This window comes from Labilibaculum sp. K2S (assembly GCF_030372765.1).
In the GTDB taxonomy this organism is placed as follows: Bacteria; Bacteroidota; Bacteroidia; order Bacteroidales; family Marinifilaceae; genus Labilibaculum.
In genome coordinates, this window is sequence record NZ_JAUCMW010000017.1 from 1 (window position 1) to 111,100 (window position 111,100).

Here is a 111,100-nt window from a genome sequence, read left to right on the forward strand (position 1 = left end):
TTTGACTTCTCCCTACGCAGGAAAAACCTTGTTTTCCGATCCCGATTTCAGGGGGGCAACATGATCCGGAATATCCACCTTGGGCTCTAGAGATTGAAGATCCCATAATGAACCATCTGGAGATACAGGATTAGCTGGCACATCCCAACCACTTCTATGATTTTTGTGACCAATATTATTCTTTTTTAACCACTTCGCCATACCTCTTCTGGCATCAGGTACAGTCACCCAAGCAAAACCGCACCCCCCAGCATGAATTGGCGCAATATCAACGAGTGTCATAGGCGTAGGAATAGAATTGTTCGCGGCAGTTATACCAGCTAAATTTGCTCGTTTGTATACATCTTTCCATTTTTCATCATCTATCAAATTTAGCGGAGATATGTTTTCTAATGGTTGTCGGAAATTTTCGCAAATAACATCTGAATGGGGATATGCTGTAACTAAATAAGCGCTTTCATTGTTTTTTATCATCCATCCTGTTTCAATAATGGCAGTTCGTCCATTACGACCAATTATCTCCATTATTGCACCATGATTTATACCATATTTGCTGTTTTTAATTCTATAAAGTAAAGCAGTTTTCATACCTCCTTCAATTTGATCGGAAAGGTATTTCCAATCATTTCTTTCAATACCCAAATTCTCAATAAAGAATTTGGCTTTTGATTTTCCATCAGGGTGTCCTATGTTAAGAAGGTAATTCCTCACTTTATTTTCCTCACATACAAATTCTTCTTGCTCATTTATTATTTCTGTAGAAAAATGAAGCTCTTCGATTTCTGGATGTTTGTGCAAATGCTCAAGTAAAGCATAGGCCACTTTCTCCCGATGTGATAACACTGATTTATTCTTAATTCTTAAGGCTGATTGATGACCACGAGCACTTAGGGTTGTCATTGTTAATGAGGGAGGAACGCGTAAAACATAATCATTTCCGTCTAGTGGTACTGGATCCTTGATAGAGCCATATGACTGAGCATTAAAAAAATCCTCCTCGGGTTCATCGAACATATTTTGGCTAAAGAATAAAGTTCCATTTTCAAAAAACACACTATCAATTAAAGAAAATTGATTTATATGAATAGGATTTCCAGAATCAATATGTAACGCACCCAAGTAAGGGACAAATGATTTTAATTGGTTATCAATTTGCTCTGCTAGCTCTTGAGAAATAGTAGGCAATACTATAGTCCATATATTTTTACTTGCTAAATAAAAAGGAAATTTAATAGTATTAATAGTACTCCATTTTTCAGTCAAGGAGTCAGCAAAGTCACATATTATCATCTTATACAAATTCATGTCAGGTGATTTGCTGCAGGATATTGTCCTTCCCTTAATTAAACCATTATTATTGACAGAGACAGAGGTCGTTTTATTGCAAAAAAGGTGAGGCAAAAGATCACCACGTAAAATTTGTGAGCAACAATTTATATTGCTATTCTCCAAAGCTCGTAAAACCCTAGTTGTGCATGGCTGACCATAGAAATTACCTAAGCTTTCGTGGTCAGCATTAAATAAGAACGCAAATGGTTTCATGTTTAATTTATCAAGCTTGTTCATGACCTCTATTTTATTGTTATTTATCTTTTAATATTTATAAACGTGTTGTTTCGTATGAATCGCAATTTTGCTTATTCTCTGTAGAATGAAAAAATCTTACCGAATTTTATTAAGTATTGTTTTGAAATTAGTATAAATCTGATTTTCAATCATGTTCTCTGAAAGCTTATAATGATTGGATAAATAGCTTATTACCAATTTTACATCGATTGGTTTTGTCTTTCTGCCATTATGTGACGTAAATGGAGAATCTGTTTCTGTTAAAATTCGGTCTAAGGGGATATCAGAAATGATTTTTTCACCAGATTTACTTTTAATCATAGATGGATTTACTGAAAAATAAAAGCCATTCTTTAATATACGTTGTAATACATCAAGATTGCCAGAATACCAATGGAAAATTGCATTTTTCACTTTATGCGCGACTAATAAATCAAGCACCTCTTTTTCTGCATTTCTAGAATGAATACTCAAAATTTTCTTTTGATCTTTAATTGTATTTAATACATATTCAAAACTCTTCAATTGTATTTGCTTCGTAGCAATTCCCTCTTTTGAAAAATCAAGACCGACTTCCCCAATGTATGAGGTTTTATCTACGTTATTTTTAAAATTAATTAATTCAGAAGCATGGCTTTTTGCCATTAATGGATGCAAACCTAGAGCCAATCGTATATATTTAAATTTTCTTACATGACGGAACCCCATTTCAAAATGACTTGGGAGATTAGTCATACCAATTGTTATAATTTTTTGTTTCTCACATTCCTGAACAATTTGTAGTGGAATATCAAACATATCAAAATGACAATGAGTGTCTATAATCATAAACCAATTTTGTTTTTAATTTTCTGATTACCTTTTTGTGATATCCAGTTTTTTATTTCAGTGCGGGTTCTTTCAATAACTAGAGCATAATCTCTAACTTTTTTTAGTGGAAATGCTCCATTTACCAATATGTTTTTTTCAATATCTTCTATGCTAATATCTTTGTTTAAATAATCAAAGAAAGCAAGAAGGTCTTGCTGTTCTAATTTTTCGTCGCTAGTATTAAAAATATCAATCCCATATAATTCATTATCTGAATTCGTCTTATTTAAAGCTACACGACGATATAAGCAAGGCATACAGCGACCACAATGTTCTGTTCCTGTTCTATTATCCCAATGATAATTATGTCCTCTTTTTGCGCATGAACAAGTTAGTTTCATTGAATTAACTAAAATATTTTGATTTATGCACTCTTCGACCATTTCCCCTTTGGTTTTTAGTTCGTATGGATTCTTAATTTTATTTGATATTCCAACGTGATTAAGTACGTTCTGCAATGATGTTAAAAAATGAGGATGAGCAGTCCTAGTACTACAACTACTTCGACGAGAAGCAGTGAGCGGATGATTTATTGCAATTGTACCATTTTCAGGAATCAACACATCAATGTCATTTGATATTGAATTTGCATATAGAATTCCTATACTTAAAAATAAAAGAGAGCGACTTCTTGTTGTGATTTCATTTTTATAATTATCACCATTCGTAATATTGCTTAATGAGACTTTTATCCTCGACCACGACAACTTTTCGTCATACATTTGTTTCAGAGATTTGTAGCTATCATCTTGATCTTGCATGACTCCTTTAAAATTTCCATCAGAATGAGATGCAAGTAATATTTTACTATTTCTCATATCTTCGGATTGATCTATTATGCCAATAAATGAGTCAAGCCCACCTGAGAATAAACTCACTACTGAATACTCTTTTAGATTAGTCCTATTATCATGGTAAATTTTTAAATCTTTTTTGGTCGGAAAATAATATGATTTTATTTTGTGACCTTCAAAAGAGATATTCCACAGATCACCAGTCAAAAAGTTAAGAGCATTTTCTAAATTTTCTTTTTCTAAATTCCATTTTAGAGGGTCTGATACTGGAAATGAAACTTCAAATTCCCTCGACCAACCATTTATAGAGTATTTATCTCTACTTATTGCATTATCTATACCATAAGTAATGATTCCCATTAATAATAAATCAAAAGCATAATTATTTGGCAATCCAACTCTTTGGTAAACTTCAGAGTAACTAACCTTTAAGTTACATTCTTGTTTGTTTTCGTTTTCGGGTTCAAAACTTAGTTTCATACTAGAAAACTTACCTTTTGTAGGTTCTTGGTAATCAAAATTAATTTTCATAACCTTCAAATGCTTTTAATGTATCTTCAAAAATATTTTTAACCATTCTATCACCTTCTTCGCCATTCCATTGGATTTTACTCAAATCGCTATTTCTTGAAATATTTTTAACTTTTTCAAAAAGGAAGTCTTTTAATTGTCGATAAAGATTGCCACACTTAGACTTTCCTTTATCCTTTATAAGTTTTTCATAAAAATCGATTGAAAGATGTTCGTATATATATAAAGCATAGTATTTAACCATCAATTCTTCAATACCGTACTCCTCAATTTTTTCTTGGAAATTCCTTTCTAGTTCTTGAAAATCTTTTGCTTCAGCTAAGATTTCACATAATAACTGTCTTTCTGCTTCCTTAGCGGCAGTGTCATCTATTGTTGCAGCAACACCAGCGCAATACTCAAGTAGATGATTTATTAAATCATTGGGAGATTGAGATCCGTCATAATCAAAGCCTGAATTAACCAACGCCTGAGAAAAGCCAACGGTACTTATATCTCCAAAAAATCCACCTATTTTTTGTGCGGTTCGAATACCTGATTTACCTCCAATTTTTGAACCGCCTCTCCCTGCAATATTGGAACCACCTAATAAATTAACAAAACGACTAGTAATTTTAGCTAATTTTTCAGTTGAAATTTTACCATCATCACATGCTCTTGTTATACTATCACTTAGTGGCCCCCAATTGGGGTTTTTAGAAAATCCAGAATATGCTTGAGAAGTTCCCATATTATTTCTTTTTTGAGGGGTTAAACTTGGTTAATATTTTATTTATTGCAGGAATATTATCAAATCTTTTTAGTGATTCTACAATCGAAGGAGGAACAAGTCTTCCTATTTTTGAAATTGTATTAATATATATATCGATGCATTCATTAATGTTTTCATCCATTGAATAGTTGAAAATATCATACAATCGCTTTTTTTCAGGTTCTGAAATAATTTGTTGACTTAATAACGTAAAAAACAACTCCTTTTCAGTACTACTCAATGGAATAAGCTCTTCAGTAATTATATTTTTTGTTAGTTTTCCAGGCAATTCTTCTTCAAGTTTCAATAATAATGATTTAATGAAAGGAGGAACCAGTGTATTGCTTTGTATTGCGGAAAGTTTATCCCTTGACAGCCAAAAATAATCGCGTAAATCAAAATCAGATAATTTGGGGGCTACTTTTACCCAATTAATGACTTTATAATTATTCCATAATTTATAATTCTCATTCAACGCTGAAGTTGCTTTAGCTTTATCTTCGCAAATATTCTCAATCTCAATTAATTCTTTCGGTTTGCCTTTTTGGGATATTTGCCATTTATAAAGTTGTTCAAACAGTTTTAATTCAGCATATTCTAGAACCATTAATTTTGCAAGAATATCATCTTTGAAGTCATCAATATTTGCAACTTTTGCAAGTTTCTTTCGAAGCATAAAAGTGTTTAGAAATCTCTTTATTTGCCTAGGATTACCATATAAGCTCTCTGTTATTATTGGGGATAACTTTGATATTAATGATACGCTCTTACTTAATTGTTGAAGTTCTGATTCATCAAGAACTATCTGGATATTAGAGTAATCAAATACACTATATCTATCTTTAATCTTAAAAAGTTTAAAAGCGTTAATTACTTTTTGAAAGGCATTTGAATCCAAATCTCGTTCACAGAAAAGAAGCGTAATATATGTTTCAACTTCAGAATCTGATAACTTTGGTAAGTTATATGGTATCTGAATTAACTTTTCGAGATAATCATTTACGATACGGTCATTTTTGTTTTCGTCAGGAGAATTAAAAGATTGATTATTATAACGATATTCTATGGCATGTCTAACTATTCTGGGGTCTGCTCCAATTACAAATGCAGTGTTTTTAACATTTAAAAATAATTTTATTGCCTCTAGATTATCGACGATTCTATCGGGCGTGCATCTGTCTAAATCATCAACTAATATGACCAGCTTGTTTATTTTTGAATTCTCTACTAGTTCCTCAAAATCATTTCTAAATTCCCTTATTGATGAGATTTCTTTCTCTTTCTCAGGTGTTTTAATAAATTGTTTGATAAAGGATTCTGCCTCACCATTTTTTATTTTGCCAAGCAGTTCTTCTGGTTTTTCTGCGGCACTTGTCAAGCCTTGTGCTAATTGAGGAATAAGACTTGCTCCCCCTGTTAAATATGCAGAAACAACAGGGACTGCAATATTCTTAAAGCCATAACCAACGGCTCTCATCCAATCAACAGAATTAATAAGCTTACCAATATTTTCTTTGAGACCTTCTCCAAATTTCTTAGAATCTTCAAATTCTTTAATAATCGATTCTAATAATGCCGCTTTTGCATCATCGTAGCCCTCAAATATCCACCCATTAAAATACAAGCAAACAGTTCCATTGTCAGGGTCATCTATTTTATTTTTTAGTGTTTCTAATATACTAGATTTTCCACTTCCCCAATCACCAAATAAACCAATAGTTATTGGTAATAAGGATTCATCGCATAATAACTCTTTTATAAGGTCTGCATGAACATCAAATCCTAGAAAATCTTTATCGGTTACATTATCAGCCCACATATTTAGTTCTTTTTAAATTAACGTAATTTCTAATTAAGTTATCTCTGTTTAATCTGGTCTTTTAATATTGTATACACAATAGTTTACAACATTCAGAATATTTCTGAAAAGTGAATGTATAAGTCAAAACTAGATGCATATATTTACTTTGAAATCTTTAGATATATGAAAATTAAATAAAGCTATCAATTTTTATTTAAGATTCGTACTGTCAAGTCTGCCAAGTTGTAAATGTTAATAGATTTCATTTTGAAAATCATAGCTTCCTGATAACTAGACAAGCTATCGAAACACACCTAAAAAGAAAATTAAACTTCAATATTGAGATGATATTTATACTGCTAATTAGTCGTCTAATAGGATGAATAAGACAGTTATTTAAAAAATTGGGAAATCCCTCCGTTGAAGAGTTACATTTTGCCTGATAAAACAAAACTTACAGATGGTAATACTCTGCTGTGAGCTACTTATTAAACGTTTAGATGGATAAATAGGTAATTTCTATTGACAAAAAGGCTTGCGTGTCCTTAAAACAGGGATTTTCCGGATAATTATACTTGACCTTAAGCTACTTATTAAAACGGGTAATAGACGGCTAGACGAGTAAATAGGTAGTTTCCATTGATAAAAAAGCTTGTATGCCCTTAAAACAGGGGTTTCGCCGATAATAACACGCGACTTTAAGCTACTTACAAGACGGTTAATAAACGGCTATACGGATAAAGAAGTAGTATCTATTAGCAAAAAGGCTCTTATGCCCTTACAATAGGGGCTTTTTAGATAATATTACCCGATAGTAGACTCCTTCTAAGACGGCTAATAAACGTTTAAACGAATAAATTAGTAGTCTCTGTTAGTGAAGGCTCGTTCCGGCTTAAACCGGTTTCCTGTATTCTAAGTCAGAAATAAGCTTAGATATCTGGAAAACAACTTCGCTTTTGCCCTATAAATAGGGACGTTCAGTGAATAAGTGCATAACAGAAAGCCATTTTAAACGGGTTTAAACGGGTTTAAACGGGTTTCTGGTATTCTAAGTCAGAAATAAACTTAGATATCTGGAAAAGAACTTCGCTTTTGCCTTATAAATAGGGATGTTCAGCGATTAAGTGCATACTACAGAAAACCGGTTTAAGACGGGTCTAAACGGGTTTGAGGTATTCTAAAGTAAAAAATCAGCTTTTTCTCTTAAATGCTTAAATATTAATATGATATATTAAATATATTTATTAAATTGGAATGCATAATACATTATTATTTTAATTAAATCAAATAAAATGAAAAAATTATTAGGATTAGTATTTGTTTTTTTTATTAGTATTTCGGCTTTCTCACAGCAGACTGGGAAATATGTTCCAGGAGACCAAGGCGGAGGCAGCACAGGATCAGGAAATTTTACCTCAATTGATAAGGCTGGTGATTGTACGTCTGGGTATTTAAGATTTACTTACCAAGGATATTTAACTATTGCGTTGGATTACAGTAACAATACTGTTTCAAATTTTACTGTCACAGCTTCTGGTTCTGGCTCAATTATGACCAATACTATTACATCAAAAAATGCAACAGTTTCTAATGGTAAAATATCAATTATTGTTTCTGTTTTAAATAAGACAACTGACGGATCCCAAGAAAATCCTTATTTTACTCACATAACAGAGTCTTTCATTTTTAACATATGTACTCAAGAATTGAATTAAGAATCTTGATTCTTCTTAAAGACCTATAAATTGAATATTTATAGGTCCTTATCTTGCGCTATTTGTAAGTTCTCTAATCCTATTGCATTTTGAAGAGATGTTTAAACCTGTAACTGATTAATGTTATTCTCAAAACCAGAAGTCCTCTTATTAAAACCAATATTTTAAATTGGTATTAGTTATTTTTGTTAAACCAACATTCATGGAATATTTTTGCTAAAGTCAAATTGATTGAGTAGTGGCAGATTGCATGGCAATTTCCTATCAACCAATGATGAAGTTTTAGCGAGAAACAAACCTCAATATGTGCCATTCTGCCATTAATTGCACAAAATGTTGTGCCGTCGTATTTAATTTTATACATCAACACTCCACCAAAACCCTTTATTATCTGTATCTACAAAAGATGTGATTTTACCATCTTTGTGCTTTACCTTTTGGAGTTTCTTTAATTTTTCGATTAATTCTTTAGAAGACCACTGCTTTATCTCCTGAATATTTTTATTGCTTTTTTTAGATTCTTCAGAAATTTTCTTATTTATATTTTCGAGTATTTTCTCGTCAGATACTTTTTTAAGTTTTTGATTCTTTTCTAATAATCTTAGTATTAATAATGTTAAGAATTCATCATCTCCTAATATTGCTCCCTTTTTCTTCGCATTTAAAAAGAAATTTATCAGTAATATTGAGACACCTATGATTTGTGTAGGGATTGCCCATTGCTGAATAAAAATCATAGAGACAAATGGTAGAAGAGAAAGACTTTTATCTATAAACTTTAAGTCATCATCATGTATAACCCAGTTGTATTTTCTTACCAATCGATTTGCAACTCTTTTTACATGAATTTTCCCATTTTCGTCTTTTGTTATATTTGTAGAACATTTATTTTTTGCATTCTCAAAATAAATGTCAAAGCTGTCTTCCTTGAATAGACTCATCGCTTCATCTTTATTCTGCAATTCTATATTATTATCTTTTATAATTTTTATGAATTGTTCCTCTAATAATTCATTTGCTTCATCAAGTCTATAAGTTTTATTATCCATAGTGTTAATTTTTATAGGTTCTTCTTATATGTGGCATAACATGTTATAATGTATATTATACTATGAAAGTTACATAAGCTAATTAATGAATCATAAAATAATTATTACTCTGGCGCAATATAGAATACATCTAGATAGTGCTATTGGGAGGAGAAACAACCGTCAATTTTCAACATACTCTTTTCTGATTCTCTTTACTGTTATCAATTGCGCCTACTTTTTTTACAACCTTTGAAATGGTATGTCGGGAACAGCCAAGCATATTCTGAATATAATTGTAGCTTTTGCCATCAATGAGCATACTCTCAATTATTGCATGGTACATTTTATGTAGTTCTTTAATTGTGTTGCATTAAACATTGATTTTTGTCCTTAATGCATCATTTCATAAATGAACTTTTGGGAGTATGTGCTAATTGCCATTATATCGATAACTGGAACATAAATCTTATTTTTAACAAACTTTAAGTCTCTGCCCGATCATATTTTTATTTTAAAATGATTGATAGCGGCTTATTTTTTTATATTTGTTATACCTAATGTTGATAATATCTGAATTGATATTTCATCGACACGATAAATATTTAATTTAAAATTTAAGCATATGTTCTTTTTTAAAAATAACGATAACGGCCCTAAAACAAGTTACACCGCTCTTGAGTTGATGAACGAGATGGAGAAGCGAAATGATATTTTGCTGATTGATGTTCGCGAGCCTCATGAATTGGCGAAAGAGGGTATCAAAAATGCCATGCATATTCCTGTAAATCAGATACCGGATAAGCTTCCTCTTTTACCAAAGGACAAAGACATGGTGATTTTCTGTCATGTAGGATTTAGAAGCAAGCAAGTAAGAAACTACCTGCATAAATTGGGTTATCACAGAGCCGCGCATCTAAAAGGCGGACTGAACAGTTGGAATAAGGAGTTGAAACAGAAAGCCAGTCAACTTAGTGAGGTTGAATAACTTGCAGATATAAAAGAAAAAAGGCTCAATAATTTAGATTATTGAGCTTTTTTTCTTTGTGTTCATAGTGGATTGGTATCCTATACAAATCGTTCCCGCTTTTGCATGTTGATTAAACTCCATAAAATTGATATGACTGAACCCACAACCAGCATCATTCGGTTTTGAGAAAGCACGTTTTGCCAAATACTGTAACTCATATCACCCGGAACATTGAAGGGGTTTAGGAATATGTTCCATTTACTGGATTGAAGCGGTTCTGCAAGGATTAAAAATGCCAGACCAATAATTACCATAACTACCGCGGCTCCACTCGCATTCTTGATTAGAGTGGCCAAAAGGAATGCAAGACTGGCTAAAAACAGCAGACAATACATCAGTTGGTAAACCATATGAAAAACGGATATGCGGATAATTGTAAACACTGTTATCCACGACATCAGGCACATGGTTAATAGCAAAAGTAATACGCTTAGAGCAAAGCGCACCAAATACACTTTATATCTGTAATTGGGGATTCCAAACAGAATTTCGAGCATTCGGGTATCTTTATCGCTTTGTATGTTGTAGATAACAGGGTAGAATAAAATCAGAACCCCCGGAAATATTAAGCTTTTATAAATATCTGCTTCATCGGGACTCGAATCCGAGAACAACATGATACCGGTTACCATCAGGAAAAAGGCGAAAGCTGCAATCAGAAAATAGATGAATTTATTCGCAAATATAATCTTGATGTTGTAGCGTATAAAATCGGTTGTGAGTATCAGTTTTTCTTTCATGTGTCTAAATTTGTTTTTTATTGCTACATGGAACTTACCATGCTGGAATAATCATCCCCTTGTGTGTCAAAATTGCTTTGGCATGGATGTTTCATATGATTATTGTTTTTTACCGTAAAGTGCACCTTCCATTTTCCTTAGTGATTTTCGTGAATAACTTCCTTTACCTTCGTGGTTAAATTATTTTTTTGTTTTCGTGGTTAACCCTTTTCTTCCTCATTCAGCAAACACAAATAAGCATCTTCTAAATTTGCTTTTGTATTTACAGCTCCGTAACCCGGATTTTCATCTGCCAAACAGCGAATCCGAATCTGATCTTTGTCGCGCATATGATGAATAATAACATGTTTGGTTTTTAAATCTTCAAACTCTTCGGTTGATACCGTCAGCATCCACACTTTTTTGTCGGCTATGCCTGCCATGTGAATCGGTTCGCCTAGGTATTTTAGTTCTCCTTTTTTCATCACTGCAACCCGGTTACACGAACTGGCAACATCTTCAATAATGTGGGTGGAGAAAATCACAATTCTGTCCTGACTTAGTTCTACCAATAAGTTTCTGAATCGAATTCGCTCGCGCGGATCAAGGCCGGCGGTTGGCTCATCAACCACCAAAATTCTTGGTAAGTGAAGAAGAATCTGTGCAATCCCGATTCTTTGTTTCATTCCTCCGGAAAAGGAACCGATCTTATTGTCTTTTTGATCGAGCATGTGAACGGCTTTAAGTACATATTCCACACGTTTCATTCGTTCGGTATTGTTACTCAATTTTTTCAGAATTCCCATGTAGTTTAGGAAATCCCATGCGCTCATGTTTTCGTACATGCCGAATTCCTGTGGCAGGTAACCAATTAAACCTTGCAGCTCTTCACGTTTTTCGCGTACATCAATTCCGTTAATGGTGATTTGCCCGTAACTCTGTTCCAGAATACCACAAATAATTCTCATCAGGGTTGATTTACCGGCACCATTGGGTCCCAGTAATCCGAACATTCCGTTTTTAATATCAAAGGAAACGCCTTTAACGGCTTTAAACGGAACTTTCTTTTTCCCGATTACAGGGATGATTAAAACAAATCGGTAGAAGAATTTGCGGATGCCGCTAAATCGGCCTTTCACTCGGTTGATGTTTATTTTTTCATGATAAATTTTATCAGAAGATACTTTGATCAGTAAAGCCAGATACCAGAAAAAGGCCAAGGGAGCAATGAGTCCGATTAGTTCGTATTGCTGATAAAAATAAACGAACACAGGTACCGGGAATAACCAGTACATGATTTTATGCAGTGCGTAAATAAATCGGGGCATCCATTTCTTACTGCTTTCTTTTTTTAGATGATTATGGTATTCCATAACGGGAGCCATAAAATTCAAAATCAGAATTTGGAATAGTATGGACAAGCCAAGCAACCAGTATTTGTTTTCGAGATGGTAGTAAATAAAAAAGAACAGGAAAGCAAGCAAAGGCAATTGCCAGATTAAGGTCACAAAATCTCGGATAGATGAATAGGATTCCTTTAAACCCAATCGCTCTCTTATTTTAAGTCCTGATTTCCATTCCCTGATAAACCGACCATCCCATTCGTATATTTTTACCAAATTTCTAATTTCGATGTGCAAAGCATCATCAGGAGCTATTAACGTTTCGTTGGCTTTTCTTAAACTGGCCTGAATAAAATAGATGCATGCGGGTACCGATAACAGCAAAATCAGGAATGTGATGATCTGCCAAATTTTGCTGTCTACTTCCACGTAAATGAAGTAGGTTCCTATCATCCAAATGGTAATTTGAAGAGCTTTTACCCACACGGGCTGGCTTTGTATCCAGTTTAAACTGGTTCGCAATCCTGCATATAGTGTTGGAATAAAAACCAAGGTGAGAATTGTACTTAGGCTTAGCCCGCCAATTACGGTTATGGCAAAGGGAACTCCTATTGTTGTTACATATTCGGCACGGCCAAGTGCAAGTGGCATTAGAGCAATAATGGTGGTGATGGCGGTAATCAGGATAGGGCGTATACGTGCCAGTCCGGCCATAATAAGAGCTCTGGATTCCCGGTAGCCACGTTTCTGCAGGACGTTTGAATAATCAATCATGATAATTCCGTTGTTCACAACAATCCCCAGCAGAATAATTAGTCCGGTAAATACATTGGCGTTCATCAGAGAGGTTCCGGTAAGGATTAAGGCAATTAGTGATCCGATTGCAGCCATAGGAATGGAAAACATCATTACAATAGGCATGGTGAACGATTCAAAGACCGAAGCCAGAATCATAAATATCAAAATAATGGCCATCAGAAACAGAAAGCCAAATTCAGCCAGATTGTCTTCCTCATGAATAATTTCCAGCGCAATACCCGATGGAATATTCATTCGTTCAACCAGTTCATCAACTTCTACTCTCGATGCAGTTAAGAGGTCTTTCTCATCGTTCACTTCATCGATAAACTGATATTCAACTTCGAGTTGTTTTTCCTGATTTGTCCTCTTAATTGTCGACAATCCGTCGGTGAAATTCAGATTACTGATGTTCTGTAATTCGAATTCAGCGCCTTGAGTACCTCTTACGGTAAGCTTACGCAGATCTTTTGCATCTCTTGTTTCCTGCTCGGTATTGTCGCCAAGTGTTTTAATAATTATATCGTACTCTTCGGTGCCTTGTTTGAACTTTACACCACTCGAAAATTCTTTTTGAAATGAATTTAATTCCGATAATACCGATGTAACAGGAATATCGTATATCGCCATGATTTGTTTGTCTAATTCCATGACCATTTCGGGGCGTTTGGCAGGAATTCGAACCGATACATTTTTAATGGAAGTCAATTGATTTAAATAGTATTCCAAATCTTCGGATACGTCGAGCATCTTATTAAAATCCTGACCTTTAATAATCAGTTTTTCTTTTTGACTGCCCATTCCCAACATTTCCATAAATGGATTGTCGCCGCCAAAACCTCCGCCACCGCCAAATCGACGACCTGTAGCCGGAGGATCCCAGCTGAAGGATGCCCGGGGCAAATCATCCAAACGTTCCAGAATGTTTTTCTTAATTCCAGGAATGGAAAGGTTTTGCTTCTCGCGATAATCATCAAGTAGTGTGATTGTTAAAACAGCTTCTTCTTCATAAACCTGACTGGTGATGTCTTTTTTCTCCTGAACAGAATCAAGTTTTTGCTCTACTTCCCGAATGAATAAATCGGTGTTTTCGAGAGTGGTTCCGCCGGGAAGTGTCACATAAAGATTCAAATCTTTCGTTTCGGTTTCTTCTGTCGAAATCATGCTCAGACCCAAACTAATCAGTAAGGTGACGAAAAACAGTCCCAAGGCGCCAAGAATAGTTCTTCCCGGATACCGCATACACGATTTCAGTGTTACCAGATAAATTTGTACCAATCGGTTATGGAGGGAAATATTCTGGAAATTAACGGCACGCGCAGCGTTTTTTCGTTTCAGAAAAGTGTGGGTAATCATGGGAATTAAAAGCAGTGCAACAACCAGCGATACCAGCAAAGTGGAGATGATGGAAACACCGATGTGTTTACCCAATAATCCGATGAAAAAATTGGATGTAAACAGAAAAGGCAGGAAGACAGTGATTGTAGTTAGTGTGGCGGCAAAAATGGACCGCCATACTTCTTTGGTTCCCTGAATTACTGCTGTGTCCGGATCTTTCTTTTGGGCTGCCAGACGGTAAATGTTCTCGAGAACCACAATGCTGTTGTCGAGCAGCATACCAATGGCCAGCGCCATTCCCAAAAGGGTGAGTGTGTTGATGCTAATATCGTAAGCATAGAAAAAATTGAATGCTGTGTAAACCGAAATGGGGATTGCCAGCGCAATTGCGATTACCAAGCGAAGATTTTTAAGGAATATCCAGAGAACGAAAATTGCCAGCAGTCCTCCAATTAATGCCAGTTCAATAATTAAATCGATATTGGTTTTCATGGTTTCGGCAGTGTTGGTTTGCACCACCACAGTAATATCTTTGATTGCCAGTTCCTGATTGATTTCTTCAATTTTCGCAATTACATTGTCGGCCAATTCGATGATGTTGGATTGAGAATCGCGGGTTAGCTGAAGGGTTACTGCTTCTTTTCCGTTTACTCGGCTATATGAGGTTTCTTCCTTTACTCCAAAACGAATGCCTGCGATATCTTTCAGTTTTATATTGCCTGCTTCTTTAACAACAAGCTCGTTTAATTCTGAGATATCAGTAAATTCTGAGATGACATTCACAAAGTGCATTTTGTCATTTTCAATCACTTTCCCGGCAAAACTTCGCATGTTGCTGTTCTTGCTTAGAACGGAACGAACATCCGACGGACTTATGCCATAACTTTTGCAAACATCATCGCTAAGCAGAATATCAATGGATTTTTCGCGCCCGCCAAAAAGAGCCACATTGGCAATGCCATCGATATTTTTAATTTTATCGACTATTTCATTCTCCGTAATTTGCCGAACCCGGTCAACACCTCCACTTCCACGAACCTGAATATTCATGAACATGTTGTTGAGTTGTTCCATATCGAATTTAAACACCTGAACTCTGAATTCCTGAGGAAGATCTTTTTTCTTTTCCTCTACCTTTTCAGCCAGTTTTAAATAAGCATATTTAAGATTGGTTCCCTGTTCGAAAGATATTTCGATGCTTCCTCTTTGCTGTCCGGCTGTAGAGACTATTTTTTCAACGCCTTCCATTCCTCCTGCAATTCCTTCCAGAGGAATGATCGCTTCACTTTCCATATAGCGGGGATCTACTTCCATAGTAGTTCCTACCTCTACAAACAACATAGGAAGCTGTGCATTTGGAATCAGTTCAACCGGCAATTGCTTGTAGGAGAAAAACCCCAACAGGCTAAGCCCGGTGAAGAGCATTGCTATTAAAACCTTTCTTTTTATAATGAAGTTCATATAATCTAAGCTTAATTAGCTGTTAGCTTGTTCCTGTTTATTGATGTTTTGTCAGATTATTATTTAAATCTGTTTATTCCATTGTGTTGTTCGATGTTTTATTTTCCGATTTCGAAAAATAGCTTTGCATGCTATCGAAAATATAATACACACAAGGAATAACTACCAGTGTTAGCAGGGTTGAGGTGATTAAACCTGCAATTACCGCTATTGCCATTGGAGCCCGTAATGCTGCACTTTCACCAAACCCAATGGTTAGGGGAAGTAAGGCTAAAATGGTTGTGATACTGGTCATTACAATTGGTCGGATTCTGTTTTCTCCAGCCATAATTATCGAATCGCGCACGGAATTCCCTTGCTCCTTAAATTGGTTAATGGCATCGACCAGAATAATGGAATCGTTCACCGCGATTCCTCCCAGCATAATAATACCGATGTAGGCCATGATGTTCATAGGCATACCCAAAAGGAAAAATGCCCAAATGGCACCAACTCCAGCCAATGGAATTGTGAGTAGAATGGTGAAAGGATGAATGAGTGATTCAAATTGAGAAGCCAAAACCATATATACCAATATGATCGAAAGGATCAAAGCAAAGCTTAAATTGGAGAGTGCTTCCTGGCGTTTCTGTTCTTCGCCAATCAGATTTACCTGATAGCCTTGTGGTAATTCAATATTTGCGAGTTTGGTGTTTATTTTATCGACAACCTGATCGAAAGCAACTTCTCCACGAATATCGGCACTGATCTTTCCAATTCTGGTCTGATTTCGTCTTAGCATTTGTTTCGGAGAAGAGGATTTTTCGATGTGCGCTACTTCGTAGAGTGGAATTTTCTGATCTCCGCTTTTTAGCAGAAGCGTATTTAATTCAGACAGACTTGTTTCGGGCATCTGAATGGTAATGTCATTCATTTCTCCACCTTGTTCGAATTTGCCGGCATCTTTTCCCATCAAAATGTCTTTTAGCTGACTGGCAATTCCTTCTGTACTTAGATTAAACAGGCCGGCTTTGTAGCGATCAATTACCACATTAACTTCCGGGGCTCCTTCTTCAATATTGGTTTTTATATTTGTCAAATCGGGAACTTGAGTCAGGAGTTCTTTAATTTCTTTGGAAAGCTGTTCCAGAACTTTCATTTCTTTTCCTTTCACCTCAACTTCAATGGGAGCACTTTCTGTTCCAATGGTCGATTGCAAAGCCGTTTCATCGTGGATAATGGATATCTCCGCATCGGGAATATCACCAACCAATTGACTTACGTTTTCGAGTATTGCTTCCGATTGAGCAGTGTATTCGCTTTTTAAACGAATTTTTATGCTGGCGGTATTTTCATTTTGAAATACGGCTTTGTCGGTAGCAGAACTGCTTCCCGGACCGATTTGAGTGTATACAGTTTCGAAATAATTTCCCATGGATTGTTTCAGCATGGATTCAATGGCTTCAACAGTTTTAGATGTTCTTTCCAGTTGAGTTCCTTCTTTCAATTGAATATCAAGACTGAATTCGCCGACTCCGCTTTTGGGTAAATATTCATTTCCAACATAGGGCAAAATAAGTCCTGTTAGTACAATTAATAAACTTGCGGCTCCAATTACCAGGCTTCGTTTGTTTAGTAAATTGGACAGTAAAGTTCCGTACCAACCGATTTTAACCGATTTAAATTTTGTGTTTTTGCCTTTTCCCTTGTAGGCGTAATGAAACAACATGGGAATCATTAAAATAGCTACAAAAAGAGAGGCTATCAGCGAAAAAGCAACCGTCCAGGCCTGATCTTTAAATAGAGCACCGGATGCTCCGTGCATATACACAATAGGAAGAAACACAACGATTGTGGTAAGAGTGGAAGCTACAATGGCACCTCCTACTTCCGAAGTTCCTTCTATGGCGGCATCTTTTACCGAGAGCCCGAGCTCCATTTTCCGAAAGATATTCTCGATTACAACAATGGCGTTGTCGACCAACATTCCGGCTCCTAAAGCCAAACCGCCCAATGTCATAACGTTCAAACTTAATCCGGTAAAATACATTAGGTTAAAGGTGGCGATGATGGAGACAGGAATTGCAAAACTGACAATTGCGGTCACTTTTATTCTTCGCAAAAAGACAAAAAGGACCAGAATGGCAATGAGAACACCAATTAAAGCGGTTTCTTCTACTTCATCAATGGCTTTTTGAATGAACTGACCTTGGTTTTGAACCACGATAAATTGATATCCCGGCAAGGCTTTTTTTATGGAACCCATTGTTTTTTCAAAATCTTCAACTGCCTGAACAGTATTCGATCCCGTTTCTTTGTAAATGGATAAACCGATGCATCTTTGGCCATTGATACGGACAATATTTTGTGCTTTTTTTGCCACAAAACTTACCTTGGCAACATCTTTTAAAAGAATTGGAACTTTGTCTTTTACCAGAACCTGGTTTCCTGCATTTATGGGATCAGACGATGAGGCTGAGGATTGTGTGGTTCCGACAATTATATTTTCGATTTCCTGAACATTTCGGATTAAACCAGCACCTTTAATAATGTACTTGGTTCCCATTTCCACAATGCTTCCACCTGAAACATTTTGGTTCAGACTTTTAATTTTCTGTACAATTTGATCGATGGTTATTTTGTGGGCATCCAAAAGATATTGGCTGGTTTCGATGCGTACTTCTTTCTCTTGTGTACCGGTCAATTCTACTTCAGCAATTCCTTCCAAACGAATCAACTCGTTACGAATATAATTTTCACCTACTTTTCGCAATTCATCCATGTCTTTAATTTCCGGATGAAGCATTCCGATAATTAGAATGGGAGATGCATTGGGATCGTGTTGTGTAATGGTGAATTCATCAATATCGGCATTCTGACTGTAGGCGGTTAGTGCTTTTTGCAAATTCAGAAAAGCTTCATCCATATCACTTCCCCAGGAATACTCAACAGTTACTCTTGCCGAGCCAACCATACAAATGGATGAAACCTGACTCACCCCTTTTTGTCGAATGGATTGTGCTTCTATGTTTTCAATAAATTGCTTTTCGATCTCTTCAGGAGGACGTTCGCCGGCTTTAATTTCCACAAATATGCGGGGTGCATTCATTTCCGGGAACAGGTCAACATTTAATTTGCCGAGTGACACGTACCCCAGAAGTAATATTGCCATTACAATCATGGAAACAGTTACCGGATAATTGACCGAAAATTGAGTTATTTTCTTCATTTTGAAAGCAATTTATTATTGAATGACATAGACTGCCATGTTATATTGGATATGATTTGAAACAGATCTGTAAATTCAATAGTTTGTTTAGGTATTGTAAGTGACTGATTTTTGGAATGATTTACTTTAAGGATATCTCAATTTGAAAATAAACGTTCTGTAAATCAATCTAATATCTATCGATCTCTTGAGATTATTTTACCACCTTTATTTTTGATCGGTTCCGAAGAGTTTCAAAGCCTTTTACAACCAACCGATCTTTTTTCTCCAATCCGGAAATTACCTGAACTTCATTAGGATTTTCCAATCCAAATTCAATAACGCGCTCTTCTGCCAAGCCTTTGTTTACAACAAAAACAGTGTTTCCTTTTTGCTTGTTCAGAATCACATCTTTCGGAATTACAATGGTCGAATCGGCTTTTGCAACTACAATTTCAGCTTTCGCAAACATACCAGGGCGCAGCAATAGTTTAGAGTTGTCGATATTAATAACAGCTTTAAAAGATCTGGTTTCAGAATTGATAGCAGGCGATAATTGAGCCAGAACGCCGTTTAATGTATCACCAGGAATGGTATAATTAATAATATTTACCTGTTGTCCTTTTTTGATCGAAGTCATATTTTTTTCAGCCAAATTAATCTCCATATGAAGTTTGCTGTAATCCATGATGTTAAGCATGTCCGACGAGGCTTCAACCCGTGTATTATCGGTATAGTAGTTTAGATTGGTAATGATTCCGGAAAATGGAGCCTTCACGTTTAATTTCGCCAATCGAAATATGGCATCTTCGTAAGAATATTTGGCATTGATCAGGTCGATTTCGGCATTTTTCACTTCCGAAAGAGTAACGCCGCCTTTTTCATATAAGGATTGTTGTTTTTCGGATACTTGCTGAGATATCTCCAAGCGAAGTTCCAAAGACTTGATTTTAATGTTGTTCTCGTATTCTTTATCTTCCAGAACGATTACATTGGTTCCCACTTTCACATAATCGCCCAAAGCAAATTGGCGACCGGTTGCAGGATTAATCTGCAAGTGGTATTTCCCGGACACTTCACTTTTTATTGCAACCGTTTTTATCGGATTCACGGTTCCTGTTGTACTAATGAATTTTTCAATACTCTTGGATGTGATTTCCTGAACCGATACCTGAACAGCGATGTCTTTGTTTAGGTCAGTTTCCTTATCATTGCAAGCAGAAAATATTGCAATGCTTAGAATGAAAAATGCGATTCGTTTCATATTTATGGACTTAGTATAGTATATCATGATTGAGTTTGTATTTATTCAAGGATCAAATTTTCTTGCAATTCCTGTGGGACAAATGATCTGTCATTTTCAAAATCCCAAAGCGATTGTATTTTTAAATTCAACAACTCCAACTTATAGTTGATTAAAGAGTTAGCCAGGTTCATTTTCTTTTCGGATAACTGATTTTGAAAGCGTTCTAAATCAATACTGGTTAAATCACCGTTTCGGTATCTCTCTAAATTAATATCATAAGTTAGTTCTGCATTTTTTTGGTTTTGCTTGGAAATTTCGATTTGCTGAATCAAATTTTGAAGATTGCGATATATCTTCCGAATGTTGATGGTGATGTCATCGCGCAGGCTGTTTTTATCTATTTCGCGACTTTCTATTTCCAATTGGGCCGCTCTGATACGCGCTTTTCTTTCTCCCCAATCAAATATTGGAACAGAAAAAGTGATTCCAACCCGTGGACTTCTGGTAGGTTTGTCGTAAACATCTCCCAGATTTTCATTGTTTCCCATAATCCCAATCGAAAGGCTCACATTTCCTTTAAATTCGTTGGTTGCTGAGGTTTGGATCAAATCAAATTTGGCATTGTTTAAGTCTATTTCTTTTTGTGTTAATTCCAATCTTTGTGTCAATCCGTTTTCAATGGCTTTCTCAAGATTTACAATTACAGGAACGTAATCAATATCCGTACTTACCGATACGTCATCGTATAGGGAGATTCCTAACAGAAATTTAAATTCATCCTTGGCATTTTCCAATTCTACACGATTATTATCGAGACTCGATTTACTGGTTGCATAGTTTAATTCGGCCTGGTAAAGTTCTTCTTTCGCAGACAATCCACCTTCAACTTTACTTTCGATGATTTCTTTGCTTACTTTTTGGTTTTCAAACTCTTCTTCAGATATTTTCAAGGCCATTTGTTTCTGATAAATGGAATAAAAAGCTTGATTTACACGTCTTTCCATATTTAGTAATTGTATGGAGTAAGCCAAAGTCGCATTTTCAAGATTCAACTCATTTCGGGTCAAATCCATTTTGGTTTTATTAAAGGTGAACAGTGGCTGATCGTATTGTAAGTAAAGCGAGTTGTTGTATCCCGCATAATTTGAACTGCTGGCTTCAGAGTAATTGTCCTGATAGCCAAACTCATTTTGCAGTGACAATCTTCCATCAGTTAATTTGATTGGCTGAGAAACGGTAAATGTTCCACTTGCTTTTTTATTTTCAGAAGTATTCCAGGTGGAAAAATATTCATTGTACGATTCTGTTTTGTCGTACGATAATGGAGTAACCTCAAAGGAAAAACGAGAGCGTAAAGATGCCAGCTGGGCATTCAGTTGTTCTTTGTTTTGCTGCATGTTTATTCTCGATTTCTTAATGTCCGGACTATTTTCAAAGGCTATGAGAAGCGCCTCATCCAGAGTGATATTCTTCTGTGCCTGCGAGTATAAAGAACTGAATAGAATTGCTCCGGCACAGATAAATATTCGTAACAATTTTTGTTGTGGTATAGTTGTGATCATGCCTTATATAGTTTGTATATTTTATTTGTTTTCAACCCATTTAATTGCATCTGCAAAGAGAAAAGAGCCTGCCGATTTGTTGTTCAGTTCTACTTTCGCATTTTCAGGTGTGATAAAGAAAGTGCCCAGGTAATTCCAGCCATTTTCCAGTTCCTGATCACTTTTATTGATTTCTTCCACTCCTGATTCATGATATACTTTAAAATTATAATCCGTTTTTTTCTGTTGTCCTCTTCGTCTTCCCCATTGTTCAATTTTTTCGATATGACAGTAAACATCGTATTGCGCGCTGTTTTTCAGTTCTGCAGTCCAAATTGCCGAACGTTCACCTTGTCCGGATTTCGTGAAAAGTGCAGATCTTACATATTTTCCGAAAAAGCCGGAACGTAAAACATTTTTCCATTCATTAGGTGGATTCCATGTGCGCAATCTCGAATATTCATGCTCAGTAACCCGTTTGTCATCCATCCATTGTTTCAAATAACTTTTGTTTGAGACCTGTACATATTCAAAGCCTTTATCCTCGTTATCAACTACAAATTCATTCGCGGCTAAAATCCCGTCAAAGGCTTCACAAGCTTTTATATCATTAAAGAAATTGCTTTTTTTAGTTTCATCAAACGAACTAAAATCATAAACTAAACTATTGGGAAGATTCTCTGAGATATGTGTTGATACATTCATTCTGCTTGGTTGCGAAGGGAATACAAATCCTACTTCGAGAGCTGAATTCGCCGGAACAAAAATTGTTTTTGTAAAAGGAGGTTTTTCTTCCTCTGGATTTCTTCGGTTTCGTCTTCTGTTTTGATCATTTAGTTCAATGCTAACCGAAACAATTCCATCTACCGATTCCGGATTTGAGATTTTGTATCGAATTTGGTATTTAATGTGATCATCTTCTTTCACCTTGTAGGTTTGCAGATCTTTAATTAAAAAGCCAGGTAATTTGTTTGTTGTATACCAGTTTTTCACATCGGCACGAATCGATTCGCCGTTGTTTGCTATAAGCAGACTATCAAAACTGGCAAAGCTAAATTTCCGATGAAGGTTTTCTTCGACATAACTTTTTAGCAGGGAATTAAACTTGTCTTCCCCGTATCGGGCTTTAAAAATAGAGAAGAGATGAATTCCTTTTACTCTGAAAATATCATTTAAGTAGATCTGTTCATCATCGTCTTTGGATGCTTCAATACCCGATTTTGTGATGTCTGTTAATGAAGCTTTTTTTAGTTCAAGATTAATGCGCTCTTCTTTACTGATTCCATCGAATTGCCATCGGTTTTGTGATTGAGAACCTGCATTTTTTTCTTTCAGATAAACACCCAAAGCAATATTCAAAGCCGGAAATTCCTGCGAATACATCTGGGTTGAGTAGCCATAGTAGTTGGGGAAAGGAGAATAGGTATTTCTATCAACATTATCGAATTGATACCATTCTGTTGCAGAAGGCATAAAATTTGCGCGTACAAATCTTTTAAAAATACGAGCCTGCAGTTCTTCGTCCGAGACTTCTTCATTATCCCGCTTCATTCTTTTTTCGAATCGGTTCTTTCGCATTTTAAAATCAGTTTCCTCCATCACAACTCCCTTTTCAGGATAAAAAATGATTTCGGGCTGCACGGCATCACTGCTTATCGACCAAATGTGTTTATCCAATGCAAATTGAATAGGTACTTCGGCTAAAGCGAATCGTTTGAACGGATATTCCAGATCTATCTGGGTTTCGTACTCATTTTTTAATTCCCGGATTAAAGAAGGCAAACTATCCTGAATCACATCAAAATGCTTCAGGAAAAATTCATTTCCCCGAATACTGTAAATTGAATATTCAACGGAATCGACTTGAATGCTGTGCTTTAGATAATCACCAATCAGTAAACTAATTTTGGGTAAGGCCGATTCCAGATGAAATTCAAAAACTCCATCTTCAACTTTTGTTACTTCTCCCTGCGAAACGGGAATCAGATTATTCGATGTTTGAACTTTTAGGGTGTAGTTTGTGAAATCGGGCGAATGCAAAGCTGGATTACTGGAGGCATATCCAACTCCTGCAATTGGATACCATAGGGCATCGCTGGTGAGACATACAAAATTATCTTTCAGGTAAGAGAACCGCTTACGAATTCGAAACATTTCTGCTGTAAAATTGTCTTCGGTTAATTCAGGATTTAAATCCAAAAAATGAGTTCTTTCATCTATCGATCCACTGTAAGTAATATCGAATTTTGTGCTCTCATTTTTTAGCAAATGTTGGCCGGGAACAATTTTCAGCAGATGAGTTTGTCTTGTAAAATCCAGATTCTTACCATTCTGAAGAACAGCACTTACTTTTAAATCAGGATTTAAACTGAAAAGAAGGGTGTCTAAATCTGAACCAGAGTTATTGCAAATTTCAAGCCTGACTTTCACAGCTATTTCTTCACCTGTATGAGTGAGATCTATATTGCAGGAGGTAACTTCCGGTTTCGGGAATGTAGCATATTTGTTATTCAGAGCAATCATTTCGTTTCTAAACGCCTGATTGTCGATATTAATATCAATGTATTTCTTTGTTAGTAATCCCCCAATCAGAAAACTGAATAAAGCCAAATAAATAGGCAGTGAAACTAATCTTTTCGATTGAGGCAAGCGATTTAATTTGGATATGGTGAAGAGGATAAAGCCGATCCCCAGGAAAAAATAAATTCCCCGGTGAATAGCTACTTCTTTTAAATTTCCAAATCCACCAATGGTTGAATTCATCATTGGTACCTGGTAGGCAATGTAATCGAACAAATGATAGAATTTGGTATTTAAGTAGAAGATACTTAGAGCAATGTATCCTAACAGAATGATGAAAGTAATGGCTTGATTTTTCAAAATAATCATTAAAAAGAAAGCCAAACCGAGAATGTAAACAAGTGTAGGTATTGATATTAAGAGTGGATAGTAAAATACCACCCATGCACTTTGTGAAGAATCCTTACTTAAAAAAGAGAAACCAATTCCCATTAATAAAATGATGAAATTGAGGATGACGAAAACGCTTATGATTCCGAGAGTCTTTCCCAAAATATATTCACTGTTGGTCATCGATCGGGCATAGATTACTTCGACGGTATCGTTTTTACTGTCTTGTTTCAGAAATTCAGAGGCCAAAAATACGGCAACAATGGCCTGACCCAAATTTAGAATAATCAGATTGGCATAAGGAATTGCGGCAGGGAGTGCGCGGTAGATCCAAGGCGCTCCGCTATTTTCTACAAAGGCAGCAACATTAAAAATTCCAATAAACAGGACAGAGAGTCCGGCAAATATTCTAAAAAACCAGGATCGAAGAAGAGTTCTGGTTTCGTACTTGGCTACAGTGCGTATAGTGTTGAGAGAGATCATTTTAAATTGCTAGATTAGTGCCGAAGATATTTCCATGAAATAAACGTATGCATGTTCCAGATTTGGTTCCAGCTCAATTGCATTGGTAAATTGACTGCCGTCTCCAATTAATTGAACTTCCCAACCTTCTTGAGTTGGAATCGTTGAAACTACAGGGTATTTATCTTTAATCAGATCGTATTCATAGCCAGATGTATTCACCTGCCAAACATGTCCGCGGGCTTTTTCAATAAGAGCTTCAGGTGTTCCTTTAAAAGCAACTTGTCCGTTGTTAAGCAAGGCCAGATTGTTGCAAACACTTGAAATATCTCCTACAATATGGGTTGATAAAATAATGATCACATCTTGCTGGCTCAGCTCCGATAATATATTCCGAAACCGAATTCGTTCTTCCGGATCAAGACCGGTTGTTGGTTCATCAACTACGATAATTTTTGGATTCCCAATCAAGGTTTGCGCAATTCCCAATCTTCGTTTCATACCTCCGGAGAGTTTATTAGCATCCCGTTCCCGAACATCAAATAAACCAACCTTGTCAAGCCATTCATCAACTTTATCTCTTCTTATGCTTTTGTTTTTTATTCCGGAAAGTGAGGCTGCATAATCTAAAAACTCCCATGTTTTCAGTTTTGAGAAAAAACGAAAATCCTGTGGCAGATAGCCCAATATACTTCTAATTTCTTTTCGGTTTTTTTCCAAATCAAACGAATCAATGGAAACAGAGCCCATACTAGGTTTCATTAAAGTCACCAAAATTCTCATTAAACTTGATTTCCCCGCACCATTTGGACCCAGTAGCCCAAACATTCCGGTACCAATTTCCAGATTTACATCGTCCAGCGCTTTTTTTCCGTTGGGGTAAATTTTACTTAGTTCCTGAATATTGATCTGCATCTGTTTTTTTTGGTTTCAGAGTAAATACGCTAGAATAATCTTAGACAATAAATAGTTGATAAGGTTTAAATAAATTTTTGTCTATCTACCAAATTTACAATTTATGCTTAGTAATACTTGCTCCTCAATTCGTTTTTCGATAAACAGGATAGTTTACCTGTTCTACACAAAGTATGAGACAAGAAATGCGAACAATAGGTTACAGATTTTATCAAATCATTTCATTATCTTTATTAAGATTAATAACAGATAAGCAAAGTGGCAATGGGAGTTTTTTTTAATAATGATTCATCGGATAAGCTGGAATATACACCATTGGAATTGGTGCAGGAAATGGAGAAAAGGAAAGATCTTTTGATGCTTGATGTGCGTGAACACACAGAGGTACAAATTTGTCACTTGAAAGATGCAATGCATGTTCCTATGGGGCAAATTCCCAATAGACTGGAAGATTTGCCTAAGAACAAGGATTTGATTGTGTTTTGTCACATGGGAGTGCGTAGCAAGCAGGTGATGAATTATTTGCGAAAAAATGGGTTTTCCCGTGTTTTTAATTTAAAAGGAGGTATTGATCGTTGGTCGGTTGAGGTAGATCCAAAGATTCAGAGATATCGATAAAGTATACATTTTAAGGAGCCTCATTCATAATTGAAATGAGGCTCTTTCATATGCTGTGGTTTCTATTTTATAAATATGCTTTGTTTGAGAACAATAGGTTCACCATTTTCAGAAATTCCTTCAACAATTAATTCATACTCACCTTTCACATCACTTGCTGTAAATTCTAACTTAAAATCCTGTTCTTTGCTCAGTGTTATATTTGGCTCCCAGAGTAAATCCGTTCTGAAATCGGGCATAAATTTATCAGAAGAATTCGGTTTGTTAGCTAAAGAATAACTTGATGTGAATAAAGGCAGATAATATCGTTCTGTGTTTATTGGCAATTGGTCTATCTTACAATCTTTATCTTTGGAAATAGCGTGTATGATACCGTAAAAGTGGGATTTTCCATAAAAATATTCATATGGCATTACCTCAATCCTGTCAATTTCAGAGGGTCTTTTGTTTAGAATAATTCTAGGGTTGGATATAATTAATCCATCGTAAAGAATTAAAGGAGCAGGCTTCATAACTTTTAATTGGTCAGGACTATATACATTGAAAAAGGTTTCTTTTTTTTGGTAACTAATTTTAACGGAAGAAATAAATTCATGGAAGTATTCCTCCAAAGAGTCAAGACGAATAAAGTTGTCGATTTTCATTGAAGAATATGGTTTCCCAAAGAAGTTATTCTCTCCTCGATACAAGCATGTATCTTTTAATTCTGCATAAGTTTTCTGATTATAGATGGTTCTGATTCTATAACTTTCATAAAGCTTTTTTAGAAAGTCTAATTGGTCTTTATTTAGATCAGATTTTTTCCATTGTACAGATGCAAAACCTTTTTGGTTGAATTTTTCTTTTAGTTGGATAGAGCATTCTTCGAATTTATTATCGTTAAGTTGAATTGAAATATCATGCAATCCTTTTTTTAATGGAAGCTGAAAGAAAAATTTACCATCTTGATTTGTTCTAAATGTACTTATATCAGCATATTCACCAATTTTTGACAGGTAAACATTTTTATTGGTAATAGCTTCTTTTGTTTTGTGACTTTTTATTTGCCCTTCCAAGATATAGGCTTCCTCTTCAGGATACTGACTTGGATTAACTAAATAATTGGGGTTACTATGTAAGTATAAGGATTTAAGTCCATCTTTTGAAATCCAATCTTGTTCCGGTATTTTACTGAGTTGTTCAAAATAGCTACTCATTGAAGCACCAAAATTAGAGTAGACATTGAAGAATTCAATAATATTAGCCGATGTATGAAAAGGTTCTTTTAATTTGATACTTGCTGAGAGATATAATAATTCAGTTTTTTTTGTAAAATCCTTACTTGTAAGATTCAGCTGAACTTTCTCTCGGGGAGAGACAGTAATACGTGGATTTTCAAAAAATACTCCTTTGTTGTTACTTGCTAAATGAAAGACAGCTTCTGTTAAAATCTCTCCATCTGGATTTTTAACACAGATTCCATAACTTGGAGAGTTTAATTCTTTTTTATGAATTCTAAATTCCCAATTGTTATTTGTTAACTCAAATGATTGATCTACAATATTTCCTTTATTCGAAAAGATTTGAAATTTAAGTCCTTTGTCAGGAACTGATGAAGCATCGTTTGATGAAACTGTAAAACGGATGTATCGATCCAGATCTTCAACTGAAGAAGTAATTGTATATGGTTTCTTCTCTGTTGTATTGCTTTTAGTTCGCAACACAGTTCGGTCATTATCTTTCAAATCATAGAATTGAGTTGATCCGTTTGTAATTTTTTGGTTGTCGATACTATTTTCTGCAAGCTTGTAATTGTTAAAAACAAAAATAGGTGTTACACTTGTTAACTCTTTTGAAGTTGAGTTCATCCAATGCGTATAGGCATTAATGGCGTAGTTTCCGGTTGATAATTGATCTGTTATTAAAAAACCACCAGCCCCCATTCCTTGATTCAGGATTATTTTTTCCTGAGCAACAGCATAGCCATTTTCGTCTATTAACTCCAGGTAAGCAACTTTACTTAAACCGGACAGTTTCTGTGTGACAGAATTGATACAATACAATTTAAATAGGACTGATTCTCCGGCAAGAAATATATTTTTTTGAATGTGAACATGAATTTTTTCACTTTCATGGCTAATATTTTCGCCCTTGCTTGCAAAATTAATTGCTTGGGAGGCTATTATAATAAGAACTATATATATAGATATTTTATTTTTCATAGCTTTAAAATTCAATGTTATATGAAATGGTAGGGATTGCGTTTCCAAATACTGAGAGTTTATATCCAACCACAAAAGAATCTTCCGATCTAAAATAAACGGAGTAAGCATTATTGCGTGCTGTAAGATTATACAAACCAAAAGTCCAGGATGTATGATATGCTTTGTGCTTTCTCAAATTTCCTTCTACTAACAAAGAAATATCTGTTCTAAAGTAGTTTGGGAGACGATACTCATTTCGTTCGGAATAGTAAATAATTGGAATTCCTTGCAGCGTGTATTTGGCTATAGGATAGGTTGCAGGTCGACCAGTGTGATATACTAAATTGGTTGAAAATATGAATCGTCTGGAGAGTTTAATGCTGAAAAAGGCTTTGATATTATGTGGTTTGTCATACGGTGCCCTATACCAATCCCCATCACTTACTGCAAACTCGCCGGTTTTATCTTTCGATTTTAAATAACTCCGAGAATAAGTATAACTGACCATGGTGTTGAAACGGCCTTTGTTTTTTCGGATGAAAAGTTCTATTCCGTAGTTCTTGCCTTTTGCGTTAAGCACCTCATTTTCCGTATGCTCATTTAAATACAGTTGTGCACCATCTTTGTAATCTTTGGCATTTTGAACCTTTTTAAAATAGGTTTCAGCTGATAATTCAAAGTTAGAATTGAAAATATTCTTGTAAAAACCTAAAGAAATCTGATCTCCAATTTGAGGTTTCAAATATTTGTCTGTTAGTTTCCATGTATCTGTTGGAGAAATAGATGTTGTGTTTGATAAAAGATGAATGTATTGACGTGTCCTATTATAGCTTGCTTTTATTGATGTGCTTTGGTTTAATGCATAATTAAGAGAAATACGATATTCAGGACCATGATATATATTATTCAAACCAGCTGAAGTGGTTACTGTATCTAGAATATTATAACGACTTGTAATTCCATCCAAATATTTTAATTCGTCCCTTTTACCCATAGTACCATATAAGGAATATCTAATTCCTGCTTCTGCAGTAATACTCCCCAGGAATTCGTGTTTAACACCTACGAATAGCGCAGACTCAAGACCATTTTCTTCTGGCAAATTGTTTTTACTCACAACAGAACTTTCAGAATAAGGTTTCCTGTCTCCCGGACTTATATTGTAATATTTCAATTCTGTCCCCATGTCTATATTTGTATATAGATCCTTCTCGTAGTTGAGGAAAGACTTAAAACCACCTTCATTAACCCGATGCGTTAATTTAAAAGCGTTGTTAGCAATTTCAGATGCACTCATGTCATAAGAGAAACTTGTGAAGTATCCACTGTTATTCATCTTTAGCTTTTCAGAAAAGCGATGTCTCCAATTTAATGAGCTAACAAAATTATTGAAGTTATATATTGTGTCGGAGTGCAATTGGAACTCATCTTTACTATTATAATAACTAAGTTCGAATTGATTGTTTGAGTTAGGTTTATAATTTATTTTTCCATGCAAGTCGTAAAAGTTTGCTTTTGAGTCCACTAATTCTTTTGAGTCTATCTTATCTACGATCCAGTCGGAATAGGTGAATCGGAAAGAATTCATTATTGAAAGTTTGTTTTTGAGTAAAGGTAAATTCAAAAATGCTTTCGTTGTAACCGGACTAATTCCAACTTTACCACTTATTTTATCATTTATTTTATTGTTCGAATGGATATCATAGGTTGAAGAAATTCTTCCACCAAACTGAACAGGAATACTTGATTTATATAAACTTGCATCCTGTATCATATCATTATTGAAAGCTGAAAAGAATCCAAAAAAATGAGCAGGGTAGTAAATAGGTGCATTATCTATTAGTATTAGGTTTTGATCGGCAGAGCCTCCTCTAACATTGAAACCAATTGATCCTTCTCCAGCGCTTTCCACACCTGGTAACATCGTTGTGCTTTTTATTATATCCGGTTCACCAAGGGCTGAAGGTAAAGATTCAATATCTTTTGCCTGAATATGTTCTAAACCCATTGATGTTCTCTTTACTTTGTCATCCTTTGCTAAGACACGTACTTCCTTAAGAGTTTGGTTTTCACTCATTAACTGAACATTAATTCGACCATCACCACGAAGATTAATTTTTCTGGAACTGGATTTTAATCCCATAAATTTAAAGTGTAAGGTGTAAAACCCTGGAGAAAGATCTAATTCAAAATATCCATCTTTATCAGATGTTACTCCTTTTGTAAGATTAGGAAGATATATTTCAACGCCCTTAAGAGCTTGAGAGCTTTCAAAATGGCTTACTTTCCCAAATAGTTTTACTTTTTTCTTACCTAAGGCAGTTCCAATTTCATGAATTTTGTACTCCTGTTCCTGCAGGTTCGAAATGTCTTTATCTTCCTCAATATATTCAACTTCATTTGTAGAATTATCCACTTTTTCCTGAAGGCTAAATTCTTGTTTTAGATCTTGATATTGGGTTAGTACAATTAAATTGTCTTTAGCAATGAATCTTAATTGTGTGCCAGCAAAAATGTCTGTGAGAATATTTGTGATATTTTCATTTGAATAAAACTTTTTAAGTCGAATATTTTCAACCCAAGTTCTATCAAAAAATACTTTTATTTGATATTTCTTATTCAGGTCATTTGCGAATTCAACAAATGTCATTCCTTCGTGACCAATACTTATTTCTTGTTCGCTTATAGCCAAACAGGGGAAAAGTATGAACAAACTATATAGTAATAGGAGTGCTTTTTTCATTTTCCGTAATTTTATTGGTCAAATTTTATTAAAAGAGGGATTGCATCTAATGGATTGTGTCTGTTTATCTTTAATTTGCTGAAGCGAACGAATTGCTTGATTTCTTTCTTTTGGGATGGAAAGAATTTGATGAGATCCGCTTTGCTTTTTATCTTGCTTAACTCTTTGTTATAAATGGCATACATATTAGTATCATCTATATAGTTGAATTTTTCAGAACCTGTTTTTGAACTAAGAACTCGTAATTGAGTACGTTTAATAAGGTAGGTTATTTTTGAAGCAGTAAAAACTTGGTAGTAGTTGGCCGGACTTAATTCTTTATGAATTAAATCACCTCTTTTAAAATGATAAATCATCTGGTTATCTAAAACTGTAAATTCTTCTAAGAAAAACGGATTTATAACAATATTGCATGTCGTATTGTTCTCTGTTTGAATTGGTGTTATTATTTCTTCTTTTGAGAGATCGTAGAAGAACTTCAGATTATTGAAATTCTGTCCATTAAATTTAAAACTTCCGTTAAGCTCCAGTTTTTTAAGGAAAAATTGTTCAGCTTGTGCTACCGAGTGGGTAGGTATCCAAATTTTTCCATTTATTATATTTTCTTTGTTAGTGGATAATTTGGGTTGCCCAAATGTGTTTGGGCAAAATGCTACAATTAGCAGCATTGGTGTGAGCAGGTTTAGTAATTTAGATTTCATAGTATATAGTTTTAAGGCCAAAATGAAGGTTTGGTGGGAGAATATTTTACGCTGCAATCGTAACAATAATTACGTCGCACAATAAAAATGTGTGCTTCGCCTTCGAAATAATCTCTTACAATATGGAATATACTTTGATCAGGACTTCCATCCTTAAATTTCATCGTAATATCTTCACAATCAGAAGGAAAATCTTGAAATTTCATTTGGAAATCTTTCGAAGAAAAGCTTGCATTCATAGAGTTCACACTTGAGGCTTCAAAATATCCGAGTACTGGATTTTTTGAATGACAAGCGCAAACATTACCTTTTGCATTTGCAGGAATTACGTTATACAAACCTCCATTTGTTTGGATTGATTCTTGAATTTGTTTCCAAAATTCATAACAATTAAAGTTAACAGAATATAGTGATAGGTTAATGAAATATTCATAATTTAGTTTAACTTCATTTTCTGTTATGTAAGAGGTCGGGAGGTGCTTGAATTCTTTTATTTTTTGACCTGATCCATCAAAAACGAAAACATTATCTGAACGCATAAAAGGATAGCATATTTTGGATGGAATTGCGGTTTTTGGTTCGAAATAAGGATTTCGCCATTCCCAGCTTTCTCGATATTCCCATTTAATATAACTGCTTTGATTTGTTGGATCAGAGGCATCAATATATAATTTGGCAGCATTTACTGTACTTGCATCTCCTAATAATAATTTTCTTTCTTCACCATATATTGATTTAATGATTACCTCGGGTTGAATTGTTTCCGGACTGGATTCATATTGCTCACCGGAATTTGTTTGAATTTCAATCCAATAGCTTCGACCTATTTGACCTTGAAAATTTGAATTTTGAGTTCTATAGACCCCGGGAGATATTTCCCATAAAATTTCAGAATTTCCGAGATCGTCATTAATCATTATAATTGCTCCTTGTTCCGGTCTCAATGTATCGACTTTTATGAGATCAACAGTTCTAAACAATCTTACCTCATACGGACCAGGTTTATTTGTAATCTTTCCGTCAACAACTAAAATTGAAATATCGGAATCTATTTCGGGATAAAATTTTTCAGTGCACGAGAAAAGACATACGGATAGAAAACTGTAAAAAAGAAGTGCAATTTTATATCTGGACATATTTTTGTTTTTAGAGTTTAGGCCAAAATGATGGTTTATTTGCTGGATGAACAACATTGCATTCGTAACATTCAGTTCTTCGAACAACATAAACGGTGGCTCGTCCTTCAGTATAGCTTGAAAGGATCTGAAATTTGGCGGGGTTAGGAGAGCTGTCTTCCTTTCTCATTTCGAAAGGTTCACATTCTTTAGGATAATTTGCAAATTCAAGAGTGAAGTCATTTTCATGAAAAAATTTTGTTGTTCTACTTACTGAAGAAACTTCAAAATATCCAACAGATTTACATTTTTCATCACATCCGCTTATATTCCCTTCAATATTTGCAGGGGTGATATCATAAAGGGCACCTTCTGAGAAGTTAACAGATTTTAATTTTTTCCAGAATTCATAATTGGTTTCTGATGTTGAAAATAGGGTGATATCAATTAGATAGTTGTATAATAATTTTACTTCATTAGTATATATCCTTGAAGTAGATTGTTGAGAAATGAATTTTGAACTTAGGTTTGAGGCATCGTAAATATTTACCAAAGGAAAAGTAGTAACAGGGTAGCAGATTTTACTTGGATTTTCAGTAAATGTTTCGGAATTTAAATTTTCAGGAGATCTCCATTCGTAACTTTCCCGGTATTCCCATCTTATGTAGTTGGCATTTGTGCTATTTGCTTTTGCATCAAAATAAATTTTTACTGCGTTTTGTTTTTCTGAGGCATTAACAATTACCTCTTCTTCTTTTCCGTAGATCGATTCTATTTCAAAAGAAGGGGACATTTTTTCCGGAGTTGATTCATACTTTTCTCCTGTTGCAGTTTCTATTTCAATCCAATATGTTTGTCCAACTGTTCCTTTTATTATATTGTTTACAGTTTGATATACACCCGGACGAATTTCCTGAAAAAGTTCACTGTTTCCTAAACCATCTTTAAGTATGATTTCAGCATTTACCTCTGGTTTTAACGTGTCAATTCTTATAAGGTCAACAGTTCGGAATAATCGAACCTCATAAGGGCCGGATTCATTGGTTATTCTACCGTCAACAACTAAAATTGAAATATCGGAATCTATTTCGGGATAAAATTTTTCAGTGCAAGATGCGTTTAGCAGTATTAGTGCCAAAGCCCAACAAAACGGGGATTTTATAGGGGACATGAGGTTAGAGATTTAGTTAATGGTTTTACTAAAAGTAGTATTTTAAGTTTATAAATAAGGCATTATTGATGAGTATATTACAATAGATTACCTGTATTGGTAATTATGCAATATTAAAATGTAAGGAATAACTGCTATACTTAATTGATATAAATAATTTGATTGGTTGCGTAATAGTTAGTGGATTTTGTGAAATCTGTATCTAAAATCAAAATTCTCATTTTACTTCAAAACTCACCTTTCCATACTTTATGCCATTAATCTGAATCTCAATGTGGTGTTGTCCCAAATAGTATTTTCTGGTAGTTATAGGTTTAAAGGAGATTCTTTTTTTGAAAGAGATATTTCCGCTGGCAGGAATTGATTTTTTCGAAAGCTTAAAAATTTTTGGAGCTGTCTTGCCATTTGCTTTCATATAGTGAACAATAAAATCAATCATCAAATTTTGCTTGTCAGCAGATTGGGATTGTATCTCAAAAGACAATTCAATTTCATTGCCTAATTGGCATGTTGGGGTGTTGACTCTTAGATTATTTACAGCTATTTGTACGTTCTGCGGGAACCCTAAAAGTTCCAATGCTTTTGGATGGCCTTGCTTAAGCAAAGTTCGGGAGGCGTGACCAATAATCCATTGTGTGCCTTTATTGTTGGTTTTATTCCAGCAATTTAGGGTTTTAACAACTAAATCAGGATGATCTTTTGCGATGTCATTCAAATTATTGGCTACAGATCGTCGTACATAGAGTTCATCATCTTCTTTTAATTTTTCTAATAATTCCAGTACTGGTGATGGATCTTTCTGGAATTCTTTGAGGGGTGATGCCCAAGGTAATTTAGGCCTGGTTCCTTCCGATACGAGTCTGCGAACATGCACATTTGTATCTGCTGTCCAGAGATGAAGGTATTCTAAAGTTTCTTCCGGATATTTTCTAATGAATGGGCGTATAGCAAATTCTGAAGTGAATTTTTTTGTTATTTCCCTTAAAGCTTTCATCGAAAGATGAAAATCTTCTTTTTTCAATCCAAATTGAGATACATAAGAAGCAATAGGCATGTAGTAGAAGCCCTCAATTTCTTTATTGTCGGTTGTATTGTTTTCTTCTCCAATTGAATTTACTAAAATAGCGAGAGCTTTCGGGTAGGATGCTGGAAGATGATTGAATAATTCGGCACAAATAAGTTGGGAACGCTCAGATAAGCTAAGAGGTTTAAGCTTAAACACGATGGCATTGACGAATGACGAGGTGTTGAATTCTCCCCAGGATTTGACAATATTGGAAGCCATATTGCCGACTAATTGATTGTTATATACATCTTTAAATAGAAATCCTTTTTCCATAAAGTATTGGCTGATTATGAGTTATTTTGAGCGAAATAAATTAAGCATTATTGTGAACTATGCAAAATAAAAGAAAGGCTGGACGCTAGCATCCAACCTTTCCTGGTTTTAGGGTGTTTTTTGATTGTTAGATAGTTTTTACTATAATAATAGAGTAGTCTATATTTAATACTTTAACAAATGAATCTTTGGCAATTATTTCTCCGAACTGGGATTTAGCTTTCCAGGTTGATCCGGAAAGAACTATTCTCCCCGTGTTTTTCCGGTCGTTAATTTCTTCCATAACTATGGCTTCTTTACCAATCAAATTTTTGTGGTCGTTATTGGGTTGGTATCTTTTACTTATGGAGTGTTTTGTAATGTATGGTTTAAGAAGGAGCAAACTGATTGCTGAGCATGCAATAAATACAAGCAATTGTTCCGGGATAAGAAATCCCCAATAGGCAACTATTCCGGTCATTAGGGAGGCTATTCCATAACATACAGAAACAAAATTTGATATAAAGATCTCAATTACAAAAAGACCTACTGCCAGTAATAACCAAATATGCCAAAGTTCTAATTCCATTCCATAATTTTTTTAAGATAAAAGTAAATTTACGATGGGAATGTGTTAATAACAAGTGTCAAGTGTGCCAAGTTTGTCAATTTCACACCTAAATAGTTTTGTTAAATTGGAAAGGTGCTGTATTATCAGAAGGTTTAAGGTTTTTTCATAAGAGGAATATAGGTTGTTGTTTTTGTTGCTATTGAAAATGGTTCTAAATAATTTCAATAAAATGAACTTTTTAATTAGGTTTGCGCTCTCATTAAAGAGTTGAAGGTCTTAAAATACATTATAAAGCACATAAGTATGAATCCATACCTGACATTAGAACACAAAATAATTCGTGAAAAAGTAAAGGCATTTGCCCAAAAAGAGGTGAAACCTGTGGCTTTCGAATTGGATGAAAAAGAAAAATTTAGTCCCCAACTTACTAAAAGAATGGGAGAGTTGGGCTTATTCGGAATATATTTGCCTAAAGAGTACGGTGGACAAGGGAAAGATTATCTTTCATTGTTGATAGCTGTTGAAGAAATTGCAAAGGTGGATGCTTCGCAGGCATCCACTTTGGCTGCTCATAATTCTTTAGGAATAGGTCCCATTTATTATTTTGGAACCGAGGAGCAAAAACAGAAATATCTTCCAAAATTGACAAGTGGTGAAAATGTTTGGGCCTTTGGATTGACAGAAGACAATGCGGGTTCTGATTCTCGGGGAACAGAGTCAACTGGAATTTTACAGGATGAGGAATGGGTGATTAATGGAAGCAAGAGGTTCATTTCAAACGCATCTTCCGATTTGTCTTTAGGAGTAACTTTACAGGTTGTAACAGCCAATGATAATGGAAAAAAGGAATTATCTGCTATATTAGTAGAGCGAAGTGCAAAAGGGTTTCAGGCTGAGCCGGTAAAAGGGAAAATGATGTGGCGGGCCTCGGATACAGCTCAGTTGAGTTTCGGGAATTGTAAAGTTCCGAAAAGAAATTTGTTGGGAAATTTAGGAGATGGAGCTAGAATAATGCTTCAAACTCTGGATTCTGGTCGGCTAACGATTGCAGCAATGGGACTTGGCTTGGCTCAGGGAGCTTATGAGTTGGCTTTATCTTATTCGAAAAAAAGGGAGCAATTTGGCAAACCAATTTCGAAATTTCAAGCCATTGGATTTAAATTAGCCGATATGGCGACGAAAATTGAAGCAGCCCGACATTTATTGTATCATGCATGCTGGTTGAAGGATAATGGTCATTCGTTTGGAAAAGAAGCTGCCATGGCGAAATTGTTTTGCTCTGAAGTGGCACAGGAAGTAGCAAATGAAGCTGTTCAGATTCATGGTGCTCACGGATTAGTTAAGAATTCGGAAGTGGAGCGTTTTTACCGCGATCAGCGAATACTGCAAATAGGCGAAGGAACATCAGAAATTCTTAGATTGGTGATTTCAAGACATATTGGTTGTTAATTTGTAATTATGACAGACAGAAAAAAAGATCACATTGAATTGGCTTTTCGTTCTCAAATGAAGGACGCTTTGATTGATGAACGTTTTTATTACGAGCCTATGCTTAGTTCTCATCCTAAGGCTGATGATACTACGTTTACTTTCCTAGGGAAGGATCTGCAAACTCCAATATGGGTTTCCAGTATGACCGGAGGAACAGAATTGGCAGGAAAGATCAATCAAAATTTGGCGCGCGCCTGTGCCGAATTTGGAATGGGACTGGGACTGGGTTCTTGTCGGTCTCTTTTGGATAGTGATAAGTATTTTTCTGATTTTGATGTGCGTTCAATCATTGGTGATGATTTGCCTTTGTACGCAAATCTAGGAATTTGTCAGCTCGAAGAATTAATTCAAAAGAAAAAAATCAGTAAGATTATAAGACTGGTTGGTCGTTTGCGTGCTGATGGATTGATTATTCATATCAACCCTATGCAGGAATGGTTGCAGCCAGAAGGTGATCGAATGAATCAATCGCCGATAGAAAGTCTGGAATACTTGCTGGATGAGGTTGACTTTCCAATTATTGTGAAAGAAGTTGGCCAGGGAATGGGACCTGAAAGTTTACGGGTTTTATTGCATCTCCCGCTTCAAGCAATTGAATTTGCTGCATTTGGAGGAACCAATTTTGCGAAAGTAGAGTTGTTGCGTAATTCTGATTCTCAAATCCAATTGTTCGAGCCTTTGGCTCAAATTGGACATTCGGCTAATCAAATGATGGATTGGGTGAATGAGATTGTTGCCAATGATGATCAGGTAAAATGTAAGGAAATCATCATTTCGGGAGGAATCCAGAACTTTCTGGATGGCTACTATTTAATGGAGAAATCTACACTTCCCGCAATTTATGGTCAGGCATCTTCTCTTTTGAAGTATGCAAAAGAATCATACGAAGAGTTAAGAGCATATTTAGAATCACAAAGGAAAGGATTACAACTGTCAAAGAGTTTCTTACGTGTTCGAAAATAAGAGTTTTACCTAAAAAACCTTCTGTTTTTTGGGACAGCAACATAAAAAATGTAATTTAGGACTTCGAAGTATTTTATTATTTCGTTGGTTGGTTCAAAATCAGCGAAAGAATTAAGATGAAAAGATATGAAGCGGAAAGCAATCATTTCAGGTTTTTCCAAATTGACCCGTGAGGAGAAGATGGAAAAAATGGGTGAATTAACTGGCAGTGCAGAGCGAATTAAATCGCAGCTGGATAGTTTTCGCCTGCAAAATAAAGAGCAGCAAGATTTGTTGGATGAGATTAGTGAGAACACGCTTTCTAATTTTTATCTTCCTTTTGGTGTTGCGCCAAATTTCCTGATTAATAATCAGTTGTATCATATTCCAATGGTTATTGAGGAAAGTTCTGTAATAGCAGCAGCCTCAAGATCGGCTAAGTTTTGGGCAAGTCATGGCGGATTTTCCGCGCGTGTTGTTTCAGTTGTGAAATCGGGACAGGTCCATTTTATTTGGAAGGGCGATTCGAACAGATTGAATGATTTATTGCCTGAATTAAAATTTGATTTGTATCGGGCAACCAAAGAATTAACCAGAAACATGCGCCAAAGAGGTGGTGGTATTCAAAGTATTCAGCTGGTGAATCTTTCTGGTGAAATGGAAAATTATTATCAACTGCATGTGACTTTTGATACCGCAGATTCGATGGGAGCTAATTTTATTAATTCCTGTTTGGAGAAAATGGCTCATCAAATGAAACGATTCTTTAAACATTACGAAGGGCTTTCGGATGTGGAACGGGAATGTGAAGTAATCATGTCAATTCTTTCCAATTATACACCGGATTGTCTTGTTGAGTGTTCTGTGGAATGCAGTCTTGATGAGTTGGATGAAATTCATCCGGGGCTTAGCGGAAAAGAATTTGCGGATAAATTTCAGAAAGCTTCAAGAATAGCGGAATTGGATGTATATCGCGCAACGACACATAATAAAGGAATTTTTAATGGAATTGATGCTGTTGCTTTAGCTACAGGTAACGATTTCCGGGCTATCGAGGCAAACGGACATGTTTACGCATCTAAAACAGGAAAATATAAAAGTCTGACTCAGGCCAGCGTATCTCATAAGCGATTCCGGTATCAGTTAACCATGCCTTTGTCATTAGGAACTGTTGGCGGTTTAACAAGCTTACATCCTTTGGCAAAATTTGGTTTGGAATTGCTCGGGAAACCATCGGCGAAGGAATTAATGATGATTACGGCTGCCGCCGGATTGGCTAATAATTTTGGCGCTTTGCGATCTTTAGTTACAACCGGGATTCAGCAAGGACATATGAAAATGCATTTGTCGAACCTGTTGAATGCTTTAAAAGCTGATTACGAAGAAAAGAAACAGGCTTTGGAATATTTTGCTCATAAGACTGTTTCATATAGTGAAGTGGAAGCATTTATTAAATCACTGAGAACTAAGCTGCAATAGAATTTGAAGCCTATATATAAATATTATTCGAACGCTAAATTTTTGCTTACAGGCGAATATCTTGTATTGCACGGAGCTTTAGCACTTGCAATTCCCTTAAAATATGGGCAGGTTTTGGAAGTTTTTGAATCTGAGGAATCGGATTTGGAATGGCTGGCCTACGAAAAAGGGAAATTATGGCTCAAATTTTCAATTTCAAATCAGGATATTACAAATCAAACCGTTGAAGGAGAAACAGAAAAAGATTTTGTGTGTTTTCTTTTGAATAGAGCCAAAAGTTTAAATCCTTCTTTTTTGAATAGCTGCAATCTTAAAATACGAACAGAATTCGATTTTGATCGAAACTGGGGTTTGGGCAGCAGTTCAACCTTAATAAATAATGTTGCTCAATGGGCCGATGTGAATCCATACAATTTGCATTCCTTGGTTTCAAAAGGATCTGGTTTTGATATTGCATGCGCAAATTATTGTAAGCCAATTTTGTTTCGCAGGGATGGTGCTCATCCCTTAATATATCCTGTTGATTTTCCAGAAAAATTTGCAGCTCAACTGTACTTTGTTTACTTGGGTAAAAAGCAAAAGAGTGCTGATTCTGTTAAGAGTTTTCTTAATGAACGTAAGTGTACTGCGGAAGAATTGGATAAAGTCACTCAATTAAGCAAAGATATTCTTTCAGTGCGAAATGCAAAGGAATTCGACAATGTCATTACAATGCATGAGAATTTGGTAGCTGCTTTATTAGGCCAGGAGTGTGTTAAGGAAAAATTATTTCCTGATTTTGAAGGCTCTGTAAAATCACTTGGAGCCTGGGGAGGAGACTTTGTTATGGTAAGAAGTGATTTGAGTAAAAAAGAAGTTCAGTCCTATTTTTATAGAGCGGGACTAACAAACATTTTTTCCTGGAAAGAAATGATACTGGGAACAATCTAATCTATTTGCTGTTAAGCGATGAAAAATAATAAAAATTCAGGATCTGTCAGTTGGGAAAGTCCTTCAAATATTGCGCTGATTAAATATTGGGGGAAGAAAGGCAATCAACTGCCTTGTAATCCGTCCATTAGTATGAGTCTTAAAAACTCGCTTACCCGCACAAAGCTTACTTATAAGCCAAATGGTAAGGAGCCATTGAGTTTTTTATTTGAAGGGAAAAAACAATCTTCATTTGAGCAGCGGATAACAAAATTCATCAAAAACTTATCAGATCATTTTAAATTCCTTACTGATTATCAATTATCCATTTCTTCTGAAAACACATTTCCACATTCAACAGGAATTGCAAGTTCTGCTTCGGCTATGAGTTCCCTGGCACTTTGTTTGTGCAGTATGGAAGAGGAAATTGCAGGTGTAAAAATGGTTGAGGATGAGTTTTACCGGAAAGCTAGTTTTATTGCCCGATTGGGTTCAGGAAGCGCTTCACGATCGGTTTATGGTGGTTTTGCAGCTTGGGGAGAAAGCAATTCTTTTTCTAAATCTTCTGATGAGTATGCCGTACCTTTTTCGAAATACACACATCCGGTTTTTCAGGATTTTCAGGATGCAATTTTATTGGTTAGTTCTAAAAAGAAAGAAGTTTCCAGTTCTGCAGGACATCAATTAATGGAAAATCATCCTTATGCAACAGCTCGTTTTGCTCAGGCAAATAAACATTTTGAAAGAATGTTAGGTGTACTAAGATCAGGCGATTTGGAAGATTTTATTGAAATTATGGAAAATGAGGCATTGAGTTTACACGGATTAATGATGAATTCAACTCCTTCGTTTACTTTGTTAAAACCAAATACTCTTGAATTAATTGAGAGAATTAGATCTTTTCGTTTAGGTAGTAATGTTCCTGTTGGATTTACTTTGGATGCAGGACCAAATATACATTTGCTGTATCCTAAATCAGAAAAGGAAAGAGTAGTTCCTTTTATCGACTCTGAATTATCTCAGTTTCTTGAAAATGGAAAGTATATTGTTGATGAAAAAGGGGAAGGACCACAAAAAATAAAAATGTAAAGAGCTGTGAGAATACATCCTGACTTATTTTATGCGAAAATATTACTCTTTGGTGAGTACAGTGTTTTACTAAACTCGATGGGTTTAAGTATTCCTTATACACATTTTAATGGAGAGCTTAGTTTTATAGGTGATGATAAATATACCGATCGGAATTTTGCCAAACGATCTAACCGGGAATTGTTCAAATTTTTAAACTATCTCGAAAATAATTCAAATTTATATAGTGCTTTGCTCGATTTGCTTGCCTTTGAAAAAGATATTAAAAATGGTTTGTATTTTGAATCGAGTATTCCGGAGAGTTACGGCCTTGGAAGTTCAGGAGCATTATGTGCCTCTGTTTATAAGAAATATGGAATCAATCCAATTGGGAACAATAAGAAATTAAAAAATGGTGAAATTATTCAATTGAAGAATGTTTTAGCTCAATTGGAATCTGGTTTTCATGGTAAAAGTTCTGGTTTGGACCCATTGAATTCTTATTTGAAAGTACCTTTGTTAATTCACAATCAGAATGAAATTGAACAGGTAAGTTTGCCAGGGAAAAAATTTGGTGAAGACAGTGCCATCTTTCTAATTAACTCTCAGAAATCGGGAAATACAGAGCCATTGGTTCGTTCATTTTTGAAGAATTGTGAGAACAAAGAGTTTTTGACCTTAATGGAGCAGGAGTTAATTCCAATGAATGATCAGTGTATTCAGGAATTGGTGAATGGAAATGCTGATTCCTTTTTTACAGAGTTATGTCAATTATCAAAGTTCCAATTGACCAATTTTAAATCGATGATTCCCGAGAATTTTCTTGGTTTATGGGCTGAAGGATTAACCTCACAACAATTTTGGCTGAAATTATGTGGATCTGGCGGTGGAGGTTATTTATTGGGTTTTACCAGAAATTATTCCACCACAAAAGATCTTTTGTTGCAAAAGGGCTATGATATTGTAACAGTTTATGAGAATGAAAAATAGATTTCTGTTAAAGTTTGAAATGCATTTTAAAACGCTAATGCAACTTAAAAACTAGCTCTCACAAATATGTAAAGGAATGGTATAAGTTACCTGCGTTCCAGATTGACTCGGATCGTTATTTTTCAAATCAGCAATTTCAAATTTCATTTTTTTAGCGGATTTGAAATTGTAAATTTTAACGCGGTCAAGAGCTATAGATGTAGCAATGGATTTATGAATTTTATTTGTGCTCAATTTTTTTGCCTCGTCAATACCAATCCCATTGTCTTTAATTTGAAATCGTAACGAATCCATATTTTTGGTGAGCGAAACCTTAACCTGTATTTTTGCATTCGGATTATTTCTAAGCATTCCGTGTACTAAAGCATTTTCGACAAAAGGCTGAGCTAACATTGGTGGCACGAGAACCTGATCCTGATCGATGTTTTTATCAATTTCGAATTCATAACTTATTTCATTTTCGAAACGTAATTTCTGAAGACCAATATAGTCCTTTAATGTATTGAGCTCAGTTCGAAGTGTTACAAACTCCTCTCTGGAGTTTTCCAGTATCCCTCTTACCAAACTAGCTAACCGGGAGAGGTAATTATTGGCCTCTTCATTCTTTTTATCGAGTATAAAACTCTGAATGGCCGTTAACGAGTTAAATAAAAAATGAGGATTCATTTGAGTTAACAGCACTTTTTGGCGCAGATCCATAATTTTATGAGCTGTTCTTAATCGGTTAATTCGTAATGAAACAAAAATTGCGATAACACCTAATACCACTATAATCAACAAAGCTACAATCCATGTGTTTTTCTTTCCTAATTCAAGGTTCTGTATTTGACTTTTCTGAGTCAAAAGTTCAAGCTCTTTTTCTTTCTGTTCGGATTCATATTTTGCGGTCAGTTCTTTTACAGCTTTATTTTGGAAAACGGCAATTAAAGAATCATTAATGGAATGATATTTTTTCAGATAATTGATTGCTTCCTGCGGGTGATTTCTTTTTTCTAAAAAACGAGAGTAGTAGAAATAGCTTTCCACTAAATCGTCTGACAAGTTGTTCTCTTTGCTTAATTGAATGGATTTTTGATAATACTCTTCAGCTTTCTTATTTTCATCAATCTCATCGTAAGTGGTAGCTTTGAGTAAAAATACTTTACTTAGTCCCCATTGGTCGTTGAGTTGAATTCGCAGTTTTTCACAAAGATCGTAATAATCCAATGCTTTATTAGCTTGGCCAATTGCTTGATATGATTGACCAATATTCATGAGAATGGTTGATTTTAGTTGTAGATTACTTGTTCCTTCATTTAAGTGTAAAGCCCGTAATCGATAGGTAATTGCCTGTTCGTGATTTTCGAGTTCACTATGCAGAACACCCATGTTAATAAAGATGTTTGTTAGTCCTTTGTTGTCGCCCAGTTTCTCATAAATCTGTTGGGCATACTGATAGTATTCCAAAGCTCTGTCAAAATCTCCCAATGTCTGATGCACTCCTCCAATATTCACGTATACACTGCCTATTCCCTCTTTGTAATCTGCAGATTTGTATATGTTTAAAGCTTCGTAGTATTGTTGTAAAGCTTCATTGTATTTTCTTGTTCTGCGGTATATAATCCCTATGTTTGCGGTTATTTTACCAATATTTAGTGTGTCACCTACTATTTTATATTGTGCTATAGCTTCCCTGTAATAATATTCTGAAGAATCAAAAACACCTTGGTATAAATAGGTTTTGCCCAAAGATTTATAGGTAGTGGCTAAAATGTTAGCATTGTCTGTTTTAAGAGCTAATTCAAGTGCCTGTTTTCCAACCTTAATACTTTCGCAATAGGAGGAATCTCTTAATTTCTCAGCTTTATTTAAAACACGGGTTACTTGTATTTCACTTTGCGATTGAAGCTTGGGTGTCGCGTCAGATTTGGAAAAATTACTTGACAATAACTTGCTTGGTAGTAAGCAATATATGAAGGATAATAAAATAAGATGTTTCATATCGCAAAAGTAATAGCGACACACCAAAAAGAACAATAATTATAGTGTTATTTCTATATTATTAAACATGGCAAGTGTCAAAAAAGAAGATGATACAATGAGAGTTAAAATTGCAGATAAAAATAAGTTTACGTCCTTGTAAATTTCATGAATTAGGATCTGTTGCAATAGAGGTGTAAAGGGATTGTGTAACATACTTGAGTGCCGTGAGAATTTTGATCAAGATGGTTAAGATCGATGATTTCGAAATACATTTTTTTAGATGATTTAAAATTGTAAATCTTAACTCGGTCTAAGGCAATTGATGTAGCGATAGATTTATGATTTTTATCTTGTCTGTTCTTTTTGGCTTCGTCAATACCAATTCCATTGTCTTTAATTTGAAAGCGAAGTAAATCCATATTCTTGTTTAGTGATATTTTCACCTGTATCTGAGCGTTTGGATTGGTTCTCAACATACCATGAATTAAGGCATTTTCGACAAATGGCTGAGCAAGCATTGGTGGAACAAGAACCTGATCCTGATCAATATTTTTATCAATCTCAAATTCATAACTTATTTCATTTTCAAACCGTAGTTTTTGCAAATCAATATAATCTTTTAAAGTCTCGAGCTCTGTTCTGAGTGATACAAATTCTTCTCTTGAGTTTTCCAGTATCCCTCTTACTAAATTTGCTAATCGGGAAAGATAATTGTTGGCTTCTTTGTTCTTTTTATCGAGTATAAAACTCTGAATTGCCGTTAATGAATTGAATAAAAAATGAGGATTCATTTGAGTTAACAGAACTTTTTGTCGCAAATCCATAATTTTATGATCTGCCCGTAATCGGTTAATTCGTAGGGAGACCATAATGGCAACAGCACCCAATATCATCACGATCATTAGAATAATGATCCATGCATTTTTCTTACCTAATTCAAGGTTCTGAATTTGACTTTTCTGCTGTAATAATTCTAGTTCTTTTTGATTTTTTTCGATTTCATAAGTTGCAGAAAGCTCTTCGAAACGCATATTTAATTGAATCACATTCAAAGAATCTCTTACTTGAATCATCTCATTCTGGTGTAAAAAAGCTTTTTGGTAATTACACGTTTTCTGATAAACCGTTGAAAGACTTGTAAGAATATCTTCTCTCCATTTTAGCATGTTGTTAGCTTTTGCAATTTCATCCGCTTTTAATAGTAGTTTTTCGGCTAATGCGTATTTTTCCTGATCAATTGCAATTTTGGCAAGCTCTAGTTTAGCACTAACCACACCGTCTTTATCTCCTATTTTTATTCTAATATCTTCTGCTCTTTGCACATAAATAAGTGCAGAATCCAACTTGGCTTGTGAATGAAGTAAGAAGCCGATATTAAAAAGTAATTTTGATTCAAATAAAATATTTCCGGTTTTAGAATTCTCGTGTAAAGATTTATTGTAGTAATCCAGACTTATTGCGAATTCTTTCCTGGTCTCAGAGATAGCACCTAAATTGCAATAGGCATTTGCGATTTCTTTTATTTTCTTAAATTTCTTAAAATTGCGGAGGGCGTATTGATAATAGGTTTCAGCCTTATTAAATTCGTTTGTTTCAAAATATAAATTCCCAAGATTGTTGAAAACACTACCCAGACCTTCTTCATAATTGGCTTCTTTATATATTTTCAGATTATTAAGATAATACTCTAACGCCTTGTCATATTTACCTTGTTTTCTGTAAAGTAAGCCTATATTACCAAGTACTTTACCGATATCAACCTTTGAGTTGATGGCTTCGAACTGAGGAATTGATTTTTCGTAATAGACGAAAGCTGAATCATAAGTGCCGGCATAGTAATAGTTAATTCCTTGTGTTTTATACGATTTTGAAAGTAGATTGGGATCCTGACTTTCCTCTGACAACAGTATGGCTTTTTGGCAAACCAATATACTCTGTTCAGAAGATACGTTACGCAAATAAGCAGATGAATCCAGATCTTGAAGAATCTGCTGTGTAACTGAATTTTCATTTTGCTGATCAGTATCAACAAGTTTATCGGAATATACAGATGAACTAAAGCAGATCAATATAAAAATCAGAGTCGTACGCAATAGCTTCATAATTAAGAGTTTGTAGTGACGTGAATCAATAGTTTAGATTGGTTTATTCTTATACAAAATAAAGAAATTGTTTCGATAATTTGTACTAAAGATTTATTAATCTTAATCAAAGTCGAATGTATAGAGAGTTAGGAGTAGACTCTTAAATGATTACTTTAAGTAGAAGAGAAGAAAAAAAGCCTGATCTTTCGATCAAGCTTTTCAATATAATGGGATATGTATGTAATTACAAGTTGTAGGTGATTCCAATTCCTGGTAAAAACCCAGTGTTTTTGTAAGCTCCTGTGAAATTCCCACTTGGGTCGGTACCGGTAGTTTTCTCACCTTCGATGTACAATAAAGAAGCATCAACGCTTAATTTATCTGTCAGCATGTAAGAGAAACCTGCTGAGATACCAATTTTATTAGCTCCTGGAGTTTCCGGTGTGTAAAACTTTTTGTTTGTAGGAGTTTCATCGTAGTAGAAACCAGCACGAATATCTAATTTTTCATTAGCCGAATATTGAGCACCGATTCTATAAGTCATGCTGTTATTCCAATTTCTTGTGCTTTTAGAGTCTAATACACTTGCAGGATCATTTTCAAAATTAAAATCCAACGATTTATATTTATTCCATTGTACGAAATTTACATCGGCAGAAACCAACCATTTTTCGTCAATTTGGTAAGCAAGTCCGACATTGAAGCTAGCAGGCAATGGTAAAGTTGCAGCAAGTCCACCGTCAGGAAAAACTCCTTTAATTTGTGCTGGTAAAGCTTCAGGTATTGTAAAGTCAGCTTCACCATCTGCATAATCTAAGTCGATATCTACTTGCGAGCGATACGAAAGACCAATATTTAATTTTCCGGTTGGTTGTAGAAAAACACCTAAGTTGTAGCCATATTTAATTTTACTTCCACTTAGTTCTACTGCACCGTCTGCAATATAGGAACCATCAGCAGGATTTCTAATCGGAAAAGCTTTATTTAAACTAAATTCACCATAAACAATATTTAGTCCGGCTCCTACACTAATCCAATCAGCAAGTTGATAGGATACGGTAGGCTGAATATAAATAGCTTTCAATTCAATGTCTTGAATCAAATATTTTCCAGACCATGATTTACCCCAATCTACCTTATTTCCAAAAGGAGTATAAACACCCAAACCAATTGCAAGCTTTTCATTTACTTTCATCGATCCATATAAATAGAATGGTGTTCCTGTTGGGTTATCTGTTTTCTCTTTGCTTAAAGCTCCTGTGAACTCAGTTTTAATTATGGTTGCAAACCCTCCAACGGAGAAACTATATTTTTGATCTAGTGTAGCTAAAGCTCCTGGATTCCATTGCATACTACTTGCATCAAAATTTAATGCCGTACCAACATGCCCCATACCGGTTTGTTTATTACCTTGAACGTTAACAGCGTAACCTTCAGCCTTTACATTAATAGCCATAACAATTATCACAACGGCTAAACATATTTTTCTTATCATAAGTAGATGATTAATTAATTCGGGGGAAATATAATCCAATTTATAGGTATTGCAAGTAAAATATCAAAACAACGAGTGTGTAAATCTCTTGTATCCCATTGAAATTGGTATGTATAGATGTATCTAAATTTATAAGTAAGATACATGGTTTTGCTTCTTGTATTAGTTTTTATTAAATTATTAATACTTTTAACCTGAATAATAATTTCTTATTCAATTATATGAGCGTTAAGCTGAATAAAAAAACCGGAGGCGATTTCATTTATCAAAGTTTTAAGGAAGGCTACAAAAGCGTTACGCCCTCTTTAATTAATCGTTCGTTTGAATGGAACGATAAACAAATCAATATACTTTTAGAGTCTGCCATGCTTGAATTGGGGGAGCTAAATGCCTATTCTAAATTTTTCCCCGGAATTGATAATCATATTCCTTTATTTATAGCTCAGGAAGTTATTGCATCGAATTTAATCGAGGGAAATAAAAGTGACTTGTATCAAGCTTTCGTTTCTGATGTTTCTCAATCGTTTAAAAGTCAGTATGCACAAAAAGAGATAGCGAATCATATTAACGCGATACATTGGGGGGTAAATGAATTGAAAAAGTTTCCATTGTCTGTTCGTTTGGTAAAAGAGGCGCATAAAATCCTGTGTTCCGATCTTCCTGCCAAGGAAGAATTTGGAGGAAAGTTAAGATCTTTTTTTCATGCTCGTGAGAATCCTTTTGAAGAGGAGCCGAATTATTCGCCACCCAATAAACATGAATTAAAAATATTAATTAATGATGGTAAAAAATTCTGGAGAAATGACGATTTGGAATTACCACAGCTCATTAAAATGGCTATTTCTTTGTATCAATTTGAAAATATTCTGCCTTTTTTGGATGGAAATGGAAGAACTGCCCGTATTTTAATTTTGTTTGAGACTATAAGTTTAAAATTTGTGGCTCGTCCAATCTTCTGTCTATCCGTTTTCTTTGAAAAAAACCGTCTGGAATATTATCATCGTTTAAACTTAATCCGTTCAAAAAATGATATTGAACAATGGATTAAATTTGTCCTTACCGGAGTTAGGGAAACGGCTTTGTATAGCAAGAATCTTTTAGGCAATGTAGAAGGTCTTACGAAGTATTACGAATCGATTATCGAAGAAAAAATGGGTAAAAAACGAAAGCAATCAGCCAAACAATTGCTTTCAGAGTTTTATTCGAACCCATTTATGTCGGTTAGTGATGTGAAGGAAAAATTGCAATTGAGTTTTCAATCAGCAAACTTACTGGTAAAAGAGTTTGAAACACATAACATACTTAAAGAGTATGCCGGTGCCCGCAGAAACAGAGTTTTCTATTTGTGGGAATACTTAAATTTATTTGAGTTGTAATAGAGCCGATAATAAAAAAAAGCTTGATTCAAATGTGAATCAAGCTCTTTTTTTATTTGGGAAGGTTTTATTTGCCCAATACTTCTTTCATTTTTTTACCGATATCTGCAGGTGATTTTACCACATGAATTCCGGCAGCAGCCAAAGCTTTCATTTTTTCTTCGGCAGTTCCTTTGCCACCGGCAATAATAGCACCGGCATGGCCCATTCGTTTGCCAGGAGGAGCAGTTTGACCTGCAATAAAAGCAACTACTGGTTTTTCTACATGTTTAGCGATGTAGGCCGCAGCATCTTCTTCATCCGATCCGCCAATTTCACCAATTAAAACAATGGCTTCGGTTTTAGGATCTGCATTTAAAAGCTTTACCGCATCAATGTGCTTGGTTCCAATAATTGGATCGCCGCCAATACCAATTGCAGTGGATTGTCCTAATCCAGCTTCGCACAACTGATGAACAGCCTCGTAGGTTAATGTTCCTGAACGGGAAATAATACCAATTGTACCTGGTTTGTGAATAAAACCCGGCATAATTCCGATTTTAGCTTCACCCGGTGTAATAACTCCCGGACAGTTGGGGCCAATCAATGTTGTTTTTGGGTATTTTTTAAGATACTCATGAACTTTTAACATATCCAAAGTAGGAATGCCCTCAGTTATACAAACAACCAAAGCAATGCCTGCTTCTGCAGCTTCCATAATGGCATCTGCAGCAAATGGCGGCGGAACAAATATTACTGATGCATTTGCACCGGTTTTTGCTACAGCACCTCTCATGGTGTTGTGAATAGGAATTTTATCCATGAACAGCTGACCACCTTTACCAGGAGTAACTCCAGCGACTACATTTGTTCCATATTCTATCATTTGCTGGGTATGGAAAGCCCCTTCGGAACCAGTGATTCCCTGAACCACCAGTTTAGTATTTTTATCAACTAATACACTCATTATGCTTTAATTGTTTTAAGGGTGGCTACTACTTTTTCGGCAGCATCCCGTAATTCTGTTGCTGCAATAATATTCATTCCTGATTCTTCCAAAAGCTTTTTACCTTCTTCAGCATTGGTTCCCTGTAAGCGAACCACAATCGGCACTTTAGTATCAATATTCTTAATGGCTTCGATAACTCCTTTGGCAACCCGGTCGCAACGAACAATACCTCCAAAAATATTAATCAGCACTGCTTTCACACTGCCATCCGAAAGGATAATTTTAAAGCCTTTTTCAACTGTTTCTGCAGAAGCGGCTCCTCCAACATCCAAAAAGTTAGCTGGTTCACCACCTGTAAGTTTAATGATGTCCATGGTTCCCATTGCCAGTCCGGCTCCGTTTACCATACAACCAATATTTCCATCCAGTTTAATGTAATTTAAGCCAGATCTGCCTGCCTCAATTTCCAATGGTTCTTCTTCATCCAAATCGCGCAAAGCAGTAATGTCTTTATGGCGATACAATGCATTGTCATCAAAATTGGCTTTGGCATCCAAGGCAATTACATCACCTTCTTTGGTTACAACCAATGGGTTGATTTCAAAAATGGAAGCATCAGTTCCTATATATGCGTTGTAAAGAGCCATTAGAAACTTAACCCCGTTTTTAAAAGCATCTCCGGTTAAATTTAGAGCAAATGCCATTTGTCTGGCTTGAAAAGCTTGTAAGCCAACAGCAGTATCAACAGCCACCTTCATAATTTTTTCAGGAGTTTCTTCGGCTACCTTTTCAATTTCCATTCCACCTTCAGTAGAAACCATAAAGGTAACTTTTGAGGCAGCACGATCCATTACAATTCCGGCATACAACTCGCGATCGATATTTGAGGCAGCTTCAATAAGAATCTTTTTTACCAAATTTCCTTCCGGACCGGTTTGGTGTGTAATCAATGTCATCCCTAAAATGTCGTTTGCATAACGAGTTACATCCTGAGCTGTGGGTGCAAATTTAACACCTCCGCCTTTTCCTCTTCCACCTGCGTGGATTTGGGCTTTTACAACTACGGGCAGACCAATTTCGGCGGCAGCCTTTTCAGCTTCCTGAACCGAAAAAGCAATCTTGCTTTCGGGAACAGGTACACCAAACGACCGTAAAATTTCCTTTGCTTGATATTCGTGAATCTTCATTCTTACTAATTTTTTGTTAGGCTTGGAAAAGACCTGCTATTGATCAGTGTTTATTGTTTTGATTGATTTTGAACAAGTAAGCAAGTCGGTAACTATTAATATTTAAATGGTTAATTTTTTGACGAACCTAAATATATAAATATCTGCATGAAATAAAAAGTACATTTGCTGTAAATTTAAAAGAGTTTTGAATCTTTTTATTTTCTGAATTTTTGTAGGGTCAGGAGTGATTGAAAATTAGCTGAACTAAGTTGAGAACAGAAAAACATGTAAAAACTTCCATTTATCGAATAAAATGAAGATTATCCCGATAAAATGAGGGAAGAGACTGTCATATTTAGTAATTTCAAACTCGAAGCAAATAATCCATGGTGATTGGATATTTATTGAATGTGGTCAATGATGGTAAATATTTTATTAGGTTAATTATTTGTTTTAATTTTAATCAGAAATTTAAAAGCAAAAAAAATGAGCACATATTATAACAAGGTAAAAGATTACCTGTTGAATTTAGAATTCAATATTATTAAAGAAGATAAGGTAGAAGAGCTGTTTGTGGTTGAAAATCCGGAAGGTGGAATTGCAAATCTGATTGTTGATTGTGAAGATCCGATTTTGATTGTTGAAGGTGTATTGTTTGAGCTGACAAATGATAATCCTGAAATTTATAAAGCTTTACTGAAAAAGAACAGAGAAATTATACATGGTGCATTTGTTCTCGATGGATCAGGAAAAAAAGTTCTTTTTAGAGATACTCTTCAGCTGGAAAATTTAGATCAGAATGAATTAGAGGCAACACTTAACTCTTTGGAAATGTTATTAAGTGAGTACTCGGAAGAGATTATTTCATATTCAAAATTGTAACCTAATAAATCAATATACAAAATGGGAATTTTTAGTAGATTATTCAACGTGGGCAAAGCAGAAGCTCATGCCGCTATAGATAAGTTAGAGGATCCGATTAAGATGACCGAGCAGGGAATCAGAGATCTGAAAAATGATTTAGATAAGAGTTTGCAGGCTTTAGCAGAGGTTAAGGCAATGGCAATTCGAAGCAAAAGAGAATTAAATGAGCAAAAATCAGTAGCTAAAAACTACGAGCAAAAAGCAATATTATTATTGCAAAAAGCCGAAAGAGGTGAGCTTGAAATGTCGGAAGCGGAACGTTTGGCAACCGAAGCTTTAGCGAAAAAAGAAGATGCAATTTCTACGGTAGCAAGATCTCAGGAAGAAGTTGTTAAATTTGATGCCAGCATTAGTCAGTTGGATACGAATGTGAAGAAGTTGAAATCGACCATTACCCGTTACGAGAATGAGTTGAAGACTTTAAAGGCTCGTGCCCGCGTTAGTCAGGCTACTCAAAAAATTAACAAACAACTTTCCGGTATTGATAGTTCGGGAACGGTTGGGATGTTGGAGAAAATGAAAGATAAAGTGGCGCAGCAAGAGGCAATGGCCGAAGCGTATGGTGACATTGCTTTTGAAAACCGCAGCTTAGATGATGAAATTGACTCTACTTTAAACGAAACTAATGTGAAAGCATCCAATGCATTGGAAGAGTTAAAAGCAAAAATGAAAAATTAAAGAGCAGCTGTTTTTACAAATTTGAACGAAATTTAAAATGGGATTGACCGATTTTTTTAAACGGAAACAGCCGAAATACGACAGCACCAATATCCGGGTTACCGACCTGGATGTTGGTTTTGTTTTTGAGTATGATCTGTCGAGCTGGGAAGTGCAGACGAGTTATGAGTATGATTGGGGCGATAATTATTTTTCAAAGGAATATAAGATTAATAATGGCAGCAAAACACTTTTCCTTTCTGTAGAAGATGATGATGAAATAAGCCTGTCGGTTTGCGATAAGATTAAAGTTCGTGAATTGGGCGAGAAGGTACTTGCAGATTTATTATCAGATCAGAAACCTCCAACGACCTTAATCTACAAGGATAAGAAATATTTCCTTGATCAGGAATCACCGGGTTACTTTAATGATAAAGCCCGTGGAGAGGATTGGGTGGAATTTATTTCATGGGATTTTGTTGATGAATCCGGAGAATATATTGTTACCATTGAGCAATGGGATGAAAAAGAATTTGAAGCTTCGGCCGGTAAGGCAATAAAGGAATTCGAAATATCTAATATTTTACCTAAATAAGTTAGTAAGAGTTATTAATGAAAAGCATCTGACTTTCATCGATAACTCTTAACTCGTAATTATAAACTACAATTTATGAACACAGTAACTAAAGTAATCATTGGGATTATTGTAGTGTTTTTTATAGCAAAGACTTGTGGACGATCAGGATCTTCCTCCTCTTCTTCAGTTGCTGAAACATGGAAAAAATCTCCCGTTGATAATCTGATTAAGGAGTTGAATGATGAACAGAACTTCTCGATAATCCTATTCGATATGGATGCTAATGAAGGTTCTGACGATTACCGTCATCAATATCAGGTGATTATTCAGCATCCCGACACGGTAGTAGAACAAAAGTCCGCCTGGAAAAATGTGAGCGAGCCTTTCTTTACTCAGAATATCAATAATATGGGGATGGAAATTGCCTCGAAAAAAGATGGTGTTGTAACGAAGCAAGCTGTACCTGCAGGATACAATCACTATGTTGGAAATGAGAAATACGGACGATGGGAAAATCGTGGCGGGTCTTCTTTCTGGGCGTTCTACGGACAATATGCTTTCATGTCGCACATGTTCAATATGGGATCGTACCGACGTTCTTATTGGAATGATTATCGTAGTGGTGGCTATTATGGAAGTTCAAGAGGATATTACGGCCCTCGCGGAAGTAGTCCGGTTTATGGAACGAAATCTTATACCTCTTCCGGTTCGGGAAGCAGCAGTAAGTGGGGAAGTAAGCCTTCCACATTTAAGGATAAGGTTCGAAGTAGAGTAAGTCGTTCTTCAAGTTCAAGCAGTGCAAGATCTTCAAGCAAAACAACAAGAAGTTCATCAAGATACCGCACAAGTTCAACACGCTCCCGCAGCGGTGGATTTGGAAAATAATTTTTGGCGTAACGAGTATTAGTCCATAGTCTTTAGGCAAAATGCGATATTTCTATTTACTAACTACTAATTACTAATGTACTAAAACAAATACTTATGATATCATTATCAGAAATTTCGTTTATCGTTTATGATGCTGTGGTTTATATCATGGCAGCATTTGTCATTTTCCTAATCGGAAAATTTATTTATCAATTGCTTCACCCTTCTTTTAAAGTGAAAGAGGAGTTGGTGAAGAAAGATAACTTTGCCTTTGCCATTTCTCATGTGGGATACTATATCGGCTTATTGTTTTCAATAGGAAGTGCAATTGTAGGACCATCAAATGGTTTGGTAAATGATGTGATTGATATTGCCGTTTACGGTTTGTTGGCCATCGTACTTTTGAATATCTCTATATTTTTATCTGATTATTTAATACTTCGAAAATTTTCAGTGCGTAAGGAGATTATCGAGGATCAGAATGTTGGAACCGGAGTTGTTGAAGGAGCTGTTTCGGTAGCATCAGGTTTAATTATTTTTGGAGCTGTTTCGGGCGAGAGCGAAGGGCTTTTGTTTGGAGTTCTTACGGCCGTTGTTTTTTGGGCATTTGGTCAGATTGCTTTAATTGTAACTACACGCATTTATAATTGGATTACTCCATACAATTTGCACGAGCACATCGAAAAGGATAATGTGGCAGTTGGTGTTGGTTTTGCCGGAGCCATAATTGCGATCGGAAATTTAATTCGTTTTGGATTAACCGGAGATTTTGAAGGATGGTTGCCAAGCTTTGCCGAAGCAGGTTTTGAGCTTGTTGTAGGTATTGTTCTATTGCCGGTTATGCGTTTAATCACAGATAAGATATTACTGCCGGGCGAGCGGTTAACCGATGAAATTATCAATCAGGAGAACCCAAATGTTGGAGCGGCTTTGATTGAAGCATTTGCTTACGTCGGTGGATCGGTTCTAATTACCTGGTGCCTGTAATAATTATAAATTAAGAATTATCAATTATGAGTTGGATTGATAAAATTCATAACTCATAATTCGTACTTCATAATTCTCTGAAAGTGTTCAAGAATAAATCAACATTATTAAAAGCGGCAATTTTTGCCACTGGTTTTTCCGGTGTGGTGGCAGAGTATATTTTGTCCACTTTAGCTCAGTATTTCTTAGGCAATTCTGTTTTTCATTGGGTGATGATTATCTCACTCATGTTATTCTCAATGGGTTTGGGTAGTCGAATTACTAAAAACTTTGAGACCGGATTATTGAAACGCTTTCTGATATTGGAATTCGCATTATCATTTATCGTTTCCTTTGCCGCTTTACTGGTCTATACAGCTTCGGCATATACACAGTCTATCGGGATTTTAATATATAGTCTTGCAATTTGTATTGGATTGTTGATCGGAATGGAAATTCCTTTGGTGATACGTATCAACGATGATTACGAGAAATTAAGGTTCAATATCTCCAATATTTTAGAAAATGATTACTATGGAAGTCTGCTTGGAGGGATATTTTTTGCCTTTATCGGATTACCGGTATTTGGATTGATTTATACACCTTTTATTCTAGGTTTTGTAAATTTCTCTGTCTCGATTGTGGTGTTGATTTTTCTTTGGGATCTTTTGAAATCCTCAGAGAGGAAAGTGTTGATTGTCTTAGGTACATTTATCATGATTTCGCTAACCACGGGAGTTTTTGTTACCGATCCTATCATTAAGTATGGTGAGCAGCAAAAGTATTCCGACAAGGTGATTTTTACGGAGCAAACCAAATATCAGCGTATTGTTATAACCAAATGGAAAAATGATTATTGGCTATATCTGAATGGTAATGAACAGTTATGTACGCGTGATGAATTGATGTATCATGAGCCTTTGGTTCATCCGGCTATGACATTGCATCCAAATCCGGTTAATGTGCTGGTATTAGGTGGTGGTGATGGTTGTGCGGTTCGGGAAATTTTAAAATATCCTAAGGTTGAGAAAATCACCTTAGTTGATTTGGATCCAGCCATGACCAAATTGGGAAAGACGAATCCGATCTTGACCAAATTGAACCAAAACTCGCTGAATAATGCAAAGGTTGAGGTATTGAATGATGATGGCTACAAGTATTTGATGGCAAATGACGACTATTACGATATTATAATTATTGATTTGCCCGATCCTCGCAGCATAGAATTGGGGCGATTGTATTCACATGAATTCTATAAGCTGTGCTACAAACACATGCGTCCGGGAGGAGTGATTGTTACTCAGGCAGGCAGTCCGTATTTTGCAACGCAGGCATTCTCGTGTATTTTAGAGACAATGAAAAGTGCAGGTTTCGAAACAGTTCCGATGCACAATCAGGTAATCACTTTAGGCGAATGGGGATGGAGTTTAGGGGTAAAACAGCCTGTGGATGCAAATGTGAAAAAGCAATTGCAGAATCTGGAATTTGATGTGCCAACACGTTGGATCAATAAAGAGGCCATGGCTTTGATTACTTCTTTTGGCAAGGATATTTATCCTTGGGAAAAGGATAGTGTGTCTATCAACCGAATTCATGAACCTGTGCTGTATAAGTATTACCTGAAAGGCAATTGGGATCTTTATTAAAATAGGTGTAGTCTTGTAGTATGCTACAAGACATTTGAACCGATTCATCATCATAAATCAGCGTCTAAAATTAGTGTCGAATGGAGACGAGAGCAAAAATATTAGCAGCAAAAATTCACAATCTTCGATTTTGGGTTTCGGAAAGTAATCCAGAAGTTTTACAGACTGTATTTCAGGATTATTTGGAGCAGGTTGGCTTTGTGATTTTGAATTTTACCGATCATCATTTTCCGGTTCAGGGATATACTGCTTTTTGGTTGCTGGCTGAATCACACTTAGCCATTCATACTTTTCCGGATAAGGGGTGGTCGTATGTTGAATTGAGCAGTTGCAATCAAAAAAAATCAGAAGATTTCCAAAGTTTGGCAAATGCCGGTAAGCTTGACATTAAATGGAACGGTGATGGAGTAGAGATTTGTGTACCGGAATAAGCAGAATCACATGAAGAAAAGGCTAAGCATTTTTATTGCATTTTTAATATACGTAATTGCCATACTGGGAATTAAATATTTTGAGGGGCAATCGCCTGATTCAAATATCAAGACAATTGGAGATGCTTTTTGGTATGCCATTGTTACTCTTACAACGGTGGGATACGGTGATTTTTATCCAGTAACATTTGCGGGTAAAATTATTGGCTTACTTGTAATTATTGGAAGTTTGGGAATATTGGGATTTGTTATTGGTGAAGTAACTGTTAGATTTAATCAGTATATGGAAAAGAAAAAAAGTGGTTTCTGGGGAAGTGATTTTGATAATCATTACATCATTATTGGCTGGAATGAATTTGGACAAAAAGTTGCCAGTCAAATTATTCAGGCAGGACAAAAAGTAGCTTTTGTAACCAACAACAAAGCTGATTTGGATTTGATTTCTGATTTGTACTCTTCGAAAAATACATTTAGTCTTTTTGCTGATTATTCTAATGTTGAAGCTTTAAATAAAGTGAATGTTGAGCGTTCAAAAAGAATATTTGTGAATTTCGATGACGATTCGGAAACCTTGGTTTTTGTGATCAACCTAAAGAAAAGATACCCTGAGGCAAATGTAGTTGTTACTTGTTTAAACCCTAGTTTGAGAGAAACTTTTGTGAATGCAGGTATTGTTCATGTAATTGCACAGAGTGAAGTTGCTTCAAAACTAGTTGCATCCTACTTGTTCGAACCTTATGTAGCTACCTATACCGAAGATTTAATTTCTACAAGTGTTGCTGATGAAGATTCGGACATTCAGCAGTATATAATTACTGCAGATTGCGATTTTTCCGGTGAGGAATATATGGCTGCTTTCATGAAACTGAAGCTGGATCATAACGCAATTTTAATTGGAATGGTGAAGGAGGGCAGGTTAATGAAGAATCCGCCAAAGGGAACAATGATTGCAACGGGTGATTACTTGATTTTAATCTCCAGCGGAGAAACTAAAAAGAATCTGGAGAATTTCTTTGGTGTGAAGGAAGGTGAGTAATGGAATTTTATTCAGGATTATACCCGACATCATCAGGTAGATTAGGAGCTTGCGAAGCGATAACTGCCAGTTGATCGGCACGTTCGTTTCCCGGAATGTTAGCATGACCTTTGATCCAAACAAATTTTACGTTGTGCTTTTTGTAAATTTCAAGAAATCGCATCCATAAATCGGCATTCTTTTTTCCTTTAAAGCGCTTTTGAACCCATCCAAAAACCCACTTTTTCTCAACCGAATCAACTACGTACTTGGAGTCGGAATAAATGGTAACATCACAACCAGGAGTTTTTAGAGCTTCCAATCCAACAATTACAGCCATCAGCTCCATTCTGTTGTTTGTAGTAAGCTTAAATCCCTGATTTAAATCTTTTCGATGTTTACCCGAAATCAGAACAACTCCGTATCCGCCCGGTCCGGGGTTTCCACTTGCTGCTCCATCAGTATACATGCTTATTTTAGTCGACATATTCTATATTTGGGGTTTTTCAAATCAAAAGTAAGAAAAAATGAGATTCAGAAAGGATAAATGATGTATAAGAAAAAAAGGTTACGGAATTTGTTCCTGATTTTTCCAAGTTGTAAACAGCACAAACTCTTTTGTAAATGGGATAAGATGATTTTGAATAAGGAAAAGGGATTTTAGGTACCGGGACAAACCAATTGGTGTATGCTTACTTACTATTTTCGCTCTGCTTACTGCAACTTTTTGCATTGCTTACCGCAAATTTTTGCGGTAGTGTTCGCAATTTATTGCGATAAGCAGGCAAGAACAGACTATAAATTTGGATATTTTAATTTCTCCTTTGTAGCCTTTAAAATCCTTAAAAAAAGGATGTCCGAATTATTCGAACATCCTTACTTATCTTGATATAATTTTATAATTGTAATGTAAATCAATTTGTTGATTCGCATCCAAAATTTTACATCTATTTTTTTACTTCACAATGGTCATTTCGTCAATCAGATTTTGAGCACCGGCAAACTTATCAATAATGAAAAGAGTGTAGCGAATGTCAAGATTGATACATCTTTGCAGATTTTCTTCAAAATCGATATCACCAGACATGGCCTCAGAGTTACCATCAAAAGCAGTTCCAATTAATTCTCCGTTTCCGTTGATTACAGGAGAACCTGAGTTACCTCCGGTAATATCACTGTTGGTTAAGAAACAAACAGGTAAGTTGCCGTTTTTATCGGCATACTGACCGAAGTCTTTTTTATTGTACAGCTCTTTTAGTTTAGCAGGAACAACAAACTCATCATTTGTAGGATCTTCTTTTTCCATTACTCCTTTAAGAGTCGTGAAATGCTTATAGTAAACGCCATCCTTTGGAGTGTATCCACCAACATTTCCATAAGTTAAACGGATAGATGAATTTGCATCCGGAGCCAGGTTTTTCTTTTTATTGATTTGCATTAAGCCATCAACAAACAGGCGTTTCCCTTTTTGCAATTGATCAGATCCTTTTGATAATTCAGCTCTAATCTCTTTGTATTTAGCAATAATTGAGTTACCTATTTTGAAAGCGATATCATTTTCAAGAGTTTCTAGTTTTGGATCATCAAGAAATTTATTGAAACTTTCAGATGTAGCAAAAATGGAGTTTGAATAAACGTCAGAAGCTAATTTGTCAAAGTCGTTGTTGTATTCTTCGCTAAAAGTTTTGAATATCTCCGGCTGTTGCTCTGCTGGAATATTCTCTTCGTACATTTTGTACAAACCAGCCATCAGTTTTTGATCAGTTGGAGCATTGTAATCTTTATAGAATCCTTCGGCAGCATGACGGTAACCAGTAATTGCCTTCTCAATTGCCGTTGTGTCTGGAGTTTCAGCCTCAAGTAACGATTTTAGACCTCCTAGTTGAATCGCAAAAATTGGCATTTCCGCACCGCTTAGCAAAGCTTCTCTTAAGTAGGAACTGGCATTCATTACTTCTTTACGTTCTGCATAAACCTGAGCAATCATTTCAAGAGCTTTTCCATATTTAGCTTCTCGTTTTGATTTTTTATTTGCCCATTCAAGATATTCCTTTTCAATTTCTTTTTTGTGCCCCATTGTATTCAACTTTGCAAGAGCTTTGTTTTGCTCGTTTGAATATTTCCAATAGTTTGCACTCTGAGCATGTTTGGCCGCATATTGAATACGAACTTTTGCATCTTTAAGCATATCTTCCTTCATAATATCCAATTTTAAAGTACGGATATCGTAACGGTTTTGGTTGGTGATTTTCATTGTTTCTTCCAAACCAAAAGAGGTAAGATAGCGGTCAGTAGTTCCAGGGAATCCCATAATCATTGCAAAATCCTGTTCTTCTACACCTTTGGCAGAAACAGGAAGGTGGTGCTTTGGTTTTAATGGAATGTTATTATCTGAGTAATCAGCAGGTTTTCCATCAGGTCCTGTGTAAATTCTGAACATAGAGAAATCTGCAGTGTGACGCGGCCACATCCAGTTGTCTGTATCGCCGCCAAATTTACCCATTGATTGCGGAGGAGCTCCAACTAAACGAACATCTTTATAAATTACATATACAAAAAGGAAATATTGATTTCCCTCAAACATGCTTTTAACATTAGCTTTATAGTCTGTTCCCTCTTCAGCTTTTTTCTCCAATTCTACAGCAACTTTTTCAATTGCTTTGTAGCGATCTTCCTCAGTCATTTCGTCATTCACTACCGAAAGAACTTCTTTCGATACATCTTCCATGCGAACTAATATAGAGGCTGTAACACCTGGATTGGTGAGCTCTTCATTTTTATCGTAAGCCCAAAATCCATCTGAAAGATAATCATGTTCTGTTGTAGAGTGTGATTGAAGAGCACTGAATCCACAGTGATGATTTGTGAGAAATAAACCTTGATCAGAAATAATTTCACCAGTACAGAAATGACGGAATGGTCTTCCTTCAAACCCTAAACCCACAACGGCATCTTTTAAACAACTTTTATTGATGCTGTAAATATCATCGGCAGATAATTTTAAACCTTTTGCCTTCATTTCGGCAACATTCTTATTTAATAAAGATAAAAGCCACATGCCTTCATCTGCTTTTGCATTGGAAAAGCTAAGTAGTAAGCTTAATCCCAAAATTAATGATGCAAATTTTCTCATTTTATTTACTTTAAATTTTTAATATAACCGAACTGGTTTTTGGTAAACCAGAATGGTTATTAGTTGTTATAAGTATTTAGTTGGTTAGCAAAGTTAATATTAATATACGATTACATTTTTCTGTGAAAAATGCTAAAAAGCGCATATAAAAATAATCAACTATTAATCAGCATGTTGTACTTTTTTTGGATGCTGAAAATTAGATGAACCCTGTGTTTTTCTCGTCAAATAGAATTGATAATTGCTTGTTAATGAGCTGTTTTTCCTCAAAATTTTAATTCGAGCTGATTTGAAAGCAGGGAAAAAGTTTTTCGGTGGATGGGATTGATTCCGTGTTCCTGAATGGCCATGCGATGTTTTTTGGTTGGATAACCTTTGTTATTTTTCCAATCGTAGCAAGGAAATTTCTCATGCTCGGATAACATGTAATCGTCTCGATAGGTTTTTGCCAAAACAGAAGCTGCAGCAATAGATAAGTATTTTCCATCTCCCTTAATGATACAGGTATGATTGATATCAGGATAGGGAGTGAAGCGGTTTCCATCAATAAGCAGATGTTCAGGTGTAATTTTGAGTTGCTCAACAGCTCGGTGCATGGCTAAAAAAGATGCATTTAAAATATTAATCTGATCAATTTCTATATGGCTAACAATTCCAACAGCCCAGGCAATTGCTTCTTTCTGAATTACTTCACGAAGCAAGTATCTGTTTTTTTCAGAGAGTTTTTTTGAATCGTTTAATATTTTGTTCGAGAAATTTTTAGGTAAGATTACTGCCGATGCAAATACGGGGCCGGCAAGACAACCTCGTCCTGCTTCGTCGCAACCGGCTTCAATCATATTTTTGTGTAAATAGGAGGCTAATTCATTCATAGATGCAATATTTATCTGTAAAAATAGATCGAATTTTCTATGGAATCAAATTGCATCTGTTAAATTAATTTTTGTATTTAATAATTCGGGCGCCGTCAATAAATTCAGACTTTACACTTTTAGGATTGTCTATTATTTCATAGAATTCATCGAAATAATTCAAGGCACGTTCTTTTTCCTTATCATCCAGATAAGGAAAATTTGTGTATAGCTTGTATAAAAACTCTTTTTTCATTCTAAATTCCCTGAAAATACATTCCAGTTCTTCATCGGTTCGTTGATAACCTCTGTAAAGCCGTTCGTGAATAGACTGAATATCTAATTTTGCATTAGGGGTGGCATATGGAGCATCTACCAAACTGGCCCAGTCAAAATCATAGGGTACTGTTATTAAACGAGAAGTTGGTGTTTTCGAAATAAGCTTGATATTATGGAGGGTTGGAACTCCCCAATCTGTATTCCCAACCATGTATTGAAAGATGGCAAGTTTGGTTACTTTACCAATATTGGTTCTGTCTTGATGAACCTTTTTGTCGTAACGGACTATCTTGCCATTCCTTGCGGCCATTTTTTTAAAATCTTCTATAAAGAATGCAAATTTTTCAAGAGGTTGCATCTCTTCTTTACTGTCCTTGTAAGATATCTTTACCAAACGAACCCTAAAACTTTCAGGTGTGAAAATATTATATGCTTTGTAGATAAGGTATTCATGGATAAGCATTTGTTCATACCTATCGTTTCGATTTTGGCAATGAGAAACCAGTTTTAGCTTATTATTATCGTGAAAGAGAGAATAGTTTGATTCTGCTTTGTTGAATTTTACAGTTAACGGGGGAAATGCACAAATACTGCGGTCTTTCCTGAAATTCCCTCTGGTTTTAAGTTCTACAATCATAGAAACAATTGAATCACCAAGCTGGTAGGAGAGTCTCCCCTTGTGATATTTGTTATTATCACCAACATCCTTAACCAATGACTTCAGATCAGTAGTTATTGATAATTCAATAAGTGAATCGGATTCAAATAAATCCGGAGCATGATAAACAGAATCTATTTTTTCTTGACCAATTGCAAATAGTCTTGTGCATCCCAGTGAGAATAGGAAGAGTGTCAGAAAAGTCTTGTGTCGAAATATTTCTATCATAACTAAAATAGTTTGTTAGTCATATACTCCTTTCGTTTATTTCGGCATCGGTTAATATATTAGGAGTTACAGACTCTTTGTAGAATACAATTAGTTTTATATAGCCTTTTGCCAAATCTATTTGTCCAATACTAAATTTTGCCACCATCATTCCTGTTCGGGTTTCAATGTCATCAATTAATTCCTGATGCTTGTTGGGATGAATTAAATCAAGTCGATCGTATACTATGGTTCTTCTTGCAAGATGACGCTTCATCCATACCCTTTCCATCATCCAGGTGGTTGTCATAAAAGCTATGTTGGTAAAAGCAATTTCGCTAAAACTAACTTCACCACTGGTTAATGCATTAATAACTGATATGGTAATAACAAGAAAAAGGTAGGTCATTTCCCGGATTGGGATGGTATCAGTACGGTACCGGATAATTCCAAAAATTGCAAATAACCCAAGAGCAAAACCCAGTTGTAATTCGATACTTCCAAGTAAAAAACAAAGAAAGAATACTGTTGTACTAATCATGATGTAGGTAAAAACGTAGGATCGTTTTCCTGTAGCTCTGAAATAAACGTAATTGATTACAAAAACCGTTACCGCTAAATTAAGTGCGAATCGGAGTAACAATTCAAGAATATTATTCGAGTACATAAATGATGTTGGAATATTTGGGTTCGTTATTATATCACTAATAAATTCCATGTTGTTTTCGTTTTTATTGTAATCTTTCTTTTTCCTTATGCGCAAATATCCGATAATATTTCTGATTCTCTATAAGTAAGCCCTGATCAATATAGTTGGGATCGCCTATGGGAACATCCATTCCTATTAGTTTAAACGAATAAAATGCATATACTTTAGCGACAGGAGTGTGTCCAAAAATAATAACGTTGGCATGATAAAAATCAAGTGTCTTTAGTACTTCCTGTAAAGATATACGGTCATATTTTGGTGTTCGCGATAAATAGCCACGATACCACAACGGACTATTTGAATATAAAAATAAATCAACTAGTGTTGTGTCTTTTAACTCTGTGTAATTATTTAAATGGTATCTCATGCCGGTATTTACTTCATCAATACTCATTTTTTTCGCTAAAAAATCAGGAGAAATACCACCATGCACAAATAACTGTTCTCCAATACGAACAATTGTGTTTTTAGATCGCAGCCATTTTCCCAAAACCGAATGCTTGTCGAAAAAATGGGAATAATGAAAGTGAATATAATGAGCAGCATGCTGATACTTATCTACAACATATCTATCATCAAAAAGTAAAGCCATCATTTCATGATTTCCCAGAAGGTAATGAACCATTCCACCTTGTTTTTTTGCTTGAATTTCCAATTGAAAAATGAACCATAAGCATTCTGTTACTTTATTCCCTCTGTCAAATATGTCACCGGTAAAAACTATTTGCCCATCCCCAAAATTCCATCTGTTTTTTTCATCAATAATTTTGTTGTAGCGAAGAATAGCTAATAATGATTCAAATTCCCCATGGATATCCCCCAGAACGACTATCTTATTATTTGAAGGGTTTTCCCCTGCCTCGGGTTTGATTTTATCAGGGATAATATAAGTTAGAGTGTCATTTCCTGCAAATCCGAGGAAGGTTACTGTATCATTCTTAAATCGAAAAGTTTTGCTTATTTTTCTGGTTTTGTTTTTTATGCTGTCGTGCACTATATAAAAAGCCTCAACTCTTGTTGAAGAAATATATCTAACGTGCGGACCTTCAATGTAGCTGGCAACAATCAAGGAGTCTTTGCAAATTGTATCCTGATCGAAAGATGCATGAGACTGAAAAGAACCAAGCAATAATATGAGGAGTAAATATATGTAGACCCGTTTTATCTGCATTAATTAATTTGATTGCGTTATTTAGGGTGTTTAAAGATAAGATTAATTTCCATTTTAATTAAATACGAATTCATATTCTTGTAAATCGTTATATCTACTAAGATATCCTTATTTTTGTAAAAAAAGCAGAGGTAATGTATACTAAAGAAGAATCGAAAGAAGTTAAAATCCAATTTTGGGATGGATTTAAAAGATATTCAAAAGAAAAAGGAAGGAAGATGACCTCATGGGTTTTACGTGGAACTCAGATTAAGGAGGTGCAGTTAAAGTTTGATTTGAATGAGAATGGTGCATTCGTTATTCTACAGGTTGATAGTAAGTTGGATTCGAAACGACACTCTGTTTATGAACGGTTCGAGAAGTATAAGCCTGTAATAATGGATACTTGCGGAGCGGATTTAAAATGGGAGAAAGACTATTTTATTGAGGGATTTAAAGATGTTGGTATGATTTATTACCATTTGGAAGGGGCATCGATTTATAACAAAGACGAATGGAAAAGTTACTTTGAATTCATGTTCTCGAAAATGACAATTTTAGAAGAAGCATTTTTAGATGTTAAAGATGTTGTATTGCAAACTGTGTAGGATATTTTTTTTGGAGTCGTATCTGTATGGTAAACAGTGCTTATATCTGTGTTTAGAGCAATGCCAGTAAGGATTTGTTTAAATTTTATCAGTATAATTTTGTTTTCGAACAAAAGCCTCCTATCTTTGCAACCGCAAAACGAAAGATATTTCTTAAAATATATTGCGGGATGGAGCAGTGGTAGCTCGTTGGGCTCATAACCCAAAGGTCGTCAGTTCGAGTCTGGCTCCCGCTACTAAGAATTAGGATTAAGTAGCCTAAAATAAGAAATAAAAGATAGTATCTTTCGAAAATATATTGCGGGATGGAGCAGTGGTAGCTCGTTGGGCTCATAACCCAAAGGTCGTCAGTTCGAGTCTGGCTCCCGCTACTAGCGAAAGGGCTTTGGAGAAATCCAAAGCCCTTTTTTTATAGACAATTTTACCTTCTCAGAAGTAAACATTTTACGCTAATTCTCTTACCTTTGCGTAAATATTTTAGATCCGTTCATTATGAGTCGTTTAAAAGAGAAAAAACCTTTACTTGAGAAATTAAAAAACAAATACAGGTTAACTATTTCCAATGAAGGTACTTTTGATGAGGTGTTATCGATTCGATTATCACGTTTAAATGTTTTTACCGTAACCGGATTGTTTTCAATTATCCTTATCGCTTTGGTGACTTTGCTTATCGCATTTACTCCGTTGCGAGAATATATTCCAGGTTATCCTGATGGTGAAATGCGAAAAAATATTGAGGAAAATGCGATTTTAGCTGATTCCCTGATTGCAGAATTGGATAAAAGAGATCGCTTTTTTCAAGGAATTCGAAATGTTATTTCAGGAAATGATTTCGATAATGTTGTGGAGAATGCAGACGATTCAATAGTTGATCCCAAATACAAAGATTTAAGCTTTACTACCTCTTCCAACGATTCCGTTTTTCGGAAAGAGCATGAGGAAGATGAGAAATATAATTTATCTCTTGGAAGTGCACCTAAAGCCCGTGGCTTGTCCAACACCCACTTTTTTGCGCCAATTAACGGCATGGTTTCTAATCATTACGATAGTAAAATTGAGCATTTTGGTACCGACATTGTCGGGGGAATGAATGAAAGAATTTCATCGGTATTAGATGGAACCGTTGTGTTTTCAGAATGGACGTTAAATACTGGCTATGTTATTCAGATTCAACATTCGAACAACTTGTTGTCGGTTTACAAGCACAATTCCGAACTATTAAAGAAAGCAGGTGAGCACGTAAAGGCCGGTGAGGCAATTGCTTTACTGGGGAATTCGGGAGAGCTTACATCCGGGCCTCATTTGCATTTTGAATTGTGGCACAATGGGCAGGCATTAAATCCTGAGGATTATATCAAATTCTAACAACAAACAAAACTCTAATTATTGATGAGTAAACATATTGCCATTTTGGGATCTACCGGTTCCATTGGAACACAGACCTTAGAAGTGGTGGAGGCTAATCCTGATGAATTTATTGTGGATGTGCTGACTGCGAATAATAATATTGAATTGTTGATTCAGCAAGCGAAAAAATTCCATCCGGATGTTGTTGTTATTGCCTGCGAAGAAAAATATGCTGAGCTTTCTGAAGCTTTAAAAGATGAACCCATAAAGGTTTATGCCGGAATTGATGCGATAGCACAAGTCGTGCAAATGTCATCAATCGATGTTGTGGTTACAGCAATGGTTGGATATTCGGGACTTTTGCCTACTATAAAAGCAATTGAGGCAAAAAAGAATATTGCTCTGGCAAACAAAGAGACTCTTGTGGTTGCGGGTGAAATTATTCAAAAATTAGCCTTAGAGAATGGTGTTAATATTTACCCTGTTGATTCAGAACACTCGGCAATCTTTCAATGTTTGTCCGGCGAGTTCGATAATTCAATCGAGAAGATATATTTGACCGCTTCAGGAGGACCATTTCGAGGCAAGGATAAAAAATTTCTTGAAAATGTAAGCTCTAGGCAAGCCTTGCAGCATCCTAATTGGGATATGGGAGCAAAAATAACCATCGATTCTGCCAGTATGATGAATAAGGGCTTTGAGGCGATTGAAGCCAAGTGGTTGTTCGATTTAAAAGCTTCTCAAATAGATGTGATTGTGCATCCGCAATCAATTGTGCATTCTATAGTGCAGTTTGAAGATGGGTCGATGAAAGCACAAATGGGATTGCCGGATATGAAACTTCCTATTCAGTTTGCCCTTACCTATCCGAAAAGATTAAAAACAGATTTTCCACGTTTTAATTTTTTAGATTACCCGAACTTAAGTTTCGAAGCGGCTGATTCAAAGAATTTTAAAAATTTGGATTTGGCTTTTCAGGCGATGGAAAAAGGCGGAAATTTACCATGTATTGTGAATGCAGCCAACGAGATTGTTGTTGATGCCTTTTTAAGAGATGAAGTTGGGTTTTTACGAATGAGCGATATTATAGAAAACTGTATGCACAAAACCGGATTTATCAAAAATCCGACCTATGAAGATTATGTGTTAACAGATAAGGAAGCAAGGAAAATGGCATTATCTATGTTGTAAAAAATACCTATCTTAGGCATCCGCTAATTTGCTGATTTTATTAGTTGGCAAAGAGTTTAAATTATTAATTGAAATTGAATGGAAGTAATCGTTAAAATAGGACAGTTTTTGTTGAGTTTGTCCATCTTGGTTGTGTTGCATGAATTAGGGCATTTTACCTTTGCAAAATTGTTCAAAACCAGAGTTGAAAAGTTTTATATGTTTTTCGATCCTGGATTTTCATTGTTTAAATTCAAAAAAGGAGAAACAGAATACGGTATTGGATGGTTGCCACTTGGTGGTTATGTGAAAATATCAGGAATGATTGATGAATCGATGGATAAGGAGCAGATGAAATTACCTCCTGAGCCATATGAATTCAGATCGAAACCGGCATGGCAAAGGTTATTGATCATGGTAGGTGGTGTTTTGGTGAACTTTATTCTTGCATTTGTTATTTATGTTGCAGTGCTTTACACTTGGGGCGAGCAATACCTGCCGGCTGAAAATGTGAAGTATGGTGTTGTTTGTGATTCTTTGGCCGAGAGTATTGGATTGCAGGATGGTGACAAAATTGTTGCTTTGGATAATCAAAAAGTAAAAAGGTTTAATGATATCGTTCCGGACATCTTGCTAAATAGTCCTAAGTCGATTCAGTTCATAAGAAATAGTGAGCAGTTAAGTGTTAATATTCCTTCCTCTTTTGTGCCGGCATTATTGGAGAAAAGCAGTAAAGGATTCTCTTTAAGTCCTGTGTTTGATATCCGTTATCCTTACAGTGCTATTTCTATTGGAAAAGTGATGAAGGAATCTCCTGCAAGTGAGGCCGGAATTTTAAAAGGAGATAAAATTGTTTCTATCGATTCTGTTGGTTTCAGCTATTACGATCAATTTCAGACTTTTTTACAATCGAAGAAAAGTAAAAGTGTTTTGATTCAGTTGAATCGAGATGGAAAGTCCGAACAAGTTCAGCTTACTGTTGGAGATGATGGGAAAATTGGATTCTATCCTCAAATGGAATCGGGTTTGTTTGAGTATGAAACATTGGAATATAGTTTTGTTGAATCAATTCCTGCAGGTTTTAATAAAGGGATTGATAAGCTTGGATCCTATTTAAAACAGTTTAAACTGATTTTCTCTTCGGAAACTAAAGCATATAAATCAATAGGTGGTTTTATAACTATTGGTAATATTTTTCCGGGTGTTTGGAATTGGGAGGCCTTTTGGAATCTAACAGCATTCCTTTCAATTATTTTGGCAATCATGAATATTCTTCCAATTCCAGCTTTGGATGGTGGACATGTAATGTTTCTGATGTATGAGATCATTACAGGAAGAAAACCAGGAGATAAGTTTATGGAGTATGCACAGATAACTGGAATGGTGCTGTTGTTTGGTCTTTTAATATTTGCAAATGGTAATGATGTTGTAAAATGGATTTCTAATATGAAATAGAAATTTCAGTAAAATTTGTAACTTAGTATTCTAAATCATTAAATAAATAGATATGAACCTTTTTGTTTTAGCCGGAATGGTTGGTCCCTGGCAAATTATAATTATTGTATTTGTAATTGTACTTCTTTTTGGTGGAAAAAAAATTCCGGAACTAATGAAAGGATTAGGTCAGGGAATGAAAGAGTTTAAAAAGGCTACAGACATGGATGACGATAAGGATAAAAATAAGGATAAAGAATCCAACAATAAATAAGATAGGAAAGGCAGGAGTTACTTCCTGCCTTTTTTGTCAAGCCCTTTTTTCCTGATTTGGATTTAGATAATAATGATCTGAAAACTAATTTTTTAGTTATTTAGATTCATTTTGAGCAGAACATTTAGAAATAAGTGTTTTTTTTATGTTATTTTGTTGATGAAATATCTTCATTTCGTATTATTTTACGAAATTTAGGAGTATTTAAATACTGACATATATGGGTAAATGCATATATCTTTTTTTGATTTACTTTGCTTTTGCTAATCAGGCAGATGCGCAGTCGCTTTTCAATATTCTGAACAAAGAAAAGCCTGAGAATATCAATGAAATCAATCAGCGGTTGATTCATTTTACCTCGGAAATATTGAAAGAAGATCTTCCGGAAAATATTGTGATGGATGCTAATTATATTCCCGTTTTTTCTGATGAAGTATATCAGGAAAGAATGGATAAACTCAATGCAAAAAGTCCGATTCAGTTGGATTTTAAACCAATTGTCAGAAGATATATTGACGCATATGCAATTAGACATCGTGAAAAGACTGCAAAAATCATAGAACGTTCCGAATTGTATTTTCCTTTGTTCGAAGAGTGTTTGGATAAATACCAACTTCCATTGGAATTGAAATATTTATCAGTTATAGAATCGGCTTTGGATCCTAAAGCAAAATCACGATCAGGAGCAATAGGCTTATGGCAGTTCATGTTTAATGCCAGTAAGATGTTCGATTTAAGAATCACTTCTTATATTGATGAGAGAATGGATCCGGAGAAATCGACAGAAGCGGCTTGTAAATATCTTCAGTATTTGTATCGGATTTTTGGTGATTGGAAACTTGCATTGGCAGCTTACAACGGCGGACCAGGTATTGTTCGTGAGGCCATTCAACGTTCTGGGGGGAAGACCGATTTTTGGGAGATATCACCTTATCTTCCCGAACAAACCAGAAACTATGTGCCTGCTTTTATTGCTGTTAATTATGTCATGAATTATAGTTCCGAACACAATATTGTTCCTGCGAAAAATGTATATCCATATTTTAGAATATCTCCCGTTACTGTAAATAAGCCAGTCTCTTTTCAACATGTTGCCAAAGTGCTTGATTTACCTGTAGAGGCAGTTCGGGAGTTAAATCCAATTTACAAACGTGATTTAATTCCGTTGTGTGAACTTCCTGCCAAATTGATTCTTCCAATAGGGAAAGTGGGCAAATTTATTGATCTGGAAGAGGTTATTTACGGAATGAAGGATGAGCCTAAAAAATATCTTGATCTCCAAAAGGATCTTTCAACAACTGAGGGAAAATACTGTATAATACATAATGTTAAGGCAGGAGAGTATTTTCATAAAATTGCAATGAAGTACGCCTGCACAATAAATAATATCAAGGAATGGAATGAGATGGATAGCCCTGATATTTTTATTGGTCAAAAACTGAAAATATGGGTTTACCCTTCCGATACCTTGGCTCAAAAGCCACAAAGGGATCCTTTATTGAAAAAAAGTAGTTTTTTGCTTTATGAAGTTCAAACTGGAGATAGTTTAAGCTCGATTGCAGATAGATTTCAACTTGAATCGACTACCGATTTGGTTGAATTAAATAGTATAACCCGTTCTAAGAAATTAGTGCCGGGAATGGTATTAAAAATAGTTCATTACGAATAGAAACATTTGTCTCTGTAAATTTAAAATTATGAAGAGAATAATTCAAACAACATTAGTTTGTTTGCTTGTAGTGGTAAGTATTTCTTCCTGCAAGAGAACAACACAAGGACTACGTCCTGCAGTAACTGGTAAATCAGGAGAAATAGTTGTAATAATAAATGATGCTTTATATGAAGGAAGTGTTGGAGATACATTAAAGGCGGTATTAAATGATACTCAAATTGGATTGCCGCAAGATGAGACACTTTTTGATATCCTGCAGATTTCGCACAATGAGTTTTCCAGTATGTTTAAAACTCACCGAAGTATTTTAGACCTTAGGGTTTCGTCGAAAGTGAAGGAAAATAAGATCTCTGTAAAGGATGAATTGTATGCGAAAACACAATCGTTTATGAAGATCGAAGCTAAGAGTAACAAGGAGATGATTCAGCTTCTGAGCGAAAATAAAAATAAGATTATTGCCTATTTCCATATTGGTGAACGAGAAAGGAAAATTAAGGTTTTTAAAAAGAATGTTGTTCAGGAAATTTTCGAAAAGCTAAAGGAGAAGAATAATTTCACTTTATCGTTCCCTGCGGGATATACCATAAACAAAGAAGAGCCTGATTTTCTTTGGGTAAGCAAGGAGACTCCCTCAACGAGTCAAGGGATGTTTATTTATACCTACGATTATATTTCCGAGGATTCATTTACGAAGGATGAGGTGATTAAAAAGAGGAATTTATTACTTAATAAGTTTGTTCCGGGACCTAAGGAGGGTAGTTATATGAGTACCGAAATGGATTTTCCAATTTCGAACCGTCAATTCGAGTTTTTCGATAACTATGCAGTGGAAACAAGAGGTTTATGGAAAGTGAACGGCGATTTTATGGGAGGTCCTTTTATAAATATTACTTTTCTTGATCAAAAGAACAACAGAGTTGTGTGTATGGATTCGTACGTTTACTACCCAAACCACGATAAGCGTGAATTGTTGAGGGAATTGGAAGCTATCATGTATTCTTACACAACTATAGAAAAGGAATAGAACGTGAATTTACCCGATTTTAAAAATTTGAGCATTGAACCTTATCGTAATCGTGAAGAGGTGATTCGGCAGGTTGCCGCCCAGATTGAGAAAGATTTTGATCAGTTTGGATTGGAAGTGAAATTTTCCGGAGAAATACACAATGCGTACGAAGAGCTTTTTAATCAGCTAAATGAACATTTAACTCATTTATTGGATCGGGATTATCATCGTTTAATTCTATTGCTGTATCAGATAGATGTAAGTGAGAAACAGATTATTAAAACAGAATTGGATTTTCCTGATGTTCCAAAATCAGAATTGCTTACTGAGTTAATCATTTTAAGGGAACTCAAAAAAGTACTGATAAGGAATTATTTCAAGGAAAACCCGGATAAATTATAATAGAACCGCAGCATCAAGCTGCGGTTTTCTTTTTTCCTTATCAAGGAGTAATGTTTTCCGCTTAGTTTTTTACTATTTTTACTTGGCTGTAAAAATCCACAGGAAATATCAGGTTATTTGAATTTTAAAATAATAAGTTCGAAGTATTGCTGAACTGCTGTGTTGATAGATATAGTTTTTCACACTAACATGAGTTCCGATGAAAATAGAAGTAAAAAGTGTTCAGAAGCCAAACGAGAACGAGAACATTCTTTTTTTGGCAACTGCCGGGAATTATAAAAACCTTCCTCTTTCCGAGCAGGAAATGAAGTTTGCCGAAGAGCAAATTGCTGATGAGGATAAGCTAATTGAGTTGAATCGTTATACGCATAAAATTTATTTGCATGTGGCAGATAATAAAGTGTATACTAATTCCGATTTGGAGAAAATGAGAAAATTGGGCTTCTCTTTTCATGTCAGGATCCAGAAAAGTAAAATCACCAAAATTGTTTTGCAGGATTATTTGAACGATGCAGAAGCAATACTTGCTTTTACTGAAGGTGTTGCCCTAACAAATTATCAGTTTCTAAAATATTTTACCGATATAAAAAAACAAAAGCATACTCTGGAAGAAGTAATTATCCATAGTGATGCAGTCAGCCCAACACAGCTTAATGAGTTAATTGCAGTTGTTGAAGGGGTGAAGTTTGCACGCGAACTTGTAAACGAACCTTTAAGTTATCTTACAGCAGAAAAATTAAGTGAAGAAATTCAGGAGATAAGTGCTAAGGCTGGATTTACGGTTGATGTTTTTGGAAAGAAAAAGATTGAAAGTTTAAAGATGGGTGGTCTTCTGGCTGTGAATAAGGGCAGTCTTGATGAGCCTTCTTTTTCTATATTGGAGTGGAAATCAAAAGAGGCGGTTAATTCGAAACCAATTGTTTTTGTTGGAAAAGGGGTTGTATATGATACCGGCGGATTGAGCCTTAAGCCAACTAAGGATAGTATGGATTTGATGAAATCGGACATGGGGGGCGCGGCATCGGTAGCCGGAGCTATTTATGCAATTTCGAAAGCTAAACTGCCAATTCATGTAATTGGATTAATTCCTGCTACAGACAATCGCCCTGGTGGAAATGCTTATGTACCTGGCGATGTTATCAAGATGTATAATGGGAAAACTGTTGAGGTTTTAAATACGGATGCCGAAGGAAGAATGCTTTTGGCCGATGCTCTTAGTTATGCAGATCAGTATCAACCGGAATTGGTTGTCGATTTGGCGACTTTAACAGGTGCCGCGGCTGCAGCCATCGGGAAATATGGCATGGTGGCAATGGGAAACGAAGATAGTAAGGATAAGATGATTCAATTAAAGGAATCGGGAGAGAAAGTTTACGAAAGATTGGTGGAATTTCCTTTTTGGGAGGAGTTTGGAGAACTGATAAAATCGGATATTGCAGATTTGAAAAATATTGGGGGCCGGGATGGTGGAGCAATTACAGCAGGAAAATTTCTGGAACATTTTACGAATTATCCATGGATTCATCTCGACATTGCCGGACCGGCGTTTGTAAGTACAACGGATAATTATAGAGGTAAAGGAGGCACGGGTGTTGGTGTTCGCTTATTATTTGAATTTATTAAACAATATCGATCGTAGGAATAATTGAAAAGATGATGCTCTTTTATTGAATCTTTCTATTTTTGTAATGATTTTTTTTAAAATTGAGGCACAATGTCTTGCAAATGTATTTCTTAATCACTCTGTTAATTGTATTGATAAAGGCAGAGAGTAAAAGAAGTAACGATATAACTGATCATTTTCCAGTTCACTCTATTTAATAATAGCGGATTAAAATTGGACTTTTTGAAAGTGATATCAGTCCACTGATATAAAATAAACAGCAGATGAAAAACACTAAAATAAGAGTTGGAATCACTCATGGCGATATTAACGGAATTGGCTACGAGGTTATTATTAAAACCTTGATGGATGAAAGGATGTATGAAATTTGTACTCCAATTATTTATGGCTCTCCAAAAGTTGCAGCTTATCATCGAAAAGCACTCGACATAGAAACTTTTAGTTTGAATAATATTAAGGAAGCTCAGGAAGCACACCCTAATAGAACCAACATTATTAACTGTGTTGATGAAAATATAAAAGTTGAGTTAGGTAAATCAACAAGCAGTGCCGGTGAATCTGCTTTTAAGGCTTTAGAAGCTGCTGTTGCAGATTTGGAAAAGGGATTAATTGATGTGTTGGTTACAGCGCCAATAAACAAGAAGAATATTCAATCTAAGGATTTTGTATTTCCGGGGCATACTGAATATTTGGAAAGTAAATTGAATTCCGGTAAATCGTTAATGCTTTTAATTAGCGATCAGCTAAGAGTGGGTGTTGTTGCAGGTCATGTGCCTATTTCCAAGGTGCCTGAGGTTGTTTCAAAAGAAAATATTATTAGTAAGCTAATTATTTTGAATAATTCTCTTCAGAAGGATTTTGGAATTAGAAAGCCACGAATTGCAGTCTTAAGTCTAAACCCACATGCTGGTGATGAAGGATTGATTGGAACAGAAGAGATCGATGTAATAATTCCTGCCTTGGAAGAGGTTCGTGAAAAGGGAATAATGGCTTTAGGCCCCTATCCAGCGGATGGTTTTTTTGGTTCTTCAGATTACATGAAGTTTGATGCCATTCTGGCAATGTATCATGATCAGGGCTTGGCTCCATTTAAAGCTTTGGCATTTGATTCCGGGGTAAATTTTACAGCAGGATTATCTAAAATCCGCACATCGCCTGCCCATGGCACTGCATATTCTATTGCCGGAACAAATGTTGCATCTGAAAAATCTTTTCAGCAGGCATTGTATATGGCTATTGATGTTTTTAGAAAACGGGAGAATTTTGAGGAAATTAGTAAGAACCCTATGCAAACATCAGAAGCATCAAAAAATTCGTAATAAATTTTTAACAAAATAGTAAAAAGAGCGGTTAAATTTGAATCGCTCTTTCATTTTTTGTTAAAAAGGAAGTCTTGATTGTAAAAATTGCATAATTTTACATATTTTAAGGATCTAAACAGAAAAATTCAATTCACATTTTATGTTTGAATATATAAAGGGAATTATAGTTGATCTTACCCCCACCTCAGTAGTTGTTGAAACTAGCGGAATAGGTTATTTTTTAAATATTTCATTGAATACCTATTCGAAATTGTCCGGACATAAGGAGGCACAATTGTATTTGCATCAGGTTGTTCGTGAGGATGCTCACTTGTTTTTTGGTTTTTTTGATGCTAATGAAAGAGGAATTTTTCGCTATTTAATATCGGTGTCGGGAGTTGGTGCCAATACTGCTCGCATGATGCTTTCATCTTTAACGCCTTCCGAGATTCAATCAGCAATTATTTCCAGCAATGTAAAAACATTGCAGGGAGTTAAAGGTATTGGAGTTAAATCTGCACAACGAATTATTATTGAATTAAAAGATAAACTTGGAAAAGATATTGATATCTCTGACTTTTCTTTACCGCAGAACAATACTACTAAAGAAGAAGCGTTATCTGCTTTAGTGATGTTAGGTTTTGCAAAGAATTCAGTAACTAAAGTTATCGATAAAATATTTACAGCGAACCTTGATGCAAGTGTAGAGGATTTAATTAAGCTGGCCTTGAAACAATTATAATTGAAGAACGTAATTGCTTTACTAACCTAAGGTAATCAACCATTGAAGAAACTGATTAAACATACTCTGACCTTATTAATAGTGTTGTTCTGTAGTGCTTTGGGAAGTAATTACAGCCTGAGTGCCCGTAATTCTAATCCTGAATTTGGCATTCAAACTACACAACAGCAGGATACTACCAAACGATCTAAAAACGAATCAGGACGCGTAATCAATTTAAAATCACCATTTCACAAAGATAATCCTGATGCAAAAGACAATTCACTTCCTTACCCATTTGATGATGCAAACGATAATCAGGAGTTTGGCTCTCAAAATCAATCTCCATTATATCTTAAGGATCCAAAAAATATTCTGACATCTATTCAGTACGATGCTGTTACAGGTAATTATATTCTGGTGACGCGAATTGGTGATGTCGATTACCGCCGTCCCATAAGCATGACTGCAGAAGAGTACAAGCAATACGAAGCAGATAAATCTCTGCGTGATTATTGGATGGAACGAAGTCGGAGTGATGGAATGTCAGGTGGTGACGAGTTAGTGCCGGATTTAAAATTAGGTGGACAATTTGTGGATAAAATTTTTGGAAGTAATACAATTTCCATTAAACCACAGGGATCAGCCGAGCTAACTTTCGGTATTAATACAACTAAGGTCGAAAATCCGACTCTTCCTGTAAATCTAAGAAAAACAACAAGTTTCGATTTTGATGAGAAGATTCAAATGAACGTGACTGGTACGGTTGGGGAGAAGTTGAAAATGGATGTGAATTACAATACCGAGGCTACTTTCGATTTCGAAAATCAAATGAGGTTGGAGTATTCCGGTGATGAAGATGAGATTATTAAGAAAATTGAAGCAGGTAATGTTTCCATGCCCATTTCAAATACATTGATTACCGGTGGACAAAATTTGTTTGGAGTAAAGGCGCAATTGCAATTCGGTAAGCTTTCTGTTACTTCTATTTTCTCTCAGCAAAAAGGGGAAACCAGCGTTGTTGAGATGGAGAACGGAGCGCAAAAAAATGAATTTGAGATTTCTGTAGATAAATATGAAGCCAACCGACATTTCTTTCTTTCCAAATATTTTTACGACCATTACGATCAATCTCTGCGAAATCTTCCTGTAATTAATTCAGGAGTTACAATCAATAAAGTTGAAGTTTGGGTGACGAACAAAACCTCTAATTTTCAGGATTCTCGTAACCTTGTGGCTTATGTTGATTTGGGCGAAGATGGTGCAAATATTTCCAATCCTTCAGAATTTTCGCAAACAGGAACAGGTAACCTGCCTAATAACCAGTTGAATGATTTGTATCAGAAAATGACAACCACTTATTCTGGTATAAGAGACATTAATCAGGTTACAAGTACATTATCCCCATTAGCTCCTGGTTTTGTAAGCGGAACTGATTACGAAAAAGTTGAAAATGCCCGAAGATTATCTGAATCGGAATATTCCGTGAACGAAAAACTGGGTTATATCTCCTTAAATCAGGCATTAAATGCAGATGAAGTTTTAGCGGTTTCGTTCGAGTATACCTACAGAGGACAGGTGTTTCGAGTGGGGGAATTTACCAGCGATGGAGTGAGTGCACCTCAAACACTCATCATGAAGTTGTTGAAAGGAACCAACCTTAGTCCCCAAATGCCAACATGGAAATTAATGATGAAAAACATCTATAACATTGGGGCTTTTCAGGTTAATCAAGAGGATTTCATATTAAATGTATTGTATCAAAACGATAATGCGGGAACGGCAGTAAATTACTTGCCGGAAGGGGACATTAAAAATAAAATTCTTCTCGAAGTTTTGAATGTAGATAATCTGAACTCACAATTGGATCCAGGTGCAGATGGAATGTTTGATTTTATTGATGGAATTACAATCTATTCGACAAATGGTCGAGTAATTTTCCCGGAAATTGAGCCTTTTGGAAGTTATCTAAGAAAAAAGATTAACAATGATGCAATTGCAGATCAATATGTGTTTGAGGAGCTGTATAATTTAACTCAAAATGATGCACAGCAAATTGCCGAGAAAAATAAATATAGTCTGAAAGGGAGTTATAAATCGTCAACAAGTTCAGAGATCTCTTTGAATGCGTTGAATGTTGAACCGGGTTCGGTTAGCGTAAAAGCCGGTGGTAGAGAACTAATTGAGAATATTGATTATACCGTTGATTATACGCTCGGGAGGGTGAAAATAATCAATCAAAGTTTATTGGAATCGAGTACTCCAATTTCCATTTCTTCGGAAAATAATTCGCTCTTTAATATTCAGACCAAAACATTGATCGGGGTTCAAATGGATTATCAGTTTAATGATGATTTCAATCTGGGTGCTACTATGATGCATCTTTCTGAACAACCGCTTACACAAAAGGTTAATATCGGGGATGAACCAATTTCGAATACTATTTGGGGTTTGAATGGCAGCTATAGAACCGAATCGGAGTTCCTGACCCGCATGGTGGATAAAATTCCATTTATCGAAACAAAAGAACCTTCATCAATTGCTGTTGAAGGTGAATTTGCTCAATTGGTTCCAGGTCATAATAAAGCAATTGGTAGTTCGGGTACCGCTTATATAGATGATTTTGAGGGGACAGAGACTTCGATTGATATGAAGAGTTTGAGTTCCTGGGTTTTGGCTAGTACTCCGCAAAATAATGAAGCTTTATTTAAGGAAGGAAATTTGAATAACGATTTAGCATATGGTTTTAACCGGGCGAAACTGGCTTGGTATGTAATCGATCCCTTATTCTTAAGAAATACGTCAGCTACACCTGGGCACATTAAATCGGATAAAGATCAGCAATCAAATCACTTTGTCCGAGAGATATTTGAAGAAGAAATTTGGCCAAATAAGGAGAGAGCCTCTGGGGTTCCTACTAATATTTCGGTACTGAATCTAGCCTACTATCCGGAAGAAAAAGGGCCTTATAATTTTGATGTTGATGGACAAGCCGGGATTTCTCAAGGTATGAATCCTGATGGTACTCTTAAAGCTCCGGAATCAAGATGGGGTGGTATCATGCGTAAAATTGAAACGAACGATTTTGAAGCTGCAAATATTGCTTACGTTGAGTTTTGGATGATGGATCCATTTGTTTACGAGCCAAATCATAAAGGGGGAAATTTATATTTTAACCTTGGAAACATTTCCGAAGATATATTAAGAGATTCGCGAAAATCATTTGAGAATGGATTGCCTACGGATGAAAATATTACTTTGGTAGATAGTACAAAGTGGGGACGGGTTCCTTTAGTACAATCACTCGTAAATGCTTTTGATAATAATACAAATGCAAGAAGATATCAGGATGTTGGATTGGATGGATTGAGTTCCAAAGATGAGTTGAGTTACTATAAAGAATACATTCAGGCAATTAGTATTTCAACAAACCTGGGAACAAGTTCCGGAGCCTATGTTTTGGCTCAGAAGGATCCGTCAAATGATGACTATCATTATTTTAGAGGTGCAGATTACGATAGTGATGAGCTTAGTATTTTGGAACGTTATAAAAAGTATAATGGTCCTGAGGGGAATTCACCAACATCCGAGTTATCAGGAAGTGCATACCCTACATCCGCAACAACATTGCCTGATGTAGAAGATATTAATCATGATAATACTTTGAGTGAAACCGAAGCATATTATCAATGTAAAGTACATTTGGCGCCGGCAGATATGCAGATAGGTCAAAACTTTATTGTTGATAAAGTGACTAGTAATGTGGATTTAGCTAATGGAACGAATGGCTCGGTTGATTGGTATCAGTTTAAAATTCCGGTTGATGAGTTCAAAGATACGTATGGTAACATTAGTGACTTTACATCCATTCGTTTCATGAGAATGTTCTTGAGGGATTTTGAAGAAGATGTGGTTCTTCGATTTGCCACCCTTGATCTGGTTCGTGATGATTGGCGGAGATATGATCAGTCTATTAACGAAAATGAAACGGATGATATCGTATCAGAAGCTGGTTTCGATATTACAGCGGTAAATATTGAGGAGAATGCAAGTAAAGAACCGGTAAACTATATTTTACCACCGGGAATTGATCGGGTTGTGGATCCAAGTAATCCTCAATTAATTCAATTGAATGAGCAGGCTATATTGCTGAAAGTTACTGATTTGGAAGATGGAAAAGGGAAAGGGGCTTACAAAACCCTTAACATGGACATCCGGAAATATGGTAAGTTTAAAATGGATGTTCATGCTGAGGAGATTGAAGGCTATTCCGTGAGAGATGAAGAAGTGAGTGTATTTGTTCGTTTAGGGTCAGATTATCAGGACAATTACTATGAATATGAAATTCCCATGCGATTAACACCTGCTGGTCTTTATAACGGCGATATTGAAGAGGATCGTTTAGCAGTTTGGCCGGATGAAAATCGTTTCGATTTTAAGCTTCGTCTGTTTCAGACAATAAAACAGTTAAGAAATGATGCCGTACGAGGTTCTAATGCAAAATATTCCGACATATATGATTTAAAAGTTGGTGATTTGACTAATGACGCAGATCCACAACATCAAGATCATATTGTAAGAATAAAAGGAAATCCAAATTTGGCAAACATTAGAACGGTTATGATTGGGGTGAAAAATCCCACGAATGATGCTACTGGAATGGATGATCATCAACTGAAGTCGGTTGAGGTCTGGTTGAATGAAATGCGATTGACGGATTTTGATGAAGATGGAGGCTGGGCTGCAAACCTGAGGGTAACAACAAAATTAGCTGATTTTGGTACGGTAACTTGGGCCGGAAGTAAAATTACATCTGGCTTTGGAGGTATTGAAGATGGTGTTAATGATCGATATAAAGATGATATATTTCAATATGATTTATCAGCTAGTTTTGAGTTAGGTAAATTCTTTCCTGAAAAATCGGGCGTTCGTATTCCATTGTATTATGCCATTTCTGAAGAAACAAAAAGTCCGGAATACAATCCGTTGGATCCGGATATCCCATTGGATGTAGCACTTGAGAATGCGAATTCTAAAACGGAGCGGGATTCAATCGAAAAAATGTCTCAGGAATATACGAAAAGAAAGAGTTTTAATTTAACGAATGTTCGTATAGAAAAGGCGGAAGGAAAACCTAAATTACTTGATGTTTCGAATTTATCTCTTACCTATTCCTATAACGAAACTTATTCAAGAGATGTAAATACGGTTCGTGATTTGGAAAAGAATTACAGAGGTGTATTGAGCTATAACTATAATAATGTGCCGAAAAATGTTCAGCCATTTAAGAGGGTTAAAGCTTTTCAAAATCCGATGTTCAGATTGTTAAAGGATTTTAATTTTTATTATTTGCCAACACAACTTTCTTTTCGATCTGATTTGCAACGTTATTACCGTGAAATTGAGAAAAGGCATATTCCTGAAATAGGAAGTGGAAATACTGAACTGGCCACGATTAAAATTAAACCTACTTTCGATAAGGATTTTATTTGGTATCGTTATTACGATTTAAAATACAATTTAACGAAGGGACTAAAATTTGATTTCTCTGCTACAAATACATCTCGGATTGATGAGCCGGAAGGTATTGTTGATAGAGATAGAGATCGTGAAACCTACAATATTTGGAAAGATTCCATTTGGAATAATTTGATGGATGGTGGTCGAAATATTCAGTACCATCATAATTTCAATCTTACTTATACAGTGCCAATAAATAAAATTCCTTTGTTGAACTGGACATCTGTTACTGCAAGATATGCGGGGGCATATGATTGGAATGCCGGTGCAATTACCGCCGATACTATCGAATTGGGAAATACCATTCGAAACTCAAATAATATACAGGTAAACGGGCAGTTAAACCTTGTTAATCTGTACAATAAAATTGGTTTCCTGAAAAGAATTAATCAAAAATACAGTTCAAACCGGAAATACAAAAAGAAAACAGAGAATTACAAGAAGGTTAATTATGAAGGTACTGTTGCAGAACTGAAAGCTGGAATTCCTACCTCTATATACCATAAATTGTCAACCGAGGATATCACCATTAAGGTTTACGATACTCAGGGAAAAGAAGTAAAGGTTAAGGTGAAATCTGTAACAGGCAACAGGGCTAAGATTACTTCAAGCGAGAATGTGAAAAATGTTCGGGTAAGAGTAAATGGAAAGCTTTCTGAGAACGATGGAGTTTTTGCTTTGATAGGAGAGAATTTTCTTAGAACATTAATGAGTGTTCGTAATATTTCTATTAATTATTCGGAAATTAACTCAACAACATTACCTGGATATATGCCGCAAACAAATTATTTTGGAGGTGAGTCATATAATGGAACCAAGGCTCCGGGTTTTAACTTTCTGGTTGGTAATCAGGATAATAATTTTGCAAGAAGTGCGGCTGAAAAAGGTTGGATTACAACCGATGAAGCTTTGAATGAACCATACGTAATGAGTCATACTCAAAACTTTACCATTAGGAGTACCATCGAACCGGTAAAAGGGTTGAAAATTGATTTAACAGCAAATCGTAATTATTCAAGAAACCGAAGCGAATACTATATTTACGATTCGGGGAATGATAATTTCACGGCGGAGAATCTTGTTAAATCTGGTAACTTTAGCATGAGCTTCTTAAGTTTGAAATCGGCTTTTTTTACCATTGGGAATACTGGAGATTACTCTTCTGCATATTTCGATAAATTTTTAGATATCAGAAAAGAGGAAAGTTTGCGATTAGCAAAAGAAAGGTATGGTGCTGATTATGAGAATAAAAAAATATTGGTAGAGGTTGGAGAAGGTGACGAAAAAGTAAGTGTAGAAACAGACTATTATCAAGGTTATGGAGAAACTTCTCAGGAAGTTTTAATTCCAGCTTTCCTTAAAGCATACGGCAATGGAGGAAAAGGGTATAATAGTTTGTTCCCGGCTATTTCCCGTATGAAGCCAAATTGGAGAGTGACTTTCGAAGGTTTATCCAAACTGCCGTTAATTAAGAGGTATTTCAAATCTATAAATTTGAGCCATTCATATGCTGCAACATATGATGTGGGATCGTATAATACCAATTTAATTTACGAGGAAGGCGACGACGGATACAGTATTATTCAGGATATGGCGAATAATTTTCTGCCTCTTTATGAAGCCAATTCAATTTCCATAAATGAGCAATTCAATCCTCTGATAAACGTTGATATGATTTGGAAGAATAATTTCTCGACTAGTTTTGAAATTAAGCGCACGAGAAATTTGATTCTTAGTTTATCAAACACGCAGCTAACAGAAGTTGCTTCTAATGAAATGATTTTCGGTTTGGGGTATCGGTTTGATGATTTTGGTATGATAATAGGCTCTGGGTCCAAGCAGAAAAAATATAAGAGTGATCTTAATTTACGGGGAGACCTATCAATTCGTAAGAATAATACCATCATTAGAAAAATTGTTGATGAAGTGGATCAGTTAACATCCGGACAGAAAGTAGTAACATTGAAGTTTAGTGCCGACTATGTTTTGAGTAACAGATTTAATTTAAGACTGTATTACGATCGGATTGTAAATACTCCTTATGTTTCACTTTCATACCCAACTACAACAACCGAATTTGGTGCCAGCATTCGTTTTACTCTTGCGAATTAGAGGTTTAATATCGTTTGTTTAAAGGATGATTTTACAGTGTTTGGTCATCTTTTTATAAAATCAGTAAGAATAAGTTCTAAAACATTCAATTACGTGTGACGCGATATTTTATAATTGAAAAAAAAATGTAAATTTGGGCAGTAATTTAATACTCTTAATAAACAACATACTATCATGAATGTACCTGAAAATTTAAAGTATACCAAAGATCACGAATGGATTCGTGTTGAGGGAGAAGAAGCCTTTGTTGGTGTTACTGACTTTGCTCAAGGAGAGCTTGGAGATATCGTTTTTGTTGAAGTTGAAACAGAAGGTGACGAATTAGATAAAGAAGAAATATTCGGAACTATTGAGGCAGTTAAGACTGTTTCCGACATGTTTATGCCAGTAGGGGGTGAAGTGGTAGAGTTCAATGAGAAATTGGAAGAAGCTCCGGATTTGATCAACTCTGATCCATATGGTGAAGGTTGGATCGTAAAAATCAAAATTGCTGATAATTCAGAACTAGAAGAATTATTAACTGCGGAACAATACAAAGGATTATTGTAATAATTCAATATATAATGAAACCCTCATGCGTTCTGTGTGAGGGTTTTTTTATGCATTGAATCTTTATCGTGTATAAACAATTTAGGATTTATGCCAATACCATGTCAGTTATTTTGAACGATTCCCAATTTGCAATTTTAAAAATTAGGGATACCGATGGGAGTATCCTGACATTAAAATTAATTGCAAAGTAAAGACATAAAAAAAGCAGGCTGTTCAGCCTGCTTTTTACTATTTGTAGTAATTGTATTTTACAACTTTTTCTTTACTTCTATTTCTTCAAATGCTTCTACCATATCGCCAACTTTAATGTCATTGTATTTGTCGATATTTAATCCACATTCATAACCTTTGGCTACTTCTTTCACATCGTCTTTGAAACGTTTCAGAGAACCAAGTACTCCTGTGTAAACAACAATGCCATCTCGAATTAAGCGGATTCTAGAGTTACGGTTTATTTTTCCATCACGGACAAGACAACCTGCAATATTACCCACTTTGGTAATATTAAATACCTCAACAACCTCAACCGTAGCAGTAATTTCTTCTTTAATTTCAGGAGAAAGCATACCTTCCATTGCTGATTTTAATTCATCAATTGCATCGTAGATGATCGAGTACAAACGGATATCGATTTCTTCCTTCTCAGCAAGTTTTCTTGCTCCAATAGAAGGTCTAACCTGGAATCCAACAATAATAGCATTAGAAGCTGTTGCAAGCAATACATCCGATTCGGAAATCTGACCAACTGCTTTGTGAATAACATTCACCTGAATTTCTTCAGTCGAAAGTTTAATTAATGAATCAGAAAGAGCTTCAATTGATCCATCCACATCACCTTTTACAATAACATTAAGCTCCTGGAAGTTTCCAATTGCGATACGACGACCAATCTCATCAAGTGTAATGTGTTTTTGAGTACGAAGACCTTGCTCACGTTGTAATTGTTCGCGTTTGTTCGCAATGCCACGTGCCTCTTTTTCACTTTCCATCACGTTGAAATTGTCACCAGCTTGTGGAGCACCATTCAACCCAAGAATTAAAGCTGGTTCTGAAGGACCAACCTTCTCTATTCTATTACCACGCTCATTATACATAGCTTTTACGTGACCAGTATAACTACCAGCTAATAGAACATCTCCTACTTTTAGGGTTCCTGCCTGTACTAATAATGTAGTAACATACCCCCTGCCTTTATCTAATGATGATTCAATTACCGAACCAATAGCACGTTTATTTGGATTTGCCTTAAGTTCCAGCATTTCAGCTTCTAAAAGAACTTTTTCCAGCAACTCTTCAATGTTAATACCATTTTTAGCTGAGATTTCCTGACACTGGTATTTACCACCCCAGTCTTCAACTAAATAGTTCATGTTTGCCAATTCGCTTTTAATTCTTTCCGGATCAGCACCTGGCTTATCAATCTTGTTAATCGCAAAAACAATAGGAACTCCCGCGGCACTTGCGTGGTTGATCGCCTCAATTGTTTGTGGCATTACGTTGTCGTCAGCTGCTATTATAATAATTGCAATATCAGTTACCTGAGCACCACGTGCACGCATCGCGGTAAACGCCTCATGACCTGGAGTATCAAGGAAAGAAACTCTTCTTCCATCGTCAAGTTTTACATTGTAAGCTCCAATGTGCTGCGTAATTCCTCCAGCTTCACCTGCAATTACATTCGCATGACGAACGTAGTCAAGTAAAGAGGTTTTACCATGATCAACGTGTCCCATTACAGTAACAATTGGAGCACGGGATAGTAAATCTCCTTCTTCGTCAACTTCCTCTTCAATTGATTCCTGAAGTTCAACACTTACAAATTCAGCTTTAAAGTTAAATTCGTCAGCAACAATAGCAATAGTTTCTGCGTCTAATCGTTGATTGATAGATACAAACAAACCTAATCCCATACAAGTTGCAATAATATTGGTAACAGGAACAGTCATCATTGTTGCCAATTCATTAACTGTAACAAATTCGGTAAGCTTTAAAACATTTTTTTCAGCTTCAATTTGTTCTGCAATTTTTTCTCTTTTTGCACTTTCACTGTCACGTTTATCTCTACGGTGTCTCGATCCTTTCGATTTACCACCTTTAGAGGTCAATCGGGCAAGAGTATCCTTAATCTGTTTTTGTACATCTTCTTCGCTAACTTCTTTCTTAACGACTCTTTTCTTCTTCAGTTTATTGAACTTAGCAGCACCTGCACCTGTCCCTTTAACTCTTTCTCCGGTAGAAGCAGGAGTTCCTGGTTTTGCAGGTCTTCCCTGTCCAGGATTAGCTAAATTTACTTTTTCAGTATCCTTTTTAATTCTTTTACGCTTCTTGCGCTGATTGGCAGATATTTTATCTTTATTACCCGAACCCGGCTTTTTCTCAACTGGAAGTTCAATTTTTCCAACTACAGTAGGACCAGCCAGTCTTTGGGTAGAAGATTTAAAAATTTCTTCTTTTCCTGATGCTGAATTTTCCTGTGCCTGAGGTTTTGAAGCAGGAGCTTTCTGTTTTTCCCTTCTCTCAACTTCTTTTTCGGCCTTGGTTTTTTTGGTTGGTCTGGTTTTTTGATTTAATGCAGATAAATCAATCATGCCTACCACTTTAAGCTCATCTTTTTTCTCCTCTTTAGGAGCTCGAGCTTTTTCCTCTTTTTTCGGGGTTTCCATTTTAACAGTTTGGTCATCTGAAACTGGGTTTTTAGCTGGTTCAGATGTTTGTTCAGTAAGTTCTACTTTTGGAGGTGTAACTATTTTAACTACAGGTGTCTCTGCAGTAACCTCCGCCTTAGGGGCTTCCTTCTTAGGAGCTTCAGACTGAACTGGCTTAATAGTTTTTTCTACCTTATCTGGATTCGTTTTTGCAACGACTTCCTGTTTTGCTTCCTGCGGTCTTTTTGCTTTAGGTTTTAATGCATCTAAATCAATTTTACCAACTATTTTGACAGGTTCTTTTTTCGCAATTACTTCTTCTGTTTTTTCAACAGATTTTTCTTTACTACGAGTTTCAGGCTCCGAATCTTCAGAAATTTTTTCAATTGAAACTGTTTCTTTTCTTTCGCGGGTACTTTTCAGATTTACCTTTTCAGATTCCTTTTTCAGATTCAAGTCAGAGCTATACTCTTTGGCGAGGATATTATAAGCCTCTTCTGAAACTTTGGTATTTGGATTGGAATCAATCGGAATACCTTTTTTGTTCAAAAATTCAACAATTGTTGAAGTACCAACGTTTAGTTCTCTTGCTAATTTACTAAGTCTTATATTTTTATCGACTTTCACCATATTTAAAAGTTAACTGTTAAAATGTCCCGTTTCAAAAATTTACATCATGATTCTGAAGAATTTAATTATCGAACTCGGATTTAAAAATATTCAAAATCTCATTAATGGTCTCTATTTCAAGATCAGTTCTTTTTTCTAACTCCTCAGGAGATAAATCAAGAACGCTTCTTGCTGTGTCACAACCAATTTTCTTTAACTCATCAATTATCCAGGCATCAATTTCATCCGTAAATTCTGATAAGTTTACATCTTCTTCAACTTCCTCCTCAGATTTCTCACGATACACATCAATTTCATATCCTGATAACTGACTTGCCAGTTTGATGTTTAAACCACCTTTACCAATAGCTAAGGAAACCTCTTCAGGATCCAGATAAACTTCAGCACGTTTGGTTTCTTCGTTAAGTTTTACCGAGGAAACTTTTGCTGGGTTAAGAGCTCTTGTGATAAATAGCTGAGTGTTGGTTGTGTAGTTGATCACATCAATGTTTTCGTTACGTAATTCACGAACAATACCATGTATTCTCGATCCTTTCATACCTACACATGCTCCAACCGGATCAATTCTTTCATCGTATGATTCAACTGCAACCTTAGCTCTTTCTCCTGGAATTCGGACAATATTTTTAATAGTGATTAAACCATCAAATATTTCCGGTACTTCCAGTTCAAATAATCTCTCAAGGAAAACAGGAGAAGTTCTGGAAACTACAATAAGAGGACTGTTATTTTTCACCTCAACACGAACAACTACAGCTCTAACTGTTTCTCCTTTGCGGAAATAATCAGAAGGGATTTGTTCTGTTTTCGGCAGAATTAATTCATTTTCTTCATCATCCAGAATAAGAATTTCTTTTTTCCAGATTTGATAAACTTCACCGGTAACAATTTCGCCAACCCGATCTTTGTACAAGTTAAAGATATTGTCTTTCTCCAATTCTAAAATTCTCGCAGAAAGATTCTGACGTAAAGTTAAAATTGAACGTCGGCCAAAATCCATAAATTTTACTTCGTCAGTAACTTCTTCACCAACTTCGTAATCATCATCTATCTTTTTCGCTTCGGAAAGTGAGATCTGTAGGTTTTCATCTTCTACCTGTCCGTCTTCTACAATTTCTCTATTTCTCCAGATCTCTAAGTCACCTTTGTCTGGATTAATAATGATATCATAGTTTTCGTCGGTGCCATAATTTTTCAATAGAAGATTTCTGAAAACATCTTCTAACACGCTCATCATTGTAGCGCGGTCGATGCTTTTCAACTCCTTAAATTCTGAAAAAGTTTCAATAAGATTCATGTATTCAGCTATTTACCTGTTAAAAAGTAATAATATCTTTTGTTGATTTAATTTGATCTAAAGTGAAAGAATAGTTTTTCACAACAAGTTGCTTTTTCTTTTTTCCTTCAACCTTTTCCATTTCTTCAACTTCAATTTCTATTTCATTATCACCAACGGTGATCAGTTTCCCTAAAAATTTAATTCCCTCAGTTGTCAATACCTCAACATCTTTATTTATGTATTTGTGGTATTGCTTAAAAACCTGAAAGGGTTGACCGATTCCAGCTGAAGCAACTTGCAATTCAAAGTCTTCAACTTCACGATCAAAATGCCCTTCGATAGCCTTGCTAAGTTCGATACAAGTAATGATCGGTACTCCGTTATAGCTATCAATTACAACCGAAATGGCATTTCCAGATGAAACACTTACATCAACCAGAAACAGGTCGGTGTCGGCAATTTCATTTTCAATAATTTCAGTTATAGTTTTCTTATCAATCATATATCGGTTAATATCAATAAAATAGGGGACTTTTTGTCCCCTAAAGCTCACAATTTGTTTACTTTTCGATGCAAAATTAGAGATAAATGTTCTAAAAAACAAATGACATCCCTCTAAATTATTGTATTCTAATCGCTAATGAAAAATTATTCGCTTGAAAATGAGTTTTTTTAATGATATTTGATCTCTTCTTTTGTTCAATTGAATGATTTTAACCCATTTGAACAATTTTACTTTATTTCAAGAAAAATAGTTTTATTCATCAGCCAATTTTAATTGGGGTTTGAATAGCACTAAGATAGGCTTTTTTCCCTACTTTTTATACATTTGTTACCAGCCTATGATACAAAAGCGTATGAATTTAAATACCAGTAGTAAGAAAAAAATAGTAAATGATCCTGTTCACGGATTTATTCATATTCCATCAGGGATATCGTACGATTTGGTTGAACATTCTTTTTTCCAGCGTTTGAGAAGAATAAAACAGTTAGGGCTCTCCTTCCTTGTTTTTCCGGGAACCTTTCATAACAGATTTCAGCACGCTTTGGGTGCAACTCATTTAATGAGTCTTGCAATAGAGACCATTCGATCTAAGGGACACCTTATTACCAAAGAGGAGGAAGAAGGAGTGTATGCGGCAATACTACTTCATGATATTGGACATGGGCCATTTTCTCATGCATTGGAGTATAGTATTGTTAATGGCATAACTCATGAACAGATTTCGGAATTGTTTATGAAACGTTTAAATCATCAATTTAAAGGTGAGTTGGATGTGGCGATAAAAATATTTCGGAATGAATATCCAAAGCGTTTTTTAAATCAGTTGGTGTCGAGTCAGTTGGATATGGATCGTCTGGATTATTTGAGGCGCGATAGCTTTTTTGCCGGTGTTACCGAAGGGGTGGTTGGATCGGCAAGAATTATTAAAATGCTGGATGTTCGAAAAGATCAGCTGGTGGTAGAGGCAAAAGGGATTTATTCAATTGAGAAATTTTTGATCGCCCGGCGTTTGATGTATTGGCAGGTGTATTTGCACAAGACAGTTATTGCAGCAGAAGAGATGTTGGTTCATATTTTGAAAAGAGCTAAATATCTTGCCGAAAAAGGAGATGAATTGTTTGCAACCCCATCTTTAACTTACTTTTTGTATAACAAAGTGGGTAAGTTAGAGTTTGAAAATCCGAATATTGTTTGTAATGGTCGAAATGCTTTGGAAATATTTGCTGACCTGGATGATGACGATATCATGGTTAGTATTAAGGTTTGGGCTAACCACAGCGATAAGGTTCTTTCTTATTTGTGCAAATGCATACGGGATCGGCAATTGTTTAAAATTGAGATTCAAAAAACAGCCTTCACTAAGGAATATATTGATCAAGTGAAAAAACGGGTGGGGCATTATTTTGGGTGTTCAGATCATGCTCTGGAATTTCTGGTGATTTCAAATTCAATCAGTAATAATGCATATAGCTCGGATGATGATCAAATAAACATTCTATATAAGGATGGAACACAATGTGATATTGGAGAGGCTTCGGATATGTTGGATGCATCTGTTCTGTCTAAAACAGTAAAAAAATATTACCTTTGTTATCCTAAAATCCAGGAGTCATTTGTGTGATTCCCCAGCTCTTAAGAAGTGATTTCAACTTCATTTTCAGGAATACTTTTTCTATGGATAAAGCAGGCAATGGGAGAAAAAATTTCATGTGCATGAAATAATTATTAGATTTGCAGAAATTTTTTTCTTATAAATCAGCTATATTGGATGATTTGTGCTTGGTGTTTGCATTGTAAATACGGTATAAAATGAATCATTTTTTTGATCTGATAAAAAATAGAACGAATGGAATTTACAGCAGAAGATATTGCAGAGTTTCTTAACGGAGAGGTAGATGGAAACACTAAGGTTAAAGTAACCAATGTTTCCAGAATTGAAGAAGGGAAGCCTGGAACTCTTTCATTTTTAGCAAATCCTAAATACGAGCATTATATATACTCTACACAGTCATCAATAGTTTTGGTAAACAAGGATTTTCAGACTGAAAAGGAGATTGAGACAACACTTATTCGTGTCGATGATGCTTATCAGGCATTGGCTCAGTTGTTGGAAATGTATGAGCAAAGCAAACCTCAGAAGACAGGAATTGAAGAGCCTTCTTTTGTGAGCAAGTCATCGAAATTGGGTGAGAAAATTTATATTGGTGCTTTTGCATATATAGGTAGTAATGTTCAGATTGGAAATAATGTAAAAATTTATCCTCACTGCTATGTGGGCGATAATGTGATTATTGGCGACAATACCATATTAAATTCAGGAGTTAAAATTTACGAGGGATGTAAGATTGGTGCTGAATGCATTTTTCACTCCGGCGTTGTAATTGGCGGTGATGGATTTGGTTTCGCCCCTTCATCTGCAAACGACTACAAAAAAGTTCCTCAGGTAGGTAATGTGGTTATCGAAGATCATGTGGAGATTGGTGCAAATACTTGTGTTGATCGCGCTACAATGGGATCTACAATTATCCGTAAAGGCGTGAAGTTGGACAATTTGATTCAGGTTGCTCATAATGTGGAAATAGATGAAAATACAGTTATTGCCTCTCAAACCGGTATCGCAGGAAGTGCAAAGATTGGTAAGAATTGTATGATAGGCGGCCAGGTGGGAATCGTAGGTCATTTATCGATTGCAGACGAAGTAAAAATTGCTGCTCAATCTGGGATTGGTCGTACGATTAAGAAAGAAGGAACTGTATTGCAAGGTTCACCGGCTTTCGATTTTGGTCCTTATCAAAAATCATATGTGCTGTTTAAAAATTTGCCAAAGATGAGAGAGCAAATTATTGAATTGGAAAAGGAAATAAAAAGATTAAAGGAAGAGTAAGGGGAAGTTTTTTCTTTCAATTAGTAAATCTGGAATTTAAAAATATTGATGTCGAGTTATGGCTGATAAGCAAAGAACATTAGCAAAAGAATTTACTCTTACGGGAAAAGGACTTCATACAGGATTAGAAGTTTCTATAAAGTTTCTGCCTGCATCCGAAAATCACGGATATCAGTTTAAACGGGTAGATTTAGAAGGTCAACCTGTTATAGAAGCAAGTGCCGAGTATGTTGGTGATACTTCGAGAGGAACTGTATTGGAAAAAGGAGAATGTAAAGTTCAGACTATTGAGCACGCTTTGTCTGCTTTGTATGGATTGGGTATTGACAATTGTTTGATTGAGATGAATTCTACTGAGCCTCCAATTTTAGATGGGAGTGCTAAATTTTATGTAGATGGAATTGAAAAAGTTGGTATTGTAGAGCAGAATGCAATTCGTGAGTATTACGTACCAAAAGAAAAAATAACATACAGGGATGAAGCCCGTGGTTCAGAAATTACGATTCTGCCTGATGATGAGTATAGTGTGGACACAATGATTTCATTCAACTCTAAAGTGCTGAGAAATCAGTATGCCCGCTTAAGTTCCTTAAAAGATTATAAAGAGGAAATCTCGATGTGTCGTACGTTTGTATTTGTACGGGAACTGGAGTTTCTCTTGAACCACAATTTAGTTAAGGGTGGAGATTTGGATAATGCCATTGTTATAATGGACCAAATGATGGACCAAAAAGAATTAGATCGTATTGCAGATTTATTCGACCATCAGCATGTTGAGGTAAAGGAAGGAATTTTAAGTAATTTAGAGCTTTATTTTGATAATGAGTGTGCACGTCACAAATTATTAGATGTGATTGGCGACCTTGCTCTCTGTGGTAAGTTTATTAAGGGAAGGGTTATTGCAACCTGTCCTGGGCATGGGCCAAACACTGAAATGGCAAAATTATTAATCAAACGAATTAAGAAAGAAATGGGAAAAGATTCAGTTCCGGCTTATGATCCAAACAAAGAGCCTGTATTAGACATTAATGGCGTAATGGGCTTGTTGCCTCACCGTCCTCCATTCTTGTTGGTTGACAAAATTATTGATATTCAGGATGACAGTATTGTGGGGGTGAAGAATGTATCTATGAACGAGCCGTTTTTTGTTGGTCATTTTCCTGGAGAACCGGTAATGCCGGGCGTTCTTATGGTAGAGGCTATGGCTCAGTGTGGTGGTATTTTAGTCCTCAGCCAGGTGGAAGATCCTGAAAACTATTCTACTTATTTCCTGACTCAGAACAACATCAAGTTTAGACGTAAGGTTGTACCAGGTGATACTTTAATTTTTAAATTGTCATTTTTATCTCCTATTCGTAGGGGAGTTGCTAACATGCGCGGTTTAGCTTTTGTTGGTGATACTATTGTTGCTGAAGGTGAGTTTATGGCTCAAATCGCAAAGAAAAAATAATTAATTAGTAACTACTGCTACGCAATAACTTCTTGTTAATGGGAGTTTTGCATAAAACGAAATATATAAAAGATGAAGCAACCGTTAGCATATGTACATCCTGAGGCTAAGATCGCTGATAATGTAGTGATTGAGCCCTTTGTTACTATTGACAAAAATGTTGTAATTGAAGAAGGAACCCGTATTGGGTCGAATGCCACAATCATGGAGGGAACCCATATTGGTAAAAATTGTGTGGTATTTCCGGGAGCCGTTATTGGTGCTGTTCCTCAGGATTTAAAATTTCGTGGCGAAAAAACAACTGTTGAAATTGGTGATAATACCACGATTCGTGAGTGTGTTACTATTAACAGAGGTACTGTAGCCAAGGGAAAAACCATTATTGGAAGTAACTGTTTGTTGATGGCTTATGTGCACGTAGCACACGATTGTATTATTGGTAATAATTGTATTATTGGTAATGCAACTCAAATTGCCGGTGAGGTAATTATCGATGATTTCGCTATTCTTAGCGGATTGGTTGCTGTTCATCAGTTCGTTCACATTGGTTCACACGTAATGATTTCAGGTGGATCTTTGGTTCGTAAAGATGTTCCTCCCTTTGTAAAAGCTGGTCGCGAACCGGTTTCCTACATTGGTGTGAATTCAATCGGTTTGCGTCGTCGTGAATTCGGAAACGAAAAAATCCGTGAAATTCAGGATGTGTACCGTTACCTGTACCAAAAAGGAATGAATAACTTTAACGCTTTAGAAGCTATCGAGGCCGAAATGCCTGCTTCTCCCGAGCGTGATGATATCATCTTATTTGTGAAAAATTCGAAGCGTGGAATTATGAGAGGATATTTTCCTGAGTAATCCCGATAGATTTATCTAGCGGAATTATATCATTTTTATTCTGAGTAATCCCGATAGATATTAGATATAAAAAGTGAGACTTTCAGTTGAGAGTCTCACTTTTTGTTTTTGTATTGTGCCTCGAAGAGGTTAAATTTTAGTAACCGTTCGTGAAACGGACGGTGAATTAATAATGCTTGGTTTTACTCCGAAGGAGGTGAACTTATCAGCAAATTAATTTAAAAAATTTTAATCCTCCTTTATCGGATTCCAGCCCTGAGCCTGCAATTCAATTTCCACACCATCGCGCGTCACCAAATATTTTCCTTTCGAGATATCGGTGATGTGACCAATTATTTTCACATCCTCTATTTTTTCAATGGCATCGAATTGATCCAAAGGAACAGTAAACAGCAGTTCGTAATCCTCACCACCATTTAACGAGAAGGTGCTGTAGTTCATATTCAGCTCTTCGGCCATTTTGTGTGTTTCGTAGTCAACAGGAATTTTCTCTTCGTAAATCTGACAGCCAACTTTCGATTCCTCGCAGATGTGCATAATATCCGATGACAATCCGTCCGAAATATCAATCATCGAACTTGGAACAATCTTCGCTTCCTGCAAACGCTCATAAATGTCTTTTCGGGCCTCAGGCTTCAACTGACGCTCCAAGATGTAATCATGACCCGTTAAGTCGGGTTGCATGGCTGGATTGTTGTCGTAAACGCGTTTTTCGCGCTCTAACAATTGAAGTCCGGCAAAGGCAGCACCCAAATTTCCACTTACGCAGATTAAATCGTTCTCTTTAGCGCCACTTCGGTAGGCCAACTGATCAGCATCAGCTTCACCAATTGCAGTCACCGAAATGCACAATCCGGTTAAAGAGGATGTAGTATCGCCACCCACCAAATCGACATTGTAATTTTCGCAGGCCAAATTGATTCCTTCGTAAAGCTCCTCGATAGCTTCTAAAGTGAATCGTTTCGAGATGGCAATTGAAACCGTTACCTGTTTTGGCAGGGCATTCATGGCATAAATATCCGAAACATTCACGGCAATACATTTGTAGCCTAAATGTTTAAGCGGTGTGTACATTAAATCGAAATGGATGCCTTCCAACAGTAAATCGGTGGTAACAACAGTTTTTTTATTCTGATAATCTAAAACAGCCGCATCGTCGCCAACACCCACATTGGTGCTTGCATGTTTTAGTTTTATATTTTTGGTAAGGTGTTTAATCAATCCGAATTCGCCCAATGTGGCAATATCGGTTCCTTTAGCATTGTTTTCCTGCATAGTCTCCTTAATTATTGATATTTGTCTGCAAAGGTAGATAAAAATTGGAAACTGAGAAGGTGGTGATATTTGTCATGGTTTATAATTTTAAGGAGATCATTATTTTATAAATTTTGATTTTGTTTTTCATATAAGGAAAGCTTTAAGTGTATGGAATTAGATTGTATGAATGGTGCAATTTTAGTGATAAATGACGTGTAAAATGGTATCAATGAAGTTTTTAGACGTAAAAAAAATTTGTATTTGTGGTATCTCTTTCATAAATTAAGTAGGTATTACTTACATCTTAATTTAAATTATAATGAAAAATAAACTTATGCTATTGATGGTTTTGGCTGTTTTATTTGCCATTACCAATTGTCAGAATGACAATACCACCGATCTTAAAGAAAATGATGGGGATAATTTAGTGCTAACCGATGTTCAGAATGGTGAGCCAATTGAAGGACAGTATATTGTTGTTCTCAATGAGAGTTCGGTTAAATCTACCAATCAGGGCAGTTACGATGAAAGAATTGCCGAAGTGAAAGCTTTTGCCAATTCTATGTTTCAAACAAAATCGGGCTCTGAATTTGAGGTAGGTTTAGCTTTTGCTACTGTAATTAAAGGTTTTAGTGTAAAAACAACAACAGATTTTGTTGAAGCCCTGAAATCGGATAGCAGGGTAAAATACCTTGAACAAGATAAAATTATTGCTCTAAAAAAACCTGGAACTGTTCCAACAACAGAACCGGACAGCGAGGTTATTCCCTGGGGAATTTCACGTGTTGGTTATGGAAGCGGCGTTGGAAAAACGGCTTGGATTATTGATAGTGGTATCGACTTAAATCACCCCGATTTGAATGTTGATGTAGCTAGGAGTAGTGATTTCACAGGTTCTCGTGTGGGGGCTGAAGATGAAAACGGACACGGAACTCATTGCGCAGGTACGGTTGGTGCTATCGATAATGAAATTGGTGTAGTTGGAGTTGCTGCAGGAGCAAATCTTGTGGCAGTTAGGGTTTTAGATCGTAGAGGTAGTGGTTCCACTTCCGGAGTTATTGCAGGAGTTGATTACGTTGCAAGTGCTGCTTCTCCTGGCGATGCTGCCAATATGAGTTTAGGCGGAGGTATTTCTATTGCTTTGGATGATGCTGTATATGCCGCTTCTCAAAATGGTATTTACTTCGCATTAGCTGCCGGAAACGAAAGCGACGATGCTAATAATCATTCTCCGGCAAGAGTTAACGGAACCTATATTTGGACTATTTCGGCTATGGATATAAATGATGATTTTGCCTACTTCTCAAATTATGGAAATCCGCCTGTTGATTTTTGTGAACCAGGAGTTAGTATTTACTCAACCTGGAAAGGCGATGCATACAATACAATAAGTGGGACTTCAATGGCTGCTCCGCACATGTGCGGTATCCTGTTAATGACCAATGGAAATCCTGTAACCGACGGTTTTGTGAATGGAGATCCTGATGGCGATGCAGATCCTATTGGAGGAATCTAAGATATTGCAAAGTGAAAAGGAATAGCCGTCAAGTTGATGGCTATTTTTTTTGTGAAAAATAAAAAATGGGAATTGAATTGAGTGGAGGTCTTACGGGTTTAGGGATCGGTCAGCTTTGGTTGACTTGAATTTAACTTTAATTTTTAGCCCGATTGGCAAAAGTTTTAGCCTTTTAGATGCCTGGATACATAAATTTACCCAATGGATTTACCAAATCGTTGGGTTTATGTATTCCGATCGAAGGTCGAAGAATGAAGCAGGTGCTTCTACTCTTGAAAATCAAGCTTCGAAGCAGTAAAATGATGCTTCGAGGCTTGACTTTGATGTTTCCAAGTATCTTCTTCGTGAAAAAATGCATGAAATTCATTCTTCAAGCCATCAAAATCATAGTTCGAAAGACCTTAACCGGGCTTCAATTCATCCTGTGCATGTATAAATGCTTCAAAAGAAAAGCGAAACCCGCACGTTTTGAGTTTCGCTTTCGCTGAGGAATTCTTTAATCACTTCGGCCTCTTTTTTCTTGCCATGAGGGAAGAATTGTTTCAGTTCTTCGTATATAGGGATTGCGCCTTGCTGTTGTTCTCCGGCAAAGTAACGAATAGACCGGTAAAATGCCATTGTATCCTGATAGTTATCATGATCCAAAAGAATTTTGGTGTCGCTTAGTTTGCGTTTAATTAAGTCGAGTTTCTGAATCATTTCTTCTATAGTTTCCCGTGCACTGTAATCGCGTTCAAACTCGTCCATATTCACAAACTGAGGAACCAAATCGGGATGCTGATCCATAAACGACTTTGCTTTATTAACCAGTAGTTTGTTGGTTTCGTTAATCGAACCATAGTTCGTTCTGTCTTCCGACGATAGTTGAGGGGCACTTTTCCCGGCAAAACCTAGTAAGGCATCTAAATGAGCATTGTTCTCGGTCAATTCTTCTGCTGTGAATGTGACCTGAATTAAGTCGTTGTTTTTCATTTTGAGTTATTTTAAATTGTTAATACTATGGTATGCAGGCAGGGCTTGCATGGGTTAATTTTTCTGTACGATTACTTTGTCTGTTAGGCTGCTTTTTGTCATCTCGTTTCAACTTTGAGATAGTTGGCATTAGGATAAATAACAAAACTGCTCCAACAGCTAAGTATTGAGAACTGATCTGCGATATGTTCCAGTAGGTTATACATACCACTTGGATTTTTATAGCTAGGCGTATAATTGGCTGCTGTATAATACCTATCAGCACAAATAAGAGAGCTAGCAGTGAAATTGGATATCTCTTTTCAGAGGTAGTTGTGCTAAATTATTTTTTTGTTTTTATTATTATGGAAATATTCGAATTATCCTCACCATAGCGAAACTTACCATTGTGACTTTTTATAATCTCAAATTTTTCAATGTCTTTAAATTTAATATCTGGGTAGTTGTCTTCGATGTAAACTTTGTCGTCTAAAAATATTAGTGGACGAAATATCACACTCGTGGAATTGTCGCTAAACATCTGGAAACTAGCAGTTATGTTGAAAATAAGCTGATGAATTGTTTTAACATTTGAATATAAACTATCTTGTTCATATTTATAAACAACTGTTTTTGAAGCATAATCCGTATGCAGAACTTGTGAATTGCATAGGCATGGAGAGCAAAGCAGAATAATTATTATTGTTTTTCTCATTTTTTACATTTATTGGCCCTGATACGCGAGCCGGGTTTTAATATTATTTTTTATAAGTGAAATCCAAGAAAACTTGTTTTATTAAAAATAACAGCAATAAATTTACAAAAACTCACTGCCACTATTTGGCAGTGAGCTTATTTGTAATTAATCTATTATGTAGGATTGTTTTGTGCGGCAGTAGCTAATGGGGTAATTGTTTTCTTTTAAGGTTTTTATGAGTCGGGAAAGGCTGCGTTCCGAAATGTTTAATCGTTGGGCTAATTCTGCTGGAGTTCCTGTGTTTCTTTTGTTTATAAGTTCTTTAACGAACTCCACTTTTTCTAAAATTTCTAAATGGGTCATGTTCTTACTATTAATTGGCTGATTGTGATTTACTCATTAGTTCTTGTAATGTTAAAAAGGTAACCCTATTATTTGTTAAATATTGTTAAGTTATTAATGGTGAATTTTAAGCGTTTTATGTAAGTATAATATTTTCAATTTGTTAGCTATTAAATTGTGAGATGGATTTTTTTGTTTAGATATAATTTAATTCTGTTAAGCTGAGGTATTTATCATACTTTGGCTACGTCATTCGAAATGATTCATGGAACTGTTTAGAAATAATTAGAAATAAAAAATGTAGTGTCGAAAAGTATTGGAAAATCTTCTTTCCGAAAATGTATCCTTTCCATTTAAATTGCGTTAACAAATAAAAGGACTTCGAGGTATTTTATTCGTTTCAAGTAAAAAGATATCTAAATACTTTATTATATTTGCATCTAATTCCATTGGGGCGTGCAATTGTGAGTAAGCTGAATGATTTAAAATTTCCTACGGGATTTCAAGGTCTGTACTCTTCCCCATTAATTTAAAATATTGAATTCTTTTAAGGAAATGCGATAAATCTCATATGATTTTGAAGCTTTCTACCTGATACTTAAACAACATGGCAAAAGAAGAACAAGATAAAATATTAGATGAGGTAACGCAGAGCGATTATAAATATGGCTTTGTTACTGATATTGAAAATGATGATATAGGCAGAGGTCTTAGCGAGGATGTTATCCGCATGATATCGGCTAAAAAGAACGAGCCTGAATTTATGCTTGAATTTAGATTGAAAGCGTATCGTCATTGGCTGACTATGAAAATGCCTGAATGGGCCTATTTAAAAATACCTGAAATTAATTATCAGGATATCATTTATTATTCAGCGCCAAAACAAAAAGCGAAATTGGAGAGCATGGATGATGTTGATCCTGAAATTCGCGCTACTTTCGATAAGCTGGGTATTCCTTTGGATGAACAAAAACTGTTATCGAATGTTGCAGTTGATGTCGTGATGGATTCATCATCGGTGAAAACTACATTTAAACAGGCTTTGGCTGAAAAGGGGGTTATTTTCTGTTCGTTTAGCGATGCCGTTCAGGAACATCCCGATTTAATTCAGGAATATATGGGAACAGTTGTTCCAATTCAGGACAACTTTTTTGCAGCCCTTAACTCTGCGGTCTTCTCAGATGGTTCATTTGTTTACATCCCGAAAGGGGTTCGTTGTCCAATGGAGCTATCGACCTATTTCCGTATTAATGCTGAAAATACAGGTCAGTTCGAACGTACATTAATCGTGTGTGAGGATGAGAGTTATGTGAGTTATCTGGAAGGATGTACGGCACCAATGCGAGATGAAAATCAGTTGCATGCAGCTATTGTTGAAATTATTGTGAAGGACAATGCAGAGGTGAAATACTCTACGGTTCAAAACTGGTATCCTGGTAACAAAGAGGGATTGGGAGGTATTTACAATTTTGTGACCAAACGGGGTATTTGCGAAGGTAAAAATGCGAAGTTGATGTGGGCTCAGGTGGAGACCGGTTCGGCAGTAACCTGGAAATATCCGTCTACCATATTAAAGGGGGATGGCTCGTCGAGTGAATTTTATTCGGTTGCGGTAACCAATAATCATCAGCAGGCTGATACCGGATCAAAAATGATTCACATTGGTAACAACACCAAAAGTACGATCATTTCAAAAGGAATATCAGCAGGAAAAAGCAGTAACTCTTACCGGGGCTTGGTTAAAGTCACCAAGAATTGTGAGGGAGCCCGTAATTTTTCTCAATGCGATTCATTACTTTTAGGAGACAAATGTGGAGCACATACTTTCCCATATCTCGAAATTGGCAATAAATCGGCTAAAGTAGAACACGAAGCAACTACTTCTAAAATTGGTGAAGATCAAATTTTCTATTGCAATCAGCGGGGTATTTCTACCGAGGATGCCATTGGTTTAATTGTTAATGGATATGCCAAAGAGGTAATCAATAAAATGCCTATGGAATTTGCTGTGGAAGCTCAAAAGCTTCTGGCGATTAGTTTGGAAGGATCTGTAGGTTAATAAATATATAATAAGTGGAACTCAACGCATAACTGCGACAAAATAGAAGTGAAATGTTAAGTATTAAAAATTTACACGTTTCCATTGATGGAAAAGAAATCTTAAAGGGAATCAATCTGGAAATTAAGCCGGGAGAAGTTCATGCTATTATGGGACCTAATGGTGCTGGTAAAAGTACGTTAGCTTCAGTATTGGCAGGAAGAGATTTGTATGAAGTAACCGAAGGTGAAATTACCTTTCAAGGGAAAAATATTTTGGATATGGCACCGGAAGATCGTGCAAAAGAAGGTATTTTCTTAGGTTTTCAGTATCCAATCGAAATTCCTGGAGTTTCAACGGTTAATTTCATGAAAACTGCGGTTAACGAACATCGCAAACACAAAGGATTGGATCCCTTGACGGCATCTGATTTTTTAAAGTTGATGCGCGATAAAAAAGCATTGGTTGAGATCGACTCGAAACTGACAAATCGTTCTGTAAACGAAGGATTCTCGGGAGGAGAGAAGAAAAAGAATGAGATTTTTCAAATGGCGATGCTGGAACCTAAATTGGCAGTTTTAGATGAGACTGATTCTGGTTTGGATATCGATGCACTTCGTATTGTGGCAAATGGGGTGAATAAATTGAAAACTGCTGATAATTCAACAATTGTAATTACTCACTACCAACGTTTATTAGATTACATCATTCCTGATGTTGTTCATGTTTTGTTTGACGGTCGAATTGTAAAAACTGCCGGTAAAGAGCTTGCTCTTGAACTGGAAGAAAAAGGATACGACTGGATTAAAGAAGAAAACGGAAAATAGTAGAGATGTTGGAAATTGGATTTATCTTATTTCTCATATCTATTATCTAATATCTAAAATAACATGGCCAACATAGATACAATTAACAAGGATTTCGCTGATCTGTTCGAACAAGGTAAGGAATTGCTTTCGAATGGCTCTTCTGATTGCATGAATAAGACTCGTGAAAAAGCCTTTGTTCAGTTTCAGGAGTTAGGCGTGCCTACTCGTGTCAACGAGAATTACAAATATACCAACCTAATACCAGCTTTTGATCATCCATACAATGTAAATCTTCGTTACATGGAAGTGGATGTTGACCTGAATGATATTTTTCAGTGCGATGTGCCTGAGTTGGATACCAATATGGTATTGCTGACAAATGGCTGGTATTACGGGAATAATAAAGTGCTTACCGAATTGCCCGAAGGAGTAATTGTTTGTGGCGTTCAGGAAGCATCACAAAAATATCCTGATATTTTTAATGCACATTACGGCAAGTATGCCAAGCCTGAAGAGGATGGTATCGTGGCATTGAATACAGCTTTGGCAAAAGATGGGTTATTCATTTATGTGCCTAAAGGTGTTGTAATCGACAAGCCTATTCAGGTGGTGAACCTTTTGCGTTCCGATCGCGATTTAATGGCAACTCAACGTAATTTATTTGTGATTGAGGAAAATGCACAAGCCAAGATCATTGTTTGCGATCATACCTTAACACATCATAAATACCTAAGTAATTCAGTTACAGAAGTAAATGTGGCACCCAATGCGGTGTTCGATTTGTATACCTTGCAAAATCAGCATTTGAATTCAGTAATATTGAATTCCATTTTTATTCGTCAGGATAAACGTTCAAATGTATTGACCAATACCATTTCTCTTTACGGAGGAACCATTCGCAACAATCATCACGTATTGTTGGATGGCGAGCATTGCGAAAACAATACATACGGAATGTATTTGCTGGATAACAAACAACACGTCGATAATTTTACGTCGATAGATCATGCAAAACCGAATTGTTTAAGCAACGAGCATTTCAAAGGAGTAATGGATGGTGAGGCAACGGCAGCTTTTGCGGGAAGAATATTTGTTCGTCGCGATGCACAAAAAACAGAAGCATACCAGTCAAACAACAACTTATTGCTTAGTGATGATGCTCAAATTAACACAAAGCCTCAGTTGATTATCGATGCAGACGATGTGAAGTGCAGTCACGGAGCCACAGTAGGGCAAATGGATGAAGATGCATTGTTTTATCTGCGAGCAAGAGGAATTGATGAAAAAGAAGCTCGTCAGATGCTGATGTTTGCTTTTGCTCACGAAATAATTGAAAAAATTAGAGTGGAACCGCTTAAAGATCGAATTGATGCATTGGTTGATACAAGGTTAAGAGGTGAAATCTCGAAATGCAATACTTGCGCACTTGCCTGCAAAAATTAGATGTAATTAATATTGGTACATCACACTAAATACGATGTGCCTGATTCTTTATTAAGAATGACAATAGATATCAGTAAAATACGTAAAGATTTTCCTATTCTGGAGGAATTGATTCACGGTAAACCACTTGTTTACTTCGATAATGCGGCGACGACTCAAAAGCCTCGTCAGGTAATTGATAAGTTGATTGAGTATTATTACAAGTACAATTCGAATATTCACCGTGGAGTTCATTACTTGAGCAATAAATCCACCGATGGAAATGAGAATGCAAGAATTATTGTACAGAATTTCATCAATGCAAAACATTCGCACGAGGTGATTTTCACTAGCGGAGCTACCGAATCTGTTAATCTGGTCGCCAATTCGTTTGGCGATCGATTTATTTTCGAAGGCGATGAGGTGATTGTATCTGAATTGGAACATCATTCCAATATCGTTCCCTGGCAATTAATCTGTGAAAGAAAAAAAGCGGTTTTAAAAGTATTGCCTTTTAACGATCAGGGGGAATTGATGATTGAGAAATTGGACGAATTAATTACAGATCGCACTAAAATTATTGCAGTAAATCACATCTCAAATTCATTGGGAACCATAAATCCTATTCGTAAAATAATTGAGATTGCGCATGCAAAAAATGTTCGCGTTTTAATTGATGCCGCTCAATCTGTTCAGCACAAAAAAATTGACGTTCAGGAATTGGATGTAGATTTTTTAGTGTTTTCGGGACATAAAATTTACGGACCAACAGGAATTGGGGTTTTGTATGGCAAAGAAGAATTGCTGAATGAAATGCCTCCTTGGAAGGGTGGAGGCGAGATGATTCAGGAAGTTACTTTCGAGAAAACAACCTATAACGAACTTCCGTATAAATTCGAAGCAGGAACCCCAAATTATATCGATGCAATCGGATTGGGTACTGCAATCGAATATGTTGAGAATATTGGTATTCAAAATATTGATGCTTACGAACAGGAATTGTTAAAATACGCAACCGAAAAATTGCTTTCAATTGATGGTTTACGTATTTATGGAACCGCAAAAGAGAAAACTTCAGTAATTTCTTTTTTGGTGGAGGGAATTCATTTCTACGATATGGGAATGTTGCTCGATCAAATGGGAATTGCAGTAAGAACAGGTACACATTGCACCGAACCGGTCATGCAGCATTTTGGAATAGACGGCACTGTTCGCGCTTCATTTTCCTTTTACAATACAAAGGAAGAAATTGATGCTCTTTATAATGGGATCTTGAAAGTTTGCAAAATGTTTGCAGTAAAATAGTCCGTTGGTTCGATTTTCACAGATAGAAAATTATTGTAACTTTCGGCTGAAAAAAATATAAATTAGATACGTTCGCAGATTTGGAATAGGGGATCTTTCCTCATATCTAAAATCTCATATCTAAAATCTATAGTATGACAATAAACGAAATTCAGGAAGATATAATTGAAGAATTTGCAGGTTTTGAAGATTGGATGGACAAATACGCCTATCTAATTGAGTTGGGAACAGATCTTTCCGGTTTGGATGAAAAATATCAAACAGAGTCGAATCTTATAAAAGGTTGTCAGTCAAAAGTTTGGTTCAATGCATCACTCGAAAACGGTGTTGTAAAGTTAGAGGCCGACAGCGATGCGATCATCGTAAAAGGAATTGCCGCTTTGTTGATTCGTGTTTTCAACAATCAAACTCCTGAAGATATTATGAATGCCGATTTAAAATTCATCGATGAAATCGGCTTAAAGCAGCATCTATCGCCCACTCGCTCTAATGGATTGGTTTCCATGGTAAAACAAATAAAAATGTATGGAATTGCTTTCAATCACGTAAGCAAATAATCAGGAAAAGATGGGAAAAAAAGAAACAGAAGCAATAATCGTCGAGGTCTTAAAAACCATTTACGATCCCGAAATTCCAGTGAATATCTACGATCTGGGATTGATATATGAAATTGATATGTACGAGGACGATGAGGTGAAAATCCTGATGACTCTTACAGCTCCAAATTGTCCAATGGCCGACCAAATTTTGGAAGAGGTTAATGAAAAAACAAAATCATTGCCGCAAATAGAAGATGTAACCGTTGTGTTAACATTCGATCCGCCTTGGGACAAGGATATGATGACCGAAGAAGCAAAACTCGAATTGGGTTTTCTCTAAATATATCAAAGGGCTGTTTTTTTTACAGTCCTTTTTTAGTTCCTGCTAATTTGGTTTCTGATTTTTGTTTTGGGCGTTTCCTTCGTTCCTCAGGTCGGGATTTCCGTTTTTACTCCTCGCTCATTCTTCGCTGTGGGGTAATCACTTCAATCCCTAACGCAAAATAATTCAAGTTTGAGGATTGTCTGTTATTTGGTGAAGGTCTTTGAGCCGTAATGGGTCGCCTAGGATCATAGTCTTGATTTTTTGTAATTTTTTTATCCAACTACCGAACGAAGTGAGATCATGAATACCCGTTAAAATTATGAATGAATCAAAAAGTTTGAAATAGTTCTGTCTAAATACAATATTATTAGAAAATGAAAAATGTTTATCGTGAATTTCGGTAACAATCTTAATTTAGCACTATGAATCTCACTCTTTCTGCCAAATCAAACCTCATAAAAGCCAAAGCTATCGAGCTTGGTTTGGATCTTTGCGGAATCGCAAAAGCAAATTTTCTGGAAGATGAGAAAGAGAATTTTCAATCTTGGCTAGATAAAAAATATCATGGTGAGATGTTGTATATGGCTAATAATATAGGGAAACGATTGGATCCTCGCTTGTTGGTTGAAAATACAAAGTCGATTGTTGTTGTAGGTCTGAACTATTTTCCAAAGGAGTTGCAACAAGACCCCGAAGCACCAGTTATTGCAAAATATGCTTACGGAAAAGATTATCATTTCGTATTAAAGGATAAGTTGAATCAGCTTTTGGAATACATCAACACAGAAATTGGCGAAGTTTCCGGTCGCGCCTTTGTCGATTCCGCACCAATATTGGAACATGCCTGGGCAAAAAAAGCAGGTTTAGGCTGGATAGGTAAAAATTCATTGCTTCTCAATCGTAAAATAGGATCGTTTCTTTTTCTGGGCGAATTGCTGATCGATATGGAGTTGGAGTATGAGGAAGAAAAACAACAGGATTTTTGCGGAGGATGCAGTAAATGCATTCGGGCTTGTCCTACCGGAGCAATTACCGAACCTTATGTGGTGAATGGCAGCAAGTGCATTTCCTATTTTACCATAGAACTCAAAGGTGAAATTCCCGAAGAAATGAAGGGTAAATTCGAAAATCGTGTATTTGGTTGTGATATTTGTCAGGATGTTTGTCCATGGAACCGCATGGCAAAAGCTCATTCAGTTCCCGAATTTGAACCAAATCCGGATCTGCTTTCTCTGTCAAAAGCAGAATGGAAACAATTGGATGCGCATAAGTTTGGTGAGATATTTAAAAACTCTGCAGTAAAACGGACAAAATTTAAAGGATTAAAACGCAATCTTGATTTTCTTTATAAAGAAAGTGAATAGACTTAATATATTGAATTGGCTTGCTCCTTATATGTTTTAGTAACGAACTTTTGTTTTCCCTTTTTTTCTATATTTATACATTCAAGAAGTTGATTTTTTTGTTCTGCTAGATAAAGTTTGATGCTCTGTGCATGAATTTTATTCGCAGTTAATATCAAATTTGATGATACACAATATTTACAATCTAATTACAAATGACAATACGCGTTTGTTTTTTCAAGTTTGGCAACCCGTAACTACTCCTAGGGCAGTAATTTGTTTAGTTCATGGCATCGGTGAGCATTCTTCCAGATATCACAATTGGGCTGAACTATTTGTCGAAAAGAACATTGCTGTATTGAGTTACGATCAGCGGGGGCATGGTTTGTCTGATGGAAAAAGAGGAGTCATCCCATCTTACGAAAAATTAATGGATGATATTGATTTCGCTCTGGAGGAGACTGAAAACACTTTTGGTGCTGTTCCCCGTTTTCTTTATGGTCATAGTATGGGAGGAGGCGAAGTCTTAAATCATTTAATTACCCGAAAGTCGAATTATTTAGGAGTTATTTCTACTTCACCTTGGATTGTTACGCAAGCTGCACCTCCCAAAATAGCAATGTCTTTTCTTAGAGTGTTGGCGAATTTAGTTTCTTTTTTGTGTGTAAAAACGAGTTTTGATACTAAAATGTTATCTCATAATAAGGAGGTGTGTATTAAATATGATGAGGATGAATTGGTGCATCATATGGTTTCATTCAGATTATTTGTTGATGCTTATGATGCAGGATACGGTGTTTTGCAGAATCCGGATAAAGTAAAAAAGCCATTATTGTTGTTGCATGGAAATGATGATCAGATTACAGACTCCAATGCAAGTAAAATTTTTTCGGAGGGAGTTAAGGATTGTTGTACATTTATTCAGTACGATAAAGCTTATCATGAATTGCATAATGAATTCTGTCATCAAGAGGTTTTTACAGATATTATAAATTGGTTGGACGCTCTTTTAGCGAAGAATAAGCAAATTATTTAGAATATGACAATTTTTAGAACTGAGGTAAAGATTCCAGCATCGCGGGATAAGTTTGGTTACAATTCAAAAGCAATTATGCTGGGTTCTTGTTTTACCGAGAATATTGGTGAGCAGCTCAGCAAATATAAATTTGATGTCAATATCAATCCGTTTGGAGTAATTTATAACCCAATCAGTGTAGGCAATAGTTTAAAAATATTAATCGAGAACAAAAAATTCTCCGAAGAAGATTTAAATTTTGCCAATGATATGTGGTTTAGTTTTTCTCATCACGGACGATTCTCCAATGCCGATGTGAATGAATGCTTGGATGCAATCAATACTGAAATTAAAAAGTCATCATTAGATCTGGCCAATTCAGATGTCCTTTACATTACATTCGGAACCGCCTGGGTTTTTGAATTGCTCGATACTGGAGAGGTGGTTTCTAATTGCCATAAATTACCAGCTAAGGAATTTCATCGTTACCGCCTGGATGTTGATGAAATTGTACAATTCTATAAAAAATTGATTGTTTCTTTAGCTGTTTTCAATCCAGACTTAAAAATTGTATTTACGGTGAGCCCTATCCGACACTGGAAGGATGGAGCACATGGAAATCAGCTTAGTAAAGCGACTTTACTTTTGGCAATTGAGCAGTTGGTGGAGTTGTTTGAGCAGGTGTCTTACTTTCCTTCTTACGAAATTGTGATGGATGAGTTAAGAGATTATCGATTTTATGGAGAGGACATGTTGCATATGAATACTACATCTGTCAATTATATTTGGACTCGTTTTGTTGATACATATATGGAGAATGAAACACTTGCCGTGATGAAACGGGTCGATAAAATTGTTTCGGCTGCCTGCCACCGCCCCTTTAATCCTGATACGATTACTCATCAGCAGTTTATTACCAGCACTTTAAGTGATGTGGATCGCTTGGAGAGTGAATATCCAAATATTGTATTTGATAAAGAAAAATCACTTTTACTAAAAAATCTCCATCATTAGTCTGGACATTCTCGTTTGAATTTTGTAATTTGTTTTTCCCCTTCGGATAAAAAAATAGCTTCTGATTATCAGGCAGCTATTTCTTTTTGTAGAAAAACTTTGAGAATGTATTAGGAATTGGGAGAAATAATGGTTTATCTTTGCACC

At 35.7% G+C, this 111,100-nt stretch carries 82 protein-coding genes and 2 tRNA genes; 47 read left to right on the forward strand and 37 right to left on the reverse strand.

Translation table 11 applies throughout. From position 1 onward, the window contains the following. Positions 1–12: 12 nt before the first annotated feature. The 5 genes from QUH73_RS16060 to QUH73_RS16080 all read right to left on the reverse strand — a co-directional run bounded on the left by QUH73_RS16060 (position 13) and on the right by QUH73_RS16080 (position 6,331). A complete protein-coding gene (locus QUH73_RS16060; RefSeq protein WP_289531459.1) occupies positions 13–1,566 on the reverse strand; it encodes a DUF6883 domain-containing protein in 1,554 nt (517 codons plus the stop codon). Positions 1,567–1,662: 96 nt separating this feature from the next. Beyond that, the gene (gene qatD / locus QUH73_RS16065) at positions 1,663–2,394 is read right to left on the reverse strand and encodes a Qat anti-phage system TatD family nuclease QatD (protein ID WP_289531460.1); all 732 of its coding nucleotides are present in this window, start codon (positions 2,392–2,394) and stop codon (positions 1,663–1,665) included. Continuing rightward, a complete protein-coding gene (gene qatC / locus QUH73_RS16070; protein ID WP_289531461.1) occupies positions 2,391–3,761 on the reverse strand; it encodes a Qat anti-phage system QueC-like protein QatC in 1,371 nt (456 codons plus the stop codon). The genes qatD and qatC overlap by 4 nt, the downstream gene beginning before the upstream one ends. Next, positions 3,751–4,491 (reverse strand): hypothetical protein, encoded by a 741-nt coding sequence (locus QUH73_RS16075; protein ID WP_124994101.1) that lies wholly within the window; start codon positions 4,489–4,491, stop codon positions 3,751–3,753. The genes qatC and QUH73_RS16075 overlap by 11 nt, the downstream gene beginning before the upstream one ends. A gap of 1 nt (position 4,492) precedes the next feature. Next, positions 4,493–6,331 (reverse strand): KAP family P-loop NTPase fold protein, encoded by a 1,839-nt coding sequence (locus QUH73_RS16080; RefSeq protein ID WP_289531462.1) that lies wholly within the window; start codon positions 6,329–6,331, stop codon positions 4,493–4,495. Positions 6,332–7,605: 1,274 nt separating this feature from the next. Here QUH73_RS16080 and QUH73_RS16085 point away from each other — a divergent pair. After that, positions 7,606–8,028: a hypothetical protein gene (locus QUH73_RS16085; protein ID WP_124994581.1), complete on the forward strand. Its 423-nt coding sequence runs from the start codon at positions 7,606–7,608 to the stop codon at positions 8,026–8,028. A gap of 356 nt (positions 8,029–8,384) precedes the next feature. On the opposite strand, the gene QUH73_RS16090 is transcribed toward QUH73_RS16085, so the two are convergent. Next, positions 8,385–9,077 (reverse strand): hypothetical protein, encoded by a 693-nt coding sequence (locus QUH73_RS16090; protein ID WP_124994580.1) that lies wholly within the window; start codon positions 9,075–9,077, stop codon positions 8,385–8,387. 604 nt (positions 9,078–9,681) lie between these two features. On the opposite strand from QUH73_RS16090, the gene QUH73_RS16095 reads away from it, so the two are divergent. Beyond that, positions 9,682–10,044 carry a rhodanese-like domain-containing protein gene (locus QUH73_RS16095; protein ID WP_101309960.1) on the forward strand — a complete coding sequence of 121 codons (363 nt, stop codon included), beginning with the start codon at positions 9,682–9,684 and terminating at the stop codon, positions 10,042–10,044. 80 nt (positions 10,045–10,124) lie between these two features. Here QUH73_RS16095 and QUH73_RS16100 read toward each other — a convergent pair whose 3' ends face one another. The 7 genes from QUH73_RS16100 to QUH73_RS16130 form a co-directional block, all read right to left on the reverse strand. Beyond that, complete coding sequence (locus QUH73_RS16100; RefSeq protein ID WP_289531463.1) at positions 10,125–10,826, reverse strand: hypothetical protein; 702 nt, start codon at positions 10,824–10,826, stop codon at positions 10,125–10,127. A 200-nt stretch (positions 10,827–11,026) separates the two neighbouring features. Further along, positions 11,027–15,745, reverse strand: a complete 4,719-nt coding sequence (locus QUH73_RS16105) for an efflux RND transporter permease subunit (RefSeq protein WP_289531464.1) — start codon at positions 15,743–15,745, stop codon at positions 11,027–11,029. Between the two features lie 73 nt (positions 15,746–15,818). After that, positions 15,819–18,953: an efflux RND transporter permease subunit gene (locus QUH73_RS16110; protein WP_289531465.1), complete on the reverse strand. Its 3,135-nt coding sequence runs from the start codon at positions 18,951–18,953 to the stop codon at positions 15,819–15,821. A gap of 193 nt (positions 18,954–19,146) precedes the next feature. Beyond that, the gene (locus QUH73_RS16115; protein WP_289531466.1) at positions 19,147–20,196 is read right to left on the reverse strand and encodes an efflux RND transporter periplasmic adaptor subunit; all 1,050 of its coding nucleotides are present in this window, start codon (positions 20,194–20,196) and stop codon (positions 19,147–19,149) included. A 41-nt stretch (positions 20,197–20,237) separates the two neighbouring features. Further along, on the reverse strand, positions 20,238–21,740 hold the full coding sequence (locus QUH73_RS16120) for a TolC family protein (RefSeq protein ID WP_289531467.1): 1,503 nt from the start codon (positions 21,738–21,740) through the stop codon (positions 20,238–20,240). A gap of 21 nt (positions 21,741–21,761) precedes the next feature. Next, complete coding sequence (locus QUH73_RS16125) at positions 21,762–25,112, reverse strand: golvesin C-terminal-like domain-containing protein (RefSeq protein ID WP_289531468.1); 3,351 nt, start codon at positions 25,110–25,112, stop codon at positions 21,762–21,764. Positions 25,113–25,121: 9 nt separating this feature from the next. Next, complete coding sequence (locus tag QUH73_RS16130) at positions 25,122–26,006, reverse strand: ABC transporter ATP-binding protein (protein WP_289531469.1); 885 nt, start codon at positions 26,004–26,006, stop codon at positions 25,122–25,124. A gap of 264 nt (positions 26,007–26,270) precedes the next feature. On the opposite strand from QUH73_RS16130, the gene QUH73_RS16135 reads away from it, so the two are divergent. Continuing rightward, positions 26,271–26,624: a rhodanese-like domain-containing protein gene (locus tag QUH73_RS16135; protein WP_289531470.1), complete on the forward strand. Its 354-nt coding sequence runs from the start codon at positions 26,271–26,273 to the stop codon at positions 26,622–26,624. Between the two features lie 62 nt (positions 26,625–26,686). Here the strand turns inward: QUH73_RS16135 and QUH73_RS16140 are convergent, their stop codons facing one another. The 7 genes from QUH73_RS16140 to QUH73_RS16170 form a co-directional block, all read right to left on the reverse strand. Further along, a complete protein-coding gene (locus QUH73_RS16140; protein WP_289531471.1) occupies positions 26,687–28,825 on the reverse strand; it encodes a hypothetical protein in 2,139 nt (712 codons plus the stop codon). A 4-nt stretch (positions 28,826–28,829) separates the two neighbouring features. Further along, the gene (locus QUH73_RS16145) at positions 28,830–31,550 is read right to left on the reverse strand and encodes a TonB-dependent receptor (protein WP_289531472.1); all 2,721 of its coding nucleotides are present in this window, start codon (positions 31,548–31,550) and stop codon (positions 28,830–28,832) included. A gap of 11 nt (positions 31,551–31,561) precedes the next feature. Continuing rightward, complete coding sequence (locus tag QUH73_RS16150) at positions 31,562–32,251, reverse strand: hypothetical protein (RefSeq protein WP_289531473.1); 690 nt, start codon at positions 32,249–32,251, stop codon at positions 31,562–31,564. A gap of 11 nt (positions 32,252–32,262) precedes the next feature. Then, positions 32,263–33,387 carry a DUF4249 domain-containing protein gene (locus QUH73_RS16155; RefSeq protein WP_289531474.1) on the reverse strand — a complete coding sequence of 375 codons (1,125 nt, stop codon included), beginning with the start codon at positions 33,385–33,387 and terminating at the stop codon, positions 32,263–32,265. A gap of 10 nt (positions 33,388–33,397) precedes the next feature. Then, positions 33,398–34,537: a DUF4249 domain-containing protein gene (locus tag QUH73_RS16160; protein ID WP_289531475.1), complete on the reverse strand. Its 1,140-nt coding sequence runs from the start codon at positions 34,535–34,537 to the stop codon at positions 33,398–33,400. A 217-nt stretch (positions 34,538–34,754) separates the two neighbouring features. Further along, positions 34,755–35,876, reverse strand: a complete 1,122-nt coding sequence (locus tag QUH73_RS16165) for a DNA alkylation repair protein (protein WP_289531476.1) — start codon at positions 35,874–35,876, stop codon at positions 34,755–34,757. A gap of 127 nt (positions 35,877–36,003) precedes the next feature. Next, entirely contained in the window at positions 36,004–36,444 is a 441-nt protein-coding gene (locus QUH73_RS16170) for an NfeD family protein (RefSeq protein WP_289531477.1), read from the reverse strand. A gap of 285 nt (positions 36,445–36,729) precedes the next feature. Here QUH73_RS16170 and QUH73_RS16175 point away from each other — a divergent pair, with 285 nt between their 5' ends. The 6 genes from QUH73_RS16175 (at position 36,730) to QUH73_RS16200 (ending at position 43,305) form a co-directional block, all read left to right on the forward strand. Further along, entirely contained in the window at positions 36,730–37,875 is a 1,146-nt protein-coding gene (locus QUH73_RS16175) for an acyl-CoA dehydrogenase family protein (RefSeq protein WP_289531478.1), read from the forward strand. Between the two features lie 9 nt (positions 37,876–37,884). Further along, complete coding sequence (locus QUH73_RS16180; RefSeq protein ID WP_289531479.1) at positions 37,885–38,880, forward strand: isopentenyl-diphosphate delta-isomerase; 996 nt, start codon at positions 37,885–37,887, stop codon at positions 38,878–38,880. Positions 38,881–39,006: 126 nt separating this feature from the next. After that, complete coding sequence (locus tag QUH73_RS16185; protein ID WP_289531480.1) at positions 39,007–40,338, forward strand: hydroxymethylglutaryl-CoA reductase, degradative; 1,332 nt, start codon at positions 39,007–39,009, stop codon at positions 40,336–40,338. A gap of 3 nt (positions 40,339–40,341) precedes the next feature. Then, positions 40,342–41,268 carry a GYDIA family GHMP kinase gene (locus QUH73_RS16190; protein ID WP_289531481.1) on the forward strand — a complete coding sequence of 309 codons (927 nt, stop codon included), beginning with the start codon at positions 40,342–40,344 and terminating at the stop codon, positions 41,266–41,268. A gap of 18 nt (positions 41,269–41,286) precedes the next feature. Further along, positions 41,287–42,336, forward strand: coding sequence for a diphosphomevalonate decarboxylase (gene mvaD / locus QUH73_RS16195; protein ID WP_289531482.1), 1,050 nt, complete (start codon positions 41,287–41,289; stop codon positions 42,334–42,336). Between the two features lie 6 nt (positions 42,337–42,342). After that, complete coding sequence (locus tag QUH73_RS16200) at positions 42,343–43,305, forward strand: GHMP family kinase ATP-binding protein (RefSeq protein ID WP_289531483.1); 963 nt, start codon at positions 42,343–42,345, stop codon at positions 43,303–43,305. A gap of 51 nt (positions 43,306–43,356) precedes the next feature. On the opposite strand, the gene QUH73_RS16205 is transcribed toward QUH73_RS16200, so the two are convergent. From QUH73_RS16205 to QUH73_RS16215, 3 genes are all read right to left on the reverse strand, one after another. Further along, a complete protein-coding gene (locus QUH73_RS16205) occupies positions 43,357–45,285 on the reverse strand; it encodes a tetratricopeptide repeat-containing sensor histidine kinase (protein ID WP_289531484.1) in 1,929 nt (642 codons plus the stop codon). Between the two features lie 152 nt (positions 45,286–45,437). Further along, entirely contained in the window at positions 45,438–47,369 is a 1,932-nt protein-coding gene (locus QUH73_RS16210) for a tetratricopeptide repeat-containing sensor histidine kinase (protein ID WP_289531485.1), read from the reverse strand. Between the two features lie 226 nt (positions 47,370–47,595). After that, entirely contained in the window at positions 47,596–48,846 is a 1,251-nt protein-coding gene (locus QUH73_RS16215) for an OmpP1/FadL family transporter (protein ID WP_289531486.1), read from the reverse strand. Between the two features lie 221 nt (positions 48,847–49,067). On the opposite strand from QUH73_RS16215, the gene QUH73_RS16220 reads away from it, so the two are divergent. Next, the gene (locus QUH73_RS16220; protein ID WP_289531487.1) at positions 49,068–50,222 is read left to right on the forward strand and encodes a Fic family protein; all 1,155 of its coding nucleotides are present in this window, start codon (positions 49,068–49,070) and stop codon (positions 50,220–50,222) included. Positions 50,223–50,289: 67 nt separating this feature from the next. Here the strand turns inward: QUH73_RS16220 and sucD are convergent, their stop codons facing one another. Then, on the reverse strand, positions 50,290–51,168 hold the full coding sequence (gene sucD / locus QUH73_RS16225; RefSeq protein ID WP_289531488.1) for a succinate--CoA ligase subunit alpha: 879 nt from the start codon (positions 51,166–51,168) through the stop codon (positions 50,290–50,292). Beyond that, complete coding sequence (sucC, locus tag QUH73_RS16230) at positions 51,168–52,337, reverse strand: ADP-forming succinate--CoA ligase subunit beta (protein ID WP_289531489.1); 1,170 nt, start codon at positions 52,335–52,337, stop codon at positions 51,168–51,170. The genes sucD and sucC overlap by 1 nt, the downstream gene beginning before the upstream one ends. A 468-nt stretch (positions 52,338–52,805) precedes the next feature. Here sucC and QUH73_RS16235 point away from each other — a divergent pair, with 468 nt between their 5' ends. The 8 genes from QUH73_RS16235 to QUH73_RS16270 all read left to right on the forward strand — a co-directional run bounded on the left by QUH73_RS16235 (position 52,806) and on the right by QUH73_RS16270 (position 59,423). Continuing rightward, positions 52,806–53,201, forward strand: a complete 396-nt coding sequence (locus QUH73_RS16235; protein WP_289531490.1) for a YbjN domain-containing protein — start codon at positions 52,806–52,808, stop codon at positions 53,199–53,201. A 21-nt stretch (positions 53,202–53,222) separates the two neighbouring features. Beyond that, the gene (locus tag QUH73_RS16240) at positions 53,223–53,921 is read left to right on the forward strand and encodes a PspA/IM30 family protein (protein WP_289531491.1); all 699 of its coding nucleotides are present in this window, start codon (positions 53,223–53,225) and stop codon (positions 53,919–53,921) included. Between the two features lie 37 nt (positions 53,922–53,958). Continuing rightward, the gene (locus QUH73_RS16245; RefSeq protein ID WP_289531492.1) at positions 53,959–54,495 is read left to right on the forward strand and encodes a DUF4178 domain-containing protein; all 537 of its coding nucleotides are present in this window, start codon (positions 53,959–53,961) and stop codon (positions 54,493–54,495) included. Between the two features lie 75 nt (positions 54,496–54,570). Beyond that, positions 54,571–55,362, forward strand: coding sequence for a hypothetical protein (locus QUH73_RS16250; protein WP_289531493.1), 792 nt, complete (start codon positions 54,571–54,573; stop codon positions 55,360–55,362). Between the two features lie 96 nt (positions 55,363–55,458). Then, a complete protein-coding gene (locus QUH73_RS16255) occupies positions 55,459–56,331 on the forward strand; it encodes a DUF350 domain-containing protein (protein WP_289531494.1) in 873 nt (290 codons plus the stop codon). A gap of 83 nt (positions 56,332–56,414) precedes the next feature. Next, positions 56,415–57,956, forward strand: a complete 1,542-nt coding sequence (locus QUH73_RS16260) for a polyamine aminopropyltransferase (RefSeq protein ID WP_289531495.1) — start codon at positions 56,415–56,417, stop codon at positions 57,954–57,956. An 80-nt stretch (positions 57,957–58,036) separates the two neighbouring features. Next, complete coding sequence (gene speD, locus QUH73_RS16265; protein ID WP_289531496.1) at positions 58,037–58,387, forward strand: S-adenosylmethionine decarboxylase; 351 nt, start codon at positions 58,037–58,039, stop codon at positions 58,385–58,387. 10 nt (positions 58,388–58,397) lie between these two features. Further along, positions 58,398–59,423, forward strand: a complete 1,026-nt coding sequence (locus tag QUH73_RS16270) for a potassium channel family protein (RefSeq protein WP_289531497.1) — start codon at positions 58,398–58,400, stop codon at positions 59,421–59,423. Between the two features lie 7 nt (positions 59,424–59,430). On the opposite strand, the gene rnhA is transcribed toward QUH73_RS16270, so the two are convergent. The 6 genes from rnhA to QUH73_RS16300 form a co-directional block, all read right to left on the reverse strand. Next, positions 59,431–59,889 (reverse strand): ribonuclease HI, encoded by a 459-nt coding sequence (gene rnhA / locus QUH73_RS16275; RefSeq protein ID WP_289531498.1) that lies wholly within the window; start codon positions 59,887–59,889, stop codon positions 59,431–59,433. Between the two features lie 468 nt (positions 59,890–60,357). After that, positions 60,358–62,535 (reverse strand): S46 family peptidase, encoded by a 2,178-nt coding sequence (locus tag QUH73_RS16280; protein ID WP_289531499.1) that lies wholly within the window; start codon positions 62,533–62,535, stop codon positions 60,358–60,360. A gap of 266 nt (positions 62,536–62,801) precedes the next feature. After that, on the reverse strand, positions 62,802–63,407 hold the full coding sequence (locus QUH73_RS16285) for a ribonuclease HII (RefSeq protein ID WP_289531500.1): 606 nt from the start codon (positions 63,405–63,407) through the stop codon (positions 62,802–62,804). 64 nt (positions 63,408–63,471) lie between these two features. Next, positions 63,472–64,551: a hypothetical protein gene (locus tag QUH73_RS16290; RefSeq protein ID WP_289531501.1), complete on the reverse strand. Its 1,080-nt coding sequence runs from the start codon at positions 64,549–64,551 to the stop codon at positions 63,472–63,474. 19 nt (positions 64,552–64,570) lie between these two features. Further along, the gene (locus QUH73_RS16295) at positions 64,571–65,248 is read right to left on the reverse strand and encodes a DUF4956 domain-containing protein (protein WP_289531502.1); all 678 of its coding nucleotides are present in this window, start codon (positions 65,246–65,248) and stop codon (positions 64,571–64,573) included. Between the two features lie 13 nt (positions 65,249–65,261). Then, positions 65,262–66,410: a metallophosphoesterase gene (locus tag QUH73_RS16300; RefSeq protein ID WP_289531503.1), complete on the reverse strand. Its 1,149-nt coding sequence runs from the start codon at positions 66,408–66,410 to the stop codon at positions 65,262–65,264. A gap of 134 nt (positions 66,411–66,544) precedes the next feature. Between QUH73_RS16300 and QUH73_RS16305 the strand changes: the two genes are divergently transcribed. From QUH73_RS16305 to gcvH, 15 genes are all read left to right on the forward strand, one after another. Next, complete coding sequence (locus tag QUH73_RS16305) at positions 66,545–66,997, forward strand: DUF4268 domain-containing protein (protein WP_289531504.1); 453 nt, start codon at positions 66,545–66,547, stop codon at positions 66,995–66,997. A gap of 164 nt (positions 66,998–67,161) precedes the next feature. Continuing rightward, positions 67,162–67,233 (forward strand) — tRNA-Met (locus QUH73_RS16310). Between the two features lie 63 nt (positions 67,234–67,296). Further along, positions 67,297–67,368: transfer RNA gene (locus tag QUH73_RS16315), tRNA-Met, on the forward strand. A 121-nt stretch (positions 67,369–67,489) separates the two neighbouring features. Next, positions 67,490–68,362: a M23 family metallopeptidase gene (locus tag QUH73_RS16320; protein ID WP_289531505.1), complete on the forward strand. Its 873-nt coding sequence runs from the start codon at positions 67,490–67,492 to the stop codon at positions 68,360–68,362. 24 nt (positions 68,363–68,386) lie between these two features. Continuing rightward, complete coding sequence (locus QUH73_RS16325) at positions 68,387–69,535, forward strand: 1-deoxy-D-xylulose-5-phosphate reductoisomerase (protein ID WP_289531506.1); 1,149 nt, start codon at positions 68,387–68,389, stop codon at positions 69,533–69,535. Positions 69,536–69,613: 78 nt separating this feature from the next. Further along, positions 69,614–70,969 carry an RIP metalloprotease RseP gene (rseP, locus tag QUH73_RS16330; RefSeq protein ID WP_289531507.1) on the forward strand — a complete coding sequence of 452 codons (1,356 nt, stop codon included), beginning with the start codon at positions 69,614–69,616 and terminating at the stop codon, positions 70,967–70,969. Between the two features lie 52 nt (positions 70,970–71,021). Further along, positions 71,022–71,222, forward strand: coding sequence for a twin-arginine translocase TatA/TatE family subunit (tatA, locus tag QUH73_RS16335; RefSeq protein WP_289531508.1), 201 nt, complete (start codon positions 71,022–71,024; stop codon positions 71,220–71,222). A 220-nt stretch (positions 71,223–71,442) separates the two neighbouring features. Continuing rightward, positions 71,443–72,891: a lytic transglycosylase domain-containing protein gene (locus QUH73_RS16340; protein WP_289531509.1), complete on the forward strand. Its 1,449-nt coding sequence runs from the start codon at positions 71,443–71,445 to the stop codon at positions 72,889–72,891. A gap of 28 nt (positions 72,892–72,919) precedes the next feature. After that, the gene (locus tag QUH73_RS16345) at positions 72,920–73,918 is read left to right on the forward strand and encodes a DUF4837 family protein (protein ID WP_289531510.1); all 999 of its coding nucleotides are present in this window, start codon (positions 72,920–72,922) and stop codon (positions 73,916–73,918) included. A 3-nt stretch (positions 73,919–73,921) separates the two neighbouring features. Then, positions 73,922–74,302 carry a hypothetical protein gene (locus QUH73_RS16350; protein ID WP_289531511.1) on the forward strand — a complete coding sequence of 127 codons (381 nt, stop codon included), beginning with the start codon at positions 73,922–73,924 and terminating at the stop codon, positions 74,300–74,302. A gap of 199 nt (positions 74,303–74,501) precedes the next feature. Further along, positions 74,502–75,941: a leucyl aminopeptidase family protein gene (locus QUH73_RS16355; protein WP_289531512.1), complete on the forward strand. Its 1,440-nt coding sequence runs from the start codon at positions 74,502–74,504 to the stop codon at positions 75,939–75,941. A gap of 248 nt (positions 75,942–76,189) precedes the next feature. Beyond that, a complete protein-coding gene (gene pdxA, locus QUH73_RS16360) occupies positions 76,190–77,245 on the forward strand; it encodes a 4-hydroxythreonine-4-phosphate dehydrogenase PdxA (protein ID WP_289531513.1) in 1,056 nt (351 codons plus the stop codon). 142 nt (positions 77,246–77,387) lie between these two features. Beyond that, positions 77,388–77,969, forward strand: a complete 582-nt coding sequence (gene ruvA / locus QUH73_RS16365) for a Holliday junction branch migration protein RuvA (RefSeq protein ID WP_289531514.1) — start codon at positions 77,388–77,390, stop codon at positions 77,967–77,969. A gap of 42 nt (positions 77,970–78,011) precedes the next feature. Then, positions 78,012–85,580 (forward strand): T9SS outer membrane translocon Sov/SprA, encoded by a 7,569-nt coding sequence (gene sov, locus QUH73_RS16370; protein ID WP_289531515.1) that lies wholly within the window; start codon positions 78,012–78,014, stop codon positions 85,578–85,580. Positions 85,581–85,754: 174 nt separating this feature from the next. Beyond that, on the forward strand, positions 85,755–86,129 hold the full coding sequence (gcvH, locus tag QUH73_RS16375) for a glycine cleavage system protein GcvH (protein WP_289531516.1): 375 nt from the start codon (positions 85,755–85,757) through the stop codon (positions 86,127–86,129). A 251-nt stretch (positions 86,130–86,380) separates the two neighbouring features. Here the strand turns inward: gcvH and infB are convergent, their stop codons facing one another. The 3 genes from infB to rimP all read right to left on the reverse strand — a co-directional run bounded on the left by infB (position 86,381) and on the right by rimP (position 91,188). Beyond that, complete coding sequence (gene infB, locus QUH73_RS16380; RefSeq protein ID WP_289531517.1) at positions 86,381–89,407, reverse strand: translation initiation factor IF-2; 3,027 nt, start codon at positions 89,405–89,407, stop codon at positions 86,381–86,383. A 61-nt stretch (positions 89,408–89,468) separates the two neighbouring features. Beyond that, complete coding sequence (gene nusA, locus QUH73_RS16385) at positions 89,469–90,704, reverse strand: transcription termination factor NusA (protein ID WP_289531518.1); 1,236 nt, start codon at positions 90,702–90,704, stop codon at positions 89,469–89,471. A gap of 19 nt (positions 90,705–90,723) precedes the next feature. Then, positions 90,724–91,188 (reverse strand): ribosome assembly cofactor RimP, encoded by a 465-nt coding sequence (gene rimP, locus QUH73_RS16390; RefSeq protein WP_289531519.1) that lies wholly within the window; start codon positions 91,186–91,188, stop codon positions 90,724–90,726. A gap of 355 nt (positions 91,189–91,543) precedes the next feature. Between rimP and QUH73_RS16395 the strand changes: the two genes are divergently transcribed. From QUH73_RS16395 to lpxA, 4 genes are all read left to right on the forward strand, one after another. Next, positions 91,544–92,812 (forward strand): HD domain-containing protein, encoded by a 1,269-nt coding sequence (locus QUH73_RS16395; protein ID WP_289531520.1) that lies wholly within the window; start codon positions 91,544–91,546, stop codon positions 92,810–92,812. Between the two features lie 225 nt (positions 92,813–93,037). Continuing rightward, positions 93,038–94,075, forward strand: coding sequence for a UDP-3-O-(3-hydroxymyristoyl)glucosamine N-acyltransferase (gene lpxD / locus QUH73_RS16400; RefSeq protein WP_289531521.1), 1,038 nt, complete (start codon positions 93,038–93,040; stop codon positions 94,073–94,075). Between the two features lie 58 nt (positions 94,076–94,133). Further along, positions 94,134–95,525, forward strand: coding sequence for a bifunctional UDP-3-O-[3-hydroxymyristoyl] N-acetylglucosamine deacetylase/3-hydroxyacyl-ACP dehydratase (locus QUH73_RS16405; RefSeq protein WP_289531522.1), 1,392 nt, complete (start codon positions 94,134–94,136; stop codon positions 95,523–95,525). 72 nt (positions 95,526–95,597) lie between these two features. Then, positions 95,598–96,380, forward strand: coding sequence for an acyl-ACP--UDP-N-acetylglucosamine O-acyltransferase (gene lpxA, locus QUH73_RS16410; protein ID WP_101309906.1), 783 nt, complete (start codon positions 95,598–95,600; stop codon positions 96,378–96,380). A gap of 228 nt (positions 96,381–96,608) precedes the next feature. Here lpxA and thiL read toward each other — a convergent pair whose 3' ends face one another. Further along, positions 96,609–97,655, reverse strand: a complete 1,047-nt coding sequence (gene thiL, locus QUH73_RS16415) for a thiamine-phosphate kinase (protein ID WP_289531523.1) — start codon at positions 97,653–97,655, stop codon at positions 96,609–96,611. Positions 97,656–97,956: 301 nt separating this feature from the next. On the opposite strand from thiL, the gene QUH73_RS16420 reads away from it, so the two are divergent. After that, a complete protein-coding gene (locus QUH73_RS16420; RefSeq protein WP_289531524.1) occupies positions 97,957–99,153 on the forward strand; it encodes a S8 family peptidase in 1,197 nt (398 codons plus the stop codon). Positions 99,154–99,594: 441 nt separating this feature from the next. Here the strand turns inward: QUH73_RS16420 and QUH73_RS16425 are convergent, their stop codons facing one another. Both QUH73_RS16425 and QUH73_RS16430 read right to left on the reverse strand, forming a co-directional pair. Then, positions 99,595–100,125 (reverse strand): hypothetical protein, encoded by a 531-nt coding sequence (locus QUH73_RS16425; protein ID WP_289531525.1) that lies wholly within the window; start codon positions 100,123–100,125, stop codon positions 99,595–99,597. Between the two features lie 841 nt (positions 100,126–100,966). Continuing rightward, positions 100,967–101,164 (reverse strand): helix-turn-helix domain-containing protein, encoded by a 198-nt coding sequence (locus QUH73_RS16430; RefSeq protein WP_289531526.1) that lies wholly within the window; start codon positions 101,162–101,164, stop codon positions 100,967–100,969. A gap of 586 nt (positions 101,165–101,750) precedes the next feature. On the opposite strand from QUH73_RS16430, the gene sufB reads away from it, so the two are divergent. The 9 genes from sufB (at position 101,751) to QUH73_RS16475 (ending at position 110,953) form a co-directional block, all read left to right on the forward strand. Beyond that, on the forward strand, positions 101,751–103,202 hold the full coding sequence (gene sufB / locus QUH73_RS16435) for a Fe-S cluster assembly protein SufB (protein WP_289531527.1): 1,452 nt from the start codon (positions 101,751–101,753) through the stop codon (positions 103,200–103,202). Positions 103,203–103,255: 53 nt separating this feature from the next. After that, positions 103,256–104,008, forward strand: a complete 753-nt coding sequence (gene sufC, locus QUH73_RS16440) for a Fe-S cluster assembly ATPase SufC (RefSeq protein WP_289531528.1) — start codon at positions 103,256–103,258, stop codon at positions 104,006–104,008. Positions 104,009–104,071: 63 nt separating this feature from the next. After that, positions 104,072–105,433 (forward strand): Fe-S cluster assembly protein SufD, encoded by a 1,362-nt coding sequence (gene sufD, locus QUH73_RS16445; RefSeq protein ID WP_289531529.1) that lies wholly within the window; start codon positions 104,072–104,074, stop codon positions 105,431–105,433. A 57-nt stretch (positions 105,434–105,490) separates the two neighbouring features. Then, a complete protein-coding gene (locus QUH73_RS16450; RefSeq protein WP_289531530.1) occupies positions 105,491–106,717 on the forward strand; it encodes a cysteine desulfurase in 1,227 nt (408 codons plus the stop codon). A gap of 134 nt (positions 106,718–106,851) precedes the next feature. Next, positions 106,852–107,274 carry a SufE family protein gene (locus tag QUH73_RS16455; RefSeq protein WP_124994365.1) on the forward strand — a complete coding sequence of 141 codons (423 nt, stop codon included), beginning with the start codon at positions 106,852–106,854 and terminating at the stop codon, positions 107,272–107,274. A 10-nt stretch (positions 107,275–107,284) separates the two neighbouring features. Then, on the forward strand, positions 107,285–107,596 hold the full coding sequence (locus QUH73_RS16460) for a metal-sulfur cluster assembly factor (protein ID WP_289531531.1): 312 nt from the start codon (positions 107,285–107,287) through the stop codon (positions 107,594–107,596). 407 nt (positions 107,597–108,003) lie between these two features. Next, positions 108,004–108,945, forward strand: a complete 942-nt coding sequence (queG, locus tag QUH73_RS16465; protein ID WP_289531532.1) for a tRNA epoxyqueuosine(34) reductase QueG — start codon at positions 108,004–108,006, stop codon at positions 108,943–108,945. Between the two features lie 163 nt (positions 108,946–109,108). After that, positions 109,109–109,960: an alpha/beta hydrolase gene (locus QUH73_RS16470; RefSeq protein WP_289531533.1), complete on the forward strand. Its 852-nt coding sequence runs from the start codon at positions 109,109–109,111 to the stop codon at positions 109,958–109,960. 3 nt (positions 109,961–109,963) lie between these two features. After that, positions 109,964–110,953 (forward strand): GSCFA domain-containing protein, encoded by a 990-nt coding sequence (locus QUH73_RS16475; RefSeq protein ID WP_289531534.1) that lies wholly within the window; start codon positions 109,964–109,966, stop codon positions 110,951–110,953. Positions 110,954–111,100 lie beyond the last annotated feature (147 nt).

Bases quoted from the DNA above. Each gene is read 5' to 3' on its own strand.
- QUH73_RS16060 (WP_289531459.1), bottom strand. From the start codon at position 1,566: ATGAACAAGCTTGATAAATTAAACATGAAACCATTTGCGTTCTTATTT.
- qatD (WP_289531460.1), bottom strand. From the start codon at position 2,394: ATGATTATAGACACTCATTGTCATTTTGATATGTTTGATATTCCACTA.
- qatC (WP_289531461.1), bottom strand. From the start codon at position 3,761: ATGAAAATTAATTTTGATTACCAAGAACCTACAAAAGGTAAGTTTTCT.
- QUH73_RS16075 (WP_124994101.1), bottom strand. From the start codon at position 4,491: ATGGGAACTTCTCAAGCATATTCTGGATTTTCTAAAAACCCCAATTGG.
- QUH73_RS16080 (WP_289531462.1), bottom strand. From the start codon at position 6,331: ATGTGGGCTGATAATGTAACCGATAAAGATTTTCTAGGATTTGATGTT.
- QUH73_RS16085 (WP_124994581.1), top strand. From the start codon at position 7,606: ATGAAAAAATTATTAGGATTAGTATTTGTTTTTTTTATTAGTATTTCG.
- QUH73_RS16090 (WP_124994580.1), bottom strand. From the start codon at position 9,077: ATGGATAATAAAACTTATAGACTTGATGAAGCAAATGAATTATTAGAG.
- QUH73_RS16095 (WP_101309960.1), top strand. From the start codon at position 9,682: ATGTTCTTTTTTAAAAATAACGATAACGGCCCTAAAACAAGTTACACC.
- QUH73_RS16100 (WP_289531463.1), bottom strand. From the start codon at position 10,826: ATGAAAGAAAAACTGATACTCACAACCGATTTTATACGCTACAACATC.
- QUH73_RS16105 (WP_289531464.1), bottom strand. From the start codon at position 15,745: ATGAACTTCATTATAAAAAGAAAGGTTTTAATAGCAATGCTCTTCACC.
- QUH73_RS16110 (WP_289531465.1), bottom strand. From the start codon at position 18,953: ATGAAGAAAATAACTCAATTTTCGGTCAATTATCCGGTAACTGTTTCC.
- QUH73_RS16115 (WP_289531466.1), bottom strand. From the start codon at position 20,196: ATGAAACGAATCGCATTTTTCATTCTAAGCATTGCAATATTTTCTGCT.
- QUH73_RS16120 (WP_289531467.1), bottom strand. From the start codon at position 21,740: ATGATCACAACTATACCACAACAAAAATTGTTACGAATATTTATCTGT.
- QUH73_RS16125 (WP_289531468.1), bottom strand. From the start codon at position 25,112: ATGATCTCTCTCAACACTATACGCACTGTAGCCAAGTACGAAACCAGA.
- QUH73_RS16130 (WP_289531469.1), bottom strand. From the start codon at position 26,006: ATGCAGATCAATATTCAGGAACTAAGTAAAATTTACCCCAACGGAAAA.
- QUH73_RS16135 (WP_289531470.1), top strand. From the start codon at position 26,271: ATGGGAGTTTTTTTTAATAATGATTCATCGGATAAGCTGGAATATACA.
- QUH73_RS16140 (WP_289531471.1), bottom strand. From the start codon at position 28,825: ATGAAAAATAAAATATCTATATATATAGTTCTTATTATAATAGCCTCC.
- QUH73_RS16145 (WP_289531472.1), bottom strand. From the start codon at position 31,550: ATGAAAAAAGCACTCCTATTACTATATAGTTTGTTCATACTTTTCCCC.
- QUH73_RS16150 (WP_289531473.1), bottom strand. From the start codon at position 32,251: ATGAAATCTAAATTACTAAACCTGCTCACACCAATGCTGCTAATTGTA.
- QUH73_RS16155 (WP_289531474.1), bottom strand. From the start codon at position 33,387: ATGTCCAGATATAAAATTGCACTTCTTTTTTACAGTTTTCTATCCGTA.
- QUH73_RS16160 (WP_289531475.1), bottom strand. From the start codon at position 34,537: ATGTCCCCTATAAAATCCCCGTTTTGTTGGGCTTTGGCACTAATACTG.
- QUH73_RS16165 (WP_289531476.1), bottom strand. From the start codon at position 35,876: ATGGAAAAAGGATTTCTATTTAAAGATGTATATAACAATCAATTAGTC.
- QUH73_RS16170 (WP_289531477.1), bottom strand. From the start codon at position 36,444: ATGGAATTAGAACTTTGGCATATTTGGTTATTACTGGCAGTAGGTCTT.
- QUH73_RS16175 (WP_289531478.1), top strand. From the start codon at position 36,730: ATGAATCCATACCTGACATTAGAACACAAAATAATTCGTGAAAAAGTA.
- QUH73_RS16180 (WP_289531479.1), top strand. From the start codon at position 37,885: ATGACAGACAGAAAAAAAGATCACATTGAATTGGCTTTTCGTTCTCAA.
- QUH73_RS16185 (WP_289531480.1), top strand. From the start codon at position 39,007: ATGAAGCGGAAAGCAATCATTTCAGGTTTTTCCAAATTGACCCGTGAG.
- mvaD (WP_289531482.1), top strand. From the start codon at position 41,287: ATGAAAAATAATAAAAATTCAGGATCTGTCAGTTGGGAAAGTCCTTCA.
- QUH73_RS16205 (WP_289531484.1), bottom strand. From the start codon at position 45,285: ATGAAACATCTTATTTTATTATCCTTCATATATTGCTTACTACCAAGC.
- QUH73_RS16210 (WP_289531485.1), bottom strand. From the start codon at position 47,369: ATGAAGCTATTGCGTACGACTCTGATTTTTATATTGATCTGCTTTAGT.
- QUH73_RS16215 (WP_289531486.1), bottom strand. From the start codon at position 48,846: ATGATAAGAAAAATATGTTTAGCCGTTGTGATAATTGTTATGGCTATT.
- QUH73_RS16220 (WP_289531487.1), top strand. From the start codon at position 49,068: ATGAGCGTTAAGCTGAATAAAAAAACCGGAGGCGATTTCATTTATCAA.
- sucD (WP_289531488.1), bottom strand. From the start codon at position 51,168: ATGAGTGTATTAGTTGATAAAAATACTAAACTGGTGGTTCAGGGAATC.
- sucC (WP_289531489.1), bottom strand. From the start codon at position 52,337: ATGAAGATTCACGAATATCAAGCAAAGGAAATTTTACGGTCGTTTGGT.
- QUH73_RS16235 (WP_289531490.1), top strand. From the start codon at position 52,806: ATGAGCACATATTATAACAAGGTAAAAGATTACCTGTTGAATTTAGAA.
- QUH73_RS16240 (WP_289531491.1), top strand. From the start codon at position 53,223: ATGGGAATTTTTAGTAGATTATTCAACGTGGGCAAAGCAGAAGCTCAT.
- QUH73_RS16245 (WP_289531492.1), top strand. From the start codon at position 53,959: ATGGGATTGACCGATTTTTTTAAACGGAAACAGCCGAAATACGACAGC.
- QUH73_RS16250 (WP_289531493.1), top strand. From the start codon at position 54,571: ATGAACACAGTAACTAAAGTAATCATTGGGATTATTGTAGTGTTTTTT.
- QUH73_RS16255 (WP_289531494.1), top strand. From the start codon at position 55,459: ATGATATCATTATCAGAAATTTCGTTTATCGTTTATGATGCTGTGGTT.
- speD (WP_289531496.1), top strand. From the start codon at position 58,037: ATGGAGACGAGAGCAAAAATATTAGCAGCAAAAATTCACAATCTTCGA.
- QUH73_RS16270 (WP_289531497.1), top strand. From the start codon at position 58,398: ATGAAGAAAAGGCTAAGCATTTTTATTGCATTTTTAATATACGTAATT.
- rnhA (WP_289531498.1), bottom strand. From the start codon at position 59,889: ATGTCGACTAAAATAAGCATGTATACTGATGGAGCAGCAAGTGGAAAC.
- QUH73_RS16280 (WP_289531499.1), bottom strand. From the start codon at position 62,535: ATGAGAAAATTTGCATCATTAATTTTGGGATTAAGCTTACTACTTAGC.
- QUH73_RS16285 (WP_289531500.1), bottom strand. From the start codon at position 63,407: ATGAATGAATTAGCCTCCTATTTACACAAAAATATGATTGAAGCCGGT.
- QUH73_RS16290 (WP_289531501.1), bottom strand. From the start codon at position 64,551: ATGATAGAAATATTTCGACACAAGACTTTTCTGACACTCTTCCTATTC.
- QUH73_RS16295 (WP_289531502.1), bottom strand. From the start codon at position 65,248: ATGGAATTTATTAGTGATATAATAACGAACCCAAATATTCCAACATCA.
- QUH73_RS16300 (WP_289531503.1), bottom strand. From the start codon at position 66,410: ATGCAGATAAAACGGGTCTACATATATTTACTCCTCATATTATTGCTT.
- QUH73_RS16305 (WP_289531504.1), top strand. From the start codon at position 66,545: ATGTATACTAAAGAAGAATCGAAAGAAGTTAAAATCCAATTTTGGGAT.
- QUH73_RS16320 (WP_289531505.1), top strand. From the start codon at position 67,490: ATGAGTCGTTTAAAAGAGAAAAAACCTTTACTTGAGAAATTAAAAAAC.
- QUH73_RS16325 (WP_289531506.1), top strand. From the start codon at position 68,387: ATGAGTAAACATATTGCCATTTTGGGATCTACCGGTTCCATTGGAACA.
- rseP (WP_289531507.1), top strand. From the start codon at position 69,614: ATGGAAGTAATCGTTAAAATAGGACAGTTTTTGTTGAGTTTGTCCATC.
- tatA (WP_289531508.1), top strand. From the start codon at position 71,022: ATGAACCTTTTTGTTTTAGCCGGAATGGTTGGTCCCTGGCAAATTATA.
- QUH73_RS16340 (WP_289531509.1), top strand. From the start codon at position 71,443: ATGGGTAAATGCATATATCTTTTTTTGATTTACTTTGCTTTTGCTAAT.
- QUH73_RS16345 (WP_289531510.1), top strand. From the start codon at position 72,920: ATGAAGAGAATAATTCAAACAACATTAGTTTGTTTGCTTGTAGTGGTA.
- QUH73_RS16355 (WP_289531512.1), top strand. From the start codon at position 74,502: ATGAAAATAGAAGTAAAAAGTGTTCAGAAGCCAAACGAGAACGAGAAC.
- pdxA (WP_289531513.1), top strand. From the start codon at position 76,190: ATGAAAAACACTAAAATAAGAGTTGGAATCACTCATGGCGATATTAAC.
- ruvA (WP_289531514.1), top strand. From the start codon at position 77,388: ATGTTTGAATATATAAAGGGAATTATAGTTGATCTTACCCCCACCTCA.
- gcvH (WP_289531516.1), top strand. From the start codon at position 85,755: ATGAATGTACCTGAAAATTTAAAGTATACCAAAGATCACGAATGGATT.
- infB (WP_289531517.1), bottom strand. From the start codon at position 89,407: ATGGTGAAAGTCGATAAAAATATAAGACTTAGTAAATTAGCAAGAGAA.
- nusA (WP_289531518.1), bottom strand. From the start codon at position 90,704: ATGAATCTTATTGAAACTTTTTCAGAATTTAAGGAGTTGAAAAGCATC.
- rimP (WP_289531519.1), bottom strand. From the start codon at position 91,188: ATGATTGATAAGAAAACTATAACTGAAATTATTGAAAATGAAATTGCC.
- QUH73_RS16395 (WP_289531520.1), top strand. From the start codon at position 91,544: ATGAATTTAAATACCAGTAGTAAGAAAAAAATAGTAAATGATCCTGTT.
- lpxD (WP_289531521.1), top strand. From the start codon at position 93,038: ATGGAATTTACAGCAGAAGATATTGCAGAGTTTCTTAACGGAGAGGTA.
- QUH73_RS16405 (WP_289531522.1), top strand. From the start codon at position 94,134: ATGGCTGATAAGCAAAGAACATTAGCAAAAGAATTTACTCTTACGGGA.
- lpxA (WP_101309906.1), top strand. From the start codon at position 95,598: ATGAAGCAACCGTTAGCATATGTACATCCTGAGGCTAAGATCGCTGAT.
- thiL (WP_289531523.1), bottom strand. From the start codon at position 97,655: ATGCAGGAAAACAATGCTAAAGGAACCGATATTGCCACATTGGGCGAA.
- QUH73_RS16420 (WP_289531524.1), top strand. From the start codon at position 97,957: ATGAAAAATAAACTTATGCTATTGATGGTTTTGGCTGTTTTATTTGCC.
- QUH73_RS16425 (WP_289531525.1), bottom strand. From the start codon at position 100,125: ATGAAAAACAACGACTTAATTCAGGTCACATTCACAGCAGAAGAATTG.
- QUH73_RS16430 (WP_289531526.1), bottom strand. From the start codon at position 101,164: ATGACCCATTTAGAAATTTTAGAAAAAGTGGAGTTCGTTAAAGAACTT.
- sufB (WP_289531527.1), top strand. From the start codon at position 101,751: ATGGCAAAAGAAGAACAAGATAAAATATTAGATGAGGTAACGCAGAGC.
- sufC (WP_289531528.1), top strand. From the start codon at position 103,256: ATGTTAAGTATTAAAAATTTACACGTTTCCATTGATGGAAAAGAAATC.
- sufD (WP_289531529.1), top strand. From the start codon at position 104,072: ATGGCCAACATAGATACAATTAACAAGGATTTCGCTGATCTGTTCGAA.
- QUH73_RS16450 (WP_289531530.1), top strand. From the start codon at position 105,491: ATGACAATAGATATCAGTAAAATACGTAAAGATTTTCCTATTCTGGAG.
- QUH73_RS16455 (WP_124994365.1), top strand. From the start codon at position 106,852: ATGACAATAAACGAAATTCAGGAAGATATAATTGAAGAATTTGCAGGT.
- QUH73_RS16460 (WP_289531531.1), top strand. From the start codon at position 107,285: ATGGGAAAAAAAGAAACAGAAGCAATAATCGTCGAGGTCTTAAAAACC.
- queG (WP_289531532.1), top strand. From the start codon at position 108,004: ATGAATCTCACTCTTTCTGCCAAATCAAACCTCATAAAAGCCAAAGCT.
- QUH73_RS16470 (WP_289531533.1), top strand. From the start codon at position 109,109: ATGATACACAATATTTACAATCTAATTACAAATGACAATACGCGTTTG.
- QUH73_RS16475 (WP_289531534.1), top strand. From the start codon at position 109,964: ATGACAATTTTTAGAACTGAGGTAAAGATTCCAGCATCGCGGGATAAG.